This window comes from Nostoc sp. (assembly GCF_036919675.1).
Lineage (GTDB): Bacteria > Cyanobacteriota > Cyanobacteriia > Cyanobacteriales > Nostocaceae > Nostoc.
Genome location: NZ_JBALCP010000137.1, coordinates 1 through 115,343 on the forward strand (window position 1 = coordinate 1; position 115,343 = coordinate 115,343).

Here is a 115,343-nt window from a genome sequence, read left to right on the forward strand (position 1 = left end):
TACAAAAACCATATCTTTAACTGGAAATTTTGCATAGTTGCTAATCATAGTGATAATTATTCTCATAATGAGAATTGCTGCTACCGATGCAGGTGACAGGGGAACTTTACCACCGGGGAAATAACTTGGTTAAGCTGCGCGATCGCACTCCACTTGTAATCAACTACAGGCGATCGCATTTATAATTTGCTTACATATTTGTATTGAGTTATGAATATCTATGAAATATTGGCAGCCAAACGGGAAGAAATTTTGCAAATTGCGGCAAAATACGGAGCATATAATATCAGAATTTTTGGCTCAGTAGCCCGTCGTGAAGCTGATGTTAACAGCGATGTTGATTTTTTAGTTGAAATGGAGACAGGACGTAGCCTTTTTGATTTGGGTGGATTATTGATGGAGTTACAAGAAATACTTGGTTGTGAAGTCGATGTCGTCACAGAGAAGGGATTGCGATCGCGCATTCGAGAGCGAGTATTAAATGAGGCAGTTCCGTTGTGAGGAATAATAGTGAAAAGTTGCGCGATATTTTAGAAGCTATCGAACGGATTGCAAATTAGTCCTAGCTTCTGCGTAGTTTTCCTCTGCTTGTGCAAGCAATCCTAATTGTCCGTAAGTGCTAGCACAGGAATAGCGATCGCCAAATTCGATATATATTTCCAGGGCTTGTTGATAATAATCCCGTGCCTGGTCGTATTCCCGCAACTCTTGGGCAACGATTCCCAAGTTGTGGTAAGTGCTAGCACAGGAATAGCGATCGCCAAATTCGATATTGATTTCCAGGGCTTGTTGATAATAATCCCGTGCCTGGTCGTATTCAGCAAATAACCTATCGACATCCCATTTTCAACTAAAACTAATCTTACGTCTCGATTAAACTGGGCAATTTTCTCTTCAGAACCAAACTCAGCGAGTACTTTGTTAAATGCTGGTGAGTTAATTAGCATAGTTTCAAGGTCATGGCTGTCGGTGCGAAGCAGATTATAACTGGTGTATAACAAAGTTTCAAAGCGATCAAAATCTGCATCAACAATTGCTAAAATTCCCTGAAAATTTGATTGCTCCAAAATTTTTAAAATTTCAATAGCACGCTGCTTACCCGATGTTTCGATTAACTCACAAACTAATTGGTCAACAAATCGCTTATAGAAAGTTTTATCAGAACTTCCTTCCACTAATAAAAAAGTTCCAGTATATGTGCTTCGTCGTAATCTAATTTTGTTAGCAACACGGTCAACTGTCAGAAAATCTCTCACTTGTGTGGCCCTTTCAGTTCAACCGTCAAGTCCCAGCGATCTTGAATTATATCTGGTGAATGAGTAGCCATTAGTATATTTAAATCTGCAAGCTGTGTAATGTCTTGCAAGTCCTTTAAAAACTCAACCTGCCATCCTACATGAAGAGATAATTCCGGCTCATCAATTAAAACTAGAGAATTAGGTTGAACTTTAAATAATAGTTCATATAGAAGAACTAACTCATGTTGCTCCCCAGATGACAAATCTGTTGGTAAAAGAGTTCTTGAATTAGATAATGAAGAGTCATAACTTGTTGCAACAACAAATCCCTTTTCTTTACTAAAGTTTATCTCTTTGTATGAATAGGTAAATTTATTATTAATAATTTTCCTTAATAAATCAATTTTGCTTGCAATTTCAGCAAAAACATTTAGCTTCTTTTCCACATCTTGAACATATACCGATAAAGCATTTTTGGTGCTTTCATCTATATCTTGAGGCTGAATTTGAAATTCTGCATCTTCATCTTTATCCAAAAGACCTACTTCTATGAGACGAGAGCGAGTCGCTTCAAGTTCGTTTAGTTGATAACGAAGTTGTTCATCTGTTAAATCTGTGGATGGGTGTTGCTTAACTACCCTAAGTGGAAAAGTTCTGTCAAGAAATTGAGATGTTGTACCGTATTCCTTAAATTTATCTTGCATCAGTTTAGCAAGTTCATCAGAATAGGCAGACACAGTTGACAACATTGAAGGTGTTTCAGCAGACCGTCTGGAAGAACGGTTAGGAACAAAATTAAGCAAACGTTGTGATTCAATGAGGCGAATATGAATATTGCTTTTCAATTTTTCTAGCCAATCCGGCTCTTCTTGTGACTTCAAGTTTGAGAATGAAAAATTATCTAAAATCTCTACATAGTCTTCAAAAGAAAGAGTTCCTACAGGATATGTTTGTTCTCTTACTGATATTACATCCTCAGAAGCAGAACTAATGAAAATGTCTCTATCAGAACGAATATTTATTCCCTTTAAAGAAAAAGAAGCTGGCATTGAATCAGGTTTATAAAAGTTAAAAACAATATTTTTATTTTCTAATTCTTCTGTAATATCAGAATTTTTGATTATTTCAATACTAGTATTGTCATCAAATTCAACTATAAATTTTCTAAATGGGATAGTTCTCAATTCTGCGTATCGAGTGTTAAAAAAACTATTCAAAATTCTTAACATCGCTGTTTTTCCAAAACCATTTGGGCCATGAATGATGGTGATTCGTTCATCTATATTCAATGGAATCACATGGTCAAAAATTCCAAATAAGCCACTGATAGAAATTTCCTTAATTCGCATAGTCATTTAGTCCTATAGGCATTGGCTTCATGACTTAGATTGTAACTTCTATCTTTCTCTGGAAAGTACAAGAAACACAGAGTTGCATTCTTTTGTGTCCTCTTTCTTAGAAAGTTTTGGTCGTCGATTCGCTTTTAGGCGTTACCGAAGGGTAGTCGGCACACCCTGCGGGATCTTGCTACAGATTTTCCCCTGTTGAACTAGCTTGTTGAGGCTAAAATCATAGTAGTTGAGCCAGTTGCAACAGCGATCGCACAATCAGGCATCGCATTGGGATGATTTACCTTTAAACTGAGTTGAGCAATTTCCAAAGCTTTTTGGTACAGTATTCTAGAAAATCCCCATGACGAGAATAGGCGATCGCTCATTGCAATTGCCAGTTTATTGCTCAGAATCAAGAACGCAGTTGCTATGATCAAACGCCTGCTTGTGGTCGAGTCTCCCGGAAAAGTCAAAAAACTCAGTCAAATTCTGGGTGCAGATTGGAAAGTTCTAGCTAGTTGTGGTCACATCCGAGAACTCAGCAATGAAGGGGACGATTCCTTGGGCTTCGTCATGGACGGCAATAATGTCCGGTGCAATTACGTCCCGCGTGACCAACGAGCGAAAGAAACAATCCAGAAGCTCAAGTCTGCGGTGAGGCAGGTTGATGAAGTTGTCTTAGCAACCGACCCAGACCGGGAAGGCGAAACTATCGCTTGGCATCTGAAAGAAACGCTGGGTTTAAGGGAACCGAAACGAGTAATTTATACTGAGATTACAGCATCTGCGGTGCAGAGTGCGATCGCTAATCCCAGAAAGCTAGACCAAAATTTGATCGGTGCTGGGCTGTGCCGAGATTGCCTAGATAAGTTGGTGGGTTATAAGGGTAGCCCTTTAGTTTGGGCATTAAATAACGGCGCTAAGAGTGTTGGCAGAGTCCAAAGCGCGACGTTGCACCTAATTTGTCAGCGAGAAAACGAAATTCTGGCTTTTGTCCCCCAAGATTACTGGAGTGTTTGGGTAGATTATGCTGAAGGATTCTGGGCTTTTTACAAAGGGACAGTCAATTCTGCAACAGATGCAGCAGACCAAGAAACTGAAACTCACGATGACGCAAAGGTAGGTAATAGTACAGAAACACCGGAGTCTAAGCGTGTTCTTTCGGAAGCAGAGGCAACACGTTTAGTTGAAGAAGCACGGCGACATCCTCATCAGGTGATTTATTTTGAAGGAAAAATCGTTAACCGTCAGCCACCTCCACCATTTACAACTTCCAGCCTTCAGCAAGCAGCTGGTTCAAAGCTGAGGTTTGCTCCCGACAAAACCATGCTTGTTGCCCAAAAGCTTTATGAGGTTGGGCTTATCACATATATGCGAACAGACTCAGTGATGCTGAGTCCTGAATTTTGTGCCAGCGCCCGTAAATGGTTAGAGCAAAATGATCCGCAGAATGTACCGCAGCAAGTTGCCAAACATCGCAGTAGCAAATCGGCTCAAGAAGCACATGAGGCGATTCGTCCAACGGATGTGTTTCGTCCCTCAGTTCAATTGCGCTCTGAACTTCCTGATGATCAGTTTAATCTGTATGTGATGATCTGGAAACGGTCAATTGCTTCTCAGTGTCGTGCTGCCCAATTGCGTAAAACTCAGGTGATTACTCAGTCTGGTTCTCTACTGTGGTCAGCCACAGGGCAAGTGATAGAATTTTACGGTTATGCTCGATACTGGAATAATCTCAGCAAGGATAGTGTTTTACCTTCATTACAACAGGGACAAGTATTGAAACTGGAGAATGCTGGACATGAGCAGAAGCAGACGCAGCCACCACCCCGTTATAGTGAACCAAAATTAGTGCAATTGATGGAACGTAAAGGAATTGGTCGCCCAAGTACCTATGCTCCTACTGTTGCTACCTTAAAAAAACGAAATTATGTCGAGTTGAAAAAAGACCATCTTCAACCGACAGCGTTAGGGTTAGAAGTTGATGCGTTTTTGCTCAAAGCACTGCCGGATTTATTAGAGGCGGAATTCACAGCGAAAATGGAGGATGCTCTTGATGCAATTTCCGAAGGAAAACACTTTTGGCAGCATTATTTAACTAGTTGGAATCAGGATTATTTTGTACCAGCGCTCTCCAAAGCTAAAACTGTAGTTGCGAGTTCCTCAATAGGTAAAGTTTATGGGATAAGCGAGCGTCAATATGAAACTTCCAAGACTCGATGCCCTGAATGCAAAAATTTTCTCGCCAAAATTCCCAGTAGTAAAGTTAAAAAGAAATATTTCCTCAAATGCACAAAAGGCTGTGAAAATGTCGTGCTATTTTGGAGCGACTTTAACAAAACTTGGCAGGCACCACAAACTAAATCAGTCCAAGCTGAGAATCAACAAAAGCCTTCCGTGAAGATGACGGTATATCCCTGCCCAGTATGTAAGAAACCTCTAGAAAAGTACAGTTATACCAAAGAGGGTCAGAGTAAGACAATGTTGCGATGTTGTGACCCACAATCGCGTAAGGATACTAAACATAAAGATGTGGCTTATTTCAGTACGCAAAAAGGCTGGTGGAGTCCTAAGTTTGGGGAAATATCAAAAACCTAACTAATTTTAGCTATTAGTATTGCAGGTCACTACATTTAGTCTTTTACTTCCTCAGTTTCTTTAAAAATATCCTCATCATCTTCAATTTCATCAGATTCCTCTTCGTCCTCTTCTGAAGAGTCAAGTAAATCTCGAACTTCAGCAAAAGAGTTATCTGATTCAGAAGATTCTTTTACCTGCTCATCAATAAAATCAACTTCAGGTAATATCACATGAAACTCTCTTCTCCAAGTTGAAATCGAAGCTTCATTCCAGTTGACCTCGTTACTGACATCATCTTTAGTACGTTTTATCAAATCTCTCACACCTTCAGACGAATCCAACAATATCATTCTGACAAGTTCTAAGTTGAAAAACATTTAATTTGCATAACCGAATTAAACATAACTCTTGTGGGGTGAGCAAAATGCCCACCCCAATTATGCAAGTTAAATGTGGAACAGCTTATACATTTCTCAGTTCCAGATCCTGTAGTGATCATGGTTAGTTTTTCGTTTGGTCGCACTAGAACGTTAAACCAATGGGGTGCATTTCGACATGAGTAGAAAGCTATCCCTTTCCTCAGCACTTGATATTCAAGACGGTACCTACTCACGCCCGAAAAACAAGAGTAAATCTCAAAGGCAAATGATAATCCTGAAACAGAACACAGACTGTTCAGAGGTTGCAATGTGTACTTTAGCAAAAGCGAAGAACAGCTAGAAGCTGGTGAATATGAGTCTATGTATTTTTTAACACAATTGACTGACCTTAGCCGCAAATTCTGCGAGGTTCATCTGCTCGTAGTGTTCAAAGGGTTGGTGAATACATGGGTTGTCAGCCAAGTAATCGACGTAATAATCAGGTGCTATAACTGAACAGGCTTTACACCAAATAACGGCGATGCGAATTTGCTCAATAGGGAAATCACTATTTTGCTTGAGCCAAGGTATAGTCTGTTGGAGTGCGATCGCATCTACTAAGTCATCTATTTAATTTTGGATTGATCCACTGTGATGCGATCGCTATTTTCAAACCCTCTTTAGCTCAATTTAGGGGAAGCGAAAGTCAAAAAATCCTAAGTACTTTTTTCTAACTGTCCTCAGTTTTACCTGGTATGAGCAGTTGCTTCATTTGGTGAGCTAATAATTCTAGTCCCGCATCTTTGGCAAAAAATCCGTCTGCTTCTGGACACATTTGTTTGCCATGCACCTCTAACTCATTCATGCTCATATAAGCCGTAACGAGGATGACCACAGGAGAACGAGGCAAGCGGCGCTTGAGAGCGGTAACAATTTCCATGCCATCTGTATTTAGCTCATGCCGAGCTGTAGGCAGCACAAAATCGACCAGAAAGATATCGTACTGGTTTAGTTCGTTTAACTCCCACAAGAAACTAGACACGGACTTGTAGGTTGATACAGCATATTCTTCCTTGAGAAAACGTTGGACGATCCGACACCAGTGTTCGTCATCGTCCAAAATCGCCACCTTATACATGGGGATTCAATTCCTCCTTTCACCCAGTAAAGTAATCATGTCCAAAAAAGCATCGTAGTCAGTGATGGGTTTGGTATAGCAACTGTCGGCCCCAGATTGGGACAACAGGAGATGTTGATCGGCGGGCATGGTATAAGCAGTCACCAAGATAATTGGTATCTGTTTCCACTGTGCCTTCAAATAGCGCGACAGCATAGAGCCATCGACTTTTTCTCCTTGCCACCTAGCTCCCGGCAAATTGATATCCATAATCACCAGTTGGATTGCCCCCGCTTCGCATTGTCGGAATATCTCTTTTGGTTCGGCAGTAATAAACACCTGATGACCCCCCAAGCGTTCGATTAGTTTAGCAGTTCCCTTAGCTAGAAGTTGATTATCTTCAACCAGTAGGATATTCAAGACTCTCACCTGTGATCTGACTCGGTTTGTTTAGAGGCAGGGTAAAGGTCACCGTGTTTCCCTGCCCTAGCCCAGGGCTTTCAAGCCAGATATTACCACCCATCAGTTCCACCAATCGCTTGCAGATAGTCAGCCCTAAGCCTGTGCCCCCGTAGGAGCGCTGGGCAGAACCATCAGCTTGCACAAATGGGGAAAACAGTTGCTCTGAGTTTTCCATCTCAATGCCGATACCCGTGTCGCACACCGAGATTTGAGCCATTGTCCCAGTCCTATCGACGACGGCCCGGACATCGATTTGACCCTCATCTGTGAATTTGAAGGCGTTATCCAGCAAGTTCGTCATCACCTGGCGGACTTTGATCTTGTCAGCGAAAACAGTCTCAATTTCACAGTCAAGCGTCAGAGGAATTGCCTTGTAGCGGCTTTCGCCACCTGAAAGGAAACATTGCTCTTGTAAAAGCTGTTGCAGATAAACTGTCTCCAAATCTAAGGCTATGCGTCCGTCTTCAATCTTGGCAATGTCAAGCACATCGTTAATGATGGTTACCAGATTTTGCGTCGATTGGTAAGCGCCGTCGATATATTCGCGCAACTCATCTTCGTCTTCATAAAGGCGTTCTTTGAGCAACTTTAAGTAATTTAAGGTCGAGGCCAGAGGGGTTCGCAGTTCGTGGCTGGTAGAAGCCAAGAAGTTGCTCTTGAGGCGACTCACCTCTTCGGCGGCAGCTCGGGCATGAGAGAGAGCTTCGTTGTGCATCTCAATGACCAGACGCTGCTGCCGTTCGCGCTGGTAGAGGCGGTTTTGGAGCACGGCTAGCGATAGGTGAATATTCAAAGACTGGATGAGTTCCATCTCTTCGATGCTCCAGGGGAAAGCCTTATCTTGTTTGAGCGCCTGCCATTGAGCCATTGACTGGCGGGGTCGCTCTTGGCGCTCATCGGCTTCCTCAGAGCCTGGCCAAAGATTTTTTGTGCCGATTTGGTCACGAAAGAACGTCAGATACCCCAGGAATTCTTTACCATAATACAACGGTTGAACAATCAAACCCCGAATCGGTGTGGTCTGGAAGGATTCAATCAATTGGTGCAGACGCGGTTCTTGCTGAAGATTAATTACCACTCGCTGGGCAGGTTTATCCTGTTGGATTAAGCCAGGGACGATGGGAGCAGGAACTACCCCTACTTCTTGCCAAAGGGGATGATTTTCTAGTAAATCTGGTTGCTCAAACTCGGATAGGGTCGGCTGATTTCCGTAAGTATAAAGATGGGCTGGTAAAGCCTCATCCGAGGAAGTGAGGTACAACCTTCCTCCAGAACTGCCAGAAGCTTTCACTGCTTGTTCCAAAACGTTATGTAAAATCTGCTCAGGGGCCAGAGGGGCGTGCAGCAGAGCGGCAATCTGATTGACGATCGCTTCACGCTGCTGCTGCTCCTGCACCTGACTCAGCAAAATCGCCTGGGTAATTGCCAGTGAAACCTGGTCAGCGAGCATTTGGACGACCTGCAAATCCTCAGATGTAATTTCTCTGGGTTCGGCATGATGAGAGATCAACAGTCCCCAGAGTTGCTGTTGAGAAATTATTGGCACCACCAGAGAAGATTGCACACCCATCTGGGTGAGATAGTCCACATGGCAGGGGTCTACCGGTCGGCTTAAAATATCTTCGAGGGGTTGCTCTTGCACTTCTTCAACGGTCAAGTCCCCGGTTGCCGTCGTTTTGGGAGTCGGCAGCGAGTTGAGGATAATCCGCTGTTCGCTAACATTGACAATGGAGCGGGTACGTGCTCTGATAAACAAGGCCCGCGCTTGGGGCGGAATGTCATCAGCTGGATAGTGTAATCCCAGCAACGAAGGCAGACGGTTGGGGGCACTCGCTTCCGCAACCACTTGCCCATGTCCGTCGTGATCAAAGCGGTAGACCTTAGCCCGGTCGGTTTGCAAAAATGTCCGCAACTCGATCACAGTTGCATCCAAAATCTCTTGAAGGTTCAGCGATTGCCGGATGCGGTTCGCCATCCGAGCCAGCAGAGCTTCTTTGCCTTCAGTCAATAACTGATCTTTTTGGTTTCTAAAATCGGAATTTGTAGCCAACTGGTACTCTCTACTTCTGAGAATAATTATTTATTATTTAACTAGGCTAGCAATTACCATCGCTAATTTGCCTGGTTCTATTGGTTTAGTTAAATGTTTTTGAAATCCTGCTTGGAGAATTTGTTGCTGGTCAATCTCTCCAGCATAGGCTGTCAGTGCGATCGCTAGAATCTCTCCCCCTTGCTCAGGCGGTAGCGATCGAATTTGCCGAATCAGCATATAGCCATCCATTTCTGGCATCCCAATATCACTTAAGAGAATATCTGGCTTCTCAACTGCTAAGGCGTTTAGTGCTTGCGAAGCTGAAGCGAAGGCACGCACAGAGGCACCACACTGTTGAAGGATGAAAACTATTAGGTCGCGGGTGTCAACTTCATCGTCCACAACCAGCACATTTACCCCCTGAAGATTAGGGGAAGCGTCAGGTAAAGCCTTGTCTTCAGTTGTCTGAGGCTCGACACTTTTGATGGGTAACAACACAGTAAAGGTAGCACCTTTCTCGTCTCCCTCACTTTCTGCTTGGACTGTTCCACCGTGCAGTTCAACGATTTGACGAACGATCGCTAGACCAAGCCCCAAGCCGCCAAAGGTTCTTGTTGTGGTATTGTCAGCTTGCCGGAAGTAATCAAATACATGAGGCATAAATTCTGGGTTGATGCCCTTACCCGTGTCACTCACTTGGATTTGCGCTTGTGTACCCACGCGCTCAAGTCGTATTTCCACCTGACCCTCGGAGGGTGTGAACTTAACGGCGTTAGATAGCAAATTCCAGACGACTTGCTGCAAGCGACTGGGATCGCCCAAAACTTGGCCTACATTCGGTTCCAATATAGTTTTGAGTTTAACTGACTTGGCTTGAGCCGCTAAACGCACAGTATCAAGTGCTACTTCAATGACGGCGGACAGATCAACAGAGGAGATTTTTAAGCTGAGTTTGTTTTGAAGAATCCGGGAAACATCCAGTAAATCTTCCATCAGCTGAGACTGCAACTTGGCATTGCGCTCAATAGTTGCTAAGGCATAAGTCGTCTTTGCTTCATCAAATTTGCGGGTTTGCAGGAGTTTTGCCCAACCCAAAATCGGGTTAAGGGGGGAACGCAGTTCGTGAGATAGAACAGCGAGGAACTCATCTTTGAGACGATTGGCTTGTTCAGCTGCATTTTGTGCCGCTTCGCTAACGGCCCGAGCGGCTTGCTCACGCCGTGCAGATTCTTCCGCTGCTTGACGGGCATTACTACTATAAAGAGCGGCGGCGGTAAAATTTGCGAGGCTTTTCATCAGCCGCAAGTCTTCTCCATCAAAATGCCGATGCTCATCGTGGGATACAATCCAAATCGTGCCAAGCGATTGATCGGCAATCAATAAAGGTACCACCAAGCACTCGACGATTGTTGGCTTAAACTCTTGCAAGTAGGTGAAATACCGTTCTGGATAAGAATAAAGCAGGGGGGTTTGACGTTCTAGGCAGATGCCACAGTAACTACGGGTGTAAAGAGTGGCAGTTTGTTCATACGCTTCTAATATCCCGGCTAGTGCATACCAGCGGCAGATATTTTCCCCCCTGGGATTCACCTCAAGTAAGCTGACACCTGCTGATTCTGCCCGACACAGTTTAGTGGTGATTTTTACAAGCTTTTTGAGCAGAACTTGAGGCTGCTCAACTAGTTGCCGTACTAGGGTATGAAGTGCATCGTTCTCTTCTTTGAGGTCAGTAGTTCTGGGGACTCGATGGGACAACTCTTCAGTGATCAAAATATCATCTAAACATATTTGCTCCACTTCCTCATTGGTCATTCCACTACTTCGCCTCTAAGAAATATTGCCTCATCATTCCCTGTCCCAGTTGACCCAAGTTTCTTAACATATCTTCAACTTTTATCACGAAAAATTAAAAATGAGGAATCAGAATGAATTCTGATTCCTCATTTTTTAATTAAAGGATTTATACTCTGCTATAATAGGGGGGTATAAATCCGGATTTATCACTCCTATTGCCAAAGTCTTATAAAATCTAGATTCAGGCGTTTCACACTGCATGAAAATATTTCCCTGTTAAAAAGGGCTGAAACATAGTCGGGACAAAGCTTATGAGCAAAGCGATCGCACTATTTGTCAGAAATGGGGGATAAAACCCTTTTATTCATTTTCACCCCTGGATTCTCACTCTTTATTCCCATATCACAGAGATTAGGACAAATGATCTGCCCCTGCAACTTCCTCAGGGAAGAGTTTGGAAGTTTTTCATAATACCAGTACGGATTTTTCGTTTTAAAACCAATGTTGATATTGACAGTGCTAGCGGAAGCGATCGCTATAATCTAAATTGCTACCAATGTGCTAGTACAGCATGACGTAAATTTAGCCACTATCTCAAGACAAGGGGCAAAATCCCTTGTTAAAGGTAGGTAAACTTCTCCTAGAGTGTGCTGATTCACCGTGCCATTTGGGGAAAATTGGACGTTACAGCTATTTTCAGGTAAATAGACGACGCGGTAGGGGCGTAAGGCCTTGCGCCCCTACGACAGATGTGGTTCAAATACTTGAATTCTGCTGTAAGGAATGTGAGTGTGAGATTAATTTTGTGTAGGTATTAATCAACACAGTTGACTTACCTTAGCCGCAAGTTCTGCGGGGTTCATCTGCTCGTAGTGTTCAAAAGGTTGATGAATCCAGGGGTTGTCAGGCAGATAATCAACATAATAATCAGGTGCTATAACTGAACAGGCTTTATACCAAAGAACAGCGGTGCGAATTTCCTCAATCGGGAAATCAGTATTTTGCTTCAACCAAGGTATAGTCTGTTGGAGTGTGATCCCAGAGTCTACCAAATCATCTACTAGGAGAATGCGCGAACCTAAGTTTTCGGCAGTCATCGTTAAGTGGCGGGAGAAAATTAAATCACTTCTTCCTTGCTTAAGCGCGCCACTGTAAGATGAAGTTGCTAAAATTGCCAGCGGCTGCTGGTATATACGGCAGAGAATATCTCCAACTCGTAGTCCTCCTTTAGCAAGACAGATAATCTGGTTGAATTCCCAACCGGATTGATAAATCTGAATAGCCAGTTGTTCAATTTTTTGGTGATAATCTGACCAAGAAACATAAAGGTCTGGCATAAGTATAAGGGGAGTGGTAGATAGCTAGTATTGAAGGCGATGTCTACGATGGTCTATTCGGCATCGCAGACTTTTTATTTTAGTATGAGTGCAAAGTTTTATGAATGATTCTGCTGCTGATGGCGATGCCCAACGAGATATTCTCAGTGAAAAACTCGACTTTAAAACAAAACTGGCTTACGGTGCAGGAGATTTAGGCCCAGCAATTACTGCAAATATCTCCGTCTTTTATCTGCTGTTTTTCTTTACCAATGTCGCTGGTATCCGTGCGGGTTTAGCTGGCAGTATTTTGATGATTGGCAAAATCTGGGATGGGGTAAATGATCCGGTTATCGGGTTCCTGAGTGATAAAACGAAATCTCGTCGTTGGGGCCGTCGTCTTCCTTGGATGTTTTATGGAGCAATTCCCTTTGGAATTTTCTTTTTTTTGCAGTGGATTGTACCGCAATTTAGGGCAAATCAGAGTGATAATATTTGGCCGATGTTCTGGTATTACGTAGTGATTGGGGTGCTATCTCAGTCCTTTTACACAATTGTGAATTTGCCTTATACGGCGATGACTCCAGAACTAACTCAAGATTACGACGAACGCACCAGCCTTAACAGCTTTCGCTTTACATTTTCCATTGGTGGTAGCATTCTGTCATTGATTTTAGCGCAAATTGTTTTTTCGCAGATTGCCGATCGCCAACAACGATATCTCGTTTTAGCAGCAGTTTGTACTGTAATTGCGATTTTAGGATTATATTGGTGCGTTTTTGGAGTCCGCGATCGCATCCTGGCTTTTGAGTCCAAACGCATCCTAGCCGAGGAACCTGCATCTCTCTCCTTCTTGGAACAGCTAAAAATTGTCTTTAGCAATCGACCTTTTTTATTTGTTATTGGTATATATCTTTTTTCTTGGCTAGGTGTGCAGATTACAGCCAGCATTATTCCCTATTTTGTAGTCAATTGTATGGGTCTCAAAGAATCAGATGTGCCCACACTGCTGATTGCAGTGCAAGGAACTGCCTTGCTGATGCTATTTGTCTGGGGGGCACTGAGTAAAAAAATCGGCAAAAAAATTGTTTATTTTCTGGGAATGAGTTTATGGATAATAGCGGCTGCCGGACTATTTTTCTTACAACCTGGTCAAATAGTTTTGATGTATGTGATGGCTGTGATGGCGGGTGTTGGTGTCTCCACAGCTTATCTGATTCCCTGGTCGATGATTCCAGATGTGATTGAATTAGATGAACTCCAAACCGGACAACGCAGAGAAGGCATTTTTTATGGCTTCATGGTTTTGCTACAAAAATTTGGTTTAGCTTTCGGGCTGTTTTTGGTGGGAAATGCTTTGCAAGTAGCCGGTTTCAAAGAATCTGTAGCCGGAAGTCCATCACCCATCCAACCAGAATCGGCACTGTTTGCTATTCGCATTGCTGTTGGCCCTATACCTACAGTTTGTTTGATTCTTGGCTTAGTTTTAACGTATTTTTATCCAATTACCCGCGAGATGCACGCAGAGATCATGCTGAAACTCAAAGAACGGCAAGAGAAGAGGGAGAGTTAAACCAATTCGCAATTCGCAATTCGCAATTACCTTTTGTGACGGGGATTTAGACCCCGACACAAAACGCGCTGCCGTCATTAGGCAGGGGACTTAAACCCCAAAGTTTGTTAACAATTCAAAATTCTAAAATCCTTGTAAAAACGCGAAATTGTACTGGGCTTTGCCCCGCTACGCTAACGCGTCTCTACATTCTTTTTCACCAGATGTCTAATATTTAAGCGGTTTCTGTAAACATACCGGTTCGCGCAAACTCTTCTTCTTCAGGGGTGAAGAGTGGAGCTTTATCCACAAGGCTAGGCTCAAAGTAGTATGTCTCTTGCAGAAACTGTCCGCTGATAATTGGTGAGTCTTGATAACCAGTTTTGCTCTCTGACTCGTCCGGTACTAGCTGACAGAATTCATTAAAGTCTATTGAGGCATCGCCATCATGATCTACTTCCTGTAACATCTCTTTCAACTCAGCGTCTGTCAGCCCAAATTGACTCATCACTGTCCGCAATTCTACGGCAGTAATCTGACCACTACCATTCTCATCAAAGGCACTGAAGGCTAACTTTAGGCGGCTTTGGCGATCGCCTACCTTAGCTATCATCAGCGTTTTAAACTCTTCAAAGTCGATAGTGCCTGACAAGTCAACATCAATCTCTTTGATCAAGTCACGCAGCCCCGTTTCCGTGGGATTTTGCCCAAGCGATCGCATTACCTCCCCCAGTTCCTCGGTTGAGATCGCTCCGTTGCCGTCTACATCTAATACCTTGAAAGCTTGCCACAGTTTTTCTATTTCTTGTTCATTAATCATGGTTTCGTTCCAATTTCATAGGTGTCACTAATAAATTTATTACCATGTTTTTTAACAGCTACTTCAATACTGTTAAGTTATGTTAAGTAACTAGCAAGTATCAGTAACGACTTAACTTAGTCTCAACGACACTTGCAGTCACCTTGTAAATTGGTCAGTTGCTTATGATTGCAACAAATGCAACTTTACAAGTTGGATTGTAAATGCTCCTAGATAAACAAAAGTTTTCTGTCTCCGCTTATAAAAACTCCTTGCCTCATTTCTACTTTTGGGAATGGGGCAAGGAGTTTTTATTTTGCTGAATACACTAGACGTTATTTTTTCATTGAAGATGGGGGTAAAGTGTTAGTGCTGAGATAGATTGCACCTATCTTAGTACTATTTATTACAAATTGATTTACATTTGCGAACTTGCGCTTTCCATTTAATGTAAGGCGAATTTTTTGCAACCTTTGAGAAAGGTTCTACTTTCAAGATAACTAGCTTTTCTCCTTTTTTAAGTTTAACGATTGTTTTTCCAGATAAAGATTTTTCCTTCATTAGATTAACTTCATATTTAACAGTTACGATTGTTCCTGGTGATGGAATGACAGGAGGCTCAATACGAGGAAATTGTTTAGGATCTGATGGTTGAAGAACTAGTTTTTTTCCAACAGATAAACTATCTGAGGTCTTATTAACCATACCTATCCATATCCAGCCAGTAGAATTTCCTGTTTTTGTTGAATTTACAGTTGGTTTCGGTGCTGATGAAGGGATCTCTAATATATCAGGTGGTTGAGAAATGAAGCGTAGAAGTATACCACCTAATACAAGAAAAATAATTAGTCTCACAGCGATGTTGCTGACTCTATTCCGGCGACGCGACCTTGATGGTCTAAACAAATATGAAAAGGTCGCTCTTGCCACATACATAAAAGTGTTTCCAGCAGCTTTTGCAACAAGTATCACAATTGCCCTAATCCAACGCAGAATTTTTTTAATAAAGAAGGTAGAATCGGTAAGTTCCTCAGCTACTTCTCGAATACCTATAGCAATATTTTCAAAAGCATTATCATAGGGTCTCCATTTAGTGATGGCTCTTCCACCCTTGGATAAAACTTTGACATTGGGAAATGCGACCTTCCAATAATTATCAACTGGACGAAGCAGAATAGTAATAACATGAGATGTTTTCGCTCTATGCTGTTCCATAGCTTGTTTAGCCAAAACATCCCAGTGGTAATCTGAAGCAGTAAATTCTGAACTAATTAGCACCAAAATTATATCCGCTGTCTTTAAATTTGTATCAATCTCACTTTTCCATTCCTTACCTGGGCTGATCATGCCTTTGTCCCAATTGGTGATCACACCTTGCCGCTTCAAAATGCTGAGGTGATTCTCTAGTTTTTGCCGCATTTCTTCATCTTGAGCAGAGTCAGAGCAGCAATAAAAAACTTTGACAACCTTAGTAGTCGGCATTGGTTTCAGCACCTATTAGTATGAAAAAATTATTATTTTCTTTTCAGATCATTTTTTGTTTAAGTTTTTGATATTTTACTTACTCCAAATTATGAAGTTTAAACAGTGAAATTTTACGAATTTACTGCCAATTCTTTTGCAACTAACCGGATACCTTCAGCAACGCTTAAAAATGCATTATCATGATTTCGCCACTTCTTAACAGGTTTAGCGTTTTTGGGCAGGGCTTGAAGCTTTGCAAACGGTGCGCTCTTCCAATCAACAAAGTCAAGAATTACAGGGATAACTCTGGCTTCTTTGGCTTCATGCCGTTCCATTGCCCGTTTGACTTCAACATCCCAGCAATAATCTGAAGCAATAAAATTTGGGCTTATAAGCAGCAAAATTATCTGAGATGAATTTAAGTAAGTGTCTATCTCATTCTGCCATTCTTTTTCCGCTCCAATTTTGCGATCATGCCATCCTGTAATTACACCTTCCCGCTCTAATAGAGTGAGGTGCTTTTCTAGTTTGTCACGAAGTTTTTCATCTTCATGAGCATAAGAATAAAACAGTTCAATAGCTTGATGATGTTGCACTGACATAAGTTTTTTATGACTTGACTTTTTAAATAAGCTTTAAATCTTTATCAAAGTTGTCTGCTCAAACTTGCAGTTTTTAGTTGAAGTTAGAAGGCATCACAAGATTTATTTTGATTTATAGAGTAATAATTTATAATCCTCTACCATATAGCACTACTAAAGTAATAAACACTTTTTTCATCTACTCAAACTCTTTACAAACACTATTTTCTCAACTTCATCTACTGTTATCTGCGCTAGCCCAAACTGTTCAATTACCGCTGCATTTGTCGTCAAATGCCTACTCACCTCAGCCACCCGGTACTGACTTTCCTGTGACGCTAAAGCAGCTGCCAATAATAATTGATCTGCTAAATGTTCATCTACTGCTGCGCCAGTTTGATGAAACTCAAGCAGTTGCTGACAAGCAATCTCTGCAACTGTCTCCGCCGACAACCGCAAACGCCCAAACCCACCAAAGCCACTCAAACTGTTTTGATATTCAGCAGTTAAAAAAATACCCGCCCCAGGTGCCACACCTCTTTCTCGCAAGGCGTGTACACTAACTTTCAAATGGGCATCCCGTAACAAATTTTCGGCACGATTCGCCATCCGTTGGGGAATATGGGAAGGCAATTGCGTCACCACTGCTAGTCCCCGCACCTGTTGTAACTCTCCCCGTTCCAACAAGTCGATCCCACCTAGTTGACTACCGCCATTCACCTGCAACTGTACCTCTCCCCCACCTTGGGGAAACCACCCCCAAGCGCCTAACTTGACTTTTGCCTCTACACCCATGCGTTGCAATATCGGCAAATAAACTTGCTCAATGTACGTCACTGTCGGGCTAAAGTTCACATGAGTTCCACCCTTTAGTGTTACTTGAGAATTACCAGATGCTAATGCCAAAGGTAAAAGAATTGTCTGTAAAACTAGAGCGATCGCACCCGCAGAACCACCTTGTTGTGCTTTACTAACATCAAAGGTATAAGTTCCAGCTTGCACAGCACTACCTGGGATGAATTCCAGCAGCATTGAACCCAAAGCATCACCCCGTAGTTGGGCATTACAAATTCTTGCCGCAGCCCGAACTGCCGTTAAGTGTTGTGGTGCTAATCCTGGCTTTTTGCGTCCACCGCGAATGCCTGCAATCCTTATGGGTTGGCCAGTGATGGCCGCTAGACTTAAGGAAGTGCGAAGAACTTGTCCGCCTCCCTCTCCGTAGGAACCGTCAATTTCAATCATGGGTGATTTTGGAATGGTGGATTTTGGGTTATCCCCACGGTTTTTGAAATCAAACCACAAATTATAGACGCCTAGTAGCTAGCTTTTCGGAGGGAGGTTACACAAATATACACAGAAAGTTCTGATAGTGTTTTTGTAGTTTCCTAATTTTGAATTTGGAATTGAAGAACCTTGCTTTTACCGGGATTCATCAACCCATAGGGGCAACTATTTCTTTAAATTTTAACAGCGCTTTCATGCCACTTACTTAATATAAAGTCAGATAAGCCATTCAATCTGACAAAAATCAGTACACCCAACCCGATTGTGAAAAATAATACTGCAAACATCCGAGGAATTTGTAAGTTGTAGCTGGAGATTGAAATCCGGTAAGCGATGCCTGATTTTGCTCCACCAGTACCTGCGACAAATTCGGCTACGACTGCCTAGTGTTAAATTAGAGGGTTACGTAAAATAGCAAACTTATGAGTAAGCTGATAGCATTCGGTTGGTATGGAGGGAAATATAGTCATCTTGACTGGCTTCTACCGCTCTTGTCAACAACTACTCACTACTGTGAGCCTTTTGGAGGTTCAGCAGCGGTTTTGATAAATAAACAGCCATCACCCGTAGAAACTTACAATGATATTGACGGCGAACTAGTCAACTTTTTTCGTGTACTACGCGATGAGAAAAATGAACTGATTAGGGCTATTACTTTCACTCCTTTTTCAAGACGTGAGTTTGAACTTGCCATTTCTCAACCCACTAAAGAATTATCTAATTTAGAGAGAGCTAGGCGGTTTTTTATCCGAGCTAGGCAAGTGAGAACAGGATTAGCTCAGACAGCAAGCTACGGTAGATGGGCACATTGTTTGTTGACAAGTCGTGCAGGTATGGCTGGGGCTGTCTCAAGATGGCTAGGGAGTATAGATGACCTTTCTAAAATAGTTCAGAGATTTCAGCGGGTTCAGATAGAAAACTGCCCAGCAATTGAAGTTATTCGAAGATATGACAGCGAAGAAACACTCTTTTACTGTGATCCTCCCTATCCACATGATTCCCGTGGAGACAGCAATGCTTATGGCTATGAGATGACAGATGAAGAACACCATAAACTAGCTCATGTCCTTCATAATGTCAGTGCTAAAGTTGCTATCTCAGGATACGACTGTACCCTGATGGAGAAACTATATGGTGACTGGCGACGTATCCCAGCACCATCAAAGTATTGTCACTCTGTTAAAAAATTACGTACAGAAGTTCTCTGGATAAACTATGACCTAGAATATCAACCTGTACAAATATCTCAAAGTAAGTCCAAAAAGTCTAAAAAAGCTATTATGTTAATGCCTCCAGAGATTCTTAACTCAGCTTTTGATAGAGCATCCGAATATATTAGAACGGGCGATTCGATGATGATTGCTCCAGAAATTGTTGATAAAGTCGAATTTGTATGTAGACATCCTCAAAATAAGGCTGGAATAAGGCTTCTATTAGCTTGCTTATTAGCAAAAATTCATCAACCTCATCTAGATATTCGTAAGCCATTCACTGAAATTGGCACAAAAGATTCTTACTCAGGTCGTTTTTACGATGAATCATATATAGCATTTTTTATTAATGAACGTAACTTACAAGATATATGCAACCCAACAACGGCTTTTCTGACATTGGTAAAACCATACTTTGCTTCGAGTAAAGGCCAATAGGTAATCTTAGCAAAAGCAAAGACATAAATTGGTTTGCCTTTGAGGTTTGCAAGGGTTTTAATTGCTGGGTTGGGATGTGCAATAAGACACTAAGGGTCTTTCTGGAAAATTGCTGCGACTGTGATTTTGGGAATACCTTGTGCTATGGTGTTCACGGCAGCCATGCCATAACCTATAAAGAAATCTACCGCACCCCCATCAACAATTAAGTACCACTGAGAACCTGGGGATTACCCATTTTGATAGTTACATCTAAACCATAGTCTTTGTAAATATCAGTGGCGTAGGCGCAGCCCGTCGTAGACATCGCCTGGTAAAATCCGCTGTGTTGTGATTGTACTATCCATTGAGTGCCAAATATAACTTTATCCAACCGAGAATTGCTAGTTGACGGTTGGTTGCTATTACTATAAGCAGCAATGACGCTACTACTAATCCAGATAGAACTGTATTGAATAAAATTGCGGCGACTAAGGCGATGAATTGCTGTTGATGAGGGTGATGACCGATTCATAAAACAGGATAATGCTCCCTCCTATTTACGGTTGTAGCTGAATCTAAATGTACATTCTAGAATCAACTTTTGATTCACTAGCGAATAGGGCTGAATTTCTAGAGCTTGTTGAAAAGCTTTGATAGCTTCACCATACTCTCCTAGTGCCGCATAACACAAGCCCATGCCGTGAAGCGCTCCAAAATGTATCGGATTTATCTGCACAACCATCTGACAATCTGCCAGAGATTTTTGATAATCACCAATACTGTAATAGAGAAAACCACGACGATTCCAGGCTTCGGCAAAATCTGGCTGCTCTTCGATTAGTGCTGTCAGCGTTGTTTCGGCTCCAGTAAATTCACCTGCATCCAGTAACTTTTGACTGCGGTCAATTATTTCCAGCCCATAAATTCCCTTTTGCTGAAACCAGATCCGCCAGATTTTTCTGGTTGCCTTGTCGCGGACTGTAGCATCCGGGTTTTTCAACTCTTCAAGTAAGGAATTGATAGATAAAGAATCCATGAATTTGAGATCAGTGAATATACCTTTGTATTAACTTTCTCACAAAATATCTCTATTAAATCATTTTTAAAGTCATCTTTAAATTTGCAGGGGTTAATTGTTAATTATAAAATTTCTGTGTGATTTATTGTATTCAGCAATACGACTAATACCACACTCGACATTTAAAGTCATAAAAATCAAAACTGACTAGAGGTCGTTGACAGATCCCTAGCACCGCAAGGCGGAAGTCAAAAGCCAAAAGTCAAAAGAATTGTATTCCAAGCTCTTGCGCCATTTGAAATGGTATGTTTATTTGCGCCATGTTGTACTAGTGAGTAATAGCTGATCAAAACAGCCCTAAAAAATAATGACTATGCCGGTTTGGGATTTACCAGGAATTGTCAAGCGCTTTGGCATTGCAGAAGCACAGTTGCGTCGCGCTTTATTTGAACAAACTGGGGGGATGCTTCCAGAATTGGTGATCCGCTCGGATTTGGAGGGATTTTTGCTGCCAATTGGGGGCGTAACAGTGTATATTCTCGGTGCGATCGCCAATCTCAACAAAGCCGTAGCTGTACGGCTTCATGATTAATGCAACGGTTCGGACGTGTTTGACTCAGGTATCTGCACCTGTCTGCTTACTCGCTGCACCAGAAAGTATCGAGCGTTTTTGTGATCTACATCCTGATGTGCCGCTGTATACCGCCGCCATTGATGACCATTTGGATGAACATGGCTATATTATTCCTGGGTTGGGAAGATACAGGCAATCGCTTATTTGGCACAAAAGAAGCTGATTCCCCATGAGCAAATGATCAATAATGGAGTAATTAACCTGACACTGCACGAATCGTTGATTAACAACTTTTACATTCGTCAAATTTGGGAATTGTTGCAGACAAATTCATCGCAAATACATTACATTAATCCACTAACTTTATATTCAATATTAATAATTTTCTCCGGCTATTAGCTGAACATCTACTATTGACTCCGAAACTCAATATTACAGCCCCTCAACTAACTGACGTGCAAATGCGATCGCCTCTGTTGGCGTTGAAACTTTCCCCTCAGCTTGTGCTACGCCAATTTCTCTCAACAGTTGGCCGATGATTGGCGAAGCTGGAATATCTAATGCTATAATCAACTCCTTCCCGCTCACTAGTGGAATGGGATGAGCGACCAGATCATCAGGGTTCAGGTAGCGGTTGATTAAAGGTGCCCAAACAAGGCAGCCTATTGCTTTGGTTTCCAAAGTTGTAGCAACTCCTGTTTCTAATGGGTTGTCACCAGACATCGCCTCTACCAAATTATTAAATGCTACAGCTAGCACTGCCGTAGCGGGAAACACAATATCTGCGTCATGGAACAAAAAGTATTGTTCTCGCAATGACATATCGAGTCCTTGAAGCTGCGGTAACAATTTGAGGGCAGTGGTTACACCCCGAATTTCGGCACGACTATAAGTTAGTTTCTGTAGCTCTATTTCTGCTAATTCTGGATTTGGGTTGACAAGACAAGCAAGTTTGGCAATACCTAACCAAGTGGTTTTGATCCTATCGCGGACATACTCTTGCAGTTGTGCCCCTAGTTGTTGCCAATTTTGGGTGAGTAAGGCAGCTGCATTGTCAACTGCTGCTAATTTGATCAAGCTTTCACGGGTGGCGTTTTTGAAGAAAGGGGCAAGTAAACCATCTTCCCAAGCACTTGTAATCCAAGGAGTACCCTGAGAATTTGCTAGCAGATAGCCAATTTCTACCCTAACTCGTTCAGCTGCAACTTTGCTGATATGTGATGCCAAAGAACGAATTGCGGCTTGGGTAGCTGGCTCAATAGTAAAACCTAGTTGGGCGGCTTGGCGATAACCTCGCATTAACCGCAAAGGGTCATCTTCTAAGTTTGCGGGTGATACCATTCGCAAAATGCCCTGTTGTAAGTCTACATAACCTTGTAGAGGATCGATAATTTCTTGTGTATGGGGATTATAGGCGATCGCATTTACCGTAAAATCCCGTCTGTGCAAATCAACTTCTAAACTATTTCCTTCCTGTTGGGCAAAGTCAGCTGTAGCGTGGGGAAAAACCACACGCGCAATTTGTCGTTCTGCATCGAGTAACACAAAACCAGCTTTGTAATGACGAGCGATCGCTCTCGCTACCTTTACCGCCTTAGATGGTATAACAAAATCTAGATCCAGATATTCGCGAGTTCTGCCAAGCATCGCATCTCGGACAGCACCACCTACCATGTAAGCGGGTTGTGGCAGGAATTCCAAGCTGAAAGGCCAATTTTCGGGAGCTAGGGTAGAAAGAACTGATTTATGCATTGTAATAAAAATCAACCCAGCAACTCATGAATAACAGTTGCGCTTAAGTTAGATTAACAATAAAGGCCCCTGGAGTTGGTTCTATTATGTGTATTTGCGTGAATTGCCACTATGTAGACCGCTGTTTTACCTATCATGCCGTAGAAGGGCAGCACCAACAGCCTCACTTGACCGAAACACCAAATTTTGATCCGAATGAACCTTCTATCAATGTCAACATTCGCACTAAAGAGGATGTAATTGAAATGGAATGGGATGTTGTTGGTTGTCTGAGCTTTAAGCGGGAAACGGGTAAGTGGTCGAAGTTACGTCCTGGTGAATTAGTGCCGACTTGATAGAAATTGATTGGTGTATCTTAAAGGTGACTACTGCACCAAACAGCAGTAGTCGTAAATATTTTTGCAAGTAACGATAAGAGTAACTTTAGCCGCATTTTTCACAAGTGAGAAATGTGGCTAAAAAAGTTTGTCCTCTCGTTTGCCTTATTGTGCCCCTCCACAGCCTCACTTACAGCAGAATTCAAGTATTTGAACCACATCTGTCGTAGGGGCGCAAGGCCTTGCGCCTCTACCGCGTCGTCTATTTACCTGAAAATAGCTGTAATACTGGTGGGCATCAGTCATTTCTGAATTAATCCTGACTTAATCTTTGCTTAAAAATAACTTAATCATTAGGCATAGATAATGACAAAGTGAAAAAAAATACAATATCCCTCAGTAAATATTGTCCCTAGTAGGAATACTAATATGCTCAAGAGAAATCTCATTCTGTTCTTGTTAGCGTCATTTTTTGCTGCCCCCGCTGCTAACGCAGAGGTTAAATTGGTCGCAATTGGGAGCTTAAGTGGTAATATCACGGATCTCTCCAGCAAAACCTCCGCTCCGCTCGAAAGCGGTGTTCCGGGAAACCTCCTCGGTGGTTTTGGATCGGGACTAGCCTACGCTGGTCGTAACACCTTCATCGCTATCCCAGATCGGGGCCCGAATGCCAAGGCATACAATAGCGCTGTGGATGACACAACATCCTATATCAACCGCTTTCAAACCATCCGTTTGAAACTTGTACCAAGCCAGCTTGGTTCAGCATTGCCCTTTACTCTTACTCCTTCTCTAATTGCCACAACCCTGCTATCGAGCAAGAATCCTCTCGACTACGGGACTGGGGTGGGACTGGGAGTGCCCAGCGGTGTCCCTGCCCTGAATGCCAAGAATACCTACTATTTCACTGGACGCTCAGACAACTTCCACCCCACCCAGATATCGACCAATCCCAATAATGCCCGCCTCGATCCTGAGGGCGTGCGTGTATCCAATGACGGTGAATCCATCTTTATCTCTGATGAATATGGCCCCTATGTGTACCAATTCAACCGGGAGACAGGTAAGCGCATTAAGGTCTTTACGCTAGACAGCAAGTTCGCAGTCAGCAACCTAAATCCCGTTGGTGCTACAGAGATCAGCAATAACACATCTGGACGTGTTGCGAATAAGGGTATGGAAGGTCTAGCGATTACCCCTAATGGCAAGACCCTAGTTGGGATAATACAGAGTCCACTGCTCCAGGACGGCGGTACTAATGGCGCTTACACCAGAATTGTTAAGATCGACATTGCAACAGGTGCTATCCAGGAATACGCCTATCAGCTAGATAATATCGGCACTTCAGCTAAACCGAAATACCCGACAGTAAGTGAGATTTTGTCCATCAACGATCGCGAATTCCTAGTAGACGAACGAGATGGTAAGGGATTGGGTGATGGCTCTCAGGCTGCCTTCAAGAAGATATACCGTATTGATCTGACGAATGCCCAAGAAGTAAGCAATATTACCGGGGAAAGCAACCTCGCTGGTAAGGCAGTTAGCAAGACCTTGTTCCTCGATGTAGTCGCTACGCTGACTCAGAATGGGATCAAAGCAGAGGACATACCTGCCAAGCTTGAAGGTTTGGCTTTTGGGCCAGATGTGGTTATCAACCGCGCGATTAAGCATACGCTCTTCATTAGCAACGATAACGACTTCGTTGGGACTATAACGTCGGACGCTTTCCATCCAGGGGGTATCGATAACCCAAACAAGTTCTTCGTCTTCGCAATTGACACTACTGACATCCCAGACTTCGTACCCCAGAAGATTAAAGGAGAGATTGAATATCCGGCGTTGCGGGAAAGAGAATGGTAAAAGTTGTAAAATGGAAAGATCAAGTGTCCCGAATGCAACTCTCACCAAACAATTAAGAACGGCGATCGTCAAGGCAGAGAGTGTGCAAGTGCAAACCATATCAGGCTTGCCTCACTCCCATGCGGAGCATGGAAATACATTCATGTGGCTGCTGACTCGAAGTATTATATGCTTGAATAAATAATGTTAAATTTATAAAAATAGATATTTTAAGTAACTTTGACAATAGAAGAAGAACACCTTGCAATAAATAAATCCGCCTTGGCACTACACACCACTACTCCCGAATTGGGTTTGGCAATTAGTAGTTTTGCTGGTGAAACTCGCTCTCAAATTTGGAATTTGGGGCATGATTTATCTAGCTTAGTACATCAATATTTAATTGATTTTATCAAACCGCAAACTTGGGCAGATTTGTCCTTTATCGCAGTTGCAAAAGGCCCTGGCGGCTTTACGGGAACTCGGATTGGCGTTGTCACTGCTCGGACTTTAGGGCAACAGTTAGATATTCCTGTATTTGCGATTTCAACTTTGGCTGCGGTAGCTTGGTCAGAAGCAGGCAAAAGTCAAAATCCAAAAACTCTTGCTGTGGAAATGCCAGCCCAACGAGGTAAAATTTTTGCTGCTATTTATCAGCTTGAGCCAGATGCTTCTAAACTAAGAGCGTGTTTGTCAGATAGAGTGTTGACACCAGAAGTATGGCAGGAAACTTTAACGAATTGGAACACTGATTATCAGCTGATTCAAGCCCAATCTGGGTTAGCAGCGACGGTGACAAGTATTTTGGAACTAGCTAATCTCGATTGGCAAGAGGGCAAGTGTCCTAATTGGTCAGAGGCTTTGCCATATTATGGGCAGCATCCAGTAGAAGTTTAACTGATATGCATCAATTCCTTCGCCATGCTCTCATAATGCTAAGGAATCGTGCAGGAATAACTTACCTATAGAGCAATACAGTTCAGTTAAGGCTTAACTCTTTATCAAAGTCAATTTTTTAACGAACCGCCAAGGCGCAAAGAACGCAAAGGAAGAGAAGAAAGAGAAGGAATAAATGCTTAACCCAAGTGTATTGACCTATAGAGCAATACGCTTGGGTTAAGGCTAAAACTATTTGTCAAAGTCAATTTTTTTTACGTAGATGCAAAGCGGCTTCCCGCAGGGTACCGCCAACGCGCAGCGTCTCGTAGAGAAGAACGCAAAGTAAGAGAAGGAAGAGCTTAAATTAGAACGATAAGATACGTTTTTCCTGGGGTTTTAAGCGATCGCATCACGGTGCATAAATCCAAAATCAAAACAGCCACAGCCAAACTGGGAGAGTCACCAGCAATACTATAGCCCCAGTAGCTAAGGCAGTAACTGCCAGATCGCGATCAAGATTGAATGTCTCAGCAATTACCAGTGTGGCGAAAGCTGGAGGCATTGCCATTTGTAGCACGATGATCTTTGCTATGGGCCCAGTTAATCCAAACAGTGGTAAAATGCTGCCCAATATCAAGGGAACTAACAACATTTTGATTCCCAAGCTCATCCCTGCTTGTGGTAGGCTACGCCAAGATTTGAGCAGCGCCAGTCGCATTCCAATTAACATCAGAGATAAAGCTACGCTACTCCAAGCAAATTTCTCTAGGCAAAATTCCGCGGCTGTGGGAATTGTCACCTGGCGAAACAGCAAGCCAAATCCGAAACTCCACAGGGCAGGATTAATTAAGATCGCCCTAGCAATCTGCCAATCATTATAGATACCACCGCCAAAACGCGCTGCTAGTAACACACCCAAGCCATAAGCTCCTGGGAATGAACCTAGCAAATCGTAAAATAGTGCCCAAGCAAAGTATTCCTTACCTACGATTGCTAAGGTAATGGGAAAGCCAAGATAACCTGTATTACCCAACATCGCTGCTAATATCAAGCTAGCCTGAGTTGATTGTTGAGGGACGGGATTTCTAAAATAGACTTGTGCTTTAATTGCTAGCCAAGCTAAAAATGCGCCTAGTAAAATGGCTAGGTAAGCGATGTCTGGCGACAAGCCGCTTCGCGTCTACGCAGGTGCAATCCAAATTTGCCCTGACAAGCTAGATTGACGCAAAAAGGATACTATGCTTATGGGTACTCCCACCCAAAAAAGAAACTGTCCCAAACGAGTAGGAACTGTCACAGGTAGTTTGCGTCCCAGAATAAAACCTACCAGGACTAATCCTCCCAGCTTGACGTATAGTTCTAAAAGGTTTGTCAAGATTGCGCCTAAAAACCACAGATGTAAAATGCTACCTGTTCCGTCTATTTTTGTCCAGTGCAAAATCTGTTATGGTTATCCCACAAAAACAGGAGTTTACCCTTGAATAAGGCTGGGTTTTCTGGAAAACCGCAAAACTCATCGAATGACCTTGGTGATGATATTCCAGTGGCTGTACGCGATACCCCTGATGCAACACCTAAAATTTGGTTGCAACCCCGAATTATCCTGATTGGGGGAATAACAGGATTTGTCTTGCTGGCTTTAATTAGCGGTTTTTTGTTTTTCCTCACTGCACCCAAAAAAACTGCTGATTCTCAACGTTTACCAGCTACTTTTGCTCCTCCAACTCCAGCAGCATCTAATAATTCTAGCGATACTGTGTTAGGGCATTTTCCCTACCCAGAAGCCCCTCAGTCAGAACTAGTAACCATCTCCGCAAATAGGGGCATTAGAATGCGAAAAGCTGCTGCCCAAAAATTTGAGGAGATGGTAGCAGTAGCGCGGGGTGCAGGTGTAATTTTAGTGCCAATTTCTGGCTTTCGCTCAGTCAAAGATCAGGAGCAGTTGTTTTTTAATGTCGGTGCCCAGCGAAATCAGACGCCAGCAGAACGAGCTGCCCTTAGCGCTCCTCCTGGTCATAGCGAACATCACACAGGTTATGCTGTGGATGTTGGAGATGGAGCAGTACCAGCAACTAATCTCCAAACTAACTTTGACAAGACCAAGGCTTATCAATGGCTACAAGCAAATGCAGCACGTTTCAGCTTTGAAATGTCATTTCCTAAAGATAATATTCAAGGTGTGAGTTATGAGCCTTGGCACTGGCGTTTTGTAGGCGATCGCGACAGTTTAGAAATGTTTTACAAAGCCAGAAATTTGAAACCCGCTAAGTTGCCTCAATAAAAGTTGATCTAGGGATTACTATCTTTTTATAAAGGAGTTGGTTGACAATCATTATTGAATACTATAGTATTCAATAATGATACACAAGATTATTGACTTATTTGCTGGTGCTGGTGGCTTGACAAAAGGCTTTCACATGGTGGGCTTTGAATCTCTATGTGCAATCGATGTAAATGCAAAAGCCTTGGCGACCTACAAGCATAATTACCCAAAAACTAAAATCATTCATCAGGACATACGTCAGGTTAGTCCTGATGACTTACGATTAGCGTTGGGCTTGCGGCGAGAAGCACCAATACTGTTGATTGGCGATCCCCCGTGTCAGGGATTTTCCAGAAATATTCCTGCTGGTTATCGCTACCTCAATGATTCCCGTAACCTGCTATATCGAACGTTTTTGGAATTCGTAGAGGAGTTTAGACCCCTTTATGTCGTAATGGAGAACGTGCCTGAAATCTTGAAAGCTTACAATGGCGTAATTAGGGAAGAAATAACAGAAAAACTTGAATCATTGGGCTATAAAGTTGTCTCTTCATCATTAAATGCTGCACATTATGGAATACCACAAACGAGAACCAGAGCTTTTTTTCTAGCTAGCCTGGATCACTCCCTTGATTTTCCTGAACCAACACATTTTGGTGATATTAGGAGTGACTATAGAACTACAAAATCTTGTAATCAGCTTAATTTATTAGAGGCAAATATTTCTGGACTTGTCACAGTCAGAGATGCGATTGGAGACTTACCACCACTAGATGCAGGACAAGACTATGACGCTGAAGTTTATCCTTCTCCTCCACAAACTACATATCAAAGGATGATGCGTCATGAAAGCAGAAAAATTGTTAATCATGTTGCTCGTGCTTTGAGTCCAATTCAATTTTCGAGAGATCGCGCTCTTTGTGAAGGACAAGATGCTAGGGACTTACCTTCTGAATTAGCTCCCAAAAAACACTACAGCGGCGCATACGGGAGACTTTACTGGGATAAACCAGCGAGAACTATCACCAGATGGGTCTTCCATCCAGGATCGGGTAGGTTTTTTCATCCTACTCAAGATCGAACAATTACAATACGCGAAGCTGCAAGATTACACTCTTATCCAGATGATTTTCACTTTTTGGGAACATATACTGAGATGGCTTCTCAAATTGGTGAATCTGTACCTCCCCTATTAGGTAAAGTAATAGCTTCATCTATTCTTCAGACCTATCCTCAGAAAACTGTGTATTGATTTGATCTTGCAAAGCAGAGAGAACTGTCTCCACATATCGATCAAGCGTAAGACGAGTTCTTGCAACTGTAATACGAACCGCCTGTGTAGGAATAGTTCTAGCTCTGAAAAGTTGTTTCTGATTTTTGTACCAAACCAATTCTGTTTTGCCTGCAACGCTTCCCTGTAGTCCAGCCCCTAATCCCCCAGTAGTTTTATCTACCGTCCAAGCCCAAGAAAACGTATTTGGGTCAAGAGGATTGAGTGGAAATTCGCAGTAAATATACTCATATCCTTTGATAGTTTTCAGTAATATTCCTTCATAACTATTGACAACGCTCTGTGCTGCCTGACTCAAAATAATCTTCTCATTCCAATGTTGGATAATGGCTGCTCCAAGCTGATTAGGCAAGGATTGCTCAGTTAGACCAGGAAAACCAAGTTGGCCAGCTTTCTTGATGACATCTGCTCTCTGAATGACAAACAAAAATGGATTTGCAAAGTTGAGGCTATTTAGTTGGAGAAATTTGAGTGACCAACCAGTTTTAGTCACCAAGTCAACAGCATCATAGAGAAGCTTGCTACGTCCCAGAGCGGGATCTGATAAAGGAATATCCTTAACATAATGAAAAATTGCTTCCCAGGTATAATCTTCTATCGAGCCGATGACTGGAGATGCAATGGTAGCAATAATGGCTTGGCTTAATCTTTCAATTTCATTGTCCGTCAACACTCAGCGATTCCTCTACAGCTTGTAAAAACTCACTCATTGTCATACCTAAAGCATTGGTAATATGGCTGAGAACTCTAACAGATGGACTTTTTAGCCCTCGCTCAAGCTGGCTGATATAAGTCCTGTGCAGACCTGTCACTTCTGCAAGATACTCCTGTGACCAACCTTTCTCTGTGCGACGACGCTGTAGTTCTAGTCCTAGAATTTGGTCTAGTTTACTGGGCTGCATGATGAAAAAGCGTAGAATTTTGAATACAAAAGTTCTACAGACTAAAGTATTCAAAATAGCCTGATAAGCGACATAACAAGGTAGGCAAACTTCTGCCATAGTGTACTAGTCTCCAGTACCATGTCCTGAACTCTGAGTTTTAGCTTCTGATGACTCAGGCTGAAGTTTTTTATACTTACCTGGATACTTATGTTGAAAATAAGCTTCCAGCACTTGTAAAACCATTGGCCCACAAACAGTACCACCATGCTCGCCAGTATTTTCCCCAAAGGCCACAACCGCAATTTCCGGCTTATTACTAGGGGCATAAGCACCAAACCAAGTATGATTTGGGCGACCAACACCGGCTTCAGCAGTACCACTCTTTCCAGACGCTGGGGGAATTGTCGGCACATTCAAGCTCTTACCTGTACCCTCACTCACCACCTTCCGCAGTCCCTCACGGAGAACTTTGATAGTTTCCGGCTTCATATTTAACGACGATCGCCAACTTTTTGCCTCTTCGTTGTCTTTGAGCAAATGCGGCTGAACTCGATACCCACCATTAGCGGGGACAGAAAACATAATCGCCGATTGCAGGGGTGTCACTTGCAAAGCACCTTGACCAATTGACATATTAATGGTGTCACCGACACTCCAAGGCGTTTTCAAAACTCTCTGCTTCCATGTTTCATCTGGAACCAAGCCTTTTGATTCTTCGTTGGGAAATTCAATGCCAGTTTTTTGACCAAACCCGTATTTGCGACTCCATTCGATTAAAGTTGGGCCACCAACTTTTCTGCCAACTTGATAGAAAAAAGTATCACTACTCATAGCGATCGCTCTGGGAAATCCCAATGGCCCAAATCCGGCGTGGTTCCACTCACCAAAAGTCACCCCACCAACAGTCAGGGAACCAAAGGTCTGTAATACTGAGTCAGGAGAGAATTGACCTGATTCGAGTCCGGCTGTCGTAGTGACAATTTTGAAGGTACTAGCAGGTGGAAAGGCACTCAGGGCCCGATTGATCAAGGGATGGTCTTTACCTTGCACGCTTTCCCAATCTTTCTGGGAGAGTTTTTGTTTGGAGAAGATGTTTGGGTCAAAGGTGGGGTAAGATACTAGTGCTAAAACAGCACCATTATTCGGGTCAAGTGCTGCGATCGCGCCTCGGTGATTTCCCAAAGCTTTTTCTGCTGCCTTTTGCACATCCAAATCTATGGTCAGGTGCAAATCGTTACCAGCTTTTGCCTGTTTCTCCCCCAAAACCCGGATTGGTCTACCCGCACCATCTACTTCCACTTGCTGACCGCCCCATTCGCCCCGCAGAGTTTTCTCATAGGCCTTTTCCACCCCCATCTGACCGATTACATCTCCCAGTCGATAACCTTCCTGCTTCTTGTCCTTTAACTGGTCGGCGGTCAATTCCCGCGTATAACCGAGTACATGTGCTAATTGCTTACCGTGAGGGTAATAACGTACAGAATCTCTATTCATTTCTACTTCTGGCAGTTCATTTTTATACTCCTTTAATGCCGTGATTTGTGCTTCATTTAGATCACGAGCAATGCGGATGAGCGAAGAAGAATTAGCACCTGCTAGTTCTAATTTCTTTTCCATCTCGTCTTGCGGGATGTTGAGAATTTGCGCTAGACGGGGACCGACTACAGACCAGGAAGGCTTAGTATGTGCCATCGGCCACAAATATACAGAGCTAGGATAGCGAGTACTGGCTAAAAGTTTGCCATTTCGGTCAAAAATATTGCCCCGTTCGGGTTGTTTAAGAATCATCCGAATTCGGTTTGCTTCGGCTCGTTCCCGGAGTTTTGGACCTTCAACAATTTGCAAGTATGCCAAACGAGCCTCAATCCCAGTGGTCATTAATAAGGTAAATACGATTAAAAATATTGATTGGAAACCACGTCCAACTGTACGGGTATCTTTTTTGCTGCCAATTAATGGGAATAAAGACATAAGACAAAGAATGATTCCAAGAGCGGTATTATCTGTATACAATTACCCTAAACTCTTCCCCAGTAATGGGTACGAAAGAATCGGGCGAGTATATTCATTCCTGAACAATTGTTTTTGGCGGATACAATAAACCAAAGTGTCAAATCTAGTCTGCCCAATAGACTACTGACATCACGTAAGATCACGGCATTCTACTAAGGATTATGGCTCAAATTGTCATGCAGAATCAGAGGGGGATAACAACTTTTCAGCCACTTGATGTTGAACTGCGTAATGTCTTCAAGTTTTTTAACCAAGAACCAGCAGTAAATGGAATCGACTTGGATGTTAGACAAGGAGAATTTTTTAGTATTTTAGGCCCCTCCGGTTGTGGTAAAACAACAACACTGCGCTTAATTGCTGGGTTTGAAATCGCTGACGCTGGCAAGGTATTGATTCAGGGTCAGTCTATGACTAATGTGCCGCCTTACCGCCGACCCGTCAATACTGTATTTCAAAGTTACGCTCTATTTAACCACCTGAATGTCTGGGATAACATCGCCTTCGGATTGAGGTTAAAAAAAATACGCAAATCGCAAATTGAAGCTAGAGTCGAAGAAGCTTTAAAACTGGTGAAAATGGAAAGTTTGCGATCGCGCTTTCCCAATCAACTTTCTGGTGGTCAACAGCAGCGAGTTGCTTTAGCAAGGGCCCTAGTCAACCGTCCCACCGTCGTATTACTGGATGAACCTTTAGGGGCGTTAGATTTAAAACTACGTAAGGAAATGCAGGTTGAGTTAGCAAATTTACACAAAGACTTGGGATTGACCTTTGTGATGGTGACACACGACCAGGAAGAAGCATTGTCTTTGAGCGATCGCATTGCCGTGATGAACCAAGGCAAAATTGAACAAGTTGGCACTCCCAGCCAAATTTATGAACGTCCCCAGACATCCTTTGTTGCTGATTTTATTGGCGATACTAATTTATTCAGCGGTGAAATCGTAGCGGTAGACTCTTCTAATGTGCAAATTTCGACAAAAACGGGACTTTCAATTGTCATCAGCCGCGCTGAAGATACACCATCTGAATTATCACAAGCGGTGGTAGTGAGTGTGCGCCCAGAAAAAATACAGCTTTCGCTTTATCCACCCAATTTGCCAGCTAACTCCTTTGAAGGACGGCTTGTCAATGTTATGTATTTGGGCACACACGTTAATTATGTTGTGGAATTAACAAATGGCATTAACATAAATGTGTTGCAACCTAATACTTTTGGTACTCTACCAGACCGCGACACGCCGATCTACGCTTGGTGGGCAGAAAATGATTGTTTAGCTATTAATCAATAATTATTAGTTTGCTCAGTTTGTCACCTGATATTTATAGCGGCTTGGTAGATAATTCTTCTTAGTCAAATCCTATGAACCTATCCCACTAATAATATTTGTGATAAAAAGCTTAAGCTTATTGAGAAGTGAAAATGAAAAACCAAGGTTTTCAAGCACATTTTACGAACAGAAGTAGGGTTTTTTAGAATAGTGGGATAGGTTCATGGGTGCGAACGGTGAGTTATAACATTCAGTAATGGAATAAAACCTTGACCCTGTACTAGGAATACCAACCCATGTCTATTTTGAAAAGAGTTCCTTGGGTATCCCTGGCGTTAGTACTGCTTAGTTACAGTACTTTGGGCTGGCTAATATCTGAAACACATGCTCCTCTGTTTGTGTGGCTGGTAACTGTAGTTGGTATCTTGCTTTTAATAGTAACGTTGACTGCTCCTTGGCCGAAAATGACATATTACTATAGTATTTTGCTTAAATCAAATACTAGGTCTTTCGGCATTGCCGTCTTAGCAGCTTTCTCGTTTTTTATTATGATTGCCTGGTTTGGGGTATTTCTTGATACCTTACTCATCATTTCAGCGACTATATTAGTCAGGATAGACTTTCAAAAAGCTGGTCTTAGGGAAGGGCTAGCCTTTTCAGCTGCGTCTATCTTTTCATTGGGAGGTTTAGCTTTGGGTGCGCTAATCTACAAGTTAATATATTCTCAAATTCCACTAACGTCATGAAGTATACCCAAAAGAGCTAGCGATGCCTGTGGCGGGCTGTTTGGTGTCGCTTCAGAATCGATATTGCTTACCTAAAGAGTTTTTTTGGCTAAGATTCCCGACTTCTTAAAAAAGTTGGGAATCTTGTTCAATATTTGCTTAGGTTCAAAATGCAGGCTGTTCAAACAGCAGTAGAGACAGGAAAAAATCCATGATAAAAATTGACACCCAACTAGTAACAACTGCTTTTGTTGCAGATTCTCCTACTTCTTTGGCTCCCCCTTTAGTAGTTAAACCCCAACTACAGCCAATCACAGCAACCAGTACACCAAAAATAAACCCTTTTAGTAAAATAATAAACAAATCTGATGGTTCTAAAAAGTTTCTGACTGATTCTAAAAATGTTTCTGGAATAATTTTGTAAAACTGTGATGCGGCAAAAACTCCGCCGATGATGCCTGTAACTAAAGCCAAAATCGTCATCAAAGGCACCATTAAACTACAAGCAATTACTCTAGGAAGTACTAGATAATCAATTGGATCAGTTTTAAGTATATAAAGTGCGTCAATTTGCTCTGTGACTTGCATTGCACCTATTTCTGCTGCAAAAGCAGAACCGACTTGTCCCGCCATAATACTAGCGGTCAAAATTGGAGCCAATTCTCTACAAAAAGCTAAGGCAAAAGCACCTCCCACAGCATCGACAGCCCCAAATCGGATTAATTCCCTCGTTATTTGAATAGTAAAAATCATTCCTGCAAAACAGCTGACAAGGAGAACTGGAGAGATAGAACCTGGCCCAGCAGTTACCATATGTTGCAGAATCTTGCGGTAATACGTTTTTCCTTGGAGTAAATGTAGCCACACTTGACCAAAAAGCAGTACTGCCGCAAAACAGCGTACAATCCCAGATTGCTCAAAATTTGTTTTTAGTCGCAATTTTATCGTCCTTAAAACTGACTTTTTTTGCACATATGTTATATCAATCCTCCAAAATAAGACTACAGATACAAATGGTGGAAACCCAGCCAGATGTAATCTGATTTTCTCAATTACGTAGACGCACAAAGTGCGGCTTCCCGTAGGATATTACGAATTGGTATTAGGGTATGGTACATGAACAGATGTACTGGATGTTTACCCTGAAAGTGGAGGAGGTGTTTGGGCATGGTTTAACTTATATATACCAATTATCTATGAAGATGCATAGAATAAAACCTCATGGAATAGAGCTTCAAGTATAAAATCATAACTTGTTAAAGAGGAGATTAACTCTGAAGATATTTGGGAGCATCCCAATGCAAAAATTTACCAAAATCGTTACAAGTCATTGTGAATGAAGCGTACTTTTTCTCTACAGACGCTCCGCGAACGGAGAACCCGCAGGGTAATTGCTCTCAAATTCAGCCGCAGTAACGATATTGAGTTTTCTAGCACTGACTAAAGCTGCTTACGCTGCTGTCTGATCCCACATCCTTGATGACGGTAACTATTAAAATTTAGATTCCGCCCACGAGAATAATTCCGCGCACAAGAATAATTACTACAATAAAATAGTCACGCACCTAATCTCTGGAGTTCTAGCAGTGGGCTTATTTGATGATTTGAGTCGGTTTTTAGAAAACCGTTTAGAAGAATTCTTGCGTAACAATCCACATTTGGAGTTAGAGGCGCTGCTAGAACAGCTGCGTGAGCAAGAGGAAGACACATTAAAGCTGATTGCAGATTTACAATTACAAGAGAAGCGATCGCAAGAAGAAATTCTGTCCACCGCTCAAGAAATTCAGCGTTGGCATATCCGTGTTCAAAAAGCCAAAAACGCTGCCAGAGAGGATTTGGCAACTGCGGCTCAAGAGCGAGAAGCAGCCCTATTGCGCGAAGGAAATCAGCGCTGGGGACATATGCAAGGGCTGAAAGAACGCATTAACCAATCTCAGGAACTACTGCAAAAAATTCAGCAGCGGCGACAGGAGGTGCAGGCTAAAGCAGCCGAAGCACAGACAGTTCAAGCTAAAGCGCAAACTCACCAGCGTTTTGAAACCAATGGCTGGTCAAATCAAACTAGCAGTTATTCTGGTGGGTTTGATGACTTAGAAGATAAGTTTCGTCGCTGGGAAACTCAGGATGAGTTAGACCAAATCAAGCGGAATCTAGGGAAATAATCGCAAAGGCTAAACTGAAAAGGATGAAAACTAAATAATAAATTTCATCCTTTATACTTCTGATTATATTTATTATCTGTACTATTAATAACAAGTTTTGCAAGTTATTTGCTATTAAAATTTTTACATGTTCACACTTAGCTCAATCATCAAGCTAGTAAAATCTGGAAATTGTATTTAATTTACTAATCATGATTTTTTTTTCTGATAAGGTTTAGTAAAGCCAACTTTTACCTTTTCTGTGTACTACTACTATCACATCGTAATAACACCTAATTTTTTTGAGTAACAGCCAAGGAGGAGAGGATCTAGGAAATCTTGTCGTCATACCAATTCTATGTAAGGTTATGCTTTATTCACGTAGGGGTAATACCCTGCGGGAAGCCGCTTTGCGTCTACATTAATTGACCCTACAGGGTGTTGTTTTGTGTAAGTCTGATAGGCGCATTTTCATACAGAATTGGTATGAGAAAAGAGGAAGTGCAATTAAAATCACTTTTCTATTCGCTATTTTGTGTTGTTGCCGCAGTATTTTCCAAATGTTTGCCATAAGAACTGAGGCAGAAAAATAATATGTTTTTAGACATTTTAGCTAGCCTGCAACGGTTATTTGTGGGTTATATTCCAGCCGTTGTATTGGGTAGTTTCATCGGGTATTTAATCGGCATCAATAGCATGATTTATCAGCTATTTAGGCTGATATTTCAGATACCACATAGTATCCCTCCTATAGCCTTGTTACCTCTTGCCTTAATAGCGCTTCCAGAGAAAGAATCAGCTGCCATTATAGTAGTTTTTCTGGGAACTCTCTGGACGATGATTATTAATACGGCAATAGGTATGCAACATTTTCATAGACAGAATAATAACTTTCGAGTAGCTATATTTCATATATTTCATGCCTTGAAAGTTAGCATTTGGGTAGCCTGGTTTATAGTTATTGCTACAGAAATGTTAACAGGCCCAAAAGGACTTGGTTTTACCCTCTGGGATGCTTATAAAGCTGGCAATGCCGATTACATAATCCAGGTGCTCCTCTACATCGGTATCATTGGCTTTTTACTGGATCAGTTACTAGATTTTGCAGCTTATATTCTCTCGCAAATGGTTTCAGATGGGAAAAAATCTTCCTAAGTTTTATCTAGGCTTGTAGATTGTACCCTGCCAGCTAATAGTTTGTTTACTTCACAGAACGTATTCCCAAAGAACGAGTTGCTACAACTTCAATATCAACGTTGACACGAAGGCGTAAAGTTCCGTCATGAATTTTGAGCTTGCCTAAAGCTAGAGTAAAACGGTTGTAGTCACGAGTCACAAGTTCGTTAGGAATATCCTTTTCATATTCAGTTTTGTAGCCAGAAAAACCGTAGAAGTTATCCTATGCGCGGAATTTCACGCGAAACTGAGTATTAATAGCATCAGACTTTGCTGCCAAATCGACTATTTTTAAGTTGAGGTTTGGGAGCATCCCAATGAAGGCTACTTTACAGCAGTTTTCATGTATTTGAACCACATCTGTTGGAGGGGCGCAAGGCCTTGCGCCCCTCTTTTGTCTTTAATATATTGCTTTTTGTCGAAATCACAAGTCATTGCGATTGCTCCCGTAGTGCATAACCTACGCCACGGACTGTATGAATCAAACGCTTTTCATTCTTTTCTTCCAACTTGAGTCGCAAATAACGAATATAAACCTCAATAATATTAGAATCACCCATGAAGTCATAACCCCAAACCTTCTCTAGAATTTGGTCTCTAGTAAACACCTGACGGGGATGTGAGAGGAGATATTCTAATAAGTCAAACTCTTTTGCTGTTAACTCAATGCTTCGTTTCACCCGAAAAACTTCACGGGTGCGGCGATTTAAGCTTAAATCTTCAAATTGCAACAAATCCTCGTCTGTTTCTTGTGTGCGGCGGAGATGGGCGCGAATTCTAGCTAGTAGTTCTTCAATGCTGAAGGGCTTAACTACATAATCATCGGCTCCCGCATCTAAACCTGCGACGCGATCGCTCACTTCATCTTTTGCTGTCAACAAAATCACTGGTACTGTACTGCCTGTTGCTCGCAAACGGCGGCAAATTTCCAAACCTGTCAGCCCTGGTAGCATCCAATCCAGAATCGCTAAATCTGGTGATGAGTCTCGCGCCAGGGTTAGACCAGCAATACCATCATGGGCTACACTTACCTGATATCCTTCGCTACAAAGTTCTAATTCTACAAATCGCGCCAGTTTGACTTCATCTTCCACCAAAAGGATATGTGCTGTCATATTTTTGCTCCTAAAGCAGGTAATGTGAGAATAAAAGTGCTACCATAACCTGGCTCTGAAAGGATGGCAACTTTGCCTCCCATACCTTCGGCTAGGTGTTTCACAATTAGATAAACCTAAGCCTGCTTTGCCAGTTGCACGAGCGCGGGAAGGGTCAACTTGGTACAAGGGTTCAAAAATGCGGGACTGCTGCGACAAGGGAATGCCATCACCCTTCTCGCTAACTTGAATGATTGCCCAACCATTAGCCTGTGTGAGTTGCAAGGTAACTGGATCACCCACATCCGAGTATTTAACTGCATTACTAATTAAATGGCTTAATACCTGTATGAGTTGATTCCACTCTGCCTTTATTCTCACAGGAAACGGAACAACTTCCAAATTGATTGCCCAATGCTTAAATTTATCTGTCATCTACACTATGTCTGCAACCAAATCATTTAATACTGCAAGACCTAAGAATTTCTCTACCAAGTCAGATGGAACTCTTATATGTAGGTAAACTGATTGTAAACATACTCCCTTCCCCTAACTTTGATTGCACACTTACACTACCACCCATACCTTCTACAAGTGTCTTGACAATAGATAAACCCAAACCACAACCCCCAGTAGTATGAGAACGGGATTCATCTACGCGGTAAAATCTCTCAAATATCCGTGCTTGCTGTTGCAAAGGAATCCCATAACCTTTGTCACAAACTTGAATAATCGCTTTGTCTTGAAGTTGATTCAATTTTAAAATTATGGGTGGATCAGCTTCAGAATACTTAACAGCATTATCAATTAAATTTAATAATACTTGTTTCAGACGACTGTAGTCTGCTTTTACCTCAATTGGATAAACTTTTGACTCAATTGTAATTATGCGATCGCTATAACTTTCTGCCATCATGACAACTTCTTCAACCAAGTCATTCAGCACATAAGATTTCATTTGAAAATATAAGTAACCACTATCTGCTCGCGCTAAATCAAGTAAATCTTGTAATAGACGGATAGTGCGATCAGCTTCCGATGCAGCAGTTTCTAAAGCTTCTTGTTGGGTTTGGGTTAAGTTATTCTGCCTTCGCAAGACGCTTTGCAAATAACCATGCACAATTGTCAAGGGTGTACGTAATTCGTGAGAAACATTACTCACAAATTCTCGCTCTTGCTCCCATGATTGGGAAAGACGCGATAACAGCATAGTTAAAGTTTGAGCTAATTCTTTAACTTCACTGGGTGCATTATCAAGATATAGCTGCGCTTGTCCTAAATCTTCAGCGGAAATCACAGAAGCCATTTGATTTAGCTGGCGCAGAGGTTGCAGAGAACGTTTAATATAAAATGCGATCGCAGCAGTTAAAACAATAATTGCCAAAACACTAGTAATACCTAAACTCTGCACCATTACTACAAACATTCTCTGTTCGCGGGTAATATCTTTGACTACAAATAACTCACCAAGCAACTTACCCTGCACTTGCACAGAACTACCGCATAAAACAAAGTAGCTTTGGTTTACTTTGTAAACTTGTGGTTTAATCGGCATTTTAGTCAGGGACATTAACTCAGCTACCGTAGTATCAGATAATAAATCTAAAGTCGCAGATTTTACTAAAATTTTATTATCAGGACTTTTTAGCCATAATAATGTGTTGGTATTTGCCAAATTATTAATAGCCTTTTGCAATCCAGTTTCAGGTTGCATCATTTCACTATAAATTCGCACATCTTGTGGCAAGCGCTTGGCGATTTGTTCTATATTATACTTATGACTATCAACTAAAATTTGCTGCATTTTCCAACTAGTCCATATAGCGAGGCTACCTAATACCAAAGCTGAAAATGCTGCAATACCAACTGTGAGGCGTGACTGTAAGGAAAATGGGTCTATATTTATCCAACCTTTTATGATTTGCTTCACTGTTCTGGTTGCTTTTTAGCTGTTTAAGAAGGCTTGATCAATAAAATCAGACTGCTAAATGTAAAGTTACTTTCAACCGCTACATCTTTAGTTATAGCTGATTTGAACTTACCTCTGTTGTATACCTACAGTGAAAAAGGTAGTGATTCCAAGAAGATTGCTAAATATTTTTATTTCATTGCTCTCTCAATTATACAAATTTTTCTATAATAAGAATATAAATGCATTTACTAGTAATTAAATTAATTTCTGCTGAGAATTACCTTAAAATTTATAATCCTATCTGCCTTAACTTTATACTCTTGTTTGAACGCAGGGCTAAAAGTTAATCTTGCTCTTTAATAGAGATAGTATATTTTAGAGAATAATCGCAGATCTTAATTTATTTGTCTGTTTTAATTCAATATTCTTGGTGTTAGTGATATTTGTCCCTAGAGTCGCTCCCCAACCCATGTTTATACTTCAATATTCATATAAGTGAGTGATTGAGTGATGTTTTAAAAATATTAAGATTAATTAAACAATCCTATTTTAGGGTAAAGACTAAACCGTAACCATCCCAAAATATCTTACCTAGACTATAAAATAAATACGGTATACCTCCACAAGGTAAAACTTGAGATTTATTTAACAAATAGCCTTCTGTTTCAGCATAAGTTGTGATTTCTTTTTCTGAAGGATTTCTAAACCAGATAAATTCAGATTCTAATAGACTTTGAATTCTCAGAACAAGATTAGTCAAATTATTGGGATTGTGATGGATAATAATCAGTTTTCCATCTTGTTTTAAAAGGTTTTTTAGAGATTTAAGCGCTTTGGGTATATTTTTAAAATAACATACGACTCCGTTCATTATAATGATATCAAATTGGTCTTCTCCGAGTTTCGATTTACAATCATCATTCTCCAAATCTATTTGAATCCATTGATATTTACCCTTTAAATGTAGTGATCTTTTTCGAGATATATCAATCATTTCTTCAGTTATATCAACACCTACACCATCTACACTATAAATATTTTCCAAAGCTTCTACAATATCTATTAAATACAGACCGTTGCCACATCCAGCATCTAATATTTTTAGATTAAAATTCTTTTGTTGTGTTTTTTGATAAAATTCGTGGATAGTATTTAATAACCACTGTCTTTTTATTTTATAGTGATAAGTTAAATTTTCATTGTCCCATTTATCTGAGTAATAAGCAAAACTTTGACGGATTTTTTCTTCGTAATCTGTATCGCCAATCTGCAATTTAGAGTTATATTTGTCTTGAGGTGATGTCATACTTGTAACGTTTATGTGATTATAATTGTGCAAAAATGAAACTCAAATTTTAGTGCTATAAGGGTGTTAAACTAGTTTTTAGATAAATCTCTTATATTCGTCTAATTGAAAATTGTGTAAGATATTAGGACTTACGCAAATAATGTTCCTCTTTAAACAGTTGTATCAGACTTACATCTATGTAGTCAAGAAAATAGATGTATGATAATGCAATTACCAAAATGTTTAGCGCATTCACAGCTTCTTGTTTGCGAAAAAGTATTTCATATTTAACTGTTTACCAACTTTCAGAAACTTTTTCCCCAATTTTATAATAAAACTTTTAGGTATACATAAAAAGGTTTTTACAAATTTCAAAAACCTAAGCAAAAACTTTCTCTTTTTTAGTAAATTTAGAGTGGGCAGGGATGCCCACCCCAGAAGATTTTTACTAATTTACTAATCTTGTATCTTGCAGCTTAAGCCACGCTTTGCACTTTACTTAGAATGTAGATGAAGGATCTCAAGGATCTGAAGGAAGAGGTGGTAAGACCAGAATATTCTGCATCATTCCATGATCTTCATGATACAGGAGATGACAGTGATAGACGAATTGGCCACCGACGAATTGGCCATTTTCGTATAAGGATTTGTCAGAGTCTATGGAAGATTGCTTGCCATCGAATTGGGCAGCAATGATCTTGTTAGTAAAAGGAATACGCACCACAGTTAAGCTTTCTGTTCCAAGCTCACAATTATCATTATCTTGTTTTGCTTTCGTACAAGGTGGGAGATCGACCGTATCCTGATACCCCTGTAGAGATTGGGCTACACCATTGACCTCAGTAACCAAGAAATCGAGTTGGTGGATATGGAAGGCATGATGAATTGGTGTTGCATTTACAAGAGTCCATTCTTCAATATCACCCAGCCGGACGACTGTATCAAATTGGTTCTCATCGTATATATTATCGTTGATATAAAACTCTCCTCCTCTCGCCAGTTTATTCGGATTGGCAAAATTTTGCGTGAACGTGAATAGACGTTGATGGTTCGGGAGTATCGACATCTTGGCTAGCTGATCAATACTTGGTAAATCATCCAACTTATCTTGTGGTTTTTGGCTCAGTATGTATTCTTCTAAAGCACCAACATCGTAATTTACTTGCTCACCCTCAGATGAAACTGTTGCTACTGTGGGATTCCCTTTGAAGGTTGCCCGACTAGGTTCTTGACCTATTGTATCTGTGTTCAAAACCTCGGTTGAGACCAGATTGTACTGTTGTCCCGATGGAGGTCCAATTACTAGTACCTCAACTCGATTACCAGGCGCTAGCAGAATCGGCTCTTTTTGTAAAAACGGCGGATTCACAATGTTGCCGTCGCGTGCCAATATATACAAAGGGCCTGTATCACCTGTTGACTTTTGTAGCGACAGATTTATGTAATTGTCTGCGCCAATATTGCCAATGCGCCAGAACTGAACCTCTCCCGGTTTAATAGTAATATTGGGGTTGACTAAACCGTTAAGGGTGTAGCAGGCGTAGGTGTTTGGCGGGTCAATTTTAAGCTGCTCCTTAAGCTGTAAATCCTTAAACAAAAGCACTCTCTCAGTGAGACTAGGCTTAAGCTGCGGCAGAATTCCCTTAATAGTGGTGTCATCAGGTTGCTCAATGTCCTTAACAATCTCCTTGACAAGGTTAGGCTTATCTGGCTTCAGGGGAATTCCATTAATAATGGGGTAATAGTTCTCAATGCCTTTAATAATAATCGCACCTGACATGCCACTACTAACCTGTGAGTCGCTATCATCGTGGACATGCGGATGATACCAGAACAGCCCAGGTTGATGATTCTTCGGGATCACGAAGTCCATTGGGTCGCTTTGTCCAGGACGAATGTGGGTAAGTACATCGTCAGCATGTTTGGTTGCCGGTACATTAAAACCATGATAATGAAAATTAGTATCTTGCGGAGCGCTTCCAGTCCATTGACCAGTCAAATTATTGTTCAGCTTCAGTTTGATAGTATCACCAGGCGATACCCGTAAGACTGGTGGCATGTATGTGCCTAGTTTATTCTCCTCGGTCTGGTAGAGAGCAAGCCTCTGGTTGTTTGAGTCCGTCTGGAAATTCGCTTCCTTCCCCTCATATGTAGCTTTATAGTTGCTTTTGAAAGTTACGTCTCCGAGGGTGAAAGACTCTGGATTAATAACATTTAAGGTTGCGTTTAATACATGATTGCTGTCGCTGTCTATGTAGTCCAGACCAAGATTTTTTTGGAAGTCTACCGGCTGATTAGTATTGGGACAATTTCGCGGCTGTGGGGGGGCCTCGCCTAGCTGTGGGGCACCTGGTCTTGGGGCACCTAGCCTTGGTTTACGGAGTTGCGCTTCTTGCTGTCGCGCTTGCTCTCGATATTGCGGAGGAGTATTCCTCAAGTCAAAGGCTATTACTTTCGCTGGAAACGTACTTATAGAGATGAATATGCCTGCTAAAATCGTGAGCAGCAGCTTATACAGAAACTGAGATAAATGTTTCATAACCATGAGTGAGTTAAATCTTTACAAAAGTGAGATTACAAGCCCCTAGATTCATCCGTGGGGATATTTTAAGTTCTGCGTTCTTCAAATGGGATTGTTATCAAAATGAGGAGTTCACGCCGTGTGCAACTTTTTCTCAAACCTAACCCCCAACCCCAACCCTTGTAGGGTTGGGGAGCAAGAATCAAAGCCTCTCAGAAGTGCGAGAGAGGAATGGAAGCGGGGTTCTAAGAATAAGTTGCATATCACGTGAGTTGACTATTCAAACATTATTAAGTTAAGGTTAAATACCCTACTGTGTCCCTCTCATTTATCTAACAAGTGACATCATATTGCCATATTGTGCACATATGACAACCTGTCATATTAATAAATATGACAGATAAAATTTGATGATTTATACACAAATTATGAGATAATACACAAATTTCTGTCATTAAAAAAATCTCGTTAATTTTTTTGCTTATCTATGGAATATGGTATTCTCACAGCAGGAGGATATCTGGTAGCCGAAGCTTTTGGGGCAAAGAAAATACACCAAGCTAGGCGGATCGCTTGTCAGGAATTATGGCAAGCAGGTGTTCTGTCTTTAGAGGATGTTTTAAAAGTCCAAGAAGGTATAATTTTCCCGTTCTGACTGGGTTAACTCCGACAAAAAATCAAGATTTTAGCCATGTGCTGAGATCCTATGCAGTGTTAACAATGAGAGCAAAAGATCCTTTTAAAACATCCTCTTACCCGTAATGCTTCTAATTTGGTATTGGGGTTCTATTCTGCTATTATCAGCAGTGACTTAAATTGTGTATTTTGATCTAGTAATTGTCAACAAAATTGCCAGTAGTGAGGATGCAAAAGAGGGGGTTGTGTTGTCAGAAATGAGTGGAATGGTAAATTAAGAAGTTGATGTGCTGCTCAATGCAATGTAGCGCCTCAGCTAGTTAATCTAAACACCAAAATATTGTCAGAAATTATGAGCGACCTAAAACCAATTACCGAAAGTGCATTTGCAGAAACTGTAGCGATCGCCAAATTACCCAGCGAATTTGGTCAGTTCAAAATTTATGGCTATCGTAATACTCTGGATAACTCAGAAAACGTTGCGATCGTCAAGGGTGAACCGACAAAGTTCGACAACTCAGTAATGGTAAGAATACACTCAGAATGCTTAACAGGGGATGCCTTGGGTTCTCTGCGCTGTGATTGTGGAATGCAGTTGCAAATAGCACTGAGGATGATTGATAAAGCAGGTCAAGGGGTGATAATTTATTTGGCACAAGAGGGAAGAGGTATTGGTCTGTTGAATAAGGTGAAAGCCTATTCTTTGCAAGATTTGGGATTGGATACAGTCGAAGCAAATGAACGTCTGGGATTCTCTGCTGATCTCCGAGACTACAGCATGGCAGCGCAAATACTTAAGGATTTAGGGGTGAATCAAATTCGCTTAATCACTAATAATCCTCGCAAAATTGCTCGTTTACAAAACTACGGTATTGAGGTAGTCGAACGTATTCCTTTAGCGATTGAACCCAATTACTACAATTTAAATTATTTGACGACTAAAGCAAAGAAGCTGGGGCATCTTCTAAAAGTGAAACACCGGCCTCTAGCAATAAATGCATTGAAAATTGATGAACATTTAGAAGATATTTGGTCAGCATTACTAGAATGCAAGGAGGTCATGAAAAATGAACCTCCCCAACTTAATGAGTATTGGGCTTTTTTTGGTAATGCAAAAAGTCCGTGGAGTTTCCAAAAACTTTCTAACGAAAAGATACCCCATATTCCAGAAAGTGATTTCTTAATTATTATCGATTTTCCAAATGATTTCTGTCAAAACTTGAATTTCGCAAATCAACTATTTTCTCAAGTACAATCTGCCATCGTATTCAAAAGCGGCTCCCCTTTTAAAAGCGATATCGTGCAAGATGCCCAATGTTTTAAAGGAATGTGGAGCAGCAATGGATGGCAAACTTTTTCCTTATATATAAGGCTTTTAGTTGCTCAAAGAGAAGCTTACCTAGAAAAGCGTCCCTTTCTGATGGCTCACTTGGCACAATCTCTTGACGGCAAAATTGCAGCAGTCAATGGAAACTCTCAGTGGCTCAGTAACGAGGCTAACTTGAAACATGCCCATCGTCTGCGTGCCCTTCATGATGCCGTCATGGTAGGAGCAGTAACGGCAACACTCGACAACCCTAAGTTAACGGTTCGTTTAGTAACTGGCAAGCATCCGACTCCTGTGATTATAGAAGGTCAAAATGATTTGAGGCTTGATGATTTGCAGATGATGGCGCTTCATGAAAGAGTGATTGTATTATGTCCTCAAGGAAAGCAGCATCGAGTACTACCACAAGTAGCTAAAGAAAAAATTTTGGAGCTTCCGATCTCTTCAACAAAAGATTCTCAAGAAAGACCCGTTTTAGCTCCCTCAGAAATTTTAAAGGTTTTATACGAAAATGGCATTTCAACTATTTTTTTGGAAGGTGGAGGACAAACCGTATCCTATTTCTTACAAGCTGATTGCATAGAGCTACTGCATCTCCATTTTTCTCCTTTGATTTTGGGTTCTGGACGGTCGAGTTTCACCCTTCCAGTTATAAACTCAATCGACGAAGGACTCCGCTTTAAAATGAAACATTTCGATCTCGATGGAGAAATTCTGGTGGAATTGCTCCAAGATAAGCAGTCACGCATTTAATTTGCTTGTTAAGGCTGATCAGGAAGTCAGAGAGATGAATTGTTTGTGCTCTTGCTTAAGACTACGCAATTAAAATGTACAACAGCTTTAAAGATGTCTACAAATTCTCCAGCTTATGCCTACTGGTTAGTCTCTCCTAGCCTTGGTGAAATTAGAGAAACCTCAGTCACGCCATCCCTAAAAGATCCTCTGTTTTTGGACACGCTCTACAGTGGCATTAGTCCGGGTACAGAGCGGCTGGTAGGTCTAGCAAAAGTCCCCCAAGAGTGCTGGGAAACGATGCGCTGTTGGTATATGGAAGGCAGTTTTGCCTTGCCTTTAAAGTACGGTTACAGTCTTGTTGGTCAAGCTGATGAAGGTTCCAACCAGGGGAAACGATTTTTTGTCATGCATCCCCACCAATCGAGAGTCGTCGTCGAGAGTTCTGATGCTTTAGAGTTGCCAGATTGGTTACCTAGCAAACGGGCGACTTTAATTCCCAACACGGAAACAGCCTTGAATGCGGTCTGGGATGCCGAAGTTAGTCGGGGCGATCGCATCCTAATTGTTGGTGCAGGCATTATCGGTATTCTCATTAGCTTTGTCCTCAGCAAAGAGTATGGTATTGGGGCAGACTTTTTAGAACAAGATAAGCAGCGAATTCAATACTTAGAACAACTACCCTGGTTGCAAAATTCCCGTTTAACAACCGACTACAAAGAAGGCGATTACAATATCGTTTTTCATACCAGCGCTTCTGCTTCTGGACTTCAAAGTGCGATTAATGCTCTAGCTTTTGAAGGTCGCTGTATCGAACTGAGTTGGTACGGAACACAATCAGTTTCCTTGCAATTAGGGGGTTCCTTTCATTACCAACGCAAACAAATTATCGCTTCTCAAGTTTCTGCGATCGCTAAACCCATGCGAAAGCTAATTGACTATCGCCAGCGCAAAGAAAGGGTTTTGAGCTTGCTCGCAGATGCAACTGTAGATATTCTCTTGGAACCTGTGATTTCTTTTAGAGACTTGCCACAATTTATGTCACAGTTATATCAGCGTCAAGTGCATCCAGTTTCGCCATTAATTGAGTATTAAAAATCATGTTTTCTGTCGCAGTAAAAGACCACATTATGATTGCCCACAGCTTCCAAGGTGAAATTTTTGGCCCCGCTCAAAAGCTGCACGGAGCAACCTATATAATCACGGCTGAATTCAAAGTACCTCAGTTGGATAAAGATGGCTTAGTGATTGATATCGGTCAGGCGATCGCAATTCTCAAAGAAGTTCTAGAACCGTTAAATTACCAAAACTTGGATACTCTTGAACAATTTAAGGGGATAAATACAACGACAGAATACATGGGTTATTATATTCACCAGCAAATTAGCAACCAGGTCAGTTCTTTTTTCAAAGGCTCTCTCAAAATTACTCTGGAGGAAAGTCATATCGCTTGGGGAAGCTATGAAGCTCAGGTATGAACCGAGCGCGATCCATTTTATTCAGCCTCAATTGAGTCATGTATCAGGAGGCTCGATTTACAATTCAGAAATTGTCAAACGCCTAGAGCAGGAAACCAGAGGCAAAGGATTTTTTCATGCCTTAAATAGCCCTGTTACCGAGCTGATTGAGCGTTTCAATGCTTTGCCTTCTAGCTGCACCTTTGTGCTTGATGGACTCTACTTGACAATTCCTGAATTCAAAGCTTCTGTTGAGAAATTTACTCCCTATTTCCAGCAGATTTACCTGATGCTTCACTATCTTGAGTCGAGGAATATCTACTACTCAAATCAGGAAAAGGAAGCCCTCTGGACTAGCGAGAAACTATGGCTAAAAGCTGTGAATGGGATTATTGTTCCCAGCTTGCAAATGCGAGATTATCTTTTAAGTCAGGGCATAGAAAAAGATAAAATCACAGTTGCATTTCCAGGGATAGAAAAAGTTCAAGTGTCCCGTTTGTCTGATCCCAAGAAACTTTTTGAACTAGAGCCGATAAATCTGATTACAGTAGGAACATTTTCTCAAGGCAAAGGACAACTCGATTTAGTACAAATGTTAGCCCAGATGCAGGTGAAAAATTTTCGGCTACATTTGATTGGTGAGTGCGAACAGAACGCCAGTTACACAGAGGAGATTCTGGCGATAATAGAGCGATCGCAAATGCAAGATTGGATCATTTTACATGGCTACCTTCCGCAACAGGCTATGTTTGACTTGTTTCCCCAATGCGCTCTTTATCTCTCCCCATCTACCTATGAGAGTTACTCTATGGCTACCGCTGAAGCAGTTGCTCACGGGCTACCCGTATTAGCTTATGCAACGGGAGCAATTACTGACTGGATTGAGGATGGTAGCAATGGGATACTAATTGAGCCAGGTAAGCAGGAGCAGTTTTTCAAAGCACTCACAAGGCTGCTTACAATGCGTAATGAACTCACTCAGTTACAGACAAATGCTTTGGCTCACATCGCTAACCTATCCTTTAATTCTTGGGATAAAACTTATCAGGATTTTTTACAAGCATTTAACAAGTGACAATGAATAAAAACCAAAAATTAGCTCAATGGCTAGAGCTTCGTATTTCCTATGATGCTAAAGCGCGTAACTTAAATGTGGAAACAAGCTGCCAAGAATATCTCAAAAGGCACAAAAAGCTCAAAATTGTTGATTTTGGTGCAGGTACGGGAGCTAACTGCCGCTACTACTTTAGCAAAATTTCCCACGAGCAGGAGTGGTTTCTAGTCGAACAAAATCAAGAACTTTTGGAAATCGCCTTTGATAGACTAATCGTTTGGGCACAGGAAAATGGATATGAGTCACAATTGCAAAACTCAAGATTGGTTTTGACAAATCAAGTTCATAAAATTACCATCCACAGAATTGTCGGCTCTATTTTAGATCTGGAAAATCTCATAGACTTAAATACTTTCGACTTAGCTGTCGCCAATGCAGTGTTCGATTTGTTTAGCGAAAAGCAGTTTCAGACACTACTCGAATGTTTAAAAAAGTACCACTTGCCGATGCTAGCTACTATTAACTATACTGGCATGAATTTTATTCCTCAATCCGAGAAAGATTCGGACTTTATTAAATACTACCATCACCATATGCAGCGCCATCAAGACTTCGGCAGGGGGATGGGCCCTGAGTGTGGTTCCTTTATGTGGGAAGCAATCAAGGGTATTGGCATGAAGGTATTACAAGGAGAAAGTCCGTGGGAAATCAGTAACAGCGATCCTGTCTTTCTTGAGTTCATCTTAGGGTTTATGGAAGAATCGATTCCAGAAATTATTGAAGAAGCAACTTTGCAGGATAAGTTAAATACCTGGTTGCTTGAAAAACAACAGATGATGTCTCAAAAAAAGCTTAGTTGTAGCGTCGCGCATCAAGATTTTTGGGGTTACTGGGAGTAGCTAGAGAGCCAGTCTAGTCGCAGGGTAAGAGCATCTGCAATTAGGCTTTACACAAGGGATGAGAAAAATTTAAATTATCTGGTATCCATTTGAGTAAAACATTTAGTTGTATTTTGTATCGACTGCAAATCACGTTCATGACATCTCTAGCAGGATCCTGAGCGGAATTATTGTACGGGTTATATCATGTCCGGTTGAACAATTGTCATTACGTACTCCTTTGGAGAACCCGAAGGGTACGAAGTGAAGCAATCTCCGAACCCTGGCGATCGCTAGATCGTGCTGAAATCTTGATTAAAAATTGATCGGTCAATTAATAAATTAAAATTTAGGATAAACTTATATTAATTTTTGTTAGTAATCTCAATTCTTTTAATTTTGGAGAATAAAGATGTCTTAAGACAAGCTAATACATGTCTATATGTAATCGAATAGCAGCTTTTCCTAAAGTTTTATTTTATAAAATTATATCCGAAATTATATCCGAAAAATTTTAGTAAAATACTCTGATTTAGAGCATAATTCGGGCGCTGGTAGTGTCTTGTACAAAAAATTGAAGAGTATACTTGTATTTATAGTTACTCGATTGACATATGGTAAAGGTAAAGCTTTCTCTTGAAGGTGACGAAACTGATATTGCCGCTGAAAAACTGTTTGAAACCACTGGTCTACAGGGTAGTTGGGAGATAGCAGCAAATTCTGTGACTACCAAAGAAGGTACATTGGCAGTGATAGGCACTGTGGTCGGGATTGTAGGAGGTACAGTCGCAGTCGCAGAACAAATCCGTAAATGGTATCAGGAACACAAACGATCTAATAAGAAGTTGGATGTAGTACTTGTAGGTGACGATGTGCGAGTTGTTTTAGAGAATGCCACTCTTGAAGACATCTGTGCAGTGTTAGAAGAGTTGGAGAGTTTATGATGAAATTTTTATCTATCGGCAATTAGATGAGGATAAACTGCTAAGGCAGCTTGCTGAACAATGTCTTTCAGAAACAGGACAGAAAATTATACAAAGTAATCTCCCACTTACGCAAAAGTTAACCAAATTCTTACGAGAAGGACTCAATGAGCAAGCGCAGAGACTAATCTTTGTTCTTGATGACTTTGAAGCAAATCTGGAATTGAGAACAGATGGTAACGCAGTCCTAAAGCCTGAAGCTGTAACAGTCTTGATATCTCTGTTGAAGGCAATAACTCAATCCCGTCTTCCACACCGGATGATTATTACATCCAGGTATGATTTTTTGCTTCCAGAGCTAAATCAGCGATTGCATCGAGAGCAGTTAGCTGCCTTATCAGGTACTGATCTACAGAAAAAATGTAACCGTTTAGTATCTTTTGCACCTGGTTCTGAAGCAGATATTAAGAGAGAATTAGGTGAACCTGAAGAAGCGCTTAGATTATATATGGAAGCACTGGAGCTTGCTGAAGAAACAGGAGATAAAAATTTACTCTATGGTGTACAAAATAACATTGCCACTCTTCAAGTTGATCTTGGTCAAACTGATGCTTGGGATAATCTATTACCAAGTTTAGTTTCACACAGAACACAGTCCCAAAATCTTGAGGATAGAATTCAACTTCTCAGCAATACAGCATCGCTCAGGTTTAAACAAGGTGAAATAGAAGAGGCAGGAGAGATTTTTGAACACTTAAATAACTTACTGCCCCAAATTGATAACTCTTGGCTCCAGGCACTGGTTTTACATAATCTAGCCACTTTACGCTCAGAATGCGGTGATCGTGAGCTTGCTTGGGAAACCTTTTGATAGATGAAGGAGATTTTAAGGACGGTGTTAAAAGAGCTTCTCAAGCAATTGAGATTGCCAAGCAGCATAATCTTCCTGAAAGGGAAAAGATAGAAAATATTGCCCTTACAGTACAGTACGGAAAACTAAGACACCTTTTTGATTCGGCTCAGGAAAAATGCGAAAGTCAAAAATTTGACGAAGTACTAAATTTAGCTCACCAATGTTTAGAACTTTCAGAAATATTAAAGGATGTTCACTGGTGTTCAGAAGTTTTATCAATGCTTGGGCAAATCAAGGCACATCAGGGCGATTATGAAGGTGGAGTACAAGATTTGGAAAAGGCGGTTTCTCTGCTCCAAGAAAATCAACTTGATGGAGTTGAAGAATTACAGGAAATAATTTTTATAGTAAAGAACAATGAAGCAGTTCGCTTACATGAAAAAGCTAATTTTGCTGCTCAAAAAGGAAATTTAGAAGAGGCAATTGAACTTGCTCAAAAAGCATATGAATTTCAGTGCAGTGTCAATCATAAAAACATTCAACCTGCTACTTTAGGCTTGCTGGGACAACTGTTGCTAGCCCAAAATAGATCCGCCGAAGGATTAAAGCAGCTACAGCAGGCATTAGATATTGCCCAAGAGCTGCAAGCACAAGAAGCTATAAATCAGCTTCAAGAGATGATTTCCGTATTTTCCAGGAAGATTGAAGACCAAGATATTGGCGGTGAGCAATTATAGAGTTTTATGCGATCGCATCATAATCTTTAAACAGCGCCTTAAATCCTGAATTATTACCCGTATCAACTCTCCGTCGCCAACCAAGCACGCAAAACCTCTGCCACTGTCCACGCTTGGGCAATACATCCCCGTGGAGTCATCGGGGCATCTCCATCAAAAATTTCGCTCAGACTACCAAGACCGTGTGCAGTGAGATGATTAGCCATTGGTTCCAAAAATTGACGAGCCTGTTCAGGGTTTTTGTAGACGCGCAGGTGTGCTAAGACGAACGGCCCCAACAACCAACCCCAAACTGTCCCCTGATGATAAGCTCCGTCACGTTGATACTGATTACCACCGTATTTACCCTGATATCGAAGATGTTCGGGGGCAAGCGATCGCAATCCATGAGAGGTCAGCAGCACTCGTCCACAAGCTTCCACCACACTCCTTTGCTGGGCAGGTGTTAGCGGACTTTCTGGTAATGAAACAGCAAAGATTTGGTTAGGACGCAACGCCGAATCATCACCATCAGGACTGTCTAGAACGTCATAGCAATAACCTGTCTCGTCATTCCAGAAGCGAGAAAATCTATACTGAGCACGGTCTGCCATTGCCTCATATTCTTGGTGTGGTTTACCAAGCTGACGGGCAAACTTTGCCATTGTCCGTAAAGCATTATACCAGAGGGCATTAACTTCAATCGGTTTGCCAATTCGGGGCGTAACTACCCAATCATCAATTTTGGCATCCATCCAGGTCAGTTGTACACCTGCAACGCCTGCATAAAGTAAGCCATCGGCTGCATCGAGGTGGATGTTGTAGCGTGTACCGCGACAGTGCCAATTAATGATGTCTGCAAGTATTGGAAAGAGTTCACCAAGCAAATTATCGTCGTCCGTAGCGCTGTAGTAGGCGCGGACTGCTTCAAAGTACCAGAGAGTGGCATCAACAGTATTATATTCTGGTTGCTCACCTGCATCGGGAAAGCGATTCGGCAACATTCCTTGGTCTACGTATCTAGCAAAAGTGCGAAGAATTGAGCGTGCTACCTCTAGGCGACCAGTCGAAATTGTCAAACCAGGTAGACTAATCATTGTGTCGCGTCCCCAGTCGCCAAACCAGTGATAACCAGCGATGACGGTTTTACCGTTGGAGTCTTCTGGCACTGGGCGGTTAACAATAAACTGGTCAGCAGCTAGTACTAGATGGTTGATCCAGCTAGGTGATTCCTTAGTGTTGAGGGGTTGGTTACTATTCCAAAGTCCTGTTAGCTTCTGCTCTTGAGCGCGACGCAACTTAAGTGCAGCTTCGCCATGCAAATCTGGTTGTTTTTCTGTGCTGGCTACAAATGCGATCGCTTCCCCAGGATTTAGTGTAACTTCAAAAGTGGCGGCGTGGAGATGGTCTTCTTTATCTCTCAATCCCCGATAGCGTTCAATTGCCAAGTCAAAGCCATAATACCAATTGTGGGCAACAGATGCACTACCGCGTAAAGCGTAGCTATCGCCTTTAAGCGAATCGCTCAGTAGATACAGTGGTACAGCGCCCGAATAAGCAGTTACACAAATCCCCTGTTCCACCTGCTCAACAGACATCTGCCAGCCGTTGCTTTGAGTATCGCCGTGATAATCGCGGTAGTTGACCATTGCTTTGAGCGTTAACTTCAGCGGTTGGGTGGCACGACGCAGAGTATATTGGACATAGGTTGTGTTAGCGCCTTGTTGCATCCACACCCGTTTTTCTAATAAGGCATCGGCAACAGCAAACCGCCATACGGGTATTGTGTTTTCCAGAGAAAAACGTTCAATATGTTGATAACCGTGGGGACTGACAGTACCATCTGCCCAACGATTGGTGTGTAGAGAATAAGAGCGAGTGTCATACAGGACAATTTCATCTAGTTTTGCCAGCAGCAAAGTGCGACCCAGAGGTGGTTTCAATGCTGCTACCAGTAGTCCGTGATAGCGGCGGGTCAATAAACCTGCCACAGTTGCAGAAGCGTAACCACCAATACCGTTAGTAACTAACCACTCCCGCGATTCTGCGGTGTCAAGATTGCCGCAGATTTCCCGCCCAAATTCTATACACATAAATCAACATTCTTCCTTGGAATCAATATCTGGATTATCGATTATGAATCCTCTACTGTGCTGAGATCGGTTAATCCCAACTAAAATCTTAACTGCTAATCAAAGCTAAAACTTATTATTTTAAGTAATATTAAATACTAGTACTTTCCTAAGACATTTATCTAAGTAGAAGCTAATATGCCTTTAAACGATTCTTTAAGATATTTATTAATTACGTAGATTAAATTCTCGTTTGACATCAAAGGTTGTATATGCAACTTTATCCTCTGCGTGAGGTGGGCAAACGATGATACTCACTCATTGCCACCAAATTTTTACATTCTGGCAAATCAAAAGGGGAAGAATAGAGTGTTGAAAGATGTTGAACGTTGTATTCCTTCAGAAGAAAAATATCTGGAGGCATTCCACTCAATTTATGAGGGATTAACTCCGGGACACAAAGCCATCTTGAATAAGTTGTATCAGCATTGTTACTTTATGAAGGACAATCGCAGATTACGTACTTGGGAGTTATCTGAAGCTGCGGGATATGATGGTGATTCTTCTGGTCAAATTGGTCATTTAGGTGCAAAGTTCTGCGAATTCTTTGGAGTAAAAGATGACGAATTTGGACAACCAGCACTTGCAATAATTAGTTGGTTTGCAGATGAAATAAATGGGTATTGGTACATTGAGCTAATTCCGGAAGCAGCTAGAGCATTTAAGCATTTTCACCTCGAAGCTGTCTAATGCAAATGATAATTTTATAGGACTTACACACGGGCAATGAAACAAATTTTTATTTTGTTGAACTTCTGATTGTCCAGTCAGAATTTTAGTTACAAATTTATTTAATTTTGTTGATTCGTTTAGTTAGCGATCGCTCCTCTAGATCCGGCAACTACTTCTCCACCACCTATAATGGTTTTACTTGATTGCAGATTCCTAATTTTGACATACCTCATTTCTTATAGACATTATTTAATACTGAAAAGCCTGGGGAAAAGCTGCTCAGATAATTTGGCAAATTCCATAACTCCAGCAATAGGAGTTTCTTGATTCTTCTCAGACTTTCCAGCACTGTTGTTTGGTGTATAAGTGCGATCGCCCGCAAGTTATATTGGGCTATACCTGCGAAGATTCAGCAGGCGGCGGAATAATCTCAAGACCGTATCTTGGAGCAACTGCCAAAATTTTTTCAATGTCTGCCGGACTAAGGCTAGGTAATTGCGTCCTCTCTGAGACTGGCACACCTACTTCCATAAAAAACTTCTCTAACCCTGCTGGTGTGACCCAGCACAGCAATTTTGCTGGCTGTGAGCCGATATTTGTAAACCTATGAAGTTGACCTTTGGGAGAGTGGAGAAAGGTTCCAGGAATTGCTAATATAATCTGCTCATCAAGCTGAAATTCCAATTCTCCCTCTTGAATATAAAAAGCTTCATCTTCATGACGATGAATGTGGGGAGGTGGGCCGTTTTGTGGTTGAACAGTAATTTCAATTAGAGCATAAGCTTGACCAGTTTCTTCACCTACCGCCTTAAAGGTACACAAATCCCCAAACACCCAGTATGAAGAACCTTGTCCTGGTTGCTGTAATATTCCTTGCAAATTGACTGTCATGGTGATTTCCTTTTGAGATGTTTTCTATTATGGATTTCTCAACAAAATCTAAATTTTCAGCCTGTAAGTACTTAGACAAAAATAAACGTAACCATATTATCGTGAATGGAGCAGATTGAAGTCAAGCGATATCTACAACGGGCTATGCCTACCTAATGCTCTGAGATTGTTTAACTTTACTCACAATCACACCATTTATTCCTGCCTATATAATTGTTGTATAAATTTACATTTAATTCAGTATAAATTCATTAGTTTGTTGTATGTAAATAGCATATGTCTCTAGTAAAATCTTTCTATCAAACTAGTGCAGCGTGCCCCAAATAACTATCCAGTTGATTTTTGAAATTATTTTTATAACCCATGCAATAGGCATCCATGAGCAAAACCAGTGATGACGAAATATTGTTGCACAACCAAGCTTGGCAGCGTGAGCGGCAAATTATAGCACGTTTGTCTTCTTTGAACTATCGAACTGGCGAACTGGGTAGCTATTTGCACAATATTGCCTGCGGAGTCAGCGAACTTATTGGAGTTGATTGGACAGTTGTTACCTTTTGCCAAGAGGGATTTGAAACTGTTCTAGCGAGTAGTCTTGAAATGGGCGAGGGCGAACATGTTTATTCACTACATGGTTTATTAACTGGCACTGTTATCCAAATGGGTCATTCATTAGCAGTAGAAGATGCTCAAAAATACCCAGAGTATGGACAGGCTCCAGAAGGTTATTGTGCATATTTAGGGATACCATTACGGACTGCTGAAAGTGAAGTTATTGGTACTATCTGTTCATTTAATCACCAACCACGTGATTTTAAAAAAGAAGACATTCAAATTGTGGAATTGTTTGCTGAACGAGCTGCAACAGCAATTGACAACTATCATCTTTATCAACAACAGTGCCAATTTAATCATATTTTGGAAGCTGAGGTTGAAAAACGCACCGCAGAATTACAAGTAGCCCAAGCCAAGCTTTTAGAACAAGAACGATTGGCAGCTATTGGTGAATTTGCTGCCATTATTGTGCATGAAATTCGTAATCCCTTGACTACAATGATTATGGGATTAAAGTATTTCCGAAAAACCATTCTGACTGAATCTGCTCAAGAGCGATTAGCATTGGCACTGAGCGAAGCTAGTCGTCTGGAACGTCTGCTGAGTGAAATTTTGCTCTATGCCAAGCCCCAAGTGTTGCAGCTTTGTGAATTGGACGTGAATGAATTCATTCATGAGTTGCTAGTATGCATCCGGGAAATGCCAGAAGCTCTGGAACGACAAATTGAATTTATTCCGATTTTGCCTACGGTAAAAATTTTGGGGGATAAGGACAAACTTAAGCAAGTATTTATCAACATTGTCCGCAATGCTTGTGAGGCAGTTGTACCAGGAGATATTGTGAAGTGGAAAGTAGACTGTTCGCATCCAGATAAAGTCTGCATTCATGTCCACAATGGCGGCGAACCAATTCCATCAGAAGTTCTCACCAAGCTTTCTGTGCCATTCTTCTCCACAAAACCTTGTGGCACTGGGCTAGGACTTGCTATTACCAAACGCATCGTGAATGCTCATAGTGGAGAACTGTTAATTTCTTCTGACCTCTTGACAGGTACTACCGTGAGTGTTCAATTACCTATAGTTATTCAATGAAGTTTTGATTGATATCAATGCCAGATTTTGGCATGAGTATTCACAAACAATTTAGGATTACTGTACTTGTTTTATTAATTTAGATTTTTCATATTTAATTTTTGGAAATAGTTACGTTTTTAATATCACCAATTAACTCATCAATTCTTGATTTTGTTGTGTTCCAAGAACACATAAAACGTACTCCTCCCACACCAATAAATGTATAAAACTGCCAGTTCTTTGCTTTTAAGGCGTGAATGACTTGTTCAGGTAATTTAACAAACACGGCGTTGGCTTCTCTAGGAAACATCAAGTCAACACCTTCTATGTTTAATAGTTGATTTTCTAAGTAATCAGCACATTGATTGGCATGTCTGGCATTTTTTAGCCAAGCACCAGTTTCCAATAAACCCAACCAGGGAGCAGAGATAAACCGCATTTTTGAGGCTAGCTGACCTGCTTGTTTGCATCGATAATCAAAATCCTCTGCTAGCTCTTTGTTGAAGAAAAGAATGGCTTCACCCAATGCCATTCCATTCTTTGTACCACAAAAGCACAACACATCGACTCCAGTTTTCCAAGTAATTTCAGCAGGGCTTTTATTCATCGCAGCAACTGCATTTGCAAAACGAGCGCCATCCATATGAATCTTTAAGTTATGCTTTTTCGCAACTTCTTTAATTTTCAAAAGTTCTTCAATAGAATATAAAGTTCCTAGTTCAGTTGATTGTGTGATACTAATAACTTTAGGTTTAGGATAATGAATGTCAGTACGTTTAGTAACAATAGCCTCTATCGCCTCTGATGTTAACTTGCCATTTTTACCTTGAGCAAGTAACAGTTTAGAGCCATTAGATGCAAATTCCGGTGCGCCACATTCATCTGTTTCTATGTGAGATGTTTCATGACAAATGACGCTGTGATATGACTGACAAAGGGCAGCTAAAGATAAAGAATTTGCGGCTGTACCATTAAAGGTAAAAAATACTTCACAATCAATTTCAAAGAGTTTCCGAAAATAATCTGTGGCTTTTTGAGTCCATTCATCATTTCCATATGCTGGAACACTACCTTGATTTGCCCTAATCATATATTCTAGCGCTTCCGGACAAATACCAGAGGAATTATCACTTGCAAACTGCTCTAAGTTGCTACTCATAATCTCTACTTTGATTTTTCTCAGTAATTGGTATAATATTAGTTAATAATTTTGGCACTTGCCAACTCCAAGATTGACGGCAGATGCGATTAACCTCTAAAATTATCTAATAAATAATAACTCTGCTAATTACAAGAATTTATTGGTTAGATTAAATTGAAATTTGGTTCAGCATTATAAGCGCGTAAATTACTGACCCCGAATGATTTTCCTGACCTCAAGACTTTACAGTAGCGCATCACCGATTTTATTGCTCGTCACAACGACTCTGCTAAACCAATCAGATGGTCATATCCAGTCGCACAGATGATTGATAAATTCGCTACAAATTACTGCAACGCTGTACTTAGTTTCTCTTTACTGAGACGTTAAATTACTACGGTGTCTTCGTCATCTTTGCGTTGAGGGGATTCTAGGACTTAAACATCGCAAATCACTGAATATTATGCTAAAAAAATAAAGTTTGCTAATCAGAATGCTAATCATATACTTATAATGTACCATACAATGCTCTACCAATAACTATCACATAACTAATTGGGCATATTTGTGCTTTGTTAGTTGTCAGTAGTCATTTGGATATTTGTACTGACTAATGACTCTTTGTGTAATGCTCCTAGTGGTGTGTCCGCTACGTGTAGCAAGATCCTCATAAGGTACGTCGCTAACGCCCTTCGGGTGACGCTTGTGACGCTCGATGACTCGCTAACGCTGCGCTATCGCTTTTGGCATCTCCCTTTGGGACAAGACTCACTACCCCTGCGTCCCTTGGGCGTCTCGTAAAGCCTGCGGCATAGCTTCTCTACGAGACGCTACACGAACGCTTAGGGCGCAGCCTCTCCAAGGGTTGAGAAGACAGCCAGTTCCCTACGGTGGGCGGGAAACCAGCCTACCGTAGGAACGGCAAAGCCGAACAGGACTGGACTCACCAGTTGCTCATCAGGGAAACCACGCCAGTTGCTTCTTTGGCGCTAGCCCCTCCTTTGGGGAGAAGGGGAGACGCTACCCGTAGCTTGCTTCCTTGTAGGGGTACAAATTGGGGAACCCACCCAAGCCACTGGCTCACCAATGACCAATGACTAATAACTAATGACTGAACCTGAACCATTGATTGAACTGAAAGGTGTTTCTAAGTCCTTTGGTAGCCATAAAGTTCTAGATAATGTAGACTTGACCATTTACCGGGGAGAAGCACTGGGGATTATTGGTCCATCAGGGACTGGTAAATCAACAATTTTACGGGTAATGGCGGGGTTACTTATTCCCGATGAAGGAGAAATTTATGTGCAAGGAGTGCGGCGAGACGGTTTGATTGAGGATGGTGGCCAGCAGGTTGGCATTGGCATGGTGTTTCAGCAGGCGGCGCTATTTGATTCGCTGACGGTGGAGGAAAATGTGGGATTTTTACTTTATCAAAATTCAAAGCTACGGCGATCGCGCATTCGAGATTTGGTAAAAGAAAAATTGGAGATGGTAGGTTTGCCAGAAATAAGCAATCTCTACCCATCCGAACTTTCCGGGGGAATGCGAAAACGGGTAAGTTTTGCGCGTGCGATTATGTCTAACCCCGATAATCCCTCAGAAGGTCCAGAAGTTCTACTATACGACGAACCAACAGCCGGACTTGATCCCATTGCCTCAACAGTAATCGAAGATTTAATCCGCTATTTACAATGTTTACATGGAGTTTGTAGTACCTATGCCGTTGTTACCCATCAACACAGCACTATCCGCCAAACAGCTGATAGACTTATATTTCTCTATGAAGGTAAAGTGCAGTGGCAGGGTACAGTTAGTGAAATATACAACACAGAAAATCCGTTGATCAAACAATTTATCAGTGGAAGTGTGAAAGGGCCGATTCAAGTCGTCGGCTAGAAACTTAAAAGTTATGAGTTAGGAGTTAAAAGTGAGGAGTTAAGAATGAGGAGTTAAGACTGAGGAGCGAGAGTTAAATTCAACTCATAATTCATAATTTATAACTCCTAATTGATAATTGGTTGTTGGTGGAGACAAAAAAATGCGAGGACTTATGACAAGCGGCTTCGCGTCTGGGCGAACATTTAGAGAAGGCTCTGTGGGGTTGTTACTCCTGTTAGGACTGGGAGTATTTGGGTTACTCTTTCTGTGGTTACATAGATTTACTGCTCCTGGTCGTTCATACAAAGCTATTGTGGAATTTGCTAACGCTGGCGGAATGCAAAAAGGAGCAACAGTTCGCTATCGAGGCGTTAAAGTAGGAACTATTTGGCAGATTCTACCAAAAGCAAATGCCATTGATGTAGAGATTGAAATTGCCCAAGCTGACCTAATTATCCCCCGGAATGTAGTGGTGGAAGCTAATCAAAGCGGATTAATTAGCGAAAGTATTATCGACATCACACCAAAAGTAACGTTACCTGCTGGGGTTGTGCTTGCTAAACCCCTAGATAAAAATTGTGATAACAGCCTCATAGTCTGTAATGGCTCTCGGTTAAAAGGTCAGGTTGGGATCAGTGTTGATGACCTAATTCGCAGTTCAACTGACCTAGCTACTGCATACAATAACCCAAAATTTTATACAAATGTCAATAGGGTTCTAGAAACTACCACAGGCGCAGCATCCAGTTTTACTGAGCTAAGTCAGGATTTACAAGGTTTGACCAAAAACTTGCGACAACAACTAAATACATTTTCAGCCACTGCTAATTCAGTGCAACGAGCGACAAACCAACTTAATGCATCCGCGAATCAAACACTAAATAAATTTGATACAACTGCAACTCAAGCAAGTCGTTTGCTGAACAACCTGGATAATCTGTTGACAACAAATCGTTCTTCGCTGGTTGGCGCTTTGAACAATATCACCGAAACCAGCAACCAACTGCGTGTTACAGTCAGTAGCTTATCACCATCTGTGAATCGATTGACTCAAGGACAATTACTCAACAATTTAGAAACTCTTTCAGCAAATGCAGCACAAGCCTCAGCTAATTTACGCGATGCTTCTAAAACCTTAAATGATCCAAAAAATGTGGTGCTGCTGCAACAAACTTTAGATTCAGCACGAGTAACGTTTGAAAATAGCCAAAAAATTACATCTGATTTGGATGAATTGACAGGTGATCCTAGTTTTCGAAAAAATTTGCGGCAATTGGTGAATGGTCTAAGTGGTTTAGTATCTTCTACACAACAGATGCAGCAACAAGTGCAAGTTGCTACGACTCTAGATACGGTAAAAGCTGCTGTGAGCAAACCAAAGAATCTAATTCCTACCCCAGCACCAACCCAACAGGCGATGTTTAATGACAAGTCCCTACCTGTCTATGTAATTAATCCCTCACCTGCTAATTTTGCAAGTACCGACACCAACCTTGAACCAACCCCCAGTGCGTCTATCTCTAACTCATCCCAAGAAGACCTCTTGAAGCAGCTGCGGGAGTATGGTAAGCAACGGGAGCAACTGGAGACGGGAAAATAGGCAATACACTTGACATACATAACCACTTCCCCTAACGGGGATGGAAACATTCTACTTAGTTGTTCCTGTTGGAGTAGGCTAACTAGGTGACAATACATAACCACTTCCCCTAACGGGGATGTTTCCATCCCCTGTGGGGTGCGCCTGCTTTCACCCAATGCTGACAAGCAGTTAAACGATTAACTCACCCACCACAAGACCAGCATTTACCAAGCGCCATACTTGGGCAAAGTCTGTATCGATGTCTGGATCACTCCATTCGGATGCGTGAGCTGGATGGTGAAACCGAACTGTCGCTTGAAAGACTGCCTTCGCCGCTACCTGCGGATCAGCCACCTTAAACTCGTGACTGGAAATACCGCTCTCGACGATCGCAGCTACTTGCTTTACCAGTTCATCAACGTGAGCTTGAACCACCCCTCGCGCCTCTTGAGCGATCGCAGAATAGGTTGCAAACAACTCTGGATCGCTCAGGACTTTTTGACGTTTCAGAGTTATGAGTTGCTCAAACCATCGGTGCAACCGTTCAACGGCAGAACCCTGCTCTTGGGCGATCGCTGCTAGCGGTGTGGAAACCCGATGCAGCCACCGTTCTGCTACTGCATCACGCAGGGCAGCCTTACTGGGAAAATGCCGATAAATCGTGCCGTGGCTCACCTCTAAAAAGCGAGCCACATCCACGACTGTTGCCTTTGCCAGACCGTAACGACGCAAAACCTCTTCCGCCGCGTCGAGAATCCGCTCCGGTGTCAAAGCTGAATCATTCATGCTAGGGATATTTTATCTCTTTTCACTATCCAGCATGAATCATTCATGCTAGAGGTATTTTATCTCTTTTCACTATCCAGCATCGCCATTTGTTCTGGAGCATAGCGATCGCCAGCCACGGCATCCAGTGGCACTGCTGCCTCAATCCGGGCGAGATCATCCTCGTCCAAGTGCAGATCCAGCGCCGCCAACGCTTCATTCAAGCGATCGCGACGCCGTGCCCCAATCAGCGGCACAATATCGTTCCCCCGCGACAGCACCCAAGCAATTGCCACTTGAGCAACCGTGGCACTGTGTTCTTGGGCAATCAGGCGAAGGGCTTCGACCAGCAACAAATTGCGATCCAGATTCTCTCCAGAGAAGCGTGGCAGATGTCCGCGAGGGTCTTGCGCTTGCTCAGAGCGTTCTTTCGACCAGTGACCGCTCAACAACCCCCGTGAGAGGACTCCATAAGCGGTGACAGCAATGCCCAATTCACGCACAGTCGGGAGGATGTCATTTTCAATACCACGACTCAGCAGCGAATATTCGATCTGAAGCCAGGTGATGGGATGAATCGCATGAGCACGCCGAATTGTATCTGCACCCACTTCAGATAAACCAATCTGGCGAACATATCCAGCTTTCACCATTTCGCTAATCGCCCCAACGGTCTCTTCAATGGGCACCCTCGGATCGAGCCGGGCTGGCTGGTAAAGGTCTATGTAATCGGTTCCCAGTCGTTTCAATGTATAGGCAAGTGAAGTCTTCACGGCTTCAGGACGACCATCGAAGCCAATAAACTTGCCGTCAGGAGACCGCAGCGCACCGAATTTGACGGCAATGAAGACATCTTCCCGCCGCCGTCCTGCTAGGGCTTCGTGTAGCAGCAGTTCATTGTGCCCCATGCCGTAAAAGTCGCCTGTATCCAGTAAGGTAACACCTGCATCAAGGGCTGCATGAATCGTTGCAATACTTTCCTCGCGATCGGCTGGGCCATAAGCATCAGACATGCCCATACAGCCAAGCCCAAGTGCCGATATTGTTGAACCGTTTTTTCCAAGTTGACGCGACAACATAGCAACCTCTCCACTGTGGTGATAAAACTATGATACTCATTCAAGTGACAAAAATCAATATCTGTCATTCTATACTTGTTTAGATCGTCCAACACCGTGAGCATCTGTTGAAGCAAGCCTGCAATTTGACTATTTGTTGGATCTACTTATCAGCCTAAAATCTTCGTGAGGAGTAATGCAGGTTAAACACGAACATGACAGAAGAATTTAATACACAGGGTGCAGAAAATCTAGTTGCGATCGCTGATCAATTCGCCCAATGGGGGAAGGTTACAGGCGTTAAAGCATTTGGAAGTGGTAATATCAATGACACATTTTTAGTAACTCTAGATTCCTCAGAAGAAGAACATTTTGTCTTGCAGCGCATCAACACACAGGTATTTCGTCAGCCCCAACTGATTATGGAGAATATGCGTACCTTCACTGAGCATGTTCACAAACGGTTACAGCATATCCCCCTGAATCGTCGCTGGGAAGTACCACGCGTACTATTAACTAAGGATGCTCAAGACCACTGGAGGGATGCAGACGGCTCCTTTTGGCGGGCAATCAGCTTTATTGAAGGCTCCCAGTCTTTCGATACTATGCGCGATCGCTCTCACGCGAAAGAAGTCGGTTATGCCTTGGGGATGTTCCACAATTTAATCAGCGACTTATCACCAGAAAAACTTGCTGACACCTTAGAAGGATTCCATATTACACCGCTTTATCTCCAGCATTACGAGGAAGTGTTGGCGAAAACTAGTGTGCGTAAATCTGCTGAAGTTAATTATTGCTTACAGTTTGTTAGCGATCGCCAAACTTTTGCACATATCTTAGAAAATGCCAAAGCTGAAGGCAAGCTACCTCTGCGTTTGATGCACGGTGATCCAAAAATAAACAATGTTATGTTTGACACTGCTACCCAGCAAGCCGTCAGCGTCATAGACCTCGACACCGTTAAACCCGGCCTGGTACATTACGATATTGGTGATTGCCTGCGATCGGGTTGCAATCCTATTGGAGAAGAAACCGAGAATTGGGAAAGTATTTATTTCGATACTGATCTGTGTCAGGGAATTCTAAAAGGTTATCTCTCGGTGGCAAAGGCATTTCTTTCTGAGAATGACTATGCCTATATTTACGATGCAATTCGTCTCATCGCTTTTGAACTAGGACTGAGATTTTTTGCTGATTATTTAGCAGGGAATATCTACTTTAAAGTTAAGCACCCTGAACATAACTTGGCAAGAGCGATCGTCCAGTTTAAGCTTACCGAAAGTATTGAATCTCAAGAAACGCAGATTCGTAACATTATCAAAGACATGAAATGAACGACCAGACATTTTCCCTGCAACCCTTTCCTTCTACAAAATCCCTGCCTAATTTGAAAATTGCAGGCAATATTGCCCGAAATGGTAATAAACTTGCCATCCGCTATATGCTTGAAGGCGACTTAAAAGAAATTGCGATAGCTCTACCATCAAATACACGCTCACGCAAGCATGAATTGTGGAAAGACACTTGCTTTGAGTTCTTCGTTAGCATCAAAGATTCTCTACGGTATTGGGAATTCAACCTCTCTCCCACCGGATACTGGAATGTCTATCGCTTTGATGCCTACCGTCAAGGAATGCAAGAAGAAACAGCTTTTACAATACTTCCGTTTAGTGTTCAGAATCAAGCCGACGGTTTAGCACTTGTGTTGGAGGTCGATTTGAATAAAATTGTCTCGGCAGAACAAGAAATTGAAGTTGCCATTACTACAGTTATTAAACATAGAGATGGTGAGGTGACTTACTGGGCGTTAACTCATCGAGGTGCAGAGGCTGACTTTCATTTGCGGGATAGTTTCATCGTTGAGTTGTGAGAATACGTGTTTACAGCAAACCGTGTATTTCGACAACATGTAGTTAATAAATCTAAACTTTATATGGGCTTGCATAAATTTTCAACTCACACCCGATGAATCTATGTATATTTCAAGTAAACCTACTAAAAATGCACTTCTTAACTTTTTCGTTGAACTTCGATAGAGACCCAGGCTTAGAAGAGGGTCGCTTGTGTTTACGTCATCTTGAAAAGGGTACGTTACAAGTTTGGGTAGCTACATCAGCTACCGCCAGAAAGCAATTTCCAGAGAGCTTTCATCAGAAAGGAAGTATGATACCACCTGAGTACAGGGTACTGGAACTAAAATTTTGGACTGTTAATACTAAACCTATCTCAATGAAAGATAAAAAAGGTGTAGAAGGCAATTTTTACCAAATTCTTCCATCTGAAGTCAAGACTGATAATGGAGGTGTAAGAGACGATTTTGGTATTCATAAAGATGCTAATGTTCCTAGCTCAATGGGATGTATTGTATTAACACCCGAACGGTTTCAGGGATTTGAAAAAGAAGTCACTCAATTAGCAAAAGAGGGGAAAGATTCTATACCGCTCTTTGTTACGTACAGTTAAAACGAATATATGAGGTAATGGCATGTAGATTAGCAATTATTGGTCTAGATTGCCATTGCCTGGATTCGACAGTTTTGAAAGTAAATTGCGATCGCAATTTTAAGAATTATACCTGTTTCAAATCGCCGCTTGAATATTTTAAAAGTGCGATCGCACTAGCAGGTAGAAAAAACTAGGTTAAATATCTCAACCATAGCGATATTTACACATCTACACATTCATGCTTGCTACTTCATCACTTCTATATATGAACAATAATTTATGAGGAACGTTATTATAGGACAATAAGTAAACTATTTTTATTTCGTTTGATAGAGTTAATTAAAATCTAAAAGAGCAAAATAGAATATATAGAGATAGCTAAAAAGGAAATTATCAAGTGTTAGTTTTATCCAAAAACTATGGTAATGTTTTAAGTATTAAAGCTAGTAAAATCAAACAATTACAACGAGTTTTTGACCAAAATCAACCAGTAGATAGATTCATTTAGCCAGAGTTTATCTAAGCCTTAGCTGTAATTAGTAAAGAAATTCATCACCCTATTTGTTGTTATAAGCTAATCGGCGTGGGCAAGTTATCCGAATTGCTGTGGGAACACAAAGCCAAACTCAAATGACACCAGTTATATCAACAACAGCATCCACAAGGAGATGCAGTTTCTCAGAGGGCTAAATGAACTCAAAATATAACTTTCAATACTTTCAAGGGAGTTCTCTTTCTGATCTGTTTGCTCAAGACATCACAGATGCATCTTATGGGTTTATCCTAAATTATCCTGCAACTGCCAGTTGGGCTGCTTATCCCAACCTGAAAAAATATTTTATTCAAGATGGCAGTAGTGAAGCCACTAAAACTTCCTTTGACAAGATTTGCCAAAAGGAACCTTGGAAAATTCTGGCTGTATTAGGCGATCGCATTCCACCAATTGTGATTATTCCGCCGCCAAAGTCGCTGCTTGGATACTGGCAAGAGCATTTCGGCTTCAGCTATTCCAATAGATCGATGATGGATCGCTTAACTTATTTGGATGACCTCAGCCACAGCGAAGACTTTGACAAACTCATCACTTTATTTCCCTTTGATCATCTCAAAACAGAAAAACACGCTATTGATTCAGACACCCATTACCGTTTACTCAGCAAAGTAACATTAGCCGAATTAGGGGTGCAATGTCCAAAATATGAGAGCTACAATCTGCATACCTGTAGTCTGGAAGATATTCAGTTACCACAATTTCCCTACTTAATTAAAACGTCCCACGGACTCTCAGGAGAAGGCACTTATATCATCAAAAGCCTCAGCGATTTGAACTATTGCCTTGAAGAAATCAGGAAATATCTCAATATTAAGTTGCTCGATCGGATTATTGTCTCGGAGTTTGTCAAGAATCAGGTGCAGAATTAATTATTGCGTACAGTTCTATGTTAACAAGGCGGGAGAGATAACCCTGATCGGCACTACCAGGCAACTCGTCACTCCAGAAGGCAACTATTTAGGGGGACTGATTGACTACTGCAACACTGACATGAGCAAGTTCTTTGAAATGATTGCTGCCATTGGTCAGTATGCTCACAAACAGGGTTATTTCGGCGTGATTGGCTTCGATGTGTTAGAAGATCAAGACGGACAATTTTATGCGATCGATGCCAATTTCCGAGTCAATGGATCAACTCCGTTGTGCTTGCAGCGCCATACTTTACTGGGACTGGGAAAGGTAGTAGCTAAATATTCCAGTGACTACCGCATGGAAGGAACGTTGGATTCAATTTTAGTGACCTTAAAACCAGAACTAAATCGCAAAAACTTGATTATTCTGTCGGCTTTAGAGAAGGTTAAATACGGAAAATTCTACACCGAAATTTATGCGATCGTTACTGGAGAAACTATCGAAGAAATGCAGCATATCGAGCAAAAATTACAGAATAAGGGATTACAATGGCTCCCTTAAACAGCACCACTGTCGGAAAGAATTGTTTTAATCTCCAAGCCCTAGTAGCCAATTCCAATCCCTAATTTATTTTAAGAAGTAACACTTATGCAATTAAAGCCAATCAATCAGCAAGTCGTTTCCATCGTTGGAGCCTCCAGCGGGATCGGACGGATCACAGCTCTTGAGTTTGCTAGACGCGGGGCAAAAGTGGTAGTCTCGGCTCGCAGTGAATCGAAGCTAAAGTCGTTAGTGGAGGAGATTCGCGGCTTTGGCGGCGAGGCAACTTTTTACGTAGCTGATGTGGAAGTATTTGAGCAAGTTAAGGCGATCGCAGATAAAACTGTGGAAGTGTACGGGCGACTCGATACATGGGTACATGTCGCCGCGATCGGCATCTTTGCCACTGTTGACAAAACAACACCGGAAGAGTTTAAGCATGTGATTGATGTCGATCTCATGGGACAAGTGTATGGTGCAATGGCGGCCCTACCCCATTTGAAGCGTGAGGGACGGGGGGCACTGATCCACGTTTCTTCAATGGAAGGTAGGCGAGCGCTCCCCTACCAAAGTGCTTATTCGGCAGCCAAGCACGGGGTTGAGGGCTTTATCGAAGCTATGCGCGTTGAGTTGCAATATGAAAAATGGCCGATCAGCGTCACGAGTGTGAAGCCAGCGGTGATCAACACCCCTTTCTGGAACAATGGCCTGACGAAATTAGGCGTAAAACCTACCGGGATACCACCTTACTACGACCCTAAACTTGTAGCTGATGCTATCCTCTATGTAGCCGAACATCCAACTCGTGACTACTTGGTTGGGGATGTAGCTAAAATATTAGATGTGGTACAGCGCCTCTCACCATCATTAGTAGATTCACTGTTACTGCTCGTCGGCTTAGATTTACAGCGGACTTCTGAACCTAAGTCTGAAGATGCACCAAATAATTTTTACCAACCTGTTGCTGAAGACGACAGAGTTAACGGGGATTATGGTAACTTAGTTGTACCTAGCGTTTCCGACTGGCTAGAAAAAAATCCGCTTCTCCAGTGGGGTGCGATCGTTGGTACATTAGCATTAGCGTTTCTAGCAGTTCAAGTATTCAAAAAGGAAGGATAAATAGACCTGTCCGAAAATTTGCAATCTAGTTTTTACAAGGATTTGAGAAAAATCCTTGTAGACTTTTTGGTAACGTAGTGATGAGGTTTTGAGATGGTTGCTAATAGTTTAGGGTAAAAAAATACATCACTATTAATTCAGGCGATGCCTTCGGCGGGCTTCGCCTACGCTATTTTTTCTGAAATTGAATCAAGCAATCCTCTGGGCAGTTTTTAATTGAGCAAATCGACAAATAAAGATACAGAAATGTGTTTGGATAATTTTTTCATTCTCTCTAAATACTGGACTTATTGCTCTTTCATAGATGCTCCTTCCTCAATGTCGCGATTTCAGCAGTCAAATTGTCTGATCCAGGAGTATTCCAGCCAATGAGAGACTATCAACGCACCCTACCGCCTCTGTGGATAGGTTTGGCGATCGCCTTCTATGCCTTTATTGCCATTGGCATCGCTGAAGCAGGATTAGGAGTTCTTCTGCCCTCGATTCTGTCTACCTATAACCTGACTCCAGCAACCGTCACCCTGCTGTTTGTCAGTCAAATTAGTGGCTACATTCTGGCAGCATTCACCAGCAGTCTTGTGAGTAGTCGGCTGGGGTTAGCCCGAATGCTGTTGATTGCTGCGGGTGCGCTGACGATGGCACTGATGATCTATGCCACATCACCCTCCTGGTTTCTCATGGTTGCCGCTGGATCAGTGTTGGGATTGGGCATTGGGCTGATTGATGCAGGGATCAACACCTACATTGTGCAAGATTCCCGCAGTGCGAGTCGGATTGGTTTGCTCCATGCTTTCTATGGTATTGGCGCCCTCTCAGGTCCCGCGATCGCTACTACTTTATTAGCAATTGGCATGAACTGGCGACAGGTTTATGGGGTATTAGCCGGGATTGTCAGCCTATTAATTGTGAGCGTGCTGGGCGTAATCATCTTCAACTACACACCAATGACACTACGGGTATTGGCATCGAATACAACTGCGTTAGAAAATCTGGGTAGAGCGCTCCAAACTCCGATAGTACTGCTAACTGGGCTACTTTTGCTGGTTTATGTTGGTACTGAAGCCTGCATCGGCAACTGGGCATACACTGTGCAGTCCGTCGCTCGTCACACTCCCACACTCATTGCTGGTTACAGTGTTAGTGCCTACTGGCTGGGATTAACATTGGGACGTTTCATCTTAGGTTATTTCTTGCAATCGCTTGGGGCAGTCCGCACAATCAGTATGTCGCTCAGTCTTGTAATCATTGGACTGCTTGCTTGGTGGCAACTGCCAGATCAATGGATTAGCTTACCGTTGATTGGCTTTGGGTTGGCAGCCATCTTTCCTGCGACCATTTGGTTAATCCCTCAACGATTGCCTGACCCCCATGTTCCTGCGGCTGTTAGCATCGCCACTAGTGCCGCCAGTTTGGGGGCAGCGATCATACCCACTGGAGCAGGCTGGGTTGCAAGTTGGACAAATTTAGAAATCATCCCAATGTTGATGCTGCCATTGGCGCTCTTAATGGTGGGCTTACATTGCTGGCTGGTGCAACATTCGGTAAGAGCCTAGTACCGCAAGGCGGAAGTTAAAAGTCATTAAGGGGTAAGCTTTTAGGCGGCGTTTTTGAACTCCTGCTTCACTTCTGCTAGGGTGATCGGTAGGGCGGCAGATCAAGCATTCAAAAAGGAATGATAAATAGACCTGTCCGAAAATTTGCAATCAAGTTTTTACAAGGGTTTGAGAGAAATCCTTGTAGATTTTTTGGCAATATTTTTACAAGAGGTTCATCTAGCCAGTGCTTCATACGAATTTTGACCGTTTGAGGCTAATTACGCTCTTTTGAAAGAGTAAGATAACAATAGTATTTTAAAATACTTTATTTCTCATAATCTCAGTAGATTTCTATTAAATGTCATAGCAAAAATCTTGTAAAGCAGTAACTGATTGTGGTAGTCCCTGCCTTAGGTGAATTCTAGTAATAAAATTACCATAGCCGTTGGTTTCGACTTCGCTCAACCAACTGAGTAATCGAGAGTTGAGCGTTCGCGTAGCGTCTCGCAGAGAAGTCGAAACTCGTCAACATAGGTATTTTTTTCATCAGAAATCACCTTAAAAGCGATTCTAAGTATTCTTCAGATGTCTTAGGGGGATTCTTAAGACTACTTCTGTGCCTCTTGACCGCTTTGCAAATTTCTGTTGGGTTAAGGTCAATCAGATGCAGAATGAAATCATCTGGATGCTGGGACTCTGTACCATATAGTGAAAGAGCTTGAGCAGGAAAATCTTTAAGGTTAAAAGTGACTATAATACTTGCATTACAACGAATTGCTGCGGCGAGGACATGGCGATCATTTGGATCTGGAAGTTGTAAACCTGCGATCAGTGCTTCATAACCTGTAACGAGACAATCTCGGACATTGCTATTCATCAGATTTTTAGTTCTGGTAAGCTTCTCAAGCGTGAGATCAGGACGATTCTTTAAAACGTTTCTAATCCATTCTGAGTGAATTGCGTCCGTCCAGCGTGCCCTAAATAGGTCGGTGACTGCAAGTCGCATAAGAAAATCTCTCAATGGTGCTGGATATAAGACACATGCATCATAAATAGCTGTAAAATTAGACACTATAATTGCTCTATTAGTTTGAAATTATTACCCTTAACAGTGGTAACAAATTTTATTTATAAATATCCTTTCTCCTAAGTAAACTTTTGATCTTAACTTATAGCTTCAATCGCATTAAAGTTAAAACTAAGTCAATTGGTTACTAGAGGGCTTCCTGACTTAGTTTAACTTGATTGTTAGATGTACTTTTATTCCTAGAATTTCCTTTAGCAGAGCATCTGGCTAATCATGCGAAACTGTTATGTATTACGATTCTTATTCGTACCCCATATCTAGTTCTTGAGCTTGAGCAGTAAGCTCATCAAGAGCTTGCATTCGTAAAGTATCAATTTGATTTTTGTAATTGAGTAGATCCTGATAACGCACGCGTCGTCGTGTTCCTACTTTACGGTATGGCATCTCTCCAGATTCCAATAACCCTACCAAATAAGGACGAGAAACATTTAAAATATCAGCTGCTTCTTGTGTCGTGAGTTCTGCGTGTACGGGTATAAGAGTAACAGCATTACCTTTAGCCATTTGTGTCAGGATGTCAACAAGCAGATGAAAAGCCGCTGCTGGTATCGTAACCGTTTCACTTATAGCGTTATCTTCCACAACTTTGATATTACGGTATGCATGATTATCCCGTACATAGGATGCCAAAGTTTGACTACTTTTTTTAGCTAGCGTAGCATCTTCTTCCGTAGGTACAGCAGTCCTGCTAGATTGGTATGTACTGAGTGTCATAGATATCAGCCTCTCTCTGTCTAATATCGAATTGTACTCCACTTATCCATACGAAAATATGGATTGCAATTATCATTCACCTCATAATAGCTCTTATTCAAAATGAACGCAATGTACGAAATGAGCGAAACAAACCTTGACAGCAAGTATCCTACCAAAAGTCCTTCAACTGGGGTTGAAGGACTTTTGGTGAAAGAAAAATCAATTTTTATCTTCAAATCCAGCAATAGACCAGTAAAAAGTCACTTTTTGCTGGCTGGAGGCAGTAGAAAAAGGTTTGGCATCGGTGCAGGTACTGTAATGTGGTGATGTGCGCTCAGGCGATCGCTACGTTTAAAACCGTGACGATTATTACGCCAAGTTGTACTTAGTGACACAATTTAGCTTTCACATGGTCTGCCAATCGAATTGCCAAGGCAATAATGGTGAGCGTCGGATTAGCATAGCCTCCTGTAGGGAAAACAGAGCTACCTGCCATGAATAAATTAGAGATGCCGTGAACTTGACAATTTGCATCTACTACTCCCTGTTTTGGATCATGATGCATACGTGTTGTTCCCATATTGTGATGGGTACTCAGCGAAGCAACCGGACGATCTCCATCTAATTCAATCTGCAACTCACCCAATCCTGCACTAGCAAACTCTTCTGCAAATACTAGCTGCGATCGCTTCACACTGCAAATATCTATTTCGCTCCAATGATTAGTTAATTTTGCTTGAGGACAACCAAGCTTATCTAGTTGATTACTGAGTGTCACCCGATTATCTGGATTTGGGGTTTGTTCAGTTTGGCTGAGAACTTCAAACTTTGTATATTTCTGTTCATTACCTTCATGGTCAGACCATCCACCATGACTCAAATCAGGGAACAAATATTCTTTTTTGACATTATACTTATACCAATCAACTACTAAATCATCAATATTCGTAATTACATTTTCCAAATGTTGAAGAACATTCTTAGGTAACTGCTTGTGCCGAACTGAAGATGACAAAATTTTCGCAGAAGTCTTTGCTGCCGATCTAAACCTTTCATCTCTGGGATATAACAACGCAGTCATATTGAGTAATTTATCGCGGCGCATAACTTGTTCCGTTAGGGCAAATTTTCCCATAATTGTTACATTATTCACTCGGCGTAAGTCATACAAAGCCATCGAATTGAAGATTTTACGATTATGAGGAACAAGCATTCCAGAACGGATAAAAGGATGATCCATAAAGAACCTACCCACTAAATCCTGTTGATTGCCTAATCCATTCTTTTGAATCCGGTTTGATAACAATAGCAAACGTGCGTTCTCAATACCACCTGTGGCTAAAATAAAGATTTTTGCAACAACCCAAAATTTCTTACCTGATAAACAAGCTACTTGTACGCGTTTCACTGTTTGGGCTGTTTCATCTGCCTCAATTTCTACCACGTTGGCGTTCAGGAATGTGCTGATATTAGGAGATTGATTGATTTGGTGGCGATATTCATTCGTGAAAATATCACGGGGGCCAAACTGAAACATACTAGTAGTAACTCGGTCACTTGTGAAATGTGTCCGAGGAGATTGAGCATTTTCCCAAGCCTCAGCTTCATAAGCAAAAGAACCGAGTTTACAGATTGCTTGAGCACGCTCATAAAATGGATTCAGGTGAGATTTACTAAAAGGCCAGCCGCTGTATGGCACCCAATCTCGTTTTTCAAAATCTATTTCGTCTAATGGGACATGCCTCAGACCAAGTTGATTTTTATTGATTTCAATATTCCAGACATTAGCCAGTCCACCAAATTGACGATGACGCATCTCTTGCAGTGGTGGAAAAGGATCTCCAACAGTTTCACCTTCACTAAGAGATGCAGTCTCTTGATTAAATTCCAAATCACCACTTTCTAGTAAGCAAACTCGAAAATCTTGCCCAATTAATTCTCGTGCAAGTGTAATTCCGGCTGGACCAGCACCAACTATACAAACTTCAGTATTGATAACTTCATTTATTGGCAATTTACGGCTATCAATCAACATTTATTTAATTCCTTTTAATTTAATTTATTATTTTTAGCTATAGATGCACAGATAGTAATCCTATTTAATTTATGAAAACTATCGAACCGCCATCTCTACGAGAGGCTTGTCTGCGACACCCTCCGCGAACGCCAACGCGCAGCCTCTCGTAGAGAAGAGAAGAATAGAAGCAGAAAAGTTCAGAAATAATTGAGGATTGCTATAGAGAATCAATCGATGTAAATCTGTGGTTTCATTTTCATAAAATTGACTTCTGCAAGAAGCTTACTGTTTCATTTAGTCTATGAAACGCTTGGCATGGCAGAACGAATTGCACTAATAAAGTTTTGGGCATAATTCTGCGTTGAAAAATCGAGGGCGCGTTGCCTGGCAGCTATTCCCGCACTTCGGGCAAATTCTTGCTCGTCAAGATAGCGGAGAATTGCGATCGCTAATTTATCCGCATCACCGTAAGGTGTTAATAGTCCATTCATCCCATCGGTAATAATCTCTGTCGGGCCGCCTGCATTGCCAGCAATCACAGGTTTACCCAGCGCCATCGCCTCAATAATCACAATCCCAAACGGCTCTTTATCTGATGCATGGACAAATACATCCATCGCCTGCACCCACTCCGGGATGTTACGCTGTAACCCAGCCATAATTACCTGCTCTTTCAAGCCCAAGACGGCGATTTCTGCTTTTAAGAAGTCCTGATAATCTGGTTCTAAATCGTGCTTACCGCCAACCACTACACAATGAGCATCGGGATACTTCTGTAAAATTTTGGGCATTGCTTGCACCAATACATGCATTCCCTTCCATCGTTGCAATCGTCCAACAATTCCAATCAACGGGCCGTGTAAAGGTAAGCCCAGCTTCCGCCGTGCTTCTTCTGGAGAAGGCAAAGCATTAGGCTCGAATCGGTCTAGTGCGACACCAGGATAAACCAAAGGTGTTGGTCTGTGGGGCCAAATTTCTGCCTGTGCTTGCTTACCATCTTGGGAGAGGGTGATAATTGCCTGGGCTGGGATTAAAGTAGCGATTCGCACTAACCAAGTCTTGTCACTAGGCACTTCTAGTTGATACCACACAGCAGGCAACCCCGCCAGTATTGCTGCCAAACCTCCAGATATATGCGTAATCCACATCCAATTGACAATTATATCTGCACGTTCGCGGCGGGCGATCGCAGCTATCCGCAAAACAGCGCCAATAAAACGGTGGATTTGGCGTAAGCGTCCACTTTTCACAACTCGCGTATCAATGCCAAGGGACTTTACTTGTTCTACCATCGGGCCGGATTCTAAAAATATTACTAGCCACTCGACACCGGCATTACGTCCTTGTTGCACTAAATCCCAAAGCATCATTTCACCACCGCCTCTTTGCTCGGCTAATGGCATTACAATAATTGCTTTCATAATTTATATCAGTCCGATTTAAGTTGTAAGATTTCGTTTTTTAACAAACTTGAAAAGCTCAGAACCCCGACTTATTAGAGAAGTTGGGGTTCTTAGGATTGCTATAGTATTTATGTCCTGCCATAGCCATAGCTAAAAATCCCCAAAGAATCATCCCTGCCACACTCAACATGCCGCTACCGATAACTAACTGTGTAGCAGAACTGATACCAATGGCGCGGGCAGCACTGATAAAACTATCGAAACGACCTTCACCATAGCTGCTGACACTAATAATTAACAAGATTAATCCACCCATATAAAAAATGGCTCCAAACCAACCAAGGGTGAAAAACATATCTAAAATGCCACTATCAATCACCACTACTTCAATTTGACCGGTTTTTTCGTTGACCTTCCAGATATTTCCTAATCCGTTACCTAGACCATTAGAAAGAGCTAGACCAAGATTTTTGTCATAAGTTCCCGATCTATCTTTAAAGCTGCCGTCTTCTTGAAGATTAGAAAAAGTTTCCAAACGCGCTGCTAAAACCCCAGAAATTGGCTCGATAGTTGTCAATGGCACAACACAAATTGCCATTATTACGATTATGGTGACTAAGCGCATTTGAATCCGCGCCTTGACTGAACCCATAATCATAATTACTCCAAATAACCAGCCTCCCCAATTAGTACGTGCTTGTGTCAATAAAAAGGATAAATAACCAACAGCTGAAGCAGGAAAAATTAAATTTCCCGAACTTGTAAATAACAACAGTAAACCAGCTTGCATGACTGAACCAAAGGGGCCAACTGAGTGCAATGTACTCCAGACCCGCATCCCAAAAGGTACAGGATTTCCAGCACTCATGAATAGTTTTGATTGGATCAGCCAATACCTGTCCCACTCCGGAGCTACGACGAATTGATATACGCCATAAGCTCCTAAAATCAACACACACCAGAGGAATGTTCGCTGAATGTTCTGGCGATAGCTGGGATAATCTCGCCAGTTAATAAATAAGTGAAAAGCGAAGATGATCGGACTGAGCCAATCCATCAATCCGCGTGCAACAGGGATAGGTGGATTGTAAATCAGACCGACTAGAAAGCCATAGAACACTCCGATAAAAGCCAAAACAAACGGCAAGCCCCCTTGAGCAGAGGCGCGGGGAAAGTGGCGGAAGAATGTTGCTATAGTTACAAAAACCACTAAGTAAGGTGCTATGAGCATTTGCCGGGTAGAGTCCCAGCCCACTCGATAGTCAACTAAGCGGGTAGCTAAGGGCGTGAGAAACCAGATCCACCAGGTAAAGCTGATGTAGAGAATGGGATGCCGCAAGTATAAAAACACAGCTACTATTAAAGCTGTCACCGGATAAATTAGGCGCAATGCAGCAGTAGCACCAGCAAAATAGCAAACTACAGTCAGTAATACAAAACCTGCGATCGCCATCCAACCCTGTAGCGATCGCTCCTCAGGAGAATAGTTTTCTTGTAAAAAACTATTGAAAAGTATCTGCTTAGAATTCATTCAATTTTAGATGTAAACATAAATAAATTTGGCAGATCAACTCGTTCCCTGCCTCCAGCCTGGGAATGCAGTCACTGGAGGCTTTGCCTCTTGTACTGGCTCTGTGGAAGCAGCACCACCCGTCTTAATTACCAGGTAGAAGCTGGCAACTAGAGCTAAGAAGAAATAGAATTCATTTTGAATTACGAATTATGAATTACGAATTGTTTATATCCTTGCCAACGCCCACGCCAGGATGCAAGCAATTTTTTACCCGCAAACTGCCCTTGGCTGGGTAAAAATCTCAGCCATTGTACGAAACCCAAACTATCGCATGTACCCACGAATACTGCCCAAAACAAAAATACAATCCGGCGGATAAATGGCAAATGCTCTAGTAAAACTAAGGTTTCATTATGGACTAAATTAATAAAGGCAATTTCATTAAAATTGTTTCGCTGATCTTCATCAAAACGTTGTGCTGGATAGTGATCTACAGCAACGTTAGGATCATAAATTATTTTCCAACCAGCCCGCTTTAATGCCAAAGTGAATGCCATTTCAAAATGTACTTGCGCTCCTGTACCGCGCATCCGCTCGTCAAAGCGCAATTGTCCGATTGCCTCTTTACGAAAACTCATATTTACGCCCTTGAGAACATCGACTTCACGGGGTTCTCCCACTCCCAAATGATGGTTGCCAATCACTCGCCCAAACCACTGCAACTGTCCGACTACTAAGCGGGATTCGTTTTCTAGTTTGCTGCCGTGGTGTATCCAATCACGCCCTCCCAGACCGCCGAGGCGACTATCACAGGTAAAGTAAGCGGCGATGCGCTCTAACCAATCTGGGTGGGGTGCAGCATCATCATCAGTAATGGAAACAATATCGCCCTCCACTGCTGCTAGTCCGGCGTTGAGGGCTGCTACTACCCCCGATTGTCTCACTTTCACGGTATGCAGTGGCAAGTTGTCCGCTTTGTATTGGGCAAGGAATTGCCAAGTTTCTGCATCCGTATCACGGACAACGACTATCACCTGATCAACGGGTTTAATTTGCTCCTGTAGCGCCAAAAGGCAGCGTGAGAGGTCTTGTGGACGGCGATAAGTCGGTATGAGAACGGTGTTCCGCATTCTTGCTTAACTCCTCGAATAGATCCACATAAGTTTGTGCCATAGTAGTCCAGCTATGTTGTTCTGCCACAGAGCGAGCAGCTTTGCCCATCTGCTGTATAAGGGCGCGATCGCTCACCAAGGACATCAGCGCCACAGCCAAAGCATCAATATCATCTGAGTCGGATAAGACGAAGCCACATTCTGGTGTCACCAACTCTCCGCCCCCGGTGGCTGTGGCAGTAATTACTGGCAGTCCTGAAGAAAGTGCTTCTAACAATACGAGGCTGCAAGCTTCGTATCGGGAAGGAAAAACAAATAAATCTACTGCTTGCATAATTTCGGGGATATCACGGCGATATCCCACAAAATGCACGCGTTCATTTAACCCCAAAGAGGCTGCTAACTGCGGGAAAGGGCTACCTTCGGTGTGTCCCACCACCACCAAATGTAAATCCGGAACTTTCACCAAGGCGTGCAGCACTGTATCTAAGTTCTTTCTGGGTGTGCGGATATCTCCAGCGAACAGTGCTAGGGCGACATTCTCCGGTAAACCTAACTTTTGGCGATTGCTTTGGCCAGGAGCAAACTCTTCTAAGTCAACGCCATTGACAATTACGCGAATCCGAGAACGGGGCACACCAATATTGACTAATTCCTGGGCTACCTTTTCTGATACCGCCACAACAACCTGCGCTTTTTGGAAAGCCTGTTTTTCCCAACGAGCATTAAAAGCCGTAAACAGCCATTGGTAAAAACCATATAAATCTCGGCGATTGCGGGAAATATGAACAGGCGATCGCAACCATGAACTGTGGACAAAATGTACAGCATTTACATCAGCCGCAGCCATATTAATTGCTCCATTGATTTTAACTAAATCAATGCCAGAGCGATGTTGACGTAACCAATCTGCACTTTTTTGGGCAAATATGAAATTACGCACAAATTCGGTGGGATAACCTTTGACTGGAATTCTAATCCAATTAACTTCACTATTATTTTCTAGTTCAGATGCAACTTCACTAGCTAATAATATTAGTTGATGACCACGACGAATTGCTTCATTAGCAACCTCATAGTTTACCCGTCCCTGACCATCACCTTTTTTGATTTTATGAGTAACAATACAAAGTTTCATCTACTATCTTCCTTAATGATAAAAGCTCACGCAGAGGCAGAGGTGCGGTGCAGAGAAAGGGTTTAAAAATAATCTTCTTTTCTTCTCTTTGTGCCCTTCATGCCCTTCTCTGCGAGACGCTGCGCGATTACGGTTCATTTAACAAATAAATTCCACAACTCAGATATAATTACTCTATTGTTTTGACATTCCTATTAACTTATCTGCTAAAAATTGCGGAGTAAAACTAATACTTAATGCTACTAGCGTTCGCATATTAAACTTTTGTTTTTTCAATGCCTGCCAAAAATAAGGACGTGCTGCTGCTATCTGTTCACTTCGTAGCAAACCAATTCCCAAAGTGGTATTAGCTTCTAACCATTTCTGTTGAAAATACGTCCTAAATTCCTGTAAACGAGTGTCTTGCATAAAGACTTGATAACAAAATATTTCGCTTTTAGCTTTGCGGATTTTTGCCTGCACATCTCGACTACCACTGAGCATGGTATCAGTTTGCTCATGGGCACGATATCGCGTCAACCTTTCTGGATAGTAGTAAGCCCCACAACCAGATACACAACAGAGGTAAGTTAAATATAAATCCCACATGCCGCCAACTTCTAGGGGGATACTATCCCAATCCACAAAATTATTGCGAATCACACAAGCTGCCGCAGTAGGTATACTTTTATCTATTAACCCAATTTTATAGAAAGGTTGATGAATCCCTTGTGTTAACTTATCTCGCTTGTAACCACATGTGTTTTCTTCAGTTCCAACATCATTAATTATGCCATTAGCATCTATAATATATTGGTCGCAAAAAGCGATAATTAACTCGGAATTTACTTCTAGTATTGGTACAAGCTTTGCTAAAAAGTCTTCATTCCAGATATCATCGTCATGGAGACTAGCAACATATTTACCTCGCGCCATATTGAAACCATGCTGCTGATTAGCTAGCATACCGACATTTTGCTGATGTCGCCAAAATCTGATGCGTGAATCACCAAAAGATGCGACAATTGCTTGAGGATTTTCTGAACTACAATTATCAGAAACAATGATTTCGATATTTTTATAAGTCTGTTTAATAGCACTAGCGATCGCTTGCTTCAGATATTCTGGCCGATTATAGGTGGGGATAATAACACTGACTAAAGGTTGTTGGTATTCTTGAAGCAATGACATATTTTCAGCTTTATATTTATATTTCATAAATTAAAGATACACCCTTTTATATTTTGACTAGACTAAGGTTATTTAGCTTGAGAGATGCTATATATTTTTTCACCTTTTGAATCGAATTCAGCTATTGTTTTTGCATAAATTTTTCGCAGATTTTTTATATGAGCATCTATTGTAAATTCCTTCATCAATAAAGCATGGCCTTGTTCGCCCATATGTCGGCTTTTTTGATAATCTGTATACAACTCATGAATGGCATCAGCTAGCTTTTGGATATTATTACCTGGAACAAGAATACCCGTTTTCCCATCTCGTAAATGCTCTGGAATACCTCCGACTGCACTACCAATTACAGGTCGATAATTAGCATAGGCTTCCAGAGTTACAAGACCGGCAGGTTCAGGCCAGACACTAGGGAAGATGACTGCAAAACACTGTTGATAAAGTTTATTTATTTTGTCAGGATCGCACCAGCCATGCCAAGTAATCCGGTTACTTAATCTGAGTGTGTTTGCTAACTTTTCTAACTGTGGTCGTTCCCATCCTTCACCTGCAATATCAAGTTTAATTTGTGGATCTGTATGTATTAAAGTTTTGAGCAACCATTCCAGACCTTTATCAGAAACAATCCGTCCCACAAACAAAATTCTATGATTTTGGTGGACTTCTAAACTTAGAGGTGTAGTTGCTGTTTTTGGTACGGATATACCACAGTGTAGTGTTACGGTTTGTTCAGGTGGTACACCGTTTTTAATTAATTCCTCCTGGACATATTCGCTATTAGCAATAAAAGTAATTTTTCTATTTTTTAATACATCTAAAAAACTCTGAGTTTTTTGAAGTTCTCTAACAGTTCTTAAAGGTCTACGGCTACCACATTTATCTACTAGTTTACCCCAGGTACATCCTAAGTAAGAAAAGTTGCGATCGCAGACTGTGCGCTGCCCTGCTAAATACTTTGTGCCACTAGGACAGTAGAATGAGTGATTATGAACACTGAAGATGGTAGGACATTCGCCTGTAAGCTGCAAGAGTAAATCTGGGCTGTGAATATGCAGCAGTTTAAACTGGCTTTGATCAACATTATTCAGCGATTTTATCACGCGATCGCTAATATCAGGTGGTCGATGTTCAAACAGAGAAGCTAAATAAGTTTCGACACCTCCGCCCCCACCTACTTCAAAGTTGGAGCATTGATAAATCAGGTCTTTGTCAAATATTTTCTGGGACATATTTTCTGTTATTGTTCAGTATCTATAGCATTCCTAAATCATTTATAAAAATAAATTAACCGCAGAGGCAATAGAGTTGCCAGTGCGTTGGGCGGGTTCCCCGACTTGAAGCAACTGGCGCAGCGCAGAGAGAGGAATCGGAGATTTTCACGACTTATTTAGGATTGCTATAGCACTATTTATAATAGTTCTTAACAAATTACTTTTAGAGATAATGACTATGATAATACTATTTTTTTGCAATGTAATCTCACCAAATTACTGATATACATATATAGGTAAAGGCTTACGGCTGTAGAGATATACAGCCGATTTATATGTTGCAAGTATTTTGGTAATTGGATATTCTTTCTAATCTGATTGCCTTACTTCATACTGCATTTGATGATATTTCCAAAGCTTGCCTTTGAGCTCCAGCAGTTCTTGATACTTACCTTGCTCTACTATCCGTCCCTGTTCTAAAACTACAACTTTATCTGCTTTAGAAATGGTAGAAAGACGGTGAGCGATCGCAATTACTGTTTTCCCAACAGATAGCTTTTCTAATGAATCTTGAATTAAGCGCTCAGATACAGAATCTAAAGCGCTAGTTGCTTCATCCAAAATCAAAATTTCTGGGTTCCGCAGTAAAGCACGCGCAATAGCAATTCGCTGCCTTTGTCCTCCAGATAATCTAACACCTCTATCTCCAAGTTGGGTGTTAAAACCTTCGGGCATTTCCAAAATAAATTCTAGTGCATTCGCTAGTCTAGCAGCTTCTTGAATTTCATCATTAGTGGCTTCTGGAGTCCCGTAAGAAATATTCTGCCAAACATTAGTATTGAAGATAAAAGTATCCTGACTGACGACAGCTATTTTCCGACGTAGGGAGTGAATTTCAAACTGCCGGACATCAATTTCATCAATGTAAAGATATCCATCTGTAGCATTATAAAATCGGGGAATTAAATCAGCAAGGGTTGTTTTACCAGCACCAGAGGCTCCGACTAATGCTGTCATTTTTCCCTTTTCAAGAGTAAGGGTAATATTATGTAGCACTAGATCATCATCATCATAGCCAAAATCTACAGATACTAAATCTATTGACCTTTTTAACCCTTGAAACTCAATTCTGCCATTTTTAAAGTAATATTTATCATCACTTTTCAACATATTTTTAACGTTGTCTGCCGAGCCATGTAAAGTGCTGAGATATGCTCTCGTACCATTAATATCTTGAACAAACGGTATAAAGCGAAATAGCACAAAGAAAAAGGTTAGCAAAGAAGCAACTTGTAGCGTTCCATTGGTAACAAGGCTAGTGAACGCCAAAATAATCATTCCGATCAATACGGTAGTCGCCACACCTTCGGCAATTGGCTTAACAAGTGTCCAGGTGAATACAACTTTAGTTGTACTACTTATTACCTTGTCGCTAGCTTTGTAGTAACGCTGACGTTCAAATTCTTGAGTACCACAGGAGTGAACAGTGCGAATGCCATTAATAAATTCTATGGCTGTTGATGTAAAATTAGCATTAGCAGTTGTCATGCCAAAACTTGATTCCCTGACTCTAGCGTTCAGGTTGGACAACCCTACACCTAAAAGTGTAAATAGTAATGCCGAAATCAGCGTCAGTTGCCATGATATCAAAAACATTGATATTAAGTAGACAAAAGTTGTTAGTCCTCTAGTTATTAAAAAGGCTACGCCACTGAAACCCTGTCTGATTTTTTCAATTTCTGTGGTAATTGTGTTAATTAGTTCACCAGAACGAGTTTTGGCAAAGTAACTTAGTGACAAGGATTGTAACTGTTCAAAAATTTGCTTACGTAAGCGATCGGCAAGATGTAGTTGAGATAATTCAGTGTAGACTTGGGAAAAGTAATTAAAGGTTGCACGTAACCAAGTACTCAATAAAATTAACAGAGATACGCGGTACAGACGATTAATTGCCGATGTCTTGGCTCCCAAAATCCAAATATCAAACCAGTGTATTCCTGTATGGACAGGTTGAGCGTTGGGACTAGTTAAGCTTTGCAAAAAAGAAAGTAAAAAACCAATACTCACACCTTCAAAAGTTGCTGCCAAAATCGAGAATATCAGAGCTAGAGTTGCAATTTTACGAAAGTGTTTAAATTCTTGCAATATCAAATAGTTGTCCTGCCAAAAGCTGCTAGCTTTGAACAGACTACGAAGTTGTTGAGGAAGTTGGAAATGCATGGATTTTTCTAACAATAATTTGGTATGTAATACCGATTATCTGTGAGGTTGCATAGAACAAAAGGATTTTGTCCCAAGTCTTAGTAAGCCTGATTTTGTGCAGTTTCACAAAGAATTCAGGAGTTAGGAGTCAGAATTATGACTTCTAAATTCTCAAAGTGTTTGGCTATCCAGATGTAACAAGTGGGGCTGTGCTTCTACTTTCCATGAAGCCGTAACTTCTGGTAGTTTATTTAGCTGTACTGCATCTTCTAAAGTCCAACAACGAGATCCGATCAAACTCATGTCACCCCGTAGCACGTTAAATAACTGGGGCAGATTGTTAAGACTGGATTTACCCATCCAACGCCCTAGCGGTGTGATGTTGTGTGTGCAAAACCTGATTGATTGAAAGAGTTTACCCCGTTCTCCAACACGCCACTCACGGCAAAAAAGTGATCCTGGCGAGTAAACCTGCATTAACATAATCAATCCCAACATGACTGGACTTACTAATAGCAACAACACCAAAGCAGTAATCCAATCAATTAGTCGCTGCAATTGTCTCAAGGGTTGGTTAGGCATTTTATTGCCAGCGCGTATGCTTAGGAATATTGGTTTTTTAGCTTCTTCACATGCATCTGCCCAAAACCTGAGCAAAGCCTCACCCAGCTTTGGATCTATGCTTACCAAACTTACAGGAGAATGTTGTAAGCATTCTACTAGCGATCGCTTACTATCTAATGAAGACAGATATGGTTGTTTAACTCGTCCAGGCGGCTTCACCAACAGCTTACCCCGCCGCCACTGGAGTGTGCAGTACCCACGATTCTCTTGGTGTTCCTGGGTTACATCATATAAATTTTCTAGAGTTGGAATTATTGAAGTTGTCATATGTCTTTGGGTTTATACAGGAGTGAATTGCTGAGGCGTTATCAAAGGCTATCAATGCCAAAGACCCAAATCCGAATCTTGTTGTAAGTCCAAAAAGTTGGAGATAATTGAGGGCAAAAATATGTTATTGCTATTTGCCACTCAGCCAAGCACATATCGTGCAGAATTCTGCTGGTGTAGAGGTGTACTAATCAACGTTACTATCAATATTCATGGGCAATCGGTATTTTTCCGGTAACTACTGAAAGTAGAGAACTGTAGAGGGAAATTACCCATGAATCTATATCTACGTTTAATTGCACTGAGGTGTTGATTGGATCGAGATATTTAACAAAACCAGTCCACTCTTGTCTTCTAGCCTTTATGAAGGTGCTTTAATCTCTAGAATATAAGACTATATAGAAATAGCGATCGCTCAAATAAATTCTTTATTTACTCTTTAAAGAGCCAGTGATTTCTCTAAAAACTCATAAAGATAGTATAAATATACTGGAATTTTCCTGATCGCATCAAAATTAAATTTTGGTCATCAAAAAGTAGGATAGCACAGCTGTGCCACCCTACCGCGTGTTGCATTTAAACTAATTAGATCCCCGACGTCTTAGAGAAGTCGGGGATCTGGGGATCTATCGTAGCCGTACTAGTACAGCGCTGCGGAAATAAACAACCCATTTCAAATCAACGAAACATTTACACTGTATTTCTTTTGACTTTTACTTCGGCTACGCTCAGTACAAGTGACTTTTGACTTTTGACTTCCGCCTTGCGGTACTAGCTACTTTTCCACAGCTTGTCGCAGGGACAATTGCTGTTGTTTGATATAGGGTACGTAATTACTGCTAGAGTTTGATACCCCATTAGCTACAACCCCAATCAGATTTAACTTACTTAACATGGCTGTCGCTTGAGTCAGCTGGCTTCGCGTCACAATACCAATGCTTGCTACCATGACCACGCTACGACAAGATGATGCGGTGAGCATGGCATCCACTAAACCGAGAACTGGGGGAGCATCTATGAGTACCAAATCATAGTTTTCCTCAAATGCTGCCATTAATTGCATCATCCGAGGGGAACTTAACAGATTAGCTGGGTCAGCAGGTTTGGGGCCAGCGGTCAAAATATCGATGTAGGCGGAACCTGAGTATTGAAAACTAATCTGGTTGGGTAAAGTTGCATCACTAGCCAATAGAGTTGAAAGCCCCTGTTCATTGGGAAGATTCAGTTGTTGGTGCAGACTGGGATCACGTAAGTTGGCATCAATCAGTAACACCCTTTTGTGTAAACGGGCAGCACTCATCGCCAGACCTAAGGCCAAAGCTGATTTACCCTCATCAGGTAAAGCTGAGGTAATCATCAAAGATTTTAAGTTAGCAACAGTATTTAAAAGTTCAATATTCTTGTAAATCAGATCCAGCGATTCCCAACGCGGTGGAGATTGCAATACCTGAATTGTCCAGGGGGCAAGAACTTCTGGCTTACCAAAAGGTAACTTGATCATTGATTCTCTGGGTTTGGCTGGTGGTAACTTGGGAGTTGTTCCCAACAACGGCATGGCCATTTGCTTTTCTAACTCAGCAGTGGTGTGAACTGCATCATCAGCCGATTCCCGAATAAAGGCAGCAATGCCTCCTAACATAAACCCAACTACAGCACCTAACAGCAAATTCTGTTGGAGATTGGGGCCTAATTGTGCGCCTTTTTGAGGATCTTCTACAACTTCCCAATTAAATCCACCCTTGGAAAGTTCTTGCCGCAATTGCTGTTCTGCTCTTAAAAGCTGCTCTAACCTTTCACGACTAAATTGCAACTGGGGTAGCATCCGATTGTAATAAGCCAACAGAGGCGGGAAGCGTTTGATTTCCAAACGCATCTCGTTTTCTTTTTGGGCCAAAGTTTGATCGCGAGCAGTTAAAGCAACTATATTGGTCTGTGTTTCCACTAGCTGACCAGCAAGGCTGAGATCAATTTCACCGAGCTGTCCTTTTTCGAGGAGAGAGTCTCCAGAACTGAATTCACCAGCAGATTTTGGGCCTAAAGTCCTTCCTACTTCTTGTTGCAATAATTCCTTCTGGCTTTGAAGCTGTTCTTTGAACTTTTGCACACTCGGAGTCTGGTCTGTAAAGCGTAAGCGTTCTTGTGCTAGTGCCAGTTCTGTTTTTTGGATTTCGTTCAGTAAGCCTTGATAGCGAGTAGACTGACTCAGGCGGGAAGCAACTAGAGCATTTTGGGGAGAACGGTTAAGTTGTTCTTCCAAAGATTTTTGGCGTGCCAAAGCTTCCCCATACTGAGAACGAGTTGTCTGTCGCTCTTGGGCAATATTGTTCAAAGCCGTCTCAATAGCTTTGGCCTGTGACTCTGGATCAATTAAGTTCTGATTTCTCCGAAACCTTTGTAAATTTGTCTCAGCCGCGTTTACTTCTTCACTGGCTTTACTTAACTGTTCCCTGATAATTTGCAGACCTTTTTGTAAACGTGAATTCTGTTGTTCTTTGTTATATTCCACATAAACTTGTCGAATTGCACCTAGAACTTTTTGTGTTTTTTCTGGATCTCCAGCAGTGTATTCAACTTGAAAGATTTTAGTAGCGACATTATCTTCTTTGCTCCTTATTTGAGTTAAGACCAAAGAAGTTTTAATTTCTGCTGAAGTTATATCAGGATAATTAGACTGAAGTTTATCAACTGCTTTTTGGATGAGTCCTGAACTCTGCATCAAATTAAGCTGAGTTGCAGTATCTATCACAACATTAGAGTCGGTAAACTGGTTGTCTAACCCTGCTCCTTCTGTCTTACCTTGATAGTTAGGTTCTACTAGCAGTTGCATCGAACTTTTATAAGTTGGTTTTGTCTTAAAAGTTACTATACCTGCAAGAGCAATACAACTAATTAATACTGCTAAGAACCAAGGAAATCTTCGCACAAATACGGCAAACATTTGTCCGTAACTTGGTTCAGTTTCCGAACCTGGAGTTATATGAGGATTTAGACTACTTTGAACCACTTTTATTATCCTTGTCTTTTCTACGAAAGGCTACACCAACAAGACTTACGCTAAGAGATACTCCGAAGAATACCTATTTTTTTAACAAACCGCCAAGGACGAGAGAGAAAATAAATAGGTAATCTTATAGTGGGAAGAGATTCAGAAATCAAATGAATAATTGGTGCCCACCACAAGCTTGGTTAATAATTTGCTCAACTTTACTAAAGAAAGCATTCTCGGAAAAGTTTGCTACTGCATGATTACGGATGCGATCGTAATCCCAATAAATGCCATTGGCTTCTAGTAATGCAACTTGTAGAGATTCGGGTGTTTGCCTTTTGAAAAAGACTCCTGTTTCACCTGGTATTTGAGTATCTAATACTCCACCTGCTCCGTAGGCGATGACTGGTGTGCCACTAGCATTAGCCTCTACTGGAACTAATCCGTAGTCTTCTAGGGCTGCGACAATAATAGACTTGGCTTTGGAAAACAAGTCTTTGCGGGTTCTATCACTTACGTGTCCCAAGAACACAATATTTTGTAATGCTTTGGATTTTAACCGTGCTTGTTCTGGGCCGTCACCTGATATTAATAACCGCCACCCCAGCCAATTAAAAGCTTCGACTATTATATCAAGACGCTTATAGCTGATCATCCGGGCTGAGGCCAGATAATATTCATCTTTTATATCTGAAAAAAGAAATTTACTAGTATCAATTGGATAGTTAACCATTATTGCCTGTTTGCCATAAACATTTTTTATCCGGCGGGCAACAACACTAGAGTTAGCAATGTAAAGGTCAGGTTCCTGTGCATATTTCAGGTCTACCTTTCTCATTACTTGGAATACTTGTTCAATTAAAGGAGCAAAATATCTATAGTCTCCATACTCTCTTAAATAAGTTGCTGTATCCCATAAGAAACGGGTGACATTATGGCAAAAACAAATGTGGCGGGCATTGGGATTTTTTTGGACTGCTTTAGCGAAGCTAGTGCTACTGCTAATAATTAGATCGTAGTCTTGCAGATTCAAGGCCCGAAAGGCAGGAAAATATAGAGGAGCCATTGACCTGAAATATTTTGCTGCATAGGGAATCTTTTGTAAAAAGGTTGTGTTGACTATGCGATCGCCTAGATCAATAGTTTTTTGGGGATCGTATAGAGATGTGAAAATATCTGCTTCGGGATAGCGTTTACAAAGCAGTTCAAACACACGCTCTGCCCCACCTCGCTGGGTTAAATAATCATGGACTAGAGCAATTTTCATGAATTTGACCTAAAGTTTCGATCAGGTTTGTTTCAACGCTCCCCAGCAAGTTACTATCAACAACTTTAGTGTTTAGCTTACTTTTCACGGTATAGCGAAGACCTCACTTCCATTCCTCTCCCCTTTTAGGGGAGGCTTTGAATTTCCCCCTTCCCTAGTGGGGAAGGGGATTAGGTTCCACATGACGTGAAAAGTGGCTAGTGTTCAGCAGTATAATTTCCTATCCTCTTCACGAAATTCTTGCTACAAATACGTTGCTAGGGACGTACAGCTGTACGCCCCTACAGCCAATTAATTTGTTACAAATATTTTTGGAACCGATATTACCCAACTGCTACTAAGATTTTTTCTGCGGCGAAATAAGTATTTTGCTCAGTTCTTAATTGGTCGCAGAGTCTGCCTTCAGGCAATTCTACATCCTCGTATGTGAGGACTTGATCCTTAGTAATATCTCGTTTCAGGCGACATCCTTCGGCTAAACCAATTGGTAAGAGATTTTGCTGTTGGACGATGGGGGAATTTTCACATTGTCCGTAGGTCATGTAGTAACCGATGCCATCTATGGTTTCTCCTGCTTTCAGGTCAATTTTGGCAGTGGTGACAACATCTACTAGCGGGCCTGCGAGTGGAGACATAACGGCATCACCGAATAGGACAGCACGCGCTACGGACAGGGGAACTTCAAAATGACAGAGGTGATAAGGAGTATAGAAGCTGTAAAGAGGGCCTTCGCCTAATTTGTATAAGTTGAGATAGTGGCGTTGCTTGGGGTCATCGTGAGTGGCAAATACATATACGCCTGGGCCAGGTTTTGCTCCAACTACATAATCGACAATACCGCCCAGTTCCTTGAGTTGTTCAACATCATATATCTGGGCCATTTCATCGACATAACCATTGAAGTCATATCCCAACATTCCCCGTTTGGCAACTTTCATGCCTGTGGCATTGGCAACGATCGCTTGCTCAAAGGAAATTTTGGTTCCGTCAGCGAAGCTAGCCACCATGTGAGGCTTTTGACCCCAACGTTTTGCAAATCCTTCCTGGGTGGTGGGATTGCGATAGGGGTCTTGAAGTCCTTTTATGTTACCGCACAATAAGGGAGTTAAACCAATGCTTTTCACAAAGCGGTAAAGATTCATTTGTACCCCTGGCTGATCGCCATCACAAGCGCTGAGGATGACACCTGCTTTGTCGGCATACACTTTCAGGATCGGGCCAATAGTGCCGTCGAGTTCGGCATTCATCATAATCACATGTTTGCAATGGGCGATCGCTTCCATGACGATGTGAGCGCCAAATTCCACTGCACCTGTGACTTCGATTATGGCCTCGATGCCCTCAGCCCGACACAGTAACTTTGCGTCTTCTGTGACTGCATACTTACCGTTAGCGATCGCATCTTCTAACTCGCTGACAGTTGCAACAACTTGAATATCCTCAATTCCTGCTTCCGAATAAGCTTGTTTAGCTGCATCAATCTGACGATTGGAGATAGCAACTAACTCCATTCCTGGCACTGAATTGACAATTTGGTTGGCAATTCCTCGACCCATAAAACCAGCACCAATCATTCCCACTTTGATGGGATTTCCTGCTGCTGCACGAGCTTGTAAGGCGCGATCGATAATAATCATGAACTAAACTCCTTTTTGGAACTGTTGGTTGTGATACAAATTCTCTATAAATTTGCACTTAATAATTTGTTACAGCTAAATATTAAGTACATTTTCATGGTAATTAGGATTAGCTTGCACCAAGCGACTATAACTCACGGCTATACAGGTAAAACCCGCCTGCGCGAGTTTTAACAAGGGGCAAAATCCCCTTGTTAATTTTCATCAGTCCACGCCGACAGACTTAGTTTGTATGGTTTTGCGATTTCTAATCACCAGAGCTAAGTACTAACTAGCTGTTTGCTAGATGCTACAGAATCAGTCTGTTTTTTCTGGCTGTGATTTTCGATAATTTGCTCCACAGCATTTTTGTAGGCTTGAGCAAACTTTTCTTTGGTATGATTTGTTCTTGCATATTCCCATGCCTGACGAGACATCAGCTTTAGGTCTTCTACAGGCAAATTGGAAATACTTCTAACTTTCGCCTTAATTTCTTCAAGGGAAAGGTTATCAAAAATTACACCAAAATCGTGAACATCTACACCAGATTCGTAGCTTAAAATCGGAATTAACCCAGCTTGTAAGCTGGTTATTACTGCTCCTGCTTGTCCCTCAGAAACGGAAGGATAAACAAGTCCCAAACAATTATTTGTAACCTTCAAAAAGTCAGGACTGCTAACATCAATCCAACCATAAGTATGAATGTTAGGTGTTTCATACAGTTCTTTATAGAAAGCTTGCTCAAATTCTTTGTCGTTACTTACCGGGCCACAAACTGTTAAATGGTATTCCGGCATTTGGGCAAAGGCATCTAAAACTAAGTCTAATCCTTTGAGAACTAAAGCACTACCACCAAACCACAGAAAACGTTTTCTTATCGCTTCAAAGTCTTTCTCATCAGGAGAGGGATAAACAAGTGATGAAGAAATCGGAATCCGATACATTGCTTTTTTGGCATATTTGAATGTATCAACTGTGAAATTGTTGCCCAATATGGTAGCATAATCGGCATATTCAATTCCCAAGTTTGGTGTTTCAAATCGCTGTGGACGTAAGGTAATTCCTCGGCGCTGTTGGAGTTCTAGAAGTCTATTGCATTCAGCTGCATTGCGAAACACCATATTAGCAATGTCAACGTGGAAAATCTTGATACAATCTTTATTCAGTTTTGGTGCAAGTGCTTCTAGACGATGACGGATATCAATGAAAAATGCGTAGTGTTTTTGAGGAACGAATTTATCATTATGGAACTGGATAACATCAACGTTATAGCCCATGTCTAAAAAAGTTTGTGCGATTAGTAGACATTCCCAGTTCCAACTCTGGTCATTGGGGATAGGCTGACCTGGTTTTATTAGGAATGGCTCAATCCGATAAGAAAGAAGTACATTTCCTTTGGAAGGCTGTTTGGGCTTCAGGGAAACAACTTGTAAGGTCTTGGCATAATTGATCCGATCTTGGACTTTTTTGGAGACAAAAGAGATGGTATCACCGACACGAGATAGAATACTATTTGGCATTTATTTCTACCCAATTTGATTAAGTTAATATCTCAGATGTTAATTAGCACTTGACAGTTGTATGTATATACATCAATTCTAATTCACTCGTGAAATACTTTTTTTATTGAATTGACGCTATTTGCGTAGTTTGAATTTCGTTAATAAAGTAATTTCACGAATTATTTAATATTGCTATATTTATCTGGATGTTGTACCGCCAACAGCCATCATTCTCAACAAAGTCCAATTTAAATCCTTCTCAGATATTTCAGTCACATCTAGAGGCCAATCAATGTTAAAGAATGGGTCGTCATAGCGTAAACCTCTCTCATACCCTGGCGTGTAAAATTCACTTACTTGATATACAACTTCAGTCTCATCTGTGAGTGCTTGATAGCCGTGAGCAAACATTTCTGGAACATACAAAGCGCGGCGGTTTTCTGGAGTTAGTTCTACACCGATGTGTGATAAAAAGCTAGGAGATTCAGGACGCATATCAATAATTACGTCATAGATAGCGCCTTTAGTACAGCGAATTAATTTCGTTTCTGCTGCTGGTAGAACTTGATAGTGCATTCCCCGAATAGTGCCTTTTTTGTAGTTAAAAGACAGGTTACATTGGGCAACTGTTGGCTTTAAGCCATGTGCTTCAAATTCTTGAGCGCAGAAAGAGCGAGCAAAAAAACCACGGTGGTCTGGTTTTTCTTCTAAATCAATAATGAGTGCATCTTTGAGTGCAGTTTCAGTGAAAATCATATGATTCCTTAATGTTTAGTACAGAAAATACTTGCGAGCTGCTTAGTATTTGCACCAAAAGATAACAGTAATGAACGTGGATTTAATCACCTACAACTTCGTAGGAGTCGTTAGGAACGTAACGCACCTTAGAGGATGTTTGGAAAATATCAAGATCCCCCTAAATCCCCCAAAGGCTACAGTGTACACACAAGTACTAAAATCCTTGCCTGGTAAAATACAAGCCGTATATTGGCAAGCTTTTGAGTTGATTAAACTGATTATCAATAGTGTCAGTTTATTGATAGATTTCTTTCAGAAAATCAAAAGGTTAAAAAATAATTTTCCGTTCTTTTTCGTCCATTTGATTACCAATTTGACTTGTGTGTACACGGTAGCCAGGGGGATCTAAAAGTACTTTTAAAACATCCTTTCCTTTTATAAAAGGGTACTAAGTCGGAATTTTAACTGCATCTGATGAAGAACGTAATTCTGCTCTGGGATAAGTATCATCCCAGTATTGGGTGCAGAGGTCTGGTCGTTCGGGAGGGTTAGCGGTGTAACATAAGAATAATGTTGATCGGTCTTCTGTGCGGACTGTGCCGTGATGCAAAGTATTCTTCGTATCTACAAGAATAACTGTACCTGCTGGGCCTGGGCAAGATTTCCAAGCAGATTTGGGGATGACTGGTTTTACTTCTTCATCATCGATACCCATATAGCCTGACTTCCAAAGTTTGTAGTAAAGCTGAAAATAATTCCAACTAAAAAAGGGAGTTAAAGAGCGGGCAATGTATTCAAAAGGCCCAGTTTTTTCTTCTACATCATTCAAGTAAATAATAATTTTGATAATCCGACGGTCTTCTGCATCGCTATGCCATAGCAGCGTCCCAAACTGATGTTTATTATTGAAATCTTTGCGTAAATGTACACCATGAAAAGCAATGGGAAGACCGATATAATTTTCGATGATGTTGAGTAGCCTTTTCTCGATCCCCCAGGCATAAAATTCTGGTAAACTTGTAACTGTGTAAATTTGTGGCAACTTTTGCTCTAAATGGTCGCTGTTTAGATTTTCCATCTGAGACAATTGATGGGAAGCAGCTTTGAGCAGTTCTGAGCTAGAATTTAACCCTAAATCTGCCAGTGTTGTGACGCAAACGCCATCTTTTTTGAGAGCATTAAGGATGTGGCGATCGCTTCTTTGCAATACTGGCAGATTTCTGCTATGCTTCCAACGGGCTACGTGGTATTCAAAGTCAGAAGACAGTGTAGCTATTTTGCGCTTAATGGTGGTAAACATGTCGTAAATACCTTCTAATTTTGATGTTTATTTATCAGTAATTTAGTAACTTATGGCTTATAGCTTTGCACTTCACGAGTAGATATTTCACTTGATTCTGCTAACCTAAACTCTTTAGAAACCATCACGTCAAAAGCACACAAGCTGACTAAAGCCAAAAATGGAACTACTATTTTGATAGCGGACATCGGCCATCTTCTTAAAGCACCCAAGAAAACTTTCAAGTTGACTTCTTTGCCGTTCTGCAAAAGCATCCGCCGACAAAACTGCTTAGAATATCCACTCTGCTCTAATTTCAAAATCACTTCGGGGATGTGTTTGTATTGCATTAACAGTGCAGATTTTGGTTCTTTCTGCCAATAACTCACACCAACAACACATTCTAAATAAATCTCTTTAGTGACAATTACAATGCCATTAGCAGCACAATATCCGGCTAAGTATGCTAAAGATATCCAGTTATTCTCAGCGTCTGTCCAATTTTTTAGAGCACGTTTTACTAGGTCAGTGCGGTAGACTGTAGCAGTCAGAAAAATTACTGCACCAACACTTTTTGAAAAACAATGTTCAAATATGGCTTTACCATCACCATCACCATCTTCACTATCAATATCAAACCAGCGATTACCAGCAATTGTTGGTGGATGGACTGGTTCTCCAGTAATTTGGTTCCGACCGGAAAAGTTGAGGAACAATAATGATAAATTTTCATGTTGTCTGAGTTTGGTGATGACATAAGCAATGGCTTTATCTTGAATTGGGTCATCATCACCGATTGTCCAAACATATTTTGTTGTAGTAGAATTTAGGCAATACATAATATTTTTGACTACGCCTAAATTTTTAGAGTTTTTATTTGATTTAAATGTAATATTGCTGAGTGTTACTTGCCATTTTTGGATCACCTCCTGAGTATTGTCTGTTGAACAATTATCAGAAACTAAAATTTCACATTCATCTTCAAAAGCTTTGATAGCTTGAGCCAACCATGCTAACTGTTTATCAAGTAACTCAGCACGATTATAAGTCGGTATAGCAATGGTCAGTAATTTTTGCATGGGAATAAATAGTAATTAATTAAATTCGTATATGAGTGGTCATTGTCAAGAGTTAGGATTAACAATCAATTTATTGACAATTAACACACTAAATTACAGGCTAGTACACTGTGGTAGAAGTTTAACTACCTTTAACAAGGCGCAAAATCCCCTTATTAAGCCCCAAGTTTTGTTAATTGAAATGTTAGGTAGATTTAAGCCGTGCTGTACTAGTTTCTAACTGCTTGGGTGGAAAAAGAATTGTCCAAGCTGATATACTTAGCAAACGCAGGTAAGGAATAAATATCTTTATTGTCAAGAAAGGCCAACGTTTTAAAGCACCTAATAAGATTTTCCAGTCAGCTTTTTGTTGGAAATTCTGCCAAATCATTTCCTGACAAAATTTATGAGGATATCCTACCCTTAGTAGTTTTATATAAACTTCAGGTATGTAAGCATATCGCATTCTGAAGTTCCATGTTGGATCAAGATCCAAAAGACTAGCGCCCATAGTACATTCTAAATAAATGTCTTTAGTAACAATCACACTTCCATGAGCAGCGCAAAACCCAGTCCAATATGCTTGAGATGCCCAATTACTAGTAGCAGATGGCCATTTTTGTATAGCGCGTTGCACTAAATCCGTTCGATAAATTGCTGCTGATATAAAAAGTACACCACCAAAATTTTCGTTCAGATAACCTTGAAATACAGCTTTCCCGTCAACTCTTGGCTCGTCATTATCACTATTCAACCAGCGTTCTACAACAAGTTGACCTGTTCGTTTTTGGCGACCGGAGAAGTTTAAAAACATTAGTGCTAAATCTGAATGTTTTTTTAGTGTTGTTAACACATAATTTAGGGTTTTCTCCTGAATTGGATCATCATCACCAATTGTCCAAACATATTCGCTAGTTGCAGCTTTTAAGCAACAAGCAATATTACCCATCACGCCTATGTTTTCACTGTTTTTGTTTGATGTAAATGTAACATTGCTGAGAATTATCTGCCACTTTTTAATTACTTGTTGGGTATTATCTGTAGAACAGTTATCAGAAATAAATATTTCGCAGTCAGACTCAAACCCTTTAATAGCTTTAGCTAACCAAGTAAGTTGTTTATCTAAAAGCTGGGCACGATTGAATGTAGGAATACCGATGGTAAGCAATTTATTCATATTAAGCTCAAATCTGTAGTTAAGAAGGTACTAGCAGCAGCTGATAACAATTATCTGTGAGGTTGCGAACAAAGGGCTTTAGCACCTTGTCTCACCAAGCTTGATTTTATGCAGTTTTACATTGGTATTAGTAATTAATCAGCTGTTTTCCAGTCTAATTTTTATGGCTTGGCGGCAAAAAACTATAGTAGATACACCCTTTAATTACTCTTTAGTAATTTCTGAAAAATAAATTATCCAATCTTGTGGGATGAGGTTTTTACCCACCTTTGGTTACGGTCTTTAATTCCTACTTCAAAAGGAAGGTTAAGAGAATTAAGCCTTAACTGAACCATATTGCCGATTATCATAGTGACAATCTAAAAACAGTAGCAATAAGCAACAAAGTTGCTTATGATTAGTAATTACGACGCTATTAAAAGCCGATCCGGAATAGGACAAGGATAAATTTTTACTTCAGGAATCGGCACAACAAACTGTCCACCCCACTCGCTAATAAATGCCATTTGTTCCATAATTTCCTCCTTGAGGTTCCAAGGTAAAATTAGGACATAATCTGGTTTAGTTTCGCGGATTTTATCTGGTTCAAAGATGGGAATATGAGTCCCAGGTAAAAATAAGCCTTGTTTGTAGGGACTGCAATCTACTGTATAATCGATAAAATCTTTAGCAATCCCACAATAATTAAGCAAGGTGTTGCCTTTGGCTGGTGCGCCATAACCCACGATTGATTTACCTTCTGCTTTAGCCGTCAAGAGAAAATTTAATAGCTTGTGCTTTGTTTCTTTGACTTTTTCAGCAAATGTAATGTAAGTTTCTATGCGATGCAATCTGGCGGCGATTTCTTTCTCTTTGAGATGGCTTATTCTGTCGCTGATGCTGTGATTATCAGCGTGGTTATGTTTAGCATAAATTCTTAAAGAACCGCCGTGAGTTGGTAATTCCTCTACATCAAAAAGTTGCAATTTGTGGGCTGCAAAAATTTTTTCGACAGTGAGGAGTGAGAAATAAGAAAAATGTTCGTGATAAATAGTATCAAACTGATTTTGTTGAATGAGTCGCAAAATATGAGGAAACTCCATCGTCAAGATGCCATTGGGTTTGAGGATGAGTTTCATTCCAGCTATGAAATCATTTAGATCTGGTACATGAGCTAAAACATTGTTGCCTATCAAAAGGTCAGCGAGTTTTCCTTGTATCACAAGTTCTTTAGCAGTTTCAACCCCAAAAAACTTGTTGATACTAGGAATGCCTCTGGCTTCAGCAACCTTAGCTATATTTGTAGCTGGTTCTATTCCTAAAACTGGGATTCCCTTTTCTAAAAAATATTGCAGTAAGTAGCCGTCATTGCTGGCAATTTCAATAACTTGATTATGATGATTAAAACCAAACCTTTCTACCATCATCTCGGTATAAGCTTTGGCATGTTTAAGCCAACTAGTTGAGTAAGAAGAAAAGTAAACATAGTCATTAAAAATCTGATCTGGAGTTTCAAACTGTTCTAATTGAACTAAAAGAGTGTCTTCAGAGACATAAGCGTGCAGAGGATAAAATTTTTCTGCATTATTTAGCTGTTCTGCTGTCAGATAAGCATTGGCTAAGGGTGACATTCCTAGATCAATAAAAGTTTTGTGTAGAGGTTGACCACTGAATCGACATTTTGCGATCGCCATAAACTTCAACTCACTAATTGCAAATAATTCGATAGGGTAAATAAGTCCGAATCAAATATTGTTGATTCGGAGGCTTAGATTATTTGTTCGCCGCTGCCAGGCTACTCTAGCTACTTTTTATTCCAGAAGAAATCTTTGTCAATTTGCTCAGTACGAATCAGATATTCTAGCTGTTTTAAGCGGGTAAATCCTCTAAATAAGAAAGTATCTTCAGCCATATGTATTTGACTGAACAAATCAAATAGCTGCTGGGCACCAAGTTGGGCATTCCAATCACACTTAAATCCGGGGAGGATTGTGTTGATTTTCTCGAAGGATACCCGATAGCTGCGGTTATCTGCACCGTTATCACCAAAGGACAATTTACAATCTGGGAAAATATCAGCAATAATTTCAGCGATTTCTTTAACGCGATAGTTGTTTGCTGTATCTCCCACATTGAAGATTTGGTTATGTACAATGTCCCGTGGTGCTTCTAAGGTGCAAACTATGGCTTTGCAAATATCCAATGCGTGGACTAATGGACGCCAAGGTGTACCATCACTAATCATTTTGATTTCTTTGCTAGTCCATGCCAACCCTGCTAAGTTGTTTAAAACAATATCAAAGCGCATTCTGGGAGAAGCACCAAAGGCAGTGGCATTCCGCATAAAGGTAGGAGAAAAGTCATCGTCAGCGAGTGGTCTGACATCTCGTTCTACGAGAGTTTTGCATTCTGCGTAGGCTGTTTGGGGATTAATTGGGGATTTTTCGGTGACATCACCTGTGGTAGCAACACCGTAGACACTGCACGAAGACATATATACAAAGCGACGCACACCCATAGCCTTAGCCAGACTAGCTAGACGAACTGAACCTACATGATTAATTTCGTAGGTAATATTGGGTGCTAATTGTCCGGCTGGGTCGTTCGAGAGTTCCGCCATGTGAACTATTGCTTCGATACCTTCCAAATCCTCAGGGGTAATGTTGCGGATATCTTTGTTGAGGGTTTTAGGTGTCACCCCATTAGCGTTGTACAGCCAACCAACTTTATAGAAACCTGTATCTAGACCGATAACTTCATGTCCCCGTTCAATTAACAGAGGCGGTAATAACGAACCTAGATAGCCTTCTGTTCCAGTTATTAATATTTTCATTCTGATTAATGCCTTTGTATTGATGAGTTAAATTCTTCGTTTAGTAAGGGCGCACATCTGTGCGCCAGCGTGCTGCATCCAAAAGGGAACCGCTATATGACCTGGTTAACAGTCATTGAAGATGACGATTCATTCCAACTACTAAAATCTAAAATTACCAATTGGGCAGCAGCACTCTATGTGTAGCGGCTCTATACGTATGCTCAGAGTAGCCCTGTCAAGGTGGGTAAATTTTCCAAAAAATAATTCTTCTTCCCTCTGTGTTCTCTGCGCCTCTGTGGTTAAAAAGTAATTTCTTTAACCATGTAACCTTAGAGAACACAGAGAGAAAAGCAAGGATTTTATGAGTTACCTTGACAGGGTAATCCTGAAAGTGCAAGCAACTATGCTATCTATGCAGTTACTACACTGTCTAGATGCGAGAGTTGGGGAATTTGGGTGACAAGGGCTTTACCGATTTCTAGAGAAGATGTGGCCGCAGGAGAAGGAGCATTGCAAACATGGATGGAGTTTTGACCAGAAACGATCAAAAAGTCGTCTACAAGCTTGCCATCGTTCATTAAGGCTTGAGCGCGGACTCCTGCGTGGGTGGGAACTAAGTCTTCTGCTTGGACTTCGGGAATTAGTTTTTGCAAACTTCTGGTGAAGGCTGCTTTGCTAAAGGAACGAATGATTTCTTGGATGCCTTCATCAGCGTGTTTGGCTGCTAACTTCCAGAAACCAGGATAGGTGATGACCTCAACAAAATCCCGCAGGTCAAAGTCGGTTTTTTTGTAACCTTCGCGTTTGAGCGATAGAACCGCGTTTGGCCCTGCATGGACGCTACCATCAATCATCCGGGTAAAGTGAACACCCAGGAAGGGAAAATCTGGATTGGGAACTGGGTAAATTAGTGTCTTGACCAGATAGCGTTTTTCTGGTGTGAGTTCGTAGTATTCTCCGCGGAAGGGGATGATTTTTGCTTGGGGTTCAACTTGACCTAATTTGGCAGTGCGATCGCTATGCAATCCAGTACAATTAATTACAAAGCGTGTTTCAAAGCTACCGTTGTTTGTTTCCAGTACCTGATTTTTACCACTTGGGGAGATTTTCAGAACTTTTCTATTGAGGTGTAAATCCCCACCCTGCTGTTGAATTAGCTGGACGTATTTCAAACAAACTTGCTTGTAATTAACAATACCAGTTGATAATACCCGAAGTCCACCTACACATCTTACATGAGGTTCAATTTCCTTGACTTCTTCGGGGCTGATTTTCTGGACTTCTATGCCATTTTCTAAGCCGCGTTTGTAGAGATTTTCTAGGCGTGGTAGCTCTTGTTCTTCAGTTGCAACAATTACCTTACCACAAACTTCATGCTCAATTCCATACTCTTGACAGAATTCTACCATTGAGCGAGAACCGTCACGACAAAATTTAGCTTTGAAACTCCCTGGCTGATAGTAAATACCAGAATGAATCACCCCGCTATTATTCCCTGTTTGGTGAAATGCCCATTCGCTCTCTTTTTCTAGTACTAAAATACGCGCATTAGAATAGCGTTTTCCTAAAGCCAACGCTGTCGAGAGTCCAACTATTCCCCCACCTATAATCGCAAAATCATACATTAGTATTATCGCACTTTAAATTACAAAAAAGTGAGGAGTTAGAAGTTAAAACTCATAACTCTGCCAATTTTGAATTTTGAATTTTGGATTTTGGATTAAAAAAAATCTAAAATCTAAAATCTAAAATCCAAAATTGAATGACTCATAACTCCCCCCTACCATACTTTCCAAGGAGCTTGACTGTTCTTCCATAGCCCCTCTAGGTAGTTTTTATCGCGTAAAGTATCCATCGGTTGCCAAAAACCATCATGTTTGAAAGCTGATAGCTGTTCCATATCAGCTAGCTTTTCTAATGGCTCTTGCTCCCATATCGTAGAGTCATCGGTGATTAAGTTAATTACTTCTGGTTCTAGCACAAAAAAACCGCCATTAATCCAAGCTCCATCACCTTCAGGTTTTTCCCGAAAGCTGGTAATTTTAGTTTGCTCATATCCTAAAGAAATGGCACCAAAACGTCCTGCTGGTTGAACGGCTGTGAGTGTTCCTAAGGTCTTTTGTTCTTTATGAAACTTAACTAGCTGGGTAATATTAATATTACTTACACCATCACCATAAGTAAAGCAAAAAGTCTCATTACCAAGATGTTCGCTAATCCGCTTTAAGCGTCCGCCTGTCATGGTATTATCACCCGTATTTACTAAGGTAACACGCCAGGGTTCAGCATAACCAGAATGCACGTTCATCTGATTAAATCGCATGTCAAAGGTAACATCTGACATGTGTAAGAAGTAGTTAGCAAAATACTCCTTAATTATGTAACCTTTGTAACCGCAACAAATGATGAAGTCATTAATGCCGTGGGCGGAGTAAGTCTTCATTATGTGCCAGAGAATTGGCTTACCACCAATCTCAACCATCGGCTTGGGTCTGATACTAGTTTCTTCACTGAGGCGTGTACCAAGCCCTCCAGCCAAAATCACCGCTTTCATGCAATTACCTCGGAGATTTGTAGGGATATTATTATTTGACCGTGCCGTGCCAATTTTAGATTTTGGATTTTGGATTTTTGATTAAAAGAGTTTTTTGATACATGCCCCGCTCTGAAAGTGAGCGGAACAAATCTACTCATCCGCTTATGAGATTTAATGACTAACCCCAAAGACGCTCGTTCGCGAGTAGCGTGTTGCAGACAAGACTCGCTAACGCAAATCTAAAATCCAAAATTGTTTGACTTTCTCGACATGAAGAGGATGCACTTAGATAGAGAAAAATTTTTTTTTGATTTCTTTTTCTCCGTCAATAATCTAACTATAATTTTTGGCAAAATTATGAAGGTGATATGAAATAAAATCTTTTCTATATAAAAGCTCTATGAATACCTATAAATATGAAAATAATTTACTGAATTAAATAAATAATGTTACCCAATAAATAACTAGGGTTAGCGTAAGCTAACCCTAGTCAGGCTTGATATCATGTCCGTTGAATTGCCCATAATAAAAGAACCTTAAAGAGCCTCTAGCTAAAGCTACAAGCTCCATGCCCCTAATCCCCACTTCCTGGGGACTACGAGTTCCCCTATTAAGAGAGGGGCTGCTCTTGAGAGGGGGAGCATCCCAATGCAAGCAAATTTACCAAAATCATTACAAGTCAATTGTGAATGAAGCATACTCCAACTTTACCAGACGCTCCGCGAACCCAGAACCGGTAGGGTAGCCCAAATGTTGCAATTCGCTTCATCTGTACAAAGCAATTGCTTTGCTTGAGTACGTTCTGTACCCTACGCAATGACAAATTATGTTTTTACACATTTGGGATGCTCCCCTGTTGAGAGGTCACGCAGAAATCACAAGTAATTTACCGGACATGATATGATTTATTCAATCAAAACCAATAATATGCCAGTAAAAAACTTACTTGTTTTTAGTTAGTTTTTTGGAGATTACTTGAGCCTTGGAATAAAGGGTCACATTGATTTTCTACAACTACGCATACGTTATTGAGTGCTTGCTGATAATTTTCCATATCATCTTGTTCAAGAAAGATTTTGGCAGATATCCGTACATCTTCGATAGCTTTCGTCTGGTTTTTGGTAGATTCACTACCGCCATATTGTGCCAGTTCATAACGAACCATACCTCGTTTGAGGTACGCTTTCGCTAGTCTGGGACTAATAGTTAGTGCTTGGTTAAAGTCAGTGATCGCTAGATTATATTCTTGCTCATAATTGCTGCTATATTGGGCAATTTGATAATAGACAAAACCTCGCTGAAAGTAAGCTTCTGCTTTGGATACATTAAGTTTTATCGCTTGAGTAAAATCTGCGATCGCTCTTTTGTAAGCTTGTTGAGATTCACCGCTGTATTTAGCCATTTGGGTGAGGACAATCCCCCGTCTGATATAAGCTTCAACTTCATTATTATCCAGGCCGATGGCCCGATTATAGTCGGCGATCGCTAGATTATATTCTTGATCAGGATCGTTGCTATATTCGGAAAGCATAAAGCGGGCATTACCCCGATTCACAAGAGCTTTGATTTGATTGGGGTTGATTTTTAGAGCTTGGCTATAATCTACAACTGCTCCTTCGTAATCTTTCAGGTTATAGCGGGCATTGCCCCGATTCACAATAGTTCTGGCATGTGTAGGTTCTTGTTTAATTGCTTCACTAAAGTTGACAATTGCTTTTTCATAGTCTCGGTCTTTGTAAGCAGCGTCACCCTGCTGATAGTAATCAGCGAAGCTAAGTTTGTTATTTGTCTGGCGAGAATTCAATGTTTGTTGGGTGTAAGCATTTTGGGAAACCAACGGCTGAGTAAATTTAATCATTACGTCCGCATATCCCAATAAACCAAAACCCATCAAGCAAAAAATAATTGGGTACAATTTTGACTTCTTGGAACGTTTATAAGATGAACCGCTTGGGGTAATTACTGGCTGCCAAGAATTAGCCAAGTGCGATGACATGGCTCGTTGTGGTAAATACGGTGTCTGAGTGTAGCGCTTTTTCGGTTTGATTCGCGGTTGTAAATGTTCTCTTGCTTCTATAGCCCGATGTGATGGGAAGGGGTCGCGTCCGCCTAATCGCACAGTCCGTTCACACCACGGACAGCTACGCATGTGGTTGTTGTAGCGATGCTGGGGATTTGTAGTGCAGGTAATCAGGGAATCTTCGGCTTCAGCTATTACTGAGAGCCAAGTCTGGGCACTGGGGCGCAGCAGTGGGTTGTTGTGACCCTCTTCAAAGCAACGGACAAATAGTTCCTGTAAGCTGGGATGGAGAATTTCCCAAGGGGGTGCAATGGGTGTAGGAAGGTAGGGTACGTACCGCTTTTGGCTGTAAGTGAAATGACCCGATGCAATGCGGGCTTCGTAGGATGGTGGCTCAATAGCGCCTTGAAAAATCCCAGAAAATGGGTGGGTGCCTTCCATTAAGAGTTGAAATACCAGCACCGCTAGCCCAAACAAGTCGTGAGAGATTTCGCGATCGTGCTGGGCAAAAGTTTTATTCTGTAGTTCTGGTGGGGTAAACTCTGGTTTACCTACTGGGCAGCGATAAACAACATTGTTGTTTGGGTCGAGTACTTGGAAAGAGTCTGTGTCTATCAAAGTCACCAGTGCTGTGTCACTGACGAGGATATTTGACTCATTCACATCGCCAATGCAATATCCACTAGCGTGCAAAGCTGCAAAAGCCGCCGCCAAGTTACGAGCCGTGCGGAGCAGGTACTGATAGTTGAATAGGGGGCAGTGTTGGCGACGGGTTCTGGGGTTGTAAAAGTCGATGATTGGACGCATCCCTTCAATCCGTGGCATCAAAAATCCCAGGATGCTATTTTTGCCATCTGCTGCCCGTAATAAATCCTCTGGCCAAGCGATAGAGATATGCCCCAAACTAGCCGTAGGGTTTTCTGGCGGGTTGGCAAGCATCGCCTGGAGTTTTGCAGCATGGGCAGTCGTTGGCTTGTGGTAAATCTTCGCCACCAAGTTGTTATCGGATGGCACTGCATAAACACAAGCTTCACCGCCACGCCCCAAACTGACATTGAGGCTGAGGATTTCTTTTCTCGGGGAACAACGTAGTACCTGCATAATGAAATTACCGCTAACGGGAGTTATTGTAAGATGTCAAACCTGTAAATTTATTGCTCATGAGTCGTTGAACGCAGCTATAATGAGTGTCAAATCATCATCAGTGCGTTGAGTAATCCGCTCTGAGCGTAAAAATTTTATCAACTGCTCCTTAGCTACTGTCTTATCCTCAGTATTGGCTACAAATTCAAACAACGGAAAAAAGAAGGGTTTGTGAGGTTCGCCAACAACCATATTCAAAGCCAGCATTTGTAGTCCGTCGGTGATGATGCCAACATTTGCTATGTCTGTGCGCCAGATTCTCATCTGCGCTGCATCTAAAGCAGTAGGCGAAGTTAAAAAAGTGGTTTCGTTAATGTATTCGCCACTGTCAGGCATGGTAAGTGCCAGGAGGTTGCCCATCCGATCTTTTGCCACCGCCAAACCATCACCTATCTGTGCCACAGCTACAACTTCTGGTGTGGCAACCATCATAATTAAGGTAGTTGCTAAATCTTGAGGCTGTTTGTCACAAGTAGCCGCCTCATCCTCCACGGCTTTTTTGGCGGCTAGTATGGCATCATTTAAGAGCGATTGCACATAGGCATCATCAGTCAGAATTTTCCGGGTGAGTCCTTTAGTGGAAATGTTTTCGATCGCTGTTTCCACAGCAACCATCGCTCCCACTTTCCCAAGGCTAGCAGAACCTGCGCCATCTGCTGCGGCCGCCACTAAAACATTATCTGATAATATCTGCCAGTGATGAGCATCCTGACATAACTGATTGTTTTTTAAGTGACTTGTACCACATACAGACGCAGCCACAATTCGCCATTGAGCAATCTGTTTTGATATATTCATAGATTTTTTTCCAACAGCTAGCTGTGTAAACATCAAGCTGCAATCTTTAATTAAACAGTCCCCCAACCAATCGGCGGTAATGCTACCTGTTCGTCCACCTGCGAATGAGAAACAGATGACATACTAGTTGATAGCCAGACAAACATCTCGATAAAATTTAATCCTTTGAGTTTCAGCGGGGTACGCACAGCTATTTGATTTAAACGCGTCATATTCGCATTTTCTACACCTACTGTAAAAAATGCTACGCGCTTATTTTCTTCATCTCGCTGTAGACGTTGGGCTGCTTGCTCTACTACATGCTCTAACTCGCCTTGGGGTTCTCCATCGGTAATCATGAATACCCAAGGACGATAGTAAGCAATCCCATTGGCACGATACTGAGATTTACGCTCTTGAATTATGTCTAAAGCTTTATGAATTCCTGCACCCATCGTAGTCAAGCCTTGGGCTGTCAAAATCGGCGGATTGAATTGATCGGCAGTCACAAAGTCTTGTACTACATTGATATTACTATCAAAAGTTACGATCGCCACTTCCACCCGTCTTGCGGCTAAGGAATTTTTGACTAATTCATCCTTTAAACTTAGTAAACCCTGATTTAAAGCCTCAATCGGATCTCCTTGCATCGAGCCAGATGTGTCTAGCAAAAGCACACAAGGACAACGTGGTTCTGGGTTCTCAGCAAATTCTACTACTTCATCAAGTCTTAATGTATCATGCATAACTTTTTGTGTTATGTTAAAGTCCAATGCTTTATTTCCCTTTTCTCAGAGTATATAATTCCAGTTGCCGAGACGACTACAGAATATAATATTTAGTGGTAGATGCTCTAATCTTTATTAAACAAATTATTTTCATGAAGTTCACTATATATTTAAGAAGAACTTGAGTACAGCTTAGTTTAGCAAAAAATAGTTTATCAAAACCCAGAATTACCTGTTGTAATGTATCTACCAAAAATTTATATCCCTTAAACCTACAGTACAATAAATACCTAAACTTTCCTAGATAAATTTTTAAAGATTCTATATAGGAGAATTGTTCCTTTATAGGAAAGTGATTAACCACAATCAAAATCATTGGCTCTAGAAGTATACCAGTGTAACTGCGTGAATTTGGATTCAAATTTGCCTCTTTCAGTGAGCGGGTATAAATAAACGTCGTTATTCAGGTCTTCAGCCAAGAGTTGTCGCTAGTGAGTAAAATCTAGAAGTAACTAGCATTTACTGATAGTTTAGCTATGATATGTGTTTACCTTTATTCATCCTCACCTACTGGTTTTTTGAGATAAATTAAGTAGAACGTGCCAAAGACAACAAAAAAGTTATAAAAATTATAACTTTTAATATATATACATATTTTAAAAGAAATAATTTTTGCATAGAGAAAAACTACAAAGAAGAAAATACTTCATAGCTGATATTTTCCATTTACAAATGTTCGGTTGTTGATTCCGCAAAAAAACTGAAAAAATATGAATAATTCCGGTGCATTCACCAAACTACGTCCTCTAAGTTTGTTAAGACAGTTATCCAATTGCTCCGATAGTACTTGTTTACAAGCATTGAGTAATTCAGTTAGTTGGTCGATTTACTTAGAACAAGGCAAAATAACCTACGCTACCCATTCAGTGGAACCATTTGATCGACTAGAACGTCATTTGCGTCGCCTCAGCCACCAAATTCCACTGCTGACTACTGAGGTTCGTGTTCAATTACGTTTGATGTTTGAACCTGACTCACACAGTCAGTTAATCGAACATGACAGCAATTCGAGAAACCACCCTCCTGAGTATCAGGCTATATCCTGGCTTGTTAGTCAACAACATCTACATTCTACACAAGCTGGAGTGCTGATTCAAGAATTAGTTAAAGAGGTGATTGAATCATTTTTACTAATCAAACAAGGTACTTATGAATTAACAGAACCACTGAATAGGATGCCAAAAATTTGTAGGCTAGATGTAGAAAAAATCCTCGAACGTTGCCAAGTAAGATTACAGAATTGGCAGGCTTTTGTTCCCCAAATTTCTTCTCCATATCAACGTCCATATCTGCTGATTAACAGCACAATTGAGGAAAAAGATTTACCAAAACTCCAGCCAGATTTAACTAATTGGATGAAGGGTTTTAGCCTGTGTCATCTGGCGGTAATTTTGAATCAAGATGAAATCCAACTGGCTCGTAATTTATACCCTTACATACTTCAGGGCAGGATTCTCTTGCATGAACCTGATCCACCATTTGATAAATTACCAAAGATATTTGAAGAGCAATCGCTTTTCTCAAAATTAATTACATTAGTTGATACCAAAGAAAAACTAAATACCACCATCAAGTCTTACCCACATATTTCTGAAGAGAATGTAGCTCCTGTTCACCCATTACTCCAGATTTCTGCTCCTCCAAAAGAAAACTTTCAGGAAGCAACAATATCAAATAACATAAATCCTACTTACCAAAGAGTAACGGCTGCTACTGTAACGGCACAAAAAGCCCACAAAATCATTTCTGTAGATGATAGCCCCACAATTCTCAAAGAAATTAGCCATTTCTTAGAAAATGAAAATTTTTCTGTAGTGACTATCAACGATCCACTAAAAGCTGTTTTGTCAATTATAAGGCACAAACCGGACTTAATTTTGCTGGATTTAAATATGGTAGGAATCGATGGTTATGAGTTGTGTCGGATTATCCGAAACAATTCAATTTTTCAAAATACTCCGATCATTTTTGTCACTGGGAGTAAAGGAATTGTAGACAAAGTAAAAGCGAAACTGGTAGGAGCATCTGGATATCTCACTAAACCATTTTCACGCGCCGAATTGCTGAAAACAGTCTTCATGCATTTGACTTAAATTAACCACAAAATCTAACGAATTTGAGCTAGTGAGAATAAATCAATATGGCGACAGTTTTAGTTGTTGAAGATGCTCCTTCTCAGTTGGAGTTAATCAATAGTTTTTTAAGAGAGAATGGACACACGGTAATTAAAGCTTATGATGCCAAAGATGGGATGATTAAGGCAATAACTCATCGTTTAGATGCAATTATTACTGATGTGGTAATGCCAGAAATTAGCGGTTTTGAATTTTGCCGCCAATTGAAAAAAAATCCAGCGACTCAAAAAGTACCAATTATTATTTGTAGTTCTAAAAATCAGCCAATTGACCGGATTTGGGGAATGCGACAAGGTGCAGATGTTTATTTAACTAAGCCTTTTACCAAACAACAATTACTAAATGCGCTTAAATCTCTGGTAGAGTGAGGGATGTAGGGAGTGGGAAAAGGTTTTTCGTTTTCCTAAGTTTTTGAATAATTCGCTGTCGGGTGTGTTACCGCGTCAGCATAACGCACCATTTCAGATTTTCCGTGCGTTACGGAAGCCGTAACACACCCTACTAAATAAGTTATGATTGTTTTAAAAAACCGCTCTAATGAGTCTTTTTATGCACATGACTTTGTGCAATAATCTGCACATGGTTATTAATCTAGAAATTGACGAAAACTTAATTAAGGAAAGCTACTCGAACTTGGTGGTCATCCAACTAAGGATGCCGTTGTTGAAGAGGCATTACGAGAGTATGTATAGCGTCGAAAGCAATTAAAAATTGTGGAGCTATTTGGCACGATTGAATCCGACGATGATTATGACTACAAGCAACAGCGCCAGAGTGGATGAAAGTTAATAAAGGGTTTTGTTCATAATGCCAGTCTTTTCCTTAACTCAGCCTCCAACTGTTCACCTGTGCTAACTACAACCCTATTTTGCTTGGCTCTAACAATCCTCAGATAGTGTTGAAAGGCTTCTTCATCATGAGGATGATGCTTTACATATTCCCGTAATTCTGTTTCAGTTAATTGCTGATAATTTGAATCACTCAATTAGTTTGTAATAGGTTGCTTACTCACACACATAAATTGTAAAAAGCCTTTAACTGTTCAATCGTGGGTTCCATTTTAATATATAAGCTACTGAATCTCTCCTATTGTTGGTTGATATTTAAAAGCCGTCTATAATCTGAAAATACACCTTTGTTGTAACCCCATCCTACAAATTTATTTAGAATTGGTCATCGATCGCTTCGTACAGAGCGAATCTTAAACATATCTTCCACATTGACAGAAGCCAAGCCGTTAAGAAAAGATTAGCATCAGAGATTGTTCCGCCAGTCTAACGTAGTAGGATTATTCAAGTGAAAGGGTATGCCTTGCGGGTCGAGTAGCCATCGATCGCTAATAGGCACCCTAAAATGAGAACAAAAGACGATTCCTAAAATAATCACACTCCATGCGTATTTCTCTAAATTGGCTGCGCGAACTAGTAGAGATAAAACTTAGTCCAGAAGAATTAGCCGAAACCCTGACAATGGCAGGGTTTGAGGTTGAAGAGATTGAAGACCGCCGCACTTGGGCAAATGGTGTGGTTATCGGGAAAGTGCTTGAGCGTCAACCCCACCCCAACGCCGATAAATTGAGTGTTTGCCAAGTAGATATCGGTGCAGATGAGACTTTAAATATTGTCTGTGGTGCTGCCAATGTCAAGGCAGATATTTATGTGCCAGTGGCAACTACGGGTACTTACTTACCCAACATTGATTTAAAAATTAAACCTGCAAAACTGCGTGGTGTCGCATCTCAGGGGATGATTTGTTCTTTAAAGGAACTCGGTTTGCCCACCGATGCAGACGGAATTCATATTTTTACTCAGGAAAATTTACCATTGGGTAGTGATGTGCGTCCGTTGTTGGGTCTAGATGATGTAATTTTAGACCTTACCGCAACTGCTAATCGTGCTGATGCTTTGAGTATGGTAGGCGTAGCCAGAGAAGTAGCAGCTTTGACGGGTGGAAAGTTGAGCATTCCTGAACCGGGTGAAGTCTCTATTCCCAAAAATGCCGGAAATTTAGCTTTAAAAATTGCCGATACCCAAGCTTGTCCTGCCTACATTGGTACGGTAATTGAACAGGTCAAAATCGCTCCATCCCCTGAATGGCTGCAACAGCGTTTGCGGTCTGCTGGAGTGCGTCCCATAAGTAATGTCGTGGATATTACTAACTACGTTTTGTTGGAATGGGGACAACCACTGCACGCCTTTGACCGCGATCGCCTAAAATCTGTTAGTGATGGCGAAAATTTAACTATCGGCGTCCGCTTCGCCAATCATGGAGAATCCCTCAAAACCCTAGATGGACAAACTCGCACTCTAGCATCCCAAAATTTGTTAATTACCGCCAACGACAAAGCCGTTGCACTGGCGGGAGTCATGGGTGGGGAAGAAACAGAAGTCCATCAAGGGACTCAAAGTTTAGTTTTAGAAGCAGCTTTATTTGATTCCGTTGTAATTCGCCGTTCTTCCCGGAGTGTAGGCTTAAGAAGTGAGGCTTCTGGCAGATATGAACGGGGAGTTAACCGGGCTGAGTTGGAAGTAGCTAATCGCCGCGCCTTATCCTTAATTAGCGAATTAGCTAGTGGAATTCTTGTCCAGCAGGAAATTGCCGACACCCGCCCCCATCCGTCTACCTGGCGTCGTTCTATTGCACTGCGTTTAGACCGAGTTAATCAGATACTGGGGCCAATCGAGTTGGGAGAGGATACAGGTGAACTCCAAGAACAAGATGTTGAGCGCATCCTGACTGCATTAGGATGTCAGTTAACTCCTTCAGACAATGTTCCAGGAGAAGATACCACCCATGAACCCAGATGGTCAGTTTCTGTGCCACCCTATCGTTACCGCGATTTAGAGCGAGAAATTGATTTAATTGAAGAAATTGCCCGTCTCTATGGCTATAACAAATTCTGTGACACTTTACCAGAAAAAGCGGAAGCTGGTTATCTGCCTTTAGATGAGGAATTGATTCGCAAGTTACGAGCTTTCTTTCGGGCTGAAGGGTTGACAGAATTAATCCACTATTCTTTAGTCAAACCAGGACAAGACAGACAGATAGTATTGTCAAACCCGTTATTTGTCGAATATTCAGCGCTGCGAAACGATTTGATATCTGGGTTGATTGACGCCTTTCAATACAATTTAGAGCAGGGTAATGGTGCCCTTAACGGCTTTGAAATCGGGCAAATTTTCTGGCGAGAAGAAGACGGTTTGCAAGAAACAGAAGCCCTTGCTGGGATTGTGGGAGGAGATATTTCTGTTGGGAAATGGGCAAAAAGTGGACGCGAAGAACCCATCACCTGGTTTGAAGCCAAAGGCATTTTAGAAAGTGTATTTCGGCAACTTGCCTTGGAGGTAGAATTCCAACCCGATTGCCGCGACGATCGCTTACATCCAGGACGTACCGCTTCTTTGTGGATTCAGGGTAACAGGCTGGGGATTTTTGGGCAACTCCATCCCCAATTGCGACGAGAAAAAGGTTTACCAAATTCCGTTTATGTTTTCCAGTTGGATCTAGATGTGCTTTTAGATTCTCTAGGACAAGATGAAATCCTCGTTCCAACATTCCAGCCCTATTCTACCTATCCAGCTAGCGATCGCGACATCGCCTTTTTCGCACCCGTGAAAATCTCAGTTGCCGAAATTCAAAAAGTAATTACCAAAGCGGGTAAAGATTTGCTCGAATCGGTGGAATTATTTGATGAATATCGTGGCGAAAATGTCCCCCAAGGACAGCGGAGTTTAGCATTCCGGTTAGTTTATCGGGCTAGCGATCGCACTCTCACTGAAGCTGAAGTTGAACCAGTACACAATAAAGTCCGCGAAGCCTTGGTGGAAAAATTCGGCGTCAACCTGAGAAGTTAGGAGTACAGACGCGATTAATGGCGTCTGTATAGGAGTTAGGAGTCGATCGCATTTGTTATTTCGGCGAACTCATTTGTGATTTCGGCGATCGCATTTGTGATTTCGGCGGACTCATTTGTGATTTCGGCGGACTCATTTGTGATTTCGGCGGACTCATTTGTGATTTCGGCGGACTCATTTGTGATTTCGGCGGACTCATTTGTTATTTCGGCGGACGCATTTGTTATTTCGGCGGACTCATTTGTTATTTCGGCGGACTCATTTGTTATTTCGGCGGACTCATTTGTTATTTCGGCGGACTCATTTGTTATTTCAACGGACTCATAACGCACCCTACGAAACTACTAGAAGAGTTGAAACCTATGCTGGTCATACTTGTATGTACACCGTCATCTCCTTCTGTAGACGCTTCTGCGGCTTCCCGCAGGGTGCATAGCCTTAGCGAAGAGAAGAATCCCGGAGATGTTTCGCTCAACATGACAGAGCCAGGTTTTAATGATGAAACTAATTTTATGTATGTTAAAGAAATCTTAGCAGCTATTAATGAGGATATTTACCCGCCAAATTTACAACTCTATTACCATAATCACTTAGAGAAAATGAATTCAGCAACCAGTAAACAGCAAACAATGGCTTTACAGGTGTTAAATCTCTTAGTTCAAGAACAATCAATATCAATAGAAATAATAGCAGAAAGATTAGATGTAGATGAATATGAAATCAAGGTAATTTTAGACAAGTGGCGAGAATTTTTACATTTAGAATCAAGAGGAGCAGAAATCCATTATAGTGTTTATCATGCTAGTTTTCGTGATTGGTTGAGGCAACAAATGAAGTCTAGATTTTGAGTTTGGTATGGTACTAACCCAAGGCTATTTCATTCTCATCTAGGCCACCTCAGAATAAATTCTGAGTCTAATAGCGAAAGTCGTCTCAAGACGACTGATAAAAGGTTATAAGTAAGTGAGCGGGAAAATTTACAACTATGTAACGAAATGTAAAGCCTCTGAAATTGGTTCTTGGTTGCGTTTTAGCGCTATTGAAAGCAACAAATTAAGAGTGGTTTATTTCCGCCCACCTATTTAGTCCGTTTTAACGGACTTTAGCTATTAGCCCGGAACTTTAGTTCTGGGCGGTTTATGCTTAGAACGAAATAGCCCTGGTACTAACCCTTTTTTTATAGAGAATTTTAAGCATCTTCTAAAATCCCCTTGACAACTGCCTTACTACCTTAACTTGTCAGCCATGAGAAGCAATTGACAATCTCATTTTAGAAGGAGATCGACTCAAGCTCTTGGCGGAGCAATATCTGATTAACCAGTAGGAGTAACAAGGAATTATGCCTAAATATGTAGTCTGGGGAAGTTACT

Annotated in this window: 94 protein-coding genes and 10 pseudogenes (1 of these 104 running past the window's edge); 42 read left to right on the forward strand and 62 right to left on the reverse strand. The window is 41.3% G+C overall.

Features of this window, described 5'->3' with window-relative positions:
* The first annotated feature begins 210 nt into the window (after positions 1-210).
* Entirely contained in the window at positions 211-501 is a 291-nt protein-coding gene (locus tag V7K49_RS33160) for a nucleotidyltransferase family protein (protein WP_334869313.1), read from the forward strand.
* A gap of 48 nt (positions 502-549) precedes the next feature.
* On the opposite strand, the pseudogene V7K49_RS33165 reads toward V7K49_RS33160, so the two are convergent.
* From V7K49_RS33165 to V7K49_RS33180, 4 genes and pseudogenes are all read right to left on the reverse strand, one after another.
* A pseudogene (locus V7K49_RS33165) lies at positions 550-819 on the reverse strand (tetratricopeptide repeat protein); the annotation flags it as partial.
* Between the two features lie 83 nt (positions 820-902).
* Positions 903-1,256, reverse strand: a pseudogene (locus V7K49_RS33170) (DUF4435 domain-containing protein); the annotation flags it as partial.
* On the reverse strand, positions 1,253-2,587 hold the full coding sequence (locus tag V7K49_RS33175) for an AAA family ATPase (protein WP_335209452.1): 1,335 nt from the start codon (positions 2,585-2,587) through the stop codon (positions 1,253-1,255). The gene V7K49_RS33175 and the pseudogene V7K49_RS33170, both read right to left, overlap by 4 nt.
* Before the next feature lie 200 nt (positions 2,588-2,787).
* Positions 2,788-2,985: a hypothetical protein gene (locus V7K49_RS33180; protein ID WP_335209453.1), complete on the reverse strand. Its 198-nt coding sequence runs from the start codon at positions 2,983-2,985 to the stop codon at positions 2,788-2,790.
* Positions 2,986-2,998: 13 nt separating this feature from the next.
* Here V7K49_RS33180 and topA point away from each other — a divergent pair, with 13 nt between their 5' ends.
* Positions 2,999-5,167: a type I DNA topoisomerase gene (topA, locus tag V7K49_RS33185; RefSeq protein WP_335209455.1), complete on the forward strand. Its 2,169-nt coding sequence runs from the start codon at positions 2,999-3,001 to the stop codon at positions 5,165-5,167.
* A gap of 35 nt (positions 5,168-5,202) precedes the next feature.
* Here topA and V7K49_RS33190 read toward each other — a convergent pair whose 3' ends face one another.
* From V7K49_RS33190 to V7K49_RS33220, 7 genes and pseudogenes are all read right to left on the reverse strand, one after another.
* Positions 5,203-5,490, reverse strand: coding sequence for a hypothetical protein (locus V7K49_RS33190; protein WP_335209457.1), 288 nt, complete (start codon positions 5,488-5,490; stop codon positions 5,203-5,205).
* A gap of 408 nt (positions 5,491-5,898) precedes the next feature.
* Positions 5,899-6,138 (reverse strand): annotated as a pseudogene (locus V7K49_RS33195) (phosphoribosyltransferase); the annotation flags it as partial.
* A gap of 100 nt (positions 6,139-6,238) precedes the next feature.
* Positions 6,239-6,646, reverse strand: coding sequence for a response regulator (locus V7K49_RS33200; protein ID WP_335209458.1), 408 nt, complete (start codon positions 6,644-6,646; stop codon positions 6,239-6,241).
* Between the two features lie 6 nt (positions 6,647-6,652).
* Positions 6,653-7,054, reverse strand: a complete 402-nt coding sequence (locus V7K49_RS33205) for a response regulator (RefSeq protein WP_334869985.1) — start codon at positions 7,052-7,054, stop codon at positions 6,653-6,655.
* Positions 7,026-9,137, reverse strand: a complete 2,112-nt coding sequence (locus V7K49_RS33210) for a sensor histidine kinase (protein ID WP_335209459.1) — start codon at positions 9,135-9,137, stop codon at positions 7,026-7,028. The genes V7K49_RS33205 and V7K49_RS33210 overlap by 29 nt, the downstream gene beginning before the upstream one ends.
* Before the next feature lie 33 nt (positions 9,138-9,170).
* Complete coding sequence (locus V7K49_RS33215) at positions 9,171-10,931, reverse strand: hybrid sensor histidine kinase/response regulator (protein ID WP_335209460.1); 1,761 nt, start codon at positions 10,929-10,931, stop codon at positions 9,171-9,173.
* An 800-nt stretch (positions 10,932-11,731) separates the two neighbouring features.
* Positions 11,732-12,250 (reverse strand): phosphoribosyltransferase, encoded by a 519-nt coding sequence (locus V7K49_RS33220; protein ID WP_334869979.1) that lies wholly within the window; start codon positions 12,248-12,250, stop codon positions 11,732-11,734.
* A 100-nt stretch (positions 12,251-12,350) separates the two neighbouring features.
* On the opposite strand from V7K49_RS33220, the gene V7K49_RS33225 reads away from it, so the two are divergent.
* Positions 12,351-13,802, forward strand: coding sequence for an MFS transporter (locus tag V7K49_RS33225; protein WP_335209461.1), 1,452 nt, complete (start codon positions 12,351-12,353; stop codon positions 13,800-13,802).
* A 214-nt stretch (positions 13,803-14,016) separates the two neighbouring features.
* On the opposite strand, the gene V7K49_RS33230 is transcribed toward V7K49_RS33225, so the two are convergent.
* From V7K49_RS33230 to rtcA, 4 genes are all read right to left on the reverse strand, one after another.
* On the reverse strand, positions 14,017-14,601 hold the full coding sequence (locus tag V7K49_RS33230) for an EF-hand domain-containing protein (protein ID WP_335209462.1): 585 nt from the start codon (positions 14,599-14,601) through the stop codon (positions 14,017-14,019).
* A 378-nt stretch (positions 14,602-14,979) separates the two neighbouring features.
* Positions 14,980-16,062 (reverse strand): toll/interleukin-1 receptor domain-containing protein, encoded by a 1,083-nt coding sequence (locus V7K49_RS33235; protein ID WP_335209463.1) that lies wholly within the window; start codon positions 16,060-16,062, stop codon positions 14,980-14,982.
* 113 nt (positions 16,063-16,175) lie between these two features.
* Positions 16,176-16,646, reverse strand: coding sequence for a toll/interleukin-1 receptor domain-containing protein (locus V7K49_RS33240; protein ID WP_335209464.1), 471 nt, complete (start codon positions 16,644-16,646; stop codon positions 16,176-16,178).
* 174 nt (positions 16,647-16,820) lie between these two features.
* Positions 16,821-17,867, reverse strand: a complete 1,047-nt coding sequence (gene rtcA, locus V7K49_RS33245; RefSeq protein ID WP_335209465.1) for an RNA 3'-terminal phosphate cyclase — start codon at positions 17,865-17,867, stop codon at positions 16,821-16,823.
* A 464-nt stretch (positions 17,868-18,331) separates the two neighbouring features.
* On the opposite strand from rtcA, the gene V7K49_RS33250 reads away from it, so the two are divergent.
* Positions 18,332-19,558 (forward strand): DNA adenine methylase, encoded by a 1,227-nt coding sequence (locus V7K49_RS33250; protein ID WP_335209467.1) that lies wholly within the window; start codon positions 18,332-18,334, stop codon positions 19,556-19,558.
* Positions 19,559-19,763: 205 nt separating this feature from the next.
* Here the strand turns inward: V7K49_RS33250 and V7K49_RS33255 are convergent, their stop codons facing one another.
* Both V7K49_RS33255 and V7K49_RS33260 read right to left on the reverse strand, forming a co-directional pair.
* Complete coding sequence (locus V7K49_RS33255; RefSeq protein WP_335209469.1) at positions 19,764-20,072, reverse strand: hypothetical protein; 309 nt, start codon at positions 20,070-20,072, stop codon at positions 19,764-19,766.
* 21 nt (positions 20,073-20,093) lie between these two features.
* Entirely contained in the window at positions 20,094-20,576 is a 483-nt protein-coding gene (locus V7K49_RS33260; RefSeq protein WP_273765268.1) for a tetratricopeptide repeat protein, read from the reverse strand.
* Between the two features lie 343 nt (positions 20,577-20,919).
* Between V7K49_RS33260 and V7K49_RS33265 the strand changes: the two are divergent.
* Together V7K49_RS33265 and V7K49_RS33270 are read left to right on the forward strand one after the other, a co-directional pair.
* Positions 20,920-21,147, forward strand: a pseudogene (locus V7K49_RS33265) (GTP cyclohydrolase II); the annotation flags it as partial.
* A gap of 43 nt (positions 21,148-21,190) precedes the next feature.
* Positions 21,191-21,365, forward strand: a pseudogene (locus tag V7K49_RS33270) (uracil phosphoribosyltransferase); the annotation flags it as partial.
* Between the two features lie 199 nt (positions 21,366-21,564).
* Here the strand turns inward: V7K49_RS33270 and V7K49_RS33275 are convergent.
* Positions 21,565-22,884 (reverse strand): CCA tRNA nucleotidyltransferase, encoded by a 1,320-nt coding sequence (locus V7K49_RS33275; protein ID WP_335209471.1) that lies wholly within the window; start codon positions 22,882-22,884, stop codon positions 21,565-21,567.
* Positions 22,885-22,970: 86 nt separating this feature from the next.
* Between V7K49_RS33275 and V7K49_RS33280 the strand changes: the two genes are divergently transcribed.
* The 4 genes from V7K49_RS33280 (at position 22,971) to tsaB (ending at position 25,937) form a co-directional block, all read left to right on the forward strand.
* A complete protein-coding gene (locus tag V7K49_RS33280; protein WP_273765271.1) occupies positions 22,971-23,219 on the forward strand; it encodes a Ycf34 family protein in 249 nt (82 codons plus the stop codon).
* Positions 23,220-23,705: 486 nt separating this feature from the next.
* A complete protein-coding gene (locus tag V7K49_RS33285) occupies positions 23,706-25,061 on the forward strand; it encodes an esterase-like activity of phytase family protein (protein WP_335209473.1) in 1,356 nt (451 codons plus the stop codon).
* Between the two features lie 10 nt (positions 25,062-25,071).
* Complete coding sequence (locus V7K49_RS33290) at positions 25,072-25,245, forward strand: hypothetical protein (RefSeq protein WP_335209474.1); 174 nt, start codon at positions 25,072-25,074, stop codon at positions 25,243-25,245.
* Positions 25,246-25,280: 35 nt separating this feature from the next.
* Complete coding sequence (gene tsaB / locus V7K49_RS33295) at positions 25,281-25,937, forward strand: tRNA (adenosine(37)-N6)-threonylcarbamoyltransferase complex dimerization subunit type 1 TsaB (protein WP_335209475.1); 657 nt, start codon at positions 25,281-25,283, stop codon at positions 25,935-25,937.
* 412 nt (positions 25,938-26,349) lie between these two features.
* Here the strand turns inward: tsaB and V7K49_RS33300 are convergent.
* Positions 26,350-27,294: pseudogene (locus tag V7K49_RS33300) on the reverse strand (AEC family transporter).
* Between the two features lie 102 nt (positions 27,295-27,396).
* On the opposite strand from V7K49_RS33300, the gene V7K49_RS33305 reads away from it, so the two are divergent.
* Together V7K49_RS33305 and V7K49_RS33310 are read left to right on the forward strand one after the other, a co-directional pair.
* Positions 27,397-28,200, forward strand: coding sequence for a M15 family metallopeptidase (locus V7K49_RS33305; RefSeq protein WP_335209476.1), 804 nt, complete (start codon positions 27,397-27,399; stop codon positions 28,198-28,200).
* A gap of 76 nt (positions 28,201-28,276) precedes the next feature.
* On the forward strand, positions 28,277-29,434 hold the full coding sequence (locus tag V7K49_RS33310) for a DNA cytosine methyltransferase (protein ID WP_335209477.1): 1,158 nt from the start codon (positions 28,277-28,279) through the stop codon (positions 29,432-29,434).
* Here the strand turns inward: V7K49_RS33310 and V7K49_RS33315 are convergent.
* The 3 genes from V7K49_RS33315 to mrdA form a co-directional block, all read right to left on the reverse strand.
* Positions 29,397-30,146: a hypothetical protein gene (locus V7K49_RS33315; protein WP_335209479.1), complete on the reverse strand. Its 750-nt coding sequence runs from the start codon at positions 30,144-30,146 to the stop codon at positions 29,397-29,399. The two genes, V7K49_RS33310 and V7K49_RS33315, sit on opposite strands and share 38 nt — an antisense overlap.
* Positions 30,130-30,375: a helix-turn-helix domain-containing protein gene (locus V7K49_RS33320; protein WP_334869943.1), complete on the reverse strand. Its 246-nt coding sequence runs from the start codon at positions 30,373-30,375 to the stop codon at positions 30,130-30,132. Before V7K49_RS33320 ends, V7K49_RS33315 begins: the two co-directional genes overlap by 17 nt.
* Positions 30,376-30,480: 105 nt before the next feature.
* Positions 30,481-32,328, reverse strand: a complete 1,848-nt coding sequence (gene mrdA / locus V7K49_RS33325; RefSeq protein ID WP_335209480.1) for a penicillin-binding protein 2 — start codon at positions 32,326-32,328, stop codon at positions 30,481-30,483.
* 203 nt (positions 32,329-32,531) lie between these two features.
* Here mrdA and V7K49_RS33330 point away from each other — a divergent pair, with 203 nt between their 5' ends.
* Entirely contained in the window at positions 32,532-33,659 is a 1,128-nt protein-coding gene (locus V7K49_RS33330; protein WP_335209481.1) for an ABC transporter ATP-binding protein, read from the forward strand.
* 275 nt (positions 33,660-33,934) lie between these two features.
* A complete protein-coding gene (locus V7K49_RS33335; protein ID WP_335209482.1) occupies positions 33,935-34,384 on the forward strand; it encodes a hypothetical protein in 450 nt (149 codons plus the stop codon).
* Between the two features lie 144 nt (positions 34,385-34,528).
* Here the strand turns inward: V7K49_RS33335 and V7K49_RS33340 are convergent, their stop codons facing one another.
* Complete coding sequence (locus tag V7K49_RS33340; RefSeq protein WP_334869935.1) at positions 34,529-35,302, reverse strand: MlaE family lipid ABC transporter permease subunit; 774 nt, start codon at positions 35,300-35,302, stop codon at positions 34,529-34,531.
* Between the two features lie 647 nt (positions 35,303-35,949).
* Between V7K49_RS33340 and V7K49_RS33345 the strand changes: the two genes are divergently transcribed.
* On the forward strand, positions 35,950-36,525 hold the full coding sequence (locus V7K49_RS33345) for a TIGR04376 family protein (RefSeq protein ID WP_334869933.1): 576 nt from the start codon (positions 35,950-35,952) through the stop codon (positions 36,523-36,525).
* 573 nt (positions 36,526-37,098) lie between these two features.
* Entirely contained in the window at positions 37,099-37,659 is a 561-nt protein-coding gene (locus V7K49_RS33350; protein ID WP_335209483.1) for a nitrate transporter, read from the forward strand.
* Positions 37,660-37,662: 3 nt separating this feature from the next.
* On the opposite strand, the pseudogene V7K49_RS33355 reads toward V7K49_RS33350, so the two are convergent.
* The 6 genes and pseudogenes from V7K49_RS33355 to V7K49_RS33380 form a co-directional block, all read right to left on the reverse strand.
* Positions 37,663-37,984: pseudogene (locus V7K49_RS33355) on the reverse strand (collagen-like protein); the annotation flags it as partial.
* A gap of 127 nt (positions 37,985-38,111) precedes the next feature.
* Positions 38,112-38,795 (reverse strand): response regulator transcription factor, encoded by a 684-nt coding sequence (locus V7K49_RS33360; RefSeq protein WP_298916896.1) that lies wholly within the window; start codon positions 38,793-38,795, stop codon positions 38,112-38,114.
* Positions 38,796-38,834: 39 nt separating this feature from the next.
* Positions 38,835-39,209 (reverse strand): sensor histidine kinase, encoded by a 375-nt coding sequence (locus V7K49_RS33365; protein ID WP_335209484.1) that lies wholly within the window; start codon positions 39,207-39,209, stop codon positions 38,835-38,837.
* A 61-nt stretch (positions 39,210-39,270) separates the two neighbouring features.
* On the reverse strand, positions 39,271-40,704 hold the full coding sequence (locus V7K49_RS33370) for a sensor histidine kinase (RefSeq protein ID WP_335209485.1): 1,434 nt from the start codon (positions 40,702-40,704) through the stop codon (positions 39,271-39,273).
* 526 nt (positions 40,705-41,230) lie between these two features.
* Positions 41,231-41,992, reverse strand: coding sequence for a class I SAM-dependent methyltransferase (locus tag V7K49_RS33375; protein WP_335209487.1), 762 nt, complete (start codon positions 41,990-41,992; stop codon positions 41,231-41,233).
* A gap of 502 nt (positions 41,993-42,494) precedes the next feature.
* A complete protein-coding gene (locus V7K49_RS33380; protein WP_335209488.1) occupies positions 42,495-44,519 on the reverse strand; it encodes a multicopper oxidase family protein in 2,025 nt (674 codons plus the stop codon).
* Between the two features lie 463 nt (positions 44,520-44,982).
* Here V7K49_RS33380 and V7K49_RS33385 point away from each other — a divergent pair, with 463 nt between their 5' ends.
* The 10 genes and pseudogenes from V7K49_RS33385 to V7K49_RS33430 all read left to right on the forward strand — a co-directional run bounded on the left by V7K49_RS33385 (position 44,983) and on the right by V7K49_RS33430 (position 53,092).
* Entirely contained in the window at positions 44,983-45,150 is a 168-nt protein-coding gene (locus V7K49_RS33385) for a hypothetical protein (RefSeq protein ID WP_335209489.1), read from the forward strand.
* Positions 45,151-45,534: 384 nt separating this feature from the next.
* Positions 45,535-46,098: pseudogene (gene ribA / locus V7K49_RS33390) on the forward strand (GTP cyclohydrolase II); the annotation flags it as partial.
* Positions 46,099-46,554: 456 nt separating this feature from the next.
* A pseudogene (locus V7K49_RS33395) lies at positions 46,555-47,211 on the forward strand (RibD family protein); the annotation flags it as partial.
* Between the two features lie 93 nt (positions 47,212-47,304).
* A complete protein-coding gene (locus V7K49_RS33400; RefSeq protein ID WP_335209491.1) occupies positions 47,305-48,285 on the forward strand; it encodes a zinc-dependent alcohol dehydrogenase in 981 nt (326 codons plus the stop codon).
* Positions 48,286-48,290: 5 nt separating this feature from the next.
* Positions 48,291-48,668 carry a 6-pyruvoyl trahydropterin synthase family protein gene (locus V7K49_RS33405; RefSeq protein WP_335209492.1) on the forward strand — a complete coding sequence of 126 codons (378 nt, stop codon included), beginning with the start codon at positions 48,291-48,293 and terminating at the stop codon, positions 48,666-48,668.
* Positions 48,652-49,722, forward strand: coding sequence for a glycosyltransferase family 4 protein (locus tag V7K49_RS33410; protein ID WP_335209493.1), 1,071 nt, complete (start codon positions 48,652-48,654; stop codon positions 49,720-49,722). The genes V7K49_RS33405 and V7K49_RS33410 overlap by 17 nt, the downstream gene beginning before the upstream one ends.
* A 2-nt stretch (positions 49,723-49,724) precedes the next feature.
* Positions 49,725-50,600 (forward strand): class I SAM-dependent methyltransferase, encoded by an 876-nt coding sequence (locus V7K49_RS33415; protein ID WP_335209494.1) that lies wholly within the window; start codon positions 49,725-49,727, stop codon positions 50,598-50,600.
* Positions 50,601-51,193: 593 nt separating this feature from the next.
* Positions 51,194-51,523, forward strand: coding sequence for a hypothetical protein (locus V7K49_RS33420; protein ID WP_335209495.1), 330 nt, complete (start codon positions 51,194-51,196; stop codon positions 51,521-51,523).
* 202 nt (positions 51,524-51,725) lie between these two features.
* Positions 51,726-52,373, forward strand: coding sequence for a tetratricopeptide repeat protein (locus V7K49_RS33425; RefSeq protein ID WP_335209497.1), 648 nt, complete (start codon positions 51,726-51,728; stop codon positions 52,371-52,373).
* Complete coding sequence (locus tag V7K49_RS33430; RefSeq protein ID WP_335209498.1) at positions 52,370-53,092, forward strand: tetratricopeptide repeat protein; 723 nt, start codon at positions 52,370-52,372, stop codon at positions 53,090-53,092. The genes V7K49_RS33425 and V7K49_RS33430 overlap by 4 nt, the downstream gene beginning before the upstream one ends.
* Positions 53,093-53,154: 62 nt before the next feature.
* On the opposite strand, the gene V7K49_RS33435 is transcribed toward V7K49_RS33430, so the two are convergent.
* Positions 53,155-55,164, reverse strand: coding sequence for an amylo-alpha-1,6-glucosidase (locus tag V7K49_RS33435; protein ID WP_335209500.1), 2,010 nt, complete (start codon positions 55,162-55,164; stop codon positions 53,155-53,157).
* A gap of 351 nt (positions 55,165-55,515) precedes the next feature.
* Between V7K49_RS33435 and V7K49_RS33440 the strand changes: the two genes are divergently transcribed.
* Complete coding sequence (locus V7K49_RS33440) at positions 55,516-55,893, forward strand: hypothetical protein (RefSeq protein WP_335209501.1); 378 nt, start codon at positions 55,516-55,518, stop codon at positions 55,891-55,893.
* Positions 55,894-56,268: 375 nt separating this feature from the next.
* On the opposite strand, the gene V7K49_RS33445 is transcribed toward V7K49_RS33440, so the two are convergent.
* The gene (locus V7K49_RS33445; protein ID WP_335209503.1) at positions 56,269-56,766 is read right to left on the reverse strand and encodes a quercetin 2,3-dioxygenase; all 498 of its coding nucleotides are present in this window, start codon (positions 56,764-56,766) and stop codon (positions 56,269-56,271) included.
* Between the two features lie 378 nt (positions 56,767-57,144).
* On the opposite strand from V7K49_RS33445, the gene V7K49_RS33450 reads away from it, so the two are divergent.
* Entirely contained in the window at positions 57,145-58,413 is a 1,269-nt protein-coding gene (locus V7K49_RS33450) for an ATP-binding protein (protein WP_335209504.1), read from the forward strand.
* Between the two features lie 94 nt (positions 58,414-58,507).
* Here V7K49_RS33450 and V7K49_RS33455 read toward each other — a convergent pair whose 3' ends face one another.
* A complete protein-coding gene (locus tag V7K49_RS33455; protein ID WP_335209505.1) occupies positions 58,508-59,554 on the reverse strand; it encodes a threonine aldolase family protein in 1,047 nt (348 codons plus the stop codon).
* A gap of 1,089 nt (positions 59,555-60,643) precedes the next feature.
* Here V7K49_RS33455 and V7K49_RS33460 point away from each other — a divergent pair.
* Both V7K49_RS33460 and V7K49_RS33465 read left to right on the forward strand, forming a co-directional pair.
* A complete protein-coding gene (locus V7K49_RS33460) occupies positions 60,644-61,432 on the forward strand; it encodes an ABC transporter ATP-binding protein (RefSeq protein ID WP_334869894.1) in 789 nt (262 codons plus the stop codon).
* A gap of 142 nt (positions 61,433-61,574) precedes the next feature.
* A complete protein-coding gene (locus V7K49_RS33465) occupies positions 61,575-63,014 on the forward strand; it encodes an MlaD family protein (protein ID WP_335209506.1) in 1,440 nt (479 codons plus the stop codon).
* 171 nt (positions 63,015-63,185) lie between these two features.
* Here V7K49_RS33465 and V7K49_RS33470 read toward each other — a convergent pair whose 3' ends face one another.
* The gene (locus V7K49_RS33470; protein ID WP_334869890.1) at positions 63,186-63,782 is read right to left on the reverse strand and encodes a TetR family transcriptional regulator; all 597 of its coding nucleotides are present in this window, start codon (positions 63,780-63,782) and stop codon (positions 63,186-63,188) included.
* Positions 63,783-63,841: 59 nt separating this feature from the next.
* Positions 63,842-64,840, reverse strand: a complete 999-nt coding sequence (locus tag V7K49_RS33475; RefSeq protein ID WP_335209508.1) for an aldo/keto reductase — start codon at positions 64,838-64,840, stop codon at positions 63,842-63,844.
* Between the two features lie 194 nt (positions 64,841-65,034).
* Here V7K49_RS33475 and V7K49_RS33480 point away from each other — a divergent pair, with 194 nt between their 5' ends.
* From V7K49_RS33480 to V7K49_RS33505, 6 genes and pseudogenes are all read left to right on the forward strand, one after another.
* The gene (locus V7K49_RS33480) at positions 65,035-66,153 is read left to right on the forward strand and encodes a phosphotransferase enzyme family protein (protein WP_335209510.1); all 1,119 of its coding nucleotides are present in this window, start codon (positions 65,035-65,037) and stop codon (positions 66,151-66,153) included.
* Positions 66,150-66,689, forward strand: coding sequence for a DOMON-like domain-containing protein (locus tag V7K49_RS33485; protein ID WP_335209512.1), 540 nt, complete (start codon positions 66,150-66,152; stop codon positions 66,687-66,689). Before V7K49_RS33480 ends, V7K49_RS33485 begins: the two co-directional genes overlap by 4 nt.
* Before the next feature lie 95 nt (positions 66,690-66,784).
* The gene (locus tag V7K49_RS33490; protein ID WP_335209514.1) at positions 66,785-67,282 is read left to right on the forward strand and encodes a hypothetical protein; all 498 of its coding nucleotides are present in this window, start codon (positions 66,785-66,787) and stop codon (positions 67,280-67,282) included.
* A 672-nt stretch (positions 67,283-67,954) separates the two neighbouring features.
* Positions 67,955-69,230, forward strand: a pseudogene (locus V7K49_RS33495) (carbamoylphosphate synthase large subunit).
* 87 nt (positions 69,231-69,317) lie between these two features.
* Entirely contained in the window at positions 69,318-70,328 is a 1,011-nt protein-coding gene (locus tag V7K49_RS33500; protein ID WP_335209515.1) for an SDR family oxidoreductase, read from the forward strand.
* A gap of 368 nt (positions 70,329-70,696) precedes the next feature.
* Positions 70,697-71,881: an MFS transporter gene (locus V7K49_RS33505; RefSeq protein WP_335209517.1), complete on the forward strand. Its 1,185-nt coding sequence runs from the start codon at positions 70,697-70,699 to the stop codon at positions 71,879-71,881.
* Positions 71,882-72,416: 535 nt separating this feature from the next.
* Here V7K49_RS33505 and V7K49_RS33510 read toward each other — a convergent pair.
* Both V7K49_RS33510 and V7K49_RS33515 read right to left on the reverse strand, forming a co-directional pair.
* Positions 72,417-72,935 (reverse strand): PIN domain-containing protein, encoded by a 519-nt coding sequence (locus V7K49_RS33510; protein WP_335209519.1) that lies wholly within the window; start codon positions 72,933-72,935, stop codon positions 72,417-72,419.
* A 255-nt stretch (positions 72,936-73,190) separates the two neighbouring features.
* Positions 73,191-73,664 carry a helix-turn-helix domain-containing protein gene (locus V7K49_RS33515; protein WP_334724151.1) on the reverse strand — a complete coding sequence of 158 codons (474 nt, stop codon included), beginning with the start codon at positions 73,662-73,664 and terminating at the stop codon, positions 73,191-73,193.
* Between the two features lie 120 nt (positions 73,665-73,784).
* Here V7K49_RS33515 and V7K49_RS33520 point away from each other — a divergent pair, with 120 nt between their 5' ends.
* On the forward strand, positions 73,785-73,973 hold the full coding sequence (locus V7K49_RS33520; protein ID WP_335209521.1) for a hypothetical protein: 189 nt from the start codon (positions 73,785-73,787) through the stop codon (positions 73,971-73,973).
* A gap of 58 nt (positions 73,974-74,031) precedes the next feature.
* Here V7K49_RS33520 and V7K49_RS33525 read toward each other — a convergent pair whose 3' ends face one another.
* The 24 genes from V7K49_RS33525 to V7K49_RS33640 all read right to left on the reverse strand — a co-directional run bounded on the left by V7K49_RS33525 (position 74,032) and on the right by V7K49_RS33640 (position 107,942).
* On the reverse strand, positions 74,032-75,681 hold the full coding sequence (locus tag V7K49_RS33525) for a GMC family oxidoreductase (RefSeq protein WP_335209522.1): 1,650 nt from the start codon (positions 75,679-75,681) through the stop codon (positions 74,032-74,034).
* A gap of 281 nt (positions 75,682-75,962) precedes the next feature.
* On the reverse strand, positions 75,963-77,084 hold the full coding sequence (locus tag V7K49_RS33530) for a glycosyltransferase family 4 protein (protein ID WP_335209523.1): 1,122 nt from the start codon (positions 77,082-77,084) through the stop codon (positions 75,963-75,965).
* A gap of 58 nt (positions 77,085-77,142) precedes the next feature.
* Positions 77,143-78,597: an O-antigen ligase domain-containing protein gene (locus V7K49_RS33535; RefSeq protein WP_335209525.1), complete on the reverse strand. Its 1,455-nt coding sequence runs from the start codon at positions 78,595-78,597 to the stop codon at positions 77,143-77,145.
* A gap of 182 nt (positions 78,598-78,779) precedes the next feature.
* The gene (locus V7K49_RS33540; protein ID WP_335068396.1) at positions 78,780-79,709 is read right to left on the reverse strand and encodes a glycosyltransferase family 2 protein; all 930 of its coding nucleotides are present in this window, start codon (positions 79,707-79,709) and stop codon (positions 78,780-78,782) included.
* Positions 79,627-80,829, reverse strand: a complete 1,203-nt coding sequence (locus V7K49_RS33545; protein WP_335209526.1) for a glycosyltransferase family 4 protein — start codon at positions 80,827-80,829, stop codon at positions 79,627-79,629. Before V7K49_RS33545 ends, V7K49_RS33540 begins: the two co-directional genes overlap by 83 nt.
* 174 nt (positions 80,830-81,003) lie before the next feature.
* A complete protein-coding gene (locus V7K49_RS33550) occupies positions 81,004-81,999 on the reverse strand; it encodes a glycosyltransferase family 2 protein (RefSeq protein WP_335209561.1) in 996 nt (331 codons plus the stop codon).
* A gap of 68 nt (positions 82,000-82,067) precedes the next feature.
* The gene (locus V7K49_RS33555) at positions 82,068-83,228 is read right to left on the reverse strand and encodes a glycosyltransferase family 4 protein (RefSeq protein ID WP_334869857.1); all 1,161 of its coding nucleotides are present in this window, start codon (positions 83,226-83,228) and stop codon (positions 82,068-82,070) included.
* A gap of 351 nt (positions 83,229-83,579) precedes the next feature.
* Positions 83,580-85,430 carry a heterocyst formation ABC transporter subunit HepA gene (gene hepA, locus V7K49_RS33560; RefSeq protein ID WP_335209527.1) on the reverse strand — a complete coding sequence of 617 codons (1,851 nt, stop codon included), beginning with the start codon at positions 85,428-85,430 and terminating at the stop codon, positions 83,580-83,582.
* A gap of 153 nt (positions 85,431-85,583) precedes the next feature.
* Positions 85,584-86,303 carry a heterocyst development glycosyltransferase HepC gene (hepC, locus tag V7K49_RS33565; RefSeq protein ID WP_334869853.1) on the reverse strand — a complete coding sequence of 240 codons (720 nt, stop codon included), beginning with the start codon at positions 86,301-86,303 and terminating at the stop codon, positions 85,584-85,586.
* A 775-nt stretch (positions 86,304-87,078) separates the two neighbouring features.
* On the reverse strand, positions 87,079-89,307 hold the full coding sequence (locus V7K49_RS33570; RefSeq protein WP_335209529.1) for a GumC family protein: 2,229 nt from the start codon (positions 89,305-89,307) through the stop codon (positions 87,079-87,081).
* Between the two features lie 148 nt (positions 89,308-89,455).
* Positions 89,456-90,556 carry a glycosyltransferase gene (locus V7K49_RS33575; RefSeq protein WP_335209530.1) on the reverse strand — a complete coding sequence of 367 codons (1,101 nt, stop codon included), beginning with the start codon at positions 90,554-90,556 and terminating at the stop codon, positions 89,456-89,458.
* Between the two features lie 323 nt (positions 90,557-90,879).
* The gene (locus tag V7K49_RS33580) at positions 90,880-92,193 is read right to left on the reverse strand and encodes an NAD(P)H-dependent oxidoreductase (RefSeq protein ID WP_335209531.1); all 1,314 of its coding nucleotides are present in this window, start codon (positions 92,191-92,193) and stop codon (positions 90,880-90,882) included.
* Between the two features lie 260 nt (positions 92,194-92,453).
* The gene (locus tag V7K49_RS33585) at positions 92,454-93,692 is read right to left on the reverse strand and encodes a glycosyltransferase (RefSeq protein WP_334869847.1); all 1,239 of its coding nucleotides are present in this window, start codon (positions 93,690-93,692) and stop codon (positions 92,454-92,456) included.
* 180 nt (positions 93,693-93,872) lie between these two features.
* On the reverse strand, positions 93,873-94,430 hold the full coding sequence (gene rfbC / locus V7K49_RS33590) for a dTDP-4-dehydrorhamnose 3,5-epimerase (protein ID WP_298915869.1): 558 nt from the start codon (positions 94,428-94,430) through the stop codon (positions 93,873-93,875).
* Positions 94,431-94,860: 430 nt separating this feature from the next.
* Positions 94,861-95,712, reverse strand: coding sequence for a phytanoyl-CoA dioxygenase (locus V7K49_RS33595; protein ID WP_335209532.1), 852 nt, complete (start codon positions 95,710-95,712; stop codon positions 94,861-94,863).
* Between the two features lie 50 nt (positions 95,713-95,762).
* On the reverse strand, positions 95,763-96,770 hold the full coding sequence (locus tag V7K49_RS33600) for a glycosyltransferase family 2 protein (RefSeq protein WP_335209533.1): 1,008 nt from the start codon (positions 96,768-96,770) through the stop codon (positions 95,763-95,765).
* A gap of 184 nt (positions 96,771-96,954) precedes the next feature.
* Positions 96,955-97,926 (reverse strand): glycosyltransferase family 2 protein, encoded by a 972-nt coding sequence (locus V7K49_RS33605; RefSeq protein WP_334869839.1) that lies wholly within the window; start codon positions 97,924-97,926, stop codon positions 96,955-96,957.
* A gap of 404 nt (positions 97,927-98,330) precedes the next feature.
* Complete coding sequence (locus tag V7K49_RS33610; RefSeq protein WP_334869837.1) at positions 98,331-99,599, reverse strand: class I SAM-dependent methyltransferase; 1,269 nt, start codon at positions 99,597-99,599, stop codon at positions 98,331-98,333.
* Between the two features lie 110 nt (positions 99,600-99,709).
* A complete protein-coding gene (locus V7K49_RS33615; RefSeq protein WP_335209534.1) occupies positions 99,710-100,738 on the reverse strand; it encodes an NAD-dependent epimerase/dehydratase family protein in 1,029 nt (342 codons plus the stop codon).
* Positions 100,739-101,130: 392 nt separating this feature from the next.
* Positions 101,131-102,345, reverse strand: coding sequence for an L-2-hydroxyglutarate oxidase (gene lhgO, locus V7K49_RS33620; protein WP_334869833.1), 1,215 nt, complete (start codon positions 102,343-102,345; stop codon positions 101,131-101,133).
* A gap of 155 nt (positions 102,346-102,500) precedes the next feature.
* Positions 102,501-103,274, reverse strand: a complete 774-nt coding sequence (rfbF, locus tag V7K49_RS33625; protein WP_334869831.1) for a glucose-1-phosphate cytidylyltransferase — start codon at positions 103,272-103,274, stop codon at positions 102,501-102,503.
* A 934-nt stretch (positions 103,275-104,208) separates the two neighbouring features.
* Positions 104,209-106,377 (reverse strand): tetratricopeptide repeat protein, encoded by a 2,169-nt coding sequence (locus V7K49_RS33630; RefSeq protein ID WP_335209535.1) that lies wholly within the window; start codon positions 106,375-106,377, stop codon positions 104,209-104,211.
* A 57-nt stretch (positions 106,378-106,434) separates the two neighbouring features.
* Positions 106,435-107,217 carry a PP2C family serine/threonine-protein phosphatase gene (locus V7K49_RS33635; protein WP_334869827.1) on the reverse strand — a complete coding sequence of 261 codons (783 nt, stop codon included), beginning with the start codon at positions 107,215-107,217 and terminating at the stop codon, positions 106,435-106,437.
* A 50-nt stretch (positions 107,218-107,267) separates the two neighbouring features.
* Positions 107,268-107,942: a vWA domain-containing protein gene (locus V7K49_RS33640; protein ID WP_273765413.1), complete on the reverse strand. Its 675-nt coding sequence runs from the start codon at positions 107,940-107,942 to the stop codon at positions 107,268-107,270.
* Between the two features lie 752 nt (positions 107,943-108,694).
* On the opposite strand from V7K49_RS33640, the gene V7K49_RS33645 reads away from it, so the two are divergent.
* Together V7K49_RS33645 and V7K49_RS33650 are read left to right on the forward strand one after the other, a co-directional pair.
* A complete protein-coding gene (locus V7K49_RS33645; RefSeq protein WP_335209537.1) occupies positions 108,695-110,077 on the forward strand; it encodes a response regulator in 1,383 nt (460 codons plus the stop codon).
* Positions 110,078-110,124: 47 nt separating this feature from the next.
* Positions 110,125-110,487 (forward strand): response regulator transcription factor, encoded by a 363-nt coding sequence (locus tag V7K49_RS33650; protein ID WP_335209538.1) that lies wholly within the window; start codon positions 110,125-110,127, stop codon positions 110,485-110,487.
* A 434-nt stretch (positions 110,488-110,921) separates the two neighbouring features.
* Here V7K49_RS33650 and V7K49_RS33655 read toward each other — a convergent pair whose 3' ends face one another.
* Complete coding sequence (locus V7K49_RS33655) at positions 110,922-111,104, reverse strand: DUF6887 family protein (protein ID WP_335209539.1); 183 nt, start codon at positions 111,102-111,104, stop codon at positions 110,922-110,924.
* A 406-nt stretch (positions 111,105-111,510) separates the two neighbouring features.
* Between V7K49_RS33655 and pheT the strand changes: the two genes are divergently transcribed.
* Complete coding sequence (pheT, locus tag V7K49_RS33660; RefSeq protein ID WP_335209540.1) at positions 111,511-113,973, forward strand: phenylalanine--tRNA ligase subunit beta; 2,463 nt, start codon at positions 111,511-111,513, stop codon at positions 113,971-113,973.
* A gap of 35 nt (positions 113,974-114,008) precedes the next feature.
* Here the strand turns inward: pheT and V7K49_RS33665 are convergent, their stop codons facing one another.
* Positions 114,009-114,305, reverse strand: coding sequence for a hypothetical protein (locus tag V7K49_RS33665; RefSeq protein ID WP_335209541.1), 297 nt, complete (start codon positions 114,303-114,305; stop codon positions 114,009-114,011).
* Positions 114,306-114,335: 30 nt separating this feature from the next.
* On the opposite strand from V7K49_RS33665, the gene V7K49_RS33670 reads away from it, so the two are divergent.
* Both V7K49_RS33670 and V7K49_RS33675 read left to right on the forward strand, forming a co-directional pair.
* Positions 114,336-114,821, forward strand: a complete 486-nt coding sequence (locus tag V7K49_RS33670) for a hypothetical protein (RefSeq protein ID WP_335209542.1) — start codon at positions 114,336-114,338, stop codon at positions 114,819-114,821.
* Between the two features lie 491 nt (positions 114,822-115,312).
* Positions 115,313-115,343: the start of a YciI family protein gene (locus V7K49_RS33675; protein WP_334787797.1), read on the forward strand. It continues 239 nt past the right edge of the window; only the first 31 of its 270 coding nucleotides appear in the window; the start codon lies at positions 115,313-115,315; the stop codon falls past the right edge of the window.

Coding starts and splice junctions, on each gene's coding strand:
- V7K49_RS33160 (WP_334869313.1), top strand. CDS start 211: ATGAATATCTATGAAATATTGGCAGCCAAACGGGAAGAAATTTTGCAA.
- V7K49_RS33175 (WP_335209452.1), bottom strand. CDS start 2,587: ATGCGAATTAAGGAAATTTCTATCAGTGGCTTATTTGGAATTTTTGAC.
- topA (WP_335209455.1), top strand. CDS start 2,999: ATGATCAAACGCCTGCTTGTGGTCGAGTCTCCCGGAAAAGTCAAAAAA.
- V7K49_RS33200 (WP_335209458.1), bottom strand. CDS start 6,646: ATGTATAAGGTGGCGATTTTGGACGATGACGAACACTGGTGTCGGATC.
- V7K49_RS33215 (WP_335209460.1), bottom strand. CDS start 10,931: ATGACCAATGAGGAAGTGGAGCAAATATGTTTAGATGATATTTTGATC.
- V7K49_RS33220 (WP_334869979.1), bottom strand. CDS start 12,250: ATGCCAGACCTTTATGTTTCTTGGTCAGATTATCACCAAAAAATTGAA.
- V7K49_RS33225 (WP_335209461.1), top strand. CDS start 12,351: ATGAATGATTCTGCTGCTGATGGCGATGCCCAACGAGATATTCTCAGT.
- V7K49_RS33230 (WP_335209462.1), bottom strand. CDS start 14,601: ATGATTAATGAACAAGAAATAGAAAAACTGTGGCAAGCTTTCAAGGTA.
- V7K49_RS33235 (WP_335209463.1), bottom strand. CDS start 16,062: ATGCCGACTACTAAGGTTGTCAAAGTTTTTTATTGCTGCTCTGACTCT.
- V7K49_RS33240 (WP_335209464.1), bottom strand. CDS start 16,646: ATGTCAGTGCAACATCATCAAGCTATTGAACTGTTTTATTCTTATGCT.
- rtcA (WP_335209465.1), bottom strand. CDS start 17,867: ATGATTGAAATTGACGGTTCCTACGGAGAGGGAGGCGGACAAGTTCTT.
- V7K49_RS33250 (WP_335209467.1), top strand. CDS start 18,332: ATGAGTAAGCTGATAGCATTCGGTTGGTATGGAGGGAAATATAGTCAT.
- V7K49_RS33255 (WP_335209469.1), bottom strand. CDS start 20,072: ATGAATCGGTCATCACCCTCATCAACAGCAATTCATCGCCTTAGTCGC.
- V7K49_RS33260 (WP_273765268.1), bottom strand. CDS start 20,576: ATGGATTCTTTATCTATCAATTCCTTACTTGAAGAGTTGAAAAACCCG.
- V7K49_RS33275 (WP_335209471.1), bottom strand. CDS start 22,884: ATGCATAAATCAGTTCTTTCTACCCTAGCTCCCGAAAATTGGCCTTTC.
- V7K49_RS33280 (WP_273765271.1), top strand. CDS start 22,971: ATGTGTATTTGCGTGAATTGCCACTATGTAGACCGCTGTTTTACCTAT.
- V7K49_RS33290 (WP_335209474.1), top strand. CDS start 25,072: ATGGAAAGATCAAGTGTCCCGAATGCAACTCTCACCAAACAATTAAGA.
- V7K49_RS33310 (WP_335209477.1), top strand. CDS start 28,277: ATGATACACAAGATTATTGACTTATTTGCTGGTGCTGGTGGCTTGACA.
- V7K49_RS33320 (WP_334869943.1), bottom strand. CDS start 30,375: ATGCAGCCCAGTAAACTAGACCAAATTCTAGGACTAGAACTACAGCGT.
- mrdA (WP_335209480.1), bottom strand. CDS start 32,328: ATGTCTTTATTCCCATTAATTGGCAGCAAAAAAGATACCCGTACAGTT.
- V7K49_RS33330 (WP_335209481.1), top strand. CDS start 32,532: ATGGCTCAAATTGTCATGCAGAATCAGAGGGGGATAACAACTTTTCAG.
- V7K49_RS33335 (WP_335209482.1), top strand. CDS start 33,935: ATGTCTATTTTGAAAAGAGTTCCTTGGGTATCCCTGGCGTTAGTACTG.
- V7K49_RS33350 (WP_335209483.1), top strand. CDS start 37,099: ATGTTTTTAGACATTTTAGCTAGCCTGCAACGGTTATTTGTGGGTTAT.
- V7K49_RS33360 (WP_298916896.1), bottom strand. CDS start 38,795: ATGACAGCACATATCCTTTTGGTGGAAGATGAAGTCAAACTGGCGCGA.
- V7K49_RS33365 (WP_335209484.1), bottom strand. CDS start 39,209: ATGACAGATAAATTTAAGCATTGGGCAATCAATTTGGAAGTTGTTCCG.
- V7K49_RS33375 (WP_335209487.1), bottom strand. CDS start 41,992: ATGACATCACCTCAAGACAAATATAACTCTAAATTGCAGATTGGCGAT.
- V7K49_RS33380 (WP_335209488.1), bottom strand. CDS start 44,519: ATGGTTATGAAACATTTATCTCAGTTTCTGTATAAGCTGCTGCTCACG.
- V7K49_RS33385 (WP_335209489.1), top strand. CDS start 44,983: ATGGAATATGGTATTCTCACAGCAGGAGGATATCTGGTAGCCGAAGCT.
- V7K49_RS33400 (WP_335209491.1), top strand. CDS start 47,305: ATGTCTACAAATTCTCCAGCTTATGCCTACTGGTTAGTCTCTCCTAGC.
- V7K49_RS33405 (WP_335209492.1), top strand. CDS start 48,291: ATGTTTTCTGTCGCAGTAAAAGACCACATTATGATTGCCCACAGCTTC.
- V7K49_RS33410 (WP_335209493.1), top strand. CDS start 48,652: ATGAAGCTCAGGTATGAACCGAGCGCGATCCATTTTATTCAGCCTCAA.
- V7K49_RS33415 (WP_335209494.1), top strand. CDS start 49,725: ATGAATAAAAACCAAAAATTAGCTCAATGGCTAGAGCTTCGTATTTCC.
- V7K49_RS33420 (WP_335209495.1), top strand. CDS start 51,194: ATGGTAAAGGTAAAGCTTTCTCTTGAAGGTGACGAAACTGATATTGCC.
- V7K49_RS33435 (WP_335209500.1), bottom strand. CDS start 55,164: ATGTGTATAGAATTTGGGCGGGAAATCTGCGGCAATCTTGACACCGCA.
- V7K49_RS33445 (WP_335209503.1), bottom strand. CDS start 56,766: ATGACAGTCAATTTGCAAGGAATATTACAGCAACCAGGACAAGGTTCT.
- V7K49_RS33450 (WP_335209504.1), top strand. CDS start 57,145: ATGAGCAAAACCAGTGATGACGAAATATTGTTGCACAACCAAGCTTGG.
- V7K49_RS33455 (WP_335209505.1), bottom strand. CDS start 59,554: ATGAGTAGCAACTTAGAGCAGTTTGCAAGTGATAATTCCTCTGGTATT.
- V7K49_RS33460 (WP_334869894.1), top strand. CDS start 60,644: ATGACTGAACCTGAACCATTGATTGAACTGAAAGGTGTTTCTAAGTCC.
- V7K49_RS33465 (WP_335209506.1), top strand. CDS start 61,575: ATGCGAGGACTTATGACAAGCGGCTTCGCGTCTGGGCGAACATTTAGA.
- V7K49_RS33470 (WP_334869890.1), bottom strand. CDS start 63,782: ATGAATGATTCAGCTTTGACACCGGAGCGGATTCTCGACGCGGCGGAA.
- V7K49_RS33475 (WP_335209508.1), bottom strand. CDS start 64,840: ATGTTGTCGCGTCAACTTGGAAAAAACGGTTCAACAATATCGGCACTT.
- V7K49_RS33480 (WP_335209510.1), top strand. CDS start 65,035: ATGACAGAAGAATTTAATACACAGGGTGCAGAAAATCTAGTTGCGATC.
- V7K49_RS33485 (WP_335209512.1), top strand. CDS start 66,150: ATGAACGACCAGACATTTTCCCTGCAACCCTTTCCTTCTACAAAATCC.
- V7K49_RS33490 (WP_335209514.1), top strand. CDS start 66,785: ATGAATCTATGTATATTTCAAGTAAACCTACTAAAAATGCACTTCTTA.
- V7K49_RS33500 (WP_335209515.1), top strand. CDS start 69,318: ATGCAATTAAAGCCAATCAATCAGCAAGTCGTTTCCATCGTTGGAGCC.
- V7K49_RS33505 (WP_335209517.1), top strand. CDS start 70,697: ATGAGAGACTATCAACGCACCCTACCGCCTCTGTGGATAGGTTTGGCG.
- V7K49_RS33515 (WP_334724151.1), bottom strand. CDS start 73,664: ATGACACTCAGTACATACCAATCTAGCAGGACTGCTGTACCTACGGAA.
- V7K49_RS33520 (WP_335209521.1), top strand. CDS start 73,785: ATGAGCGAAACAAACCTTGACAGCAAGTATCCTACCAAAAGTCCTTCA.
- V7K49_RS33525 (WP_335209522.1), bottom strand. CDS start 75,681: ATGTTGATTGATAGCCGTAAATTGCCAATAAATGAAGTTATCAATACT.
- V7K49_RS33530 (WP_335209523.1), bottom strand. CDS start 77,084: ATGAAAGCAATTATTGTAATGCCATTAGCCGAGCAAAGAGGCGGTGGT.
- V7K49_RS33535 (WP_335209525.1), bottom strand. CDS start 78,597: ATGAATTCTAAGCAGATACTTTTCAATAGTTTTTTACAAGAAAACTAT.
- V7K49_RS33540 (WP_335068396.1), bottom strand. CDS start 79,709: ATGCGGAACACCGTTCTCATACCGACTTATCGCCGTCCACAAGACCTC.
- V7K49_RS33545 (WP_335209526.1), bottom strand. CDS start 80,829: ATGAAACTTTGTATTGTTACTCATAAAATCAAAAAAGGTGATGGTCAG.
- V7K49_RS33550 (WP_335209561.1), bottom strand. CDS start 81,999: ATGTCATTGCTTCAAGAATACCAACAACCTTTAGTCAGTGTTATTATC.
- V7K49_RS33555 (WP_334869857.1), bottom strand. CDS start 83,228: ATGTCCCAGAAAATATTTGACAAAGACCTGATTTATCAATGCTCCAAC.
- hepA (WP_335209527.1), bottom strand. CDS start 85,430: ATGCATTTCCAACTTCCTCAACAACTTCGTAGTCTGTTCAAAGCTAGC.
- hepC (WP_334869853.1), bottom strand. CDS start 86,303: ATGACAACTTCAATAATTCCAACTCTAGAAAATTTATATGATGTAACC.
- V7K49_RS33575 (WP_335209530.1), bottom strand. CDS start 90,556: ATGAAAATTGCTCTAGTCCATGATTATTTAACCCAGCGAGGTGGGGCA.
- V7K49_RS33580 (WP_335209531.1), bottom strand. CDS start 92,193: ATGATTATTATCGATCGCGCCTTACAAGCTCGTGCAGCAGCAGGAAAT.
- V7K49_RS33585 (WP_334869847.1), bottom strand. CDS start 93,692: ATGCCAAATAGTATTCTATCTCGTGTCGGTGATACCATCTCTTTTGTC.
- rfbC (WP_298915869.1), bottom strand. CDS start 94,430: ATGATTTTCACTGAAACTGCACTCAAAGATGCACTCATTATTGATTTA.
- V7K49_RS33595 (WP_335209532.1), bottom strand. CDS start 95,712: ATGTTTACCACCATTAAGCGCAAAATAGCTACACTGTCTTCTGACTTT.
- V7K49_RS33600 (WP_335209533.1), bottom strand. CDS start 96,770: ATGCAAAAATTACTGACCATTGCTATACCGACTTATAATCGTGCTGAG.
- V7K49_RS33605 (WP_334869839.1), bottom strand. CDS start 97,926: ATGAATAAATTGCTTACCATCGGTATTCCTACATTCAATCGTGCCCAG.
- V7K49_RS33610 (WP_334869837.1), bottom strand. CDS start 99,599: ATGGCGATCGCAAAATGTCGATTCAGTGGTCAACCTCTACACAAAACT.
- V7K49_RS33615 (WP_335209534.1), bottom strand. CDS start 100,738: ATGAAAATATTAATAACTGGAACAGAAGGCTATCTAGGTTCGTTATTA.
- lhgO (WP_334869833.1), bottom strand. CDS start 102,345: ATGTATGATTTTGCGATTATAGGTGGGGGAATAGTTGGACTCTCGACA.
- rfbF (WP_334869831.1), bottom strand. CDS start 103,274: ATGAAAGCGGTGATTTTGGCTGGAGGGCTTGGTACACGCCTCAGTGAA.
- V7K49_RS33630 (WP_335209535.1), bottom strand. CDS start 106,377: ATGCAGGTACTACGTTGTTCCCCGAGAAAAGAAATCCTCAGCCTCAAT.
- V7K49_RS33635 (WP_334869827.1), bottom strand. CDS start 107,217: ATGAATATATCAAAACAGATTGCTCAATGGCGAATTGTGGCTGCGTCT.
- V7K49_RS33640 (WP_273765413.1), bottom strand. CDS start 107,942: ATGCATGATACATTAAGACTTGATGAAGTAGTAGAATTTGCTGAGAAC.
- V7K49_RS33645 (WP_335209537.1), top strand. CDS start 108,695: ATGAATAATTCCGGTGCATTCACCAAACTACGTCCTCTAAGTTTGTTA.
- V7K49_RS33650 (WP_335209538.1), top strand. CDS start 110,125: ATGGCGACAGTTTTAGTTGTTGAAGATGCTCCTTCTCAGTTGGAGTTA.
- pheT (WP_335209540.1), top strand. CDS start 111,511: ATGCGTATTTCTCTAAATTGGCTGCGCGAACTAGTAGAGATAAAACTT.
- V7K49_RS33670 (WP_335209542.1), top strand. CDS start 114,336: ATGCTGGTCATACTTGTATGTACACCGTCATCTCCTTCTGTAGACGCT.